Below are 115343 nucleotides of genomic sequence, written 5' to 3' on the forward strand. Positions count from 1 at the left end.
CGAGCTCTCTAAAGGGTTGTCGTAGACTACGACGTTGATAGGCAGGGTGTGTAAGCGCTGTGAGGCGTTGAGCTAACCTGTACTAATTGCCCGTGCGGCTTAACCATACAACACCCAAGAGGTTTTGGGTTGGACTCGAAATAAGCCAGTTGATTGTGGCGAGAACGAACAGCTTTCTAGATACGTGTTTTGACTGAAAAAGTGAAGACACACCAAATTTTGCTTGGCGACCATAGCGCTTTGGACCCACCTGATCCCATGCCGAACTCAGTAGTGAAACGAAGCAGCGCCGATGGTAGTGTGGGGTCTCCCCATGTGAGAGTAGGACATCGCCAGGCTCTCATTGCTTATCTTGTTGATAGCTCGATGCTTTTGATATCTGCGATGCTCATGTATTGGCATACACTGCGCGTCTCGATTCAAAATCCTCATCGCATCAAACAAGATAATCTAANTCCCCATGTGAGAGTAGGACATCGCCAGGCTCTCATTGCTTATCTTGTTGATAGCTCGATGCTTTTGATATCTGCGATGCTCATGTATTGGCATACACTGCGCGTCTCGATTCAAAATCCTCATCGCATCAAACAAGATAATCTAATTAGCGCTTAGTATTAGGCTTTAGTTAGCAAACATTTAAGCATCAAAGCAATGAAATGTAAGACTTTGATGGCAAAACACCGAGTAAAACGTTGATAACGATTTTGCTGATATAGCTCAGTTGGTAGAGCGCACCCTTGGTAAGGGTGAGGTCGGCAGTTCAAATCTGCCTATCAGCACCAGAATTTTCTTGGCGGCCATAGCGTAACGGCACCACCTGAACCCATGCCGAACTCAGAAGTGAAACGTTGCTGCGCCGATGGTAGTGTGGGGTCTCCCCATGTGAGAGTAGGTCACTGCCAAGAGCTTATTTTAAGCCCTCCGCATTCGCGGAGGGCTTTTTCGTTTATAGTGTTCTTTAAAATACTTCATTCCTTTCTTATTCTTATATCCCCGACTGCTCCATTTTACCTCACCTTTTTGTTTAGTGTTGTTACCCTTTCACTATTCTTACTTATTCGGGCATATCTGGGCGTTGATTATTGCTTGAGCTTCATGGGTCACTGGGTTATGTTATTAGATATCTGGACGTCTAAACATCTTAAATCTTCAGGAGGCAGTGATGCCGATAAAAATCCCGGATCAGCTCCCCGCCACCAATATTTTGCGTCGAGAAAACATTTTCGTTATGTCGCAGACGCGTGCGGTGAGCCAAAACATTCGCCCATTGAAGGTGTTGTTACTCAACTTAATGCCCAAAAAAATTGAGACCGAGACGCAATTTATGCGCTTGCTCTCTAATAGCCCTTTACAGGTTGATGTCGAGCTTTTACGTATTGATAACCGACCCAGTAAAAACACGCCAACGGAACACTTAGATACCTTCTATCGCCAGTTTGAAGCCGTGCGTGAACGCAACTTTGATGGTCTTATCGTCACCGGGGCACCATTGGGCTTGGTGCAGTTTGAAGATGTGATTTACTGGGAGCATTTGCAAGATGTGATGAATTGGGCGCATCAGCATGTTACGTCTACCCTTTACGTTTGCTGGGCGGCTCAAGCGGGTTTAAAGCTTCTTTACGATTTACCCAAAAAAACGCGCAAAGAGAAGTTATCTGGCGTTTATCAGCACCAGGTTAATGAAGCAATGGCTACGCATCCTTTATTGCGGGGGTTTGATGATAGCTTTCTCGCCCCTCACTCGCGGTATGCTGACTTTTCACCAAGCTTTCTGGACGAACACACGGATCTCGATATTCTCGCCACCTCAGCACAAGCGGGCACTTACTTGGCGGCGACCAAGGATAAACGTAATGTGTTTGTGACAGGTCATCCCGAATATGACTCACATACGCTGCATCATGAATACCATCGCGATCTTGAAGAAGGGATGGAGCCTGTCGTCCCGATTAACTATTATCCTGATGATGATCCGTCTCAACCCCCCTATGTGAGTTGGCGGAGTCATGGGCACTTACTCTTTGCCAATTGGTTGAACTATTGCGTGTATCAGCTGACGCCGTTTAATCTGGCTGAATTTTCACAATCTAACTTTACGCTCGACGAATAAAAAAAGGCGCCTAATTGGCGCCTTGTTGACAAAGAGTGTTTATACACGGAGATTATCGATTTTCTTTTGAGCGGTATTGGCTTTATCAACCATTCCCGTCATGGTCGATCCTTGTACGAGAATAGAGAAAACCACCACCGCATAAGTCATGATTAAAATCAGTTCACGGACGTCGATATTCTTCTCCGGGACGACCATGACACCAGCCGGCACTGCCATGGCCATGGCAAGGGCTAACCCACCTCTTAGGCCTCCCCAACTCAAAATACGAACGGCCCAAGGGTTGTATTGACGAAAGCGATTGAAGCCGAAATAGCAGGCTTTCACACTGAGATAACGAGCGAACAGTACAACGGGCACAACTGCAGCCATAATGATCCAGTCTTCCTTATGGAAGCTAATCTGTAACAGGCTGACCCCGATCAATAAGAACAGTAAGCTATTCAAAAACTCATCGACCAATTCCCAAAAATGGTCCAGATGATCCTCACTCTCTTTGGAGAAGCCAATAAAGCGAGTCCAGTTACCGATCATAATGCCAGATACTACCATCGCCAGTGGCCCGGAAACATGCAACATATCGGCGAGCACATACCCCGCGCTAGGAATAGCCAATGTCAGTAGCAGTTCCATGGAATGGTCATTGGTCGCGCAGATCAAACGGTGAAACAGGTAACCCAATATCAGACCGTATAAAATCCCACCGATAGCTTCTTGTAAGAACAATGCGATCGTACCACCGAGTGTCGGCTCGCTGTCGCCAAACGCCAAGGTAAAAAGCGTCACGAAAATAACAATCCCGACCCCGTCGTTAAACAGTGACTCTCCCTCGATTTGGGTGGTGATCCGCCTAGGTGCCTGTAGCCGCTTAACAATGGCCAACACCGCGATGGGATCGGTTGGAGAAATCAGCGCCCCAAACAATAAACAATAGATAAAATCAAAAGGAATGCCGATCAGTTGGAAGACGCCCCAAATACCGGCACCAACCAGCGAGACAGAGACCAACAGGCCGCCGAGGACGAGGGTGGTGATTTCCCATTTTTGATCAGAGAAATGGGGAAGCTTGACACCAATACCGCCCGCGAATAAAAGGAAACCGAGTACGCCTTTGAGTAAAAAGGCATCAAAGTGGATATCGGTCAATATTTGCTCCGCCATCGCCTTTAACGGAATGGCTTGGTATTGACCGGCGATCACGATCAAAAGAGAAAGGAGTAGAGAGCTTGCAGTGATCGCGATAGTCGTTTGTACTCGGCTGATTTTACTATTAATAAAGGCGATAAAGATGGCAGCAGCAGCCATGAAACTGAGGATTGCGTAGGTAGACATGCAGCTTCCTAGTACGACGAGGAATGAAAGAGTTACAAAATATTAATAGAAATTGCGCTCAAAACGAACAGCTGAATTGAAATAGATCAAAATTAATCGATATTTATAGACGTCTAGATTTCCAAAATGGCTGTGGTAGGATAAAACTATCGCAATCAGGATGGTGATATCACGGGGTAAGAATGGATCGATTAACACAGCGTCTCTCTAAGTGTATTTTGGTGATCGATGGCGGTATGGGCACCATGATCCAAGGCTTAGGACTCGGCGAAGCCGATTACCGCGGCGCACGCTTTAAAGACTGGCATTGTGATGTGAAAGGTAACAATGACCTTTTGGTACTGACGCAGCCTGAAAAAATAGCAGCGTTACACAGCGACTATCTGGCCGCGGACGCGGACATCATAGAAACCAATACGTTCAACGCGACCCAGATAGCCATGGCCGATTACGACATGCAGGCCATCAGTGCGGAGATAAATTTAGCTGCTGCGCGTCTTGCTCGCGACGTGGCTGACCACTGGACGGCGAAAACCCCAGAAAAACCACGCTTTGTTGCTGGGGTTCTCGGACCCACGAATCGCACTTGCTCTATCTCTCCAGATGTGAACGATCCTGGCTTTCGTAATGTCACCTTTGATCAATTGGTTGAGGGGTATGCGGAGTCCACTGAGGCGTTGATGGATGGTGGTGTTGATCTCATCATGTTGGAAACCATCTTTGATACCTTGAACGCGAAAGCCTGTGCCTTTGCTGTTGAAAAAGTCTTTGATGCCCGAGGTGTGCGCTTACCCATTATGATCTCTGGCACCATCACCGATGCGTCTGGTCGTACGCTCTCTGGGCAAACCACCGCGGCGTTTTATCACTCTTTACGCCACGTCGAACCGCTTTCTTTTGGTTTGAACTGTGCGCTGGGGCCAGCCGAATTGCGTCAGTACGTCAAAGAGCTCAGTGAGATCTGCGAAGGATTTGTTTCGGTTCATCCCAATGCCGGTTTACCCAATGCGTTTGGCGAATACGATCTCTCGCCTGAAGACATGGCAAAACATATCGACGAATGGGCCGCTTCTGGCTTTATTAACTTGGTGGGTGGGTGCTGTGGTACCACGCCCGAGCATATTCAAGCGATCAGCGAAGTGGTGGCGAAACATGCCCCCCGTGCGCGCCCCTCTCAGTCTGTGGCATGTCGACTATCAGGGCTAGAACCGCTGACTATTAATGCTGAAAGCCTGTTCGTGAACGTGGGGGAGCGCACCAATGTCACTGGGTCGGCGCGTTTTAAGCGTTTAATCGTCGAAGAACAATACGACGAAGCGCTTGAGGTGGCGTTACAGCAAGTGGAAAACGGGGCGCAAATCATCGATATCAATATGGATGAGGGCATGTTGGATGCACAGCAAGCCATGGTACGTTTTCTCAATCTGTGTGCGGCTGAGCCCGATATTGCTCGGGTACCGGTGATGATTGACTCCTCAAAGTGGGAGATCATTGAAGCCGGACTGAAGTGTATCCAAGGTAAAGGGATTGTGAACTCAATTTCTCTTAAAGAGGGGGAAGCCGCGTTTATTCAACAAGCCCACTTAGTCCGTCGATACGGTGCCGCTGTGATTGTGATGGCGTTTGATGAGCAAGGCCAGGCTGATACACGTGAACGTAAAGTCGAGATTTGCACGCGCGCGTATCACCTGCTGGTTGACCAAGTCGGCTTCCCGCCGGAAGACATTATCTTTGATCCTAATATCTTCGCGGTGGCCACCGGCATTGATGAGCATAATAACTACGCGGTCGACTTCATCAACGCGGTCGCAGATATCAAACAAACCCTGCCGCATGCCATGATTTCAGGTGGCGTGTCTAACGTGTCTTTTTCGTTTCGCGGAAACAACCCAGTGCGTGAGGCGATCCATGCGGTGTTTCTCTACCATTGCATTAAAAACGGTATGGACATGGGCATCGTCAATGCCGGCCAGTTAGCCATTTATGATGATTTGCCTGAATCGCTGCGTGTGGCGGTGGAAGATGTGGTGCTTAACAAAGACGATGGTGCCACGGAACGTTTACTGGCGTTGGCGGACAGCTACCGCGACCGCGGTGAAAACGAAGTGGCAGAAACCGCGGAGTGGCGCAGTTGGCCAGTGGATAAACGGCTTGAACATGCACTGGTTAAAGGCATTACCGAATTTATTGTTGAAGATACTGAGCTAGCTCGAGCGGCGGCGAGTAAACCGTTGGAAGTGATAGAAGGCCCACTAATGGCGGGCATGAATGTGGTGGGAGACTTATTTGGCGAAGGCAAGATGTTCCTGCCGCAAGTGGTGAAATCGGCGCGGGTGATGAAACAAGCCGTGGCCTATCTTGAACCTTATATCAACGCTGAAAAGCAGCAAGGGCAGACCAATGGCAAGATCTTACTTGCCACCGTAAAAGGCGACGTGCATGACATTGGCAAAAACATTGTCGGCGTGGTGCTGCAATGCAATAACTTCGAGATTATTGATCTCGGCGTGATGGTGCCGACCGATAAAATCCTGTCAGTGGCGCGCGAGGAGCAAGTCGACATTATTGGTTTGTCAGGCCTTATCACGCCGTCGTTGGATGAAATGGTGAATGTCGCCAAAGAAATGGAACGGCAAGGGTTTGATATTCCGCTGTTGATTGGTGGTGCGACGACGTCCAAAGCGCATACCGCGGTGAAAATAGAGCAGCACTACCAGGCTCCTGTGGTGTATGTGTCGAATGCGTCACGTGCCGTTGGCGTTTGTGCATCGCTATTATCGCCGGCTCAATGTTCAGACTTTGTGGCGCGCTTACAAAAAGAGTATGTGTCAGTACGAGAGCAGCACCAACGCAAGACACCCCGCACTCCGCCTGTCACCCTGGACGCGGCAAGGGCAAACAAATGGCAAACCGATTGGGCCCATTACACGCCGCCCCAGCCGGCGAGGCCGGGCGTCCATGTTTACGATGATGTCTCGATAGGGACATTACGTCAGTATATCGATTGGACCCCTTTCTTTATGACCTGGTCCCTGAGCGGCAAATTCCCAGCGATTTTAGACCACGAGCTGGTGGGTGAAGAAGCACGCCGTTTGTATGAAGACGCTAATGGTTGGCTCGACCGGTTTGAGCACGAAGGATTGATCGCCGCAAAAGGGGTGTGTGGTGTCTTTCCTGCCAACAGCCTAGAGGACGATATCGAGGTGTATACTGACGCATCACGGCAAACGGTGGGCACAGTACTAAACCATTTACGTCAGCAAACCAAAAAGCCACGTGGCGCCAATTATTGCTTGTCGGACTTTATCGCGCCGAAGAGCAGTGGTCAGCCTGATTGGATTGGTGCGTTTGCGGTGACAGGCGGCATTGGCGAGTATGCCTTGGCGGAAAGTTATAAAGTTGCAGGGGATGATTACAACGCGATCATGATCCAAGCGGTCGCCGATCGATTAGCAGAAGCCTTTGCAGAATACCTGCACCAGCAAATTCGGATCTCATTGTGGGGCTATGCGCCCAATGAGACGCTCGATAACGACGCCTTGATCCGGGAGCAATACCAAGGGATCCGGCCGGCTCCGGGTTATGCTGCCTGCCCTGAGCACAGCGAGAAAGGAAAAATTTGGCAGTTGCTCTCGGTAGAAGCGCATACGGGCATGACACTCACCGAAAGCTATGCCATGTGGCCAGGTGCATCTGTGTCAGGGTGGTATTTCTCACATCCTGAATCACGCTACTTTGCGGTGGCGAAGATTCAAAATGATCAACGTGACAGTTATGCGGCGCGCAAAGAGTGGAGCAGCAAAGACGCGGAAAAATGGCTCGGGCCAAACTTAAACGCCTAATGAAAAAAGACCAGCACATCACATGTGCTGGCCTTTTTTTACTCAAATAAGTCAGCGTGTAACCGCTGTACGACATGGGTCGCGTCGTGATCGTCGACCACCATACAGACATTGTGATTGCTGGCACCATAGCAAATCATGCGCAGTTTATATTGAGCAAGCGCACTAAATACCGGCGCTGTCGCGCCCGGTGTGTGATTCATCTCGTTACCGATCAGCGCAACAACCGCTAGATTCGCACAGATCTCTACCTGACATAACTGCGTGAGCTCGGCGATGGCAGCCTCCGGCAGCTGCGGTGCGTCACCCTGGGTATGGGGTTGATCCAGCGTCAGAGAAACACTGACCTCCGAGGTCGTGATTAAATCAACTGAGATTTTAAAGCGCGCCAAGATCTCAAACACCTTGGCCAAAAAACCACAAGCATGAAACATGTTTAAGCTGGTTAGTGTCACCATGGTCTGGTTGCGCCTGAGGGCTACGGCACGAAACAGCGGCGCTGAGTGTGCTTGCTCACGGATCCAGGTACCGCCTTGTTCGGGGGCTCTCGCCGCGCCGACAAATACCGGGATATGCTGGCGTACCGCGGGCACTAACGTCGATGGATGGAGGATCTTGGCACCAAAGGTAGCCATTTCCGAGGCTTCGCTAAAGCTAATTTCACTGATAGGACGAGCACGATCAGTCACCCGTGGATCGGTGGTATAAATCCCGGGGACATCGGTCCAGATGGCCAAGCTTTCTGCTCCGATCGCCTCGGCGAATAGCGCGGCACTGTAGTCACTACCGCCGCGGCCTAAGGTGGTGGTGTGTCCGTTCGCATCAGCACCGATAAACCCTTGCGTGACCACTAAATGCGTCGCTAAGCGGGGGAGTAATTGGTTCTGGCACTGTATCTTGGTTTGTTGTCGATCCGGTTGGGCACAGCCGAAGTGACTATCGGTGCGCAATAACGCTCGCGCATCGGCCCTCACCGTGGCCATGCCTCGGCTATTGAGCAAGTGAGTAAAAATATAGGTTGAGATGAGCTCACCACAAGCGACCAACGCATCCGTTAACGCTGTACTGGGAGCAGATGCTGCGGTATTTGCATAGTCGGCAATCGTTTGGTGCCAGTCATCGACTGCTGTTTGCGTGTCCTGGCAAGCGGGAAGCGCGTTTAATATCGCTTGATGGATAGCGGTGATGGCAACCAGTTTGTCTTGACGGACTTGTGGGTCGTTGATCCCTTGTGCCAGTGCAACCAAGTGATTGGTGACGCCTGCGCACGCACTGATCACCACAAAGCGGGTATGTGGGTTTTGCTCGATAACATCAGCGCTTTGTTGCATGGCATCGATAGTGCCAACGCTCGTCCCGCCAAACTTAGCGACCGAAATCGGTGGTAATGGGTTCACGTCCTTTTCCCCTCTCATCATACAAATGGGTCTTAATCAATTCATTATGGGGAACATCAGAAGTCACATCGTGACCGCGGTAGGGACCGCAAAAAAGAAGGAAGAGCAAACGGCAGGCATGGACTGCCAGAAGCGCTCCACCTGTCTTCCTGTAGGGATGACAAGTGACAGCCTGAAGGATTCAGCCTCCTAGGCCGGCAGCGTTTCGCCCCCAAGCTTACGCCACCTCGGCATTGTCTCCCCTGATTATCATACCTTGGAGTGGGGCTCCGCATGATAACTGCCTGAGAAATGCACCTCTTCTGCATGTTCAGTCCCGGGTTGGTTATCCCGTGAACAGCATTTACATTACGGGCGAGATGACAGGGTGTCAACAGCCTTTTGGTCACGATCAGTGCCTTGGCAAAATTGTCCAGCGATCACACAGTTCACATGCCAGGCAATAGGGATATGGCGAAAAAATATGCTATAACGGTCATCTGTGTGTACCAACAACAAGGAAAGGTTATGGCACGTTCAATTTCCGAGATTCAATCTTTTCAGCCCGTGGCTCGCACGTTAATGGGCCCGGGCCCCTCTGATATTTATCCTGCAGTGCTACAGGCACTCAGCCGTCCGACTGTCGGACACCTTGACCCTTTGTTTATCGCGATGATGGATGAAGTCAAACAACTGCTTCAATATGCGTTTCAAACCGACAACCCTTTTACCCTGGCGATTTCGGCGCCAGGCAGTGCCGGGATGGAAGCTTGCTTTGTCAACTTAGTTGAACCGGGTGAAAAAGTGATTGTCTGTCGCAATGGTGTGTTTGGCGATCGTATGCGGGAAAATGTCGAGCGTTGCGGCGCGACAGCAGTGATGGTCGACGATGCCTGGGGTGCCCCTGTTAGTCCAGAAAACGTTGAGGCTGCGTTGAAAGCCCATCCGGATGCCAGCACGCTTGCGTTTGTCCATGCTGAAACCTCAACCGGCGCTTGTTCGGATGCGCAAACACTGGCGAGATTGGCGCGGGAGCATGGTTGCTTAACCATTGTCGACGCCGTGACTTCACTCGGTGGCGTGCCATTGAAAGTCGATGAGTGGCAGCTCGATGCCGTGTATTCCGGTAGCCAAAAATGTTTGTCATGTGTCCCTGGCTTATCGCCTGTCACCTTCTCACCGCGTGCTGTGGCTAAAATGCAATCGCGAACCCACAAGGTACAAAGTTGGTTTCTCGATCAAAGCCTGGTGCTTGGTTATTGGAGCGGAGAAGGGAAACGCAGCTATCACCATACCGCGCCGGTCAATAGTTTGTATGCCTTGCATGAGTCGTTATTGCGGCTCTATCAAGAAGGGCTTGAGCATGCATGGCAACGTCATCAAGACATGCATCAACACCTCAAAGCAGGGCTGGATGAGCTCGGTATCACTTTTGTGGTTGATCAGCCTTACCGTTTGCCGCAGCTTAACGCGGTCACTATTCCGGATGGTGTGGACGATGCGGCAGTACGTCAGCACCTGCTCACGACCTATAACCTCGAAATTGGTGCCGGCTTAGGCGATCTCGCCGGTAAAGCGTGGCGCATTGGCTTAATGGGCTACGGGGCACGGCATGAGAATGTGGCGCTGTGTCTGAAAGCGTTAGAAAACGCGTTACGTTAAGGCGTTAAGGTATCGGGCAAGGTATGGCGAGTGGTCCATACTTTGCTTGCTTGCGGGTATAAATAGCGCGCTTCTTGTTGAATATCGCGTGCGCGTTGCTGATCACCAATTTGTAACGCAACCTGATACGCATGCTGATAGCCCGAAAAGCGTGGGCGTTGCGCGACTTGACGCAGTAAATCATCCAAGTGCTGGTGGCGTGCTACGTCAGATAAGTGCGCCAAATTCGCTTGAAAGTGACGGTCTTGTTGCGCGCGGTGCAGTTTTTGCTGCCACCATGGGTGTTGCTGATACAAGGTAAAACGCTGCGAACTTAATAAGGAATCACGCAGATAGCGATTGGCGAGGTAAACGGATGACAAGCTCAGTAAGGTCACGAGCACCAGCGCCATGATCACACTACGGCTCGCGACACGCTGACTATAACGGTGTGAAAACACGGGATAACGACGATATCGACTGGTTAAGTTGTCTAACCAATATAACCAAATCAATAACAATACCCCGTTAAACCACTGTGTGCCACTGGCTGGATAAATCATCAGGCCGGTCAGTGGTGGCAATACTAAGGCGATCAATATTCTACGTGTTCCTGACGGTGCACGTAGAATACGAAGTGTTAGCGCGGCCAACACCACAAGATAGCCGCAGGCGACAACGAGCCCCCCTTCAAGGAGCCACAGGATTAAAGCACTGGGTAAGGTCACCGGGCCGGAATGATTCGGTTGTGAGGCAGACAGTAATAGCAACGTTGACTGACCATTGCCCATGCCCACTCCAAAAAATGGCGTCATTTGCCATTGCTGCCACGCCAGCATAAGTGCGCGCTGATCGTCGGCGGTGAGCCAGTGCCAGTTGTCTTGACCACTGAGACCAAATACCGCCAAAAATGCCCCTGCCGAGATAGCGATCATCCACATACGATGCTGGCGTCGCGAGGCAAACCGGGCTAAATACACTTGTTGTAAGCCAATCGCACACAGGGCGAATAGCAACAGTAAGGGTTGCTCTTGCATCGCCAATATCGGAATCAACACGAGCGGTGTTAACGCGAGTAAGCCTTGGCTAACCGGGTGGCGATATCGACCACTGGGCTCTCTGGCCAAAATGTAGGCGGCGAGCGTGACTCCGGTTAACAATAAGGTGTGAGTCACGGCTGGAGGGAGGTGAGGGACCCATTGATCAAACATAAAGGGTGCCATGCCCGGCGGAGGCTGGTTCCCTAATACCGACAATACCGCTAACCAGGAGGCCAACAATAAGACGGCCAGTAGTTTTTGTCGTTGGGCGTGATTAAAAATAAACTGCTGTAGGGCTGAGAAAAAGCCAAAGCTTAGCGCTAAAACGATGAGCGCATAGCCACTATTGTGGCCCAGTGCCTGCGGATAAAAATAGGGCATCATCGCCAAGCAGGTCGCAAGTGCCAATGTGCCGGTCAGCCGAGTGGCTCGCCATGTGTGTTGACGGATAACCTCCAAACTGGCGAACCCAAGCGCAAATGCCAAGGTGAGTAATGATAGCGCCGCCGCCGGGTGACGTATGCCTACCAGCGGCAGAGCAACCGAGTAAAGAGGCAGACAAATCAGCCACAATACCGTTAAGGTCACCAAAAAGGGCACCGTCAACGGCTTGCGTATGACACGACTAGGCGGCAGCACTAACGTCATTATCGCTCCAACATTGGCTTGAGGAAGTGGGCCGTGTGGCTGCCGACCACATCGACAATCGATTCCGGTGTGCCTTGGGCGATGATTTCACCCCCGCCATTGCCGCCCTCAGGCCCCAGATCGATGATCCAGTCGGCCGTCTTGATCACATCTAAATTATGTTCAATAACTACAATAGTATTCCCTTGCTCACGTAGGCGGTGCAGAACATTGAGCAGTTGTTGAATATCATGAAAGTGTAACCCTGTGGTTGGCTCATCAAGAATATATAAGGTTTTACCGGTATCGCGTTTGGACAGCTCTCGGGCTAACTTCACCCGTTGCGCTTCACCGCCAGACAGGGTCGTCGCCGCTTGGCCTAGGCGCACATAGCTCAAGCCAACATCCATCAAGGTTTGCAGCTTACGCTTAATGGCTGGCACTGCATCAAAGAATTCACGCGCGTCTTCCACTGTCATTGCCAGGACTTCATCGATGGTTTTGCCTTTATAGCGTACTTCAAGTGTCTCGCGGTTGTAGCGTTTGCCCTTACACACATCACAAGGGACATACACATCCGGCAAAAAGTGCATTTCTACTTTGATGACCCCATCGCCTTGACAGGCCTCACAGCGGCCACCGCGTACGTTAAAACTAAAGCGACCCACCTTGTAGCCTCGTGCCCGTGCTTCTTGTGTGCCGGCAAACAGTTCACGAATCGGGGTAAAGATCCCAGTGTAAGTGGCGGGATTTGAGCGCGGCGTACGGCCAATAGGGCTTTGATCGATGTCGATAACCTTATCAAAGTGTCCTAGGCCATCAATCTCGGCATACGGCGCAGGATCCGCGGTCGTGGCACCGTTTAATTGCTGGTGGGCGACTTTAAAGAAGGTATCGTTGATGAGGGTTGATTTTCCAGATCCCGACACGCCCGTGACACAAGTGAGTAAGCCGACAGGTAAGTGCAGATCCACATTTTTGAGGTTATTTCCGGTTGCACCTTTGAGCGTCAACATCTTGTTGGGATCGCGCGGTATCCGTTGTGCTGGCACCGCAATCGCTTGTTTGCCAGAAAGATACTGCCCGGTAAGTGAATGCTCACTGGCAAGAATATCGTCAAGGCTGCCTTCTGCCACGATCTCGCCGCCGTGCGCGCCCGCGCCTGGGCCTATATCGATAATGTAATCCGCGGCACGAATAGCGTCTTCATCATGTTCAACCACCATCACGGTATTGCCCAGATCGCGCAAGTGCTCCAAGGTATCCAGTAAGCGCGCGTTATCTCGTTGATGCAAGCCAATCGATGGTTCATCCAATACGTACATCACACCGACAAGGCCAGCACCAATTTGACTGGCGAGTCGAATGCGTTGGGCTTCTCCCCCGGATAAGGTATCGGCGCTACGTGACAAGTTAAGGTAATTGAGCCCGACATTGACCAAAAAGCGTAACCTGTCATGGATTTCTTTCATCACCTTTTCGGCGATTTTTGCACGTTGGCCGCTAAGCGACAGTTGTTCAAAGAAATCGAGCGCCTGCTGAATGCTGAGCTCACAAATTTCTGGCAGGTTACGGTTATCGATAAAAACATGTCGAGCTTCTTGACGTAAACGCGAGCCACCGCAGCTGGCGCAGGGCTTAGTGGCAATATATTTGGCGAGTTCGTCGCGCACTGCATTAGACTCGGTATCGCGATAACGGCGCTCCATGTTATTGAGGATCCCCTCAAACGGATGCTTACGTACGCGAATATCGCCACGATCGTTGACGTATTTAAACTCGATCTCTTTCGGCCCCGACCCATATAAAAGTATATCTTGCATGGTGCCGGAGAGATCTTGCCAGGGCGTTTCTAGATCAAAACCGTAATGCTCAGACAGTGAACGCAGCATTTGGAAGTAATAAAAGTTACGACGATCCCAGCCTCGGATCGCACCACCTGCGAGACTGACCGCAGGGTTTTGAATCACGCGTTTGCGATCAAAGTACTGCTGAACGCCTAACCCGTCACAGGTGCCACACGCACCGGCGGGATTATTAAATGAGAACAAGCGAGGCTCTAGCTCTTGCATGCTGTAACCACAATGGGGGCAGGCAAAGTTAGCAGAAAAAATGATTTCTTCACCGTCGCCGTCCATCCAGCTGATGACCGCACTGCCACCCGTGAGTTCGAGCGCGGTTTCAAAGGATTCAGCTAAACGTTGTTGTTGATCGTCGCGTACTTTAAATCGGTCAACCACCACTTCGATGGTGTGTTTTTTTTGCAGCTCCAGCGTGGGTGGATCGGACAGATCACACACCTCGCCGTTGATCCGCGCACGAATAAACCCTTGAGCAGCGAGGTTTTCAAGTGTTTTTACATGCTCACCTTTTCGGTTTTTGATAATCGGTGCCAGCAGCATTAACTTACTGCCTTCAGGCAGGGCCAACACTTTATCCACCATTTGGCTAATGGTTTGTGCCGCTAGGGTGACATCATGGGTGGGGCAGCGTGGCTCTCCCACTCGGGCGTACAGCAAACGCAGATAGTCATAGACTTCAGTGATGGTGCCAACGGTGGAGCGGGGGTTATGTGATGTCGACTTTTGCTCAATCGAGATGGCGGGTGACAGCCCTTCGATATGGTCAACATCGGGTTTTTCCATCAAGGATAAAAATTGACGCGCATACGATGATAAAGACTCAACATAGCGACGTTGACCTTCGGCATACAAGGTATCGAAAGCGAGTGATGACTTCCCTGAGCCAGACAGGCCGGTGATGACAATTAGCTTATCACGGGGGATGGTCACGTTAATATTTTTGAGGTTGTGCGTACGCGCGCCTCTGACGTCGATATTGTCCATTATTATCCTACTACTCAATCAGCTCACTGGTTGGTCGTTGAGTATCGCACAGACACGACCATGACCAAACAAAAAGGCTGTATATTTACACAGCCTTTGCTCGTATCGAAAAAACCACTCGCGCCAGTGCACCTGAGGCGATTACGGATTTTTGACGGTTGCCTCATCTTTGTTACTGCTACCGAGGTAGTGATGCTGATAGCAGTGATTTGTGGCCTCAATAAAGCCCTCAACACTGCCACAATCAAAGCGCTCGCCTTTAAATTTATAGGCAAGCACACAGCCTGACTGCGCTTGTTTTAGCAAGGCATCGGTGATCTGCACCTCACCATTTTTACCTGGTGGGGTGTTTTCTAACAGATCAAAGATATCGGGCGTGAGAATATAACGGCCAATAATCGCAAGATTGCTCGGTGCATTACCGGGATCGGGTTTTTCTACCATATTGTCTACGCGGAAAAGGTCATCTTTGATCTCTTGGCCCGCAATCACCCCGTATTTATGGGTTTCATCTTCTGGCACTTCTTCGACGGCGACAATGGAGCAGCGGAACTGATTGTAGAGCGCGACCATCTGGTTAAGCACGCCGTTGCCTGGATGAATGCAAAGATCATCAGCAAGGACGACCGCAAAGGCCTCATCGCCAACTAAATCGCGTCCTGTCAGGATTGCGTGACCTAACCCGCGCATCTCATGTTGGCGAATGTAAGTGAAGGAGGCTTTTTCTATTGTATTACGAATATCGTCCAGCAGTGCTTCTTTATTGGTGCCACTGATTTGATGTTCGAGCTCATAGTTTTTATCAAAATGGTCCATAATGGCATGTTTGCCACGCCCCGTGACGATACACATACCATTGATGCCCGCTTCCAACGCTTCATCTACGCCATATTCAATCAGGGGTTTATTGACCACCGGCATCATTTCTTTCGGCATCGATTTGGTCGCCGGTAAAAAGCGGGTGCCATAGCCAGCCGCTGGGAACAGACATTTTTTAATCATCGTGGATCCTTTGTTTTATCGAGTCGCCATCAGCACGTTAGGCTGTATGTACGCCACTTACCGGCTTGCGAATAAGTGGCCACTCAGCATATATCTTATGAGGCAAAACGTTTTTATAGAGCAACAGTTTGTTATAGAGCAACAGTTTGTTATAAAGCAATAGTTTATTATCGAGCAATAGTTTGCTGGGTTACAGGCAGCGACGCAAGTCGTAAGCATACTCAGGGCGTGAGAGCGTGACGGCTTCGATATTGCTGATCCCGCTATAGCGAAAAATGTGCCATAAACGCGGCGGTAAATGCCGATAAGGCGGTGGCAGGCAAGGCATTGATGCCCGCCGCGGCAGCCCGACCGCCACCGGTAGCAAATTGCTCTGCTAACTGCACCGCGCCAGAGGGACGATTTAACGGCGCGCGGATACTGACCATCCAATCACCGCTCGGCATCGGCGTCAGTACAGCATGCGCACTGTCGGGCGCCTGGTTTGCCAGCTGATTGCCTAACATACCACTGATGCGACGCGCCCAAGCAGCATCCGGTAACAGATAAATTTTACCCCCATCTCCAGTGGTTTCAGGCGCTAGCGCTTTCGCTTTATCACGGTCACTTTGGTAGGCCTCTGCCAAGGTCGTTACAATGTCCGGATAAGCACGCATAAAAGCATCGGGGGTATCAAAGCCACACAGATGCCGATATAAGATGGCAGGAGGCATGATCAGATCATCCAGGCTGGCGCCATAGCTATTGTAATTAAGACAGTGGCCAAGCTGTTCAAGCCGATCACGTTGGCTGGCAGCTATTTGTGACTGGTGGGCGAGGGCGTTAGCGGTACGATGGAGATTATCGCCATAGGCACCAACCAGCGCCCATTCTCGATATTGACCGTGCAAAAGCTTATCAATAATTAAGGCGGTGCAGGTGTTCGCGCCGGTATGAATGTGGGCATGAAGCAAAGGCGATTGAGGCACGGCGCCGCTTTGGTGGTGATCGGCATAAAAAACCTGGGTGCCGGAGGCGAGCAAAGCGTCAAGAGCAGCTTGATTTTTGGCCATGGAGAGATCCATCACTGTGACCTGCTCAGTGGCCAGGGGAACCTGCTTTAACAGTGCAATATCACGTTTTACCCCGGTGATCAGCGTATTGGCTTCAGGGTAGGCAAGACGCCATTGCACCAATGCCGCTAGGCCGTCTGCATCGCCATTAAATACATCGAAAGCCATCCTACAACGTCCTTTTTGGCTAAGAATCACACCATGGTAACGCGGGGACAGCTGCGGTCCAAGTTACCCATTGACCTCGTCATTATCGACTGGACCTTCTTGTCCGGTAAAGCCAATTAATGAGGCGTTATTTTTCGCCCAGAACACCGCTTGGACACGGTTTTTGACGTTGATTTTCTTAAACACGTTATACAGATGCGATTTGACTGTGTGCTCACTCACCGCTAAGGCATTGGCGATATCTTGATTTGAGGCACCTGTGACCAAATGATGCAAAATCTGCTGTTCACGGTTAGTCAACACAACCGCCTGCTCGTCAATGGTTTGCTGGTGATGCTGCTGGTAATAATGGATTAAGGCAGCCATTTTATGGCGGGGCAACCAATACTCACCGGAAAACATCTTTTCAATGCCGTGACAAAGGTGATGCACTTCATCCTCTTTTTTAAATACCCCTTTGATAAAAGGCCAGCTCGCCAGCTCTTTGGCACTCAAATCATGGGCATTGAGTAAGGCGAATACGTGTTGCTCGGCAAAGGGTGCTAACGTTTGTTTGAGTTGGTCGGTAGCGGTGTCATCAAAGGCATTGAGATCAATGAGCACCAGTCCAGAGCGCGTAGTCAGTTTGGCTGCAATCTCGTGGGGAGGCACGAGTTCAACGGCACTATGTGTTTCTTTTTCTAAACACGTCATTAACGCCGAAACAGACATGCTAGGCTGGGAAATAAGAAGAAGGGTGTAATGGTCTGAAGTGGTTTCTGCTTGGTTCATAAGCATCCTACTAATGATCACTTAACCGGCGTCGCTGCGTGAGCGCTGGGCACTGTCCGTTCACAAACGCCAAGGCGAGGCAAGATTTGTATCAGTTTAAACTATTTTCATTGCTCAGGTATATCCACTTTGTGGTAACGCATTGTTACGCCATTGCAAGCGCAGAATCTGGAACCTGATCGCGTTGAAAAGTTTCGAACCTCGAGGGGGCTCGTGCTAGACTTCATGCTTATTTATCCAGTGAGCGAAATCATTTCGCGCGTAACAGCAACAATGGGAGTCACCTATGGCCAGCCGTGGCATAAATAAAGTCATCTTGATTGGTAATTTGGGCAATGATCCGGAAATCCGTTACCTTCCCAACGGCGGTGCGGTGGCGAACCTAAGCCTCGCGACCTCGGAGTCATGGCGTGATAAAAACACCGGTGAGATGCGAGAGAAAACAGAGTGGCATCGTGTTGTGTTATTTGGTAAAACCGCAGAAGTCGCCGGTGAGTATCTGCGTAAAGGCTCGCAAGTGTATATTGAAGGCCAACTACAAACGCGTAAATGGCAAGACCAAAGCGGTCAAGATCGCTACACCACGGAAGTGGCGGTACAGCCGTTTAGCGGTAGCATGCAAATGCTGGGTGGTCGCGGCGGCCAAAACCAAGGCCAGCCAATGCAGCAGCCATCGCAGCAGCAAGGTGGATGGGGTCAACCTCAGCAGCCTCAGCAAAACATGAATCAACAACCACCTCAGCAGCAAGCGGCCCCGCAACCACAATCTCAGCCTCAGTCGCAACCTCAGCAGCAGTATAATGATCTGCCTGACTTTGACGACGATATTCCGTTCTAGGCTACGTTCTTAACCAACGGCTATCTGAGCGCCATATCGTTATCGACAAAGCTTGATCGACAAAGCGCCCCGTGATTGGGGCGCTTTGTTTTTAGGATGTCGTATTGATTCACGGCATGAGATTAGGCAACGCCAGGCCCAGCTTTTAAAAAGTGAGGCAGTTGGGTTGGTGTGGGGCATTTTAATTGGCCCATCACCTGAGTCATTTGTTGAGTGAGCATTTCAATGGCATGCTCACCGCCGTGTTGACCCACGGCGCCACAAGCATAAACAAACGTTCGGCCCAGCAAGGTAAAGTCAGCACCCATTGCCATGGCCTGCGCTACGTTGCCACCGCTTTGTACGCCGCTGTCCATTAACAGTTTAATTTTATCGCCGTACTGATGCTTAATGGTTTGAATCGTATCTAACGGGGATTCGCCCACATCTAACTGGCGGCCGCCATGATTGGATAGCACCACACCATCTGCGCCCAGCGCAACCGCTTGTGCGACATCCTCAGGATTGACCAGCCCTTTAAGCACTAATGGCCCATCCCAGTTATCCCGGATCACTTTTAGGCTCTCAAAGTCGACCGCGCCCATCACGGTATTATTCATAAAGTTAGCCAGCTCGCTGGTGGGCATATTCTTGGGCATGTAAGGTTTCAAAGTCTGCATTTCAGGAATACCGGCAAGGAGTGTATGCCAGCTCCAGCTCGGACATTGCATCATTTGCGCGATATTACGAAGGTTCATTTTGGGCGGCATGGCCAAGCCATTTTTGATATCGCGAGGACGATAACCAAAGGTGGGGACATCCACCGTCACCACCAGCACTTTATACCCTGCTCGTTTGATGCGTCCCATCAGATCGTCACGGATCTCGGCATCCGTCGGGTTATACAGCTGGTACCACGCCGTGCCCTCAGAGATCTCGGCAATGGTTTCAAGACTCGCTGAGGATACGGTGCTGAGTACATAAGGAAGGTTCGCCTTATAAGCCGCTTTCGCGAGAATTTCTGGCGCTTTTGGCCACATCAGCCCTTGTAATCCGACGGGCGCGACACCGAATGGGGCGGCGTAGTGTTTGCCAAATAGTTCGACCGATAAGTCAATGTCGGGGGTCGGGGCGAGTAAATCAGATTGCAGCTTTACTTGAGTGAAGGAGCTTGCATTGTGCGCCACCCCAATTTCGTCGTGACAACCGCCACAAAGATAATCAAACGCGAAGGCAGGAATACGCTTTTTAGCTGCTTTTTTAAGCGCAGGCGTATCAGGGTATTGAGGATGATAGTAAGACATAAATATCGTATCGCTGTGAGGTGAGTGTTTAGCCCTACCCTAGCGCAGCAATTGTTAGTGATATATAGACAAAAAATAAAATACTTTTTCCAAAATCGCCTAACCCCTGATAGAACCTAGCCTCCCATAACAGGGTGGCGCGTGCTAAATGTACAACTGTTTAACTTTTTGTTTAATAAAATCGATAAATAGCTTGGTCTTCGTGTGGTTGTACTCCAACTTGGGGTAATACGCATAAGCCGATGAGCGTGGCTGCTTGAGTGCAGGCAATACGGGAACCAATAAGCCCTGATCAATTTCTTTTTGCACGGTCCCAGCCCCTCCTAAAATAATGCCCATGCCAATGACCGCAGCGCTCACTAAGGCTTCAGGATTAGGCGAGACAAAGTTTCCCGACAACTGCAAACGTGTGCCATCTTCGAAGACCCGCTCTTGAGGCTGATGGGAGTGACCATAGAGCAAAATATTATGTTGGCTTAGTTGGTCAGGGTGGGTTATCGGCGCGTGCCGAGCAAGATAGGTGGGCGAGGCAAAAAAGCCAGGCTGAAAATCAAACAGCTTTGCCGCAATATAGCTGGCAGAGTTGAAGTACTCGAGCTCGCGGCTGATCACCACATCAAGATTAAGATCAGGGAGCTGTCCTGGGGTCAAGGTGGTGAGCTCAACCTTGATTTTCGGATAAATCTCAAGAAACTCAGCAATAAAGTTGACCAGAAAACGGTTCCCTGTCACCAATGGCGCACCAATACGTAATATGCCGCTGACTTCCCCAAAGGTAGACGTGGTTTCACTGACTAATTGTTGCCAATCGTCGACCCAGGTTTTTGCTCGGTGATAAAAAAGATCACCGGCATCGGTCATCGACAAGCTTCGGGTGGTGCGTTTTAACAGTTGCACGCCAAGCTGGCGCTCAAGCCAACTCAGGCGTTTGGATAAGGCTGAGCTTGAGGTATGTAGTTGCGTGGCAGCTTGTGCTAACGAGCCCTGATCGACCACACAAATAAAGCTTTTGGTACAGGTAATCCAGTCCATGAGTCCTCTTGGGGAAGAAAAGGTAGCCACGGATGGTGGCTAGGCATTCACATTATGATCACTAAGCCTGATAATAGCGGCTACGAGCCCCAAAAGGCGACCTCAGTCAGCAGAGAATCATGGATAGAACAGCTAATGCGATTAAAGTCAGCGGAATGAAGCTGACCAACCGACTCGTTGCATTTGTCACCTTAATCGTGGTGTGCGCCATTTTCGTTTTATTTATTGGTGGCGCTATCAGTTTTCGCCAGCTGGGGATCGACTTTATCTCGCATTACGTCGATGGCATGGTCGAGGTGATTGATCAAGAGATGGCGAGCGAGCAACGAGACAATCAGTATTTTTCACGCTGGTTGCCCAAAATGCTCAAAGCCAGTGACGTGACCTCTTTGACCATCTATTCAGAAACCGGGATCTTGTATCAATACGAACAAATCCAATATCAAACGATCGCCACACAACAAGTTATCACGCGAGATATTCCGCTCGACAGTCATCCTGGTTATGCCGTGAAACTCACATTTGTCCCGCCTTATGCCGAGTTTGCGTATTCGATTGGCCCCCTCTTTTCGTTGTCGGCGGCGATTTTGGTGATTGTCCTTGGTTTAGCGTGGGGGATCGGATGGTTACGGCGGCAACTGTATGGCAGTGAAGTCTTGGAGCAGCGTGGCCGATTAGTTTTGGCGGGCCGCCTGGATGAGGCACAGCAAGGCGACCCTCGAGAATGGCCTATTCCCGCGAGTGCTGCGTTGAGTCAGCTCATTGAGGAGCTTAAAGAGGCTCGGCAGGAGCGGAGTCGTTTTGACACCTTTATCCGCACAAATACCTTTCTCGATCAGCTAACGGGAGCCGCGAACCGCGTGATGTTTGATAACCGGCTGCATACACTGGCGACCGATGATGCGAGTCAAGGCAGTGTTATTTTAGTCCGTGTCGCCGACTGGGATGAGTTGGTCGCGCAACATGGTCAAGAGGCCGCGGATCACTTGATTCAAGCTATCGGTAACGTGCTCTCTAATGCGACTCAGCGTTTTCCCGATGCCGTGCTTGCGCGTTACTTTGCGTCTGATTTTGCCATCCTATTGGTCAACCAGGCAGGGGATGAAGTGCACCCTTTCTTGGCGCAAATCACCAACGCTTTAGATAAACTGACGCCGTCAGAGGCGTTGGAGAAAGATAACTGGTTTCATTTGGGCATGACTTCTTTTGGCGCGGGGGAGCGGCGTGGCCGATTAATGGATGAAGCTGAGCGAGCGCTAAAAGCGGCGGAGCTAACAGGACAAAATGGCTGGTCACAGTTTGATAAACAACTCAGCCGTTTGGATAAACGCGGCAGTGTACGTTGGCGAACCTTACTCGAGTCGGTAATGGCGGGTGAAGGCCCCATGCTCTACCGCCAACCCGTGTTTGCACGAGATGGCAAAACCCGTCTCCATTATGAACTTTTGGGTCGAATTAAAGACGAAAAAGGTAAAGTGTTAAAAGCATCGCGCTTTTGGCCCGGGGTCGAGTGGGTCGGCATGGATGTTACTTTCGACAAGGCTACCGTGGGACGTGCGTTATGGTGGCTAAAAACGCGTGATCATATTGATAACTATGCGGTGAATGTTAGTGCATACTCACTATGTCAGCGCGAATTTGTGATTTGGCTGCGTGATGCCTTGCTACAAACTCCACGCAGTACATTAAATCGACTGCTGGTGGAAGTCTCGGAGGGCGCTTTAGTCTCGCACTTTGATGCCGCGCGACCTTGCTTACGAATGATTGCCGCGTTAGGGTGCCGACTTGTCGTTGACCAAGCAGGCAGAACGATAGTGAGCACTCACTACGTAAAAGATATTCAACCGGCTTATATCAAGCTGCATCGTAGCCTGGTCCGCAATATTCACCAACGCCCTGAAAACCAGCTGTATTTGCGCAGTGTGTTGGGCGCTTGTGAAGCAACCAGCACGGAGGTGCTTGCCGTCGGTGTGGAAACGAATGAGGAGTGGTCCGTGGTGAAAGATCTTGGTGTGGCAGGTGGGCAAGGGCGTTTGCTGGGTGCCGAAATGTCACCGCATCCTGCCCAGAAAAAGCGACGCCGCTGGGGAAAACGATGATGCTTAGGGAAAAAAAAGTATTTCAACAGGGACGTGGATGGTTAGAAGCCGTATTATTAGTCAGTATTTTGTCAGTTCTTGTCGTCATTGCGGTACCTAAGTTCTATGATTATGAAGCCGATGCGAATGTGTCAGCGTTGAAAGGGTTAAAAAGTGGTATTGATAGTGCCTCGACACGGACGTTTGCCTTGGCGAAAGCCGAGAAAATCACCGATCAGCCTGCTCAATCACTGACCGTCGACGGTATCGAAATAGGCGTAACATATGGCTATCCCCAAATCAGTGCGCTGCCTAAGTTAGTGAGCGCGCTGCAGGACACCACACGTTGGCAGATACGACGATACCCTGAACAAAACCGCGTTGACTTTATTTGGTTGTTCCATGAGCAGCCAGCGCCCGCGTGTTATTTGATGTATCAGGAGGCAACGGCTTCACAACAAGCGTCCACGACGTTGGTGATCGGTGAATCATGCCAGTCACCCGCGGCAGAAAAACAAAGGGAATGATGCGTTTTTGATGGAAAAATCATCAAAATGACAGCGCATTGAAAAAAAACACAGATCTCATTCAGGTTTAAAGCACCGTATCTTGCTGCTTACCGTGCGCGTTGATACATTTAGCTCAATTTGTCTGATTTCACAGCTTGCAGGATTAACTGACCATCATGTTTAAGAAACTTCGCGGGATGTTTTCCAACGATCTATCGATTGATTTGGGAACCGCCAATACACTGATTTATGTAAAAGAACAGGGCATTGTTCTGGATGAGCCGTCTGTTGTCGCTATTCGTCAAGACCGCGCGGGTTCTGCTAAGAGTGTGGCTGCTGTGGGTCATGATGCGAAGCAAATGCTGGGTAGAACGCCAGGTAATATTGCCGCGATCCGCCCGATGAAAGACGGCGTCATTGCTGACTTTTATGTCACCGAAAAAATGTTACAGCACTTTATTAAGTCTGTGCATGATCATAGCTACATGCGTCCGAGCCCACGAGTGCTAGTGGCGGTGCCTTGTGGTTCTACCCAAGTTGAACGCCGTGCCATTCGCGAATCAGCCGTGGGCGCGGGTGCGCGTGAAGTTTATCTGATTGACGAACCGATGGCCGCGGCGATTGGCGCTGGCCTGCCGGTTTCCGAGGCGACCGGTTCGATGGTGATTGATATCGGTGGTGGTACCACCGAAGTGGCGGTCATCTCGCTTAACGGTGTGGTTTATTCCTCATCAGTGCGTATTGGTGGTGACCGTTTTGACGAGTCCATTATCAATTATGTTCGCCGTAACTATGGCAGCTTGATTGGTGAAGCGACGGCAGAGCGCATTAAGCACGAGATTGGTTCAGCCTATCCGGGCGATGAAGTGCGCGAAATTGAAGTTCGCGGTCGTAACCTTGCTGAAGGTGTGCCACGTAGCTTTACGCTAAACTCCAACGAAATCTTGGAAGCGCTACAAGAGCCGCTGAGCGGTATCGTTTCGGCAGTGATGGTGGCGTTAGAGCAGTGCCCACCAGAGCTTGCGTCCGATATCTCCGAGCGCGGCATGGTGATTACCGGCGGCGGCGCTCTTCTGCGCGATCTCGATCGTTTACTGACCGAAGAAACGGGGATTCCGGTGGTTGTGGCGGAAGATCCACTGACCTGTGTTGCACGGGGTGGGGGTAAAGCGCTTGAGATGATCGATATGCATGGCGGCGATCTTTTTAGCGAAGATTAACGTGACTGTGCCAACAAACAGGTTGTTTTCATTATGAAACCTATGTTTGGCAGAGGACCGTCTCTGCAATTACGCCTGTTTTTCGCGCTTCTACTATCAGTCAGCCTTATGCTGGCTGATAGTCGTCTTGATGCTTTTGCCGGGGTCCGCTATTTCCTCAACACCTTGGTTGCACCGCTTCAGTATGCATCGAATGTGCCTCGTGACACCCTTGATGAATTAGTGATGCAGTTTCGCGCTCATCAACGTGTAGTGGCTGAAAATCGCGCCTTACGCAAACAAGTGTTGCAGCTCGAAAGTGATCAGCTTCTATTGGCACAGACAGAGCGCGAAAATCAACGCTTACGTGAGCTACTCGGATCGTCGTTTATTCGTGATGAACGAAAAATGGTCGCCGAAGTGATGGCGGTCGATTCTGATCCCTATAAACACCAAGTGATGCTCGATAAAGGACGCACCAATGGTGTGTATGAAGGGCAGCCAGTGATCAATGAACACGGGGTCGTCGGACAGGTTGCTTATGTCGGTGCGCATAATAGCCGTGTCTTGTTACTCACTGATCCTACTCATGCGGTGCCAGTTCAAGTGATGCGCAATGATATTCGCGTGATAGCGTCTGGCCGTGGGACCACCGCCTATATCGGTTTGGATAATATTCCGAGTAGCACGGATATTAAAGTGGGCGATAAATTAGTGACATCCGGGCTTGGCGGCGTCTTTCCTGAAGGCTATCCAGTGGGCACGGTGACAGAATTCTCGTTTGATAATAAACGTCCCTTTGCGCAAGTCACCGCGACAACCGCAGTAAAATTCGATCGGTTACGTTATCTTCTTTTAGTCTGGCCAACCCCAGAAAAAGCCGATAATGCGCCCTCCGATCGGCCTATGAGTCAATCGTCATCTGAGCAAGAAAACCCGTCATCTGACTCTGCGCCGTCGTCAGGTAGCGAGGGAGAATCACCATAATGGCAAATGTGACATTTCGTGGCCAATTGGTTATTTGGCTCTCCTTCATGGTTGCGTTGATTTTGCAGGCCGCTCCGTGGCCCGGTGAACTGGCGCCTTTTCGTCCTTCTTGGGTCTTGCTCGTCGCATTTTACTGGGTTCTGGCGTTGCCACATCGAGTGAATGTGGGGACAGCGTTAGTGGTCGGGTTGTTATGGGATCTGATGTTGGGCTCCACCTTGGGCGTTCGAGGGATGACCATGGCCATTTTGATATATATTGTCGCGCTTAATTTTCAATTACTGCGCAATATGTCCTATTGGCACCAAGCGCTTTTACTGTCTTTACTGACCTTGGCTGGAAAATTGATCGAGTTCTGGGCGGAGTATTTAGTCTCTAACGTACAGTTTAATCCTGAACAGCTTTGGGCGGGTGTGCTTAACTTCATACTGTGGCCCTGGGTGTTCTTACTATTGCGCCGGTTACGCCGTCGGTTTGCCATTCGTTAGCGAGGGACTATGCATTGTGATTTATACCTGGCCTCGGGATCGCCTCGACGCCATGAACTGCTCACCGAAATGGGCGTCAACTTTTCTCGTGTCGTCATCGATGTAGAGGAAAAACAAAACGCGAGCGAATCGCCCTATGCCTATGTCTCACGCTTGTCGCAAGATAAAGCGCGAGCCGGCGTGATACAAACGGGTGGGCACATCCCGGTACTTGGCGCGGATACCATTGTGGTTGATGGTGACCAAGTACTGGAAAAGCCGATAGATCAAGCCGATGCAACCCGGATGCTTAAACAGCTGTCTGGGCGAGAGCATCAAGTGATGACGGCCGTGACAGTGGCAAATGCCATCAAGCAAGTCACCACCGTTGTCACCACCAAAGTCTGGTTTTGTTCACTGACGGATAAGATGATTGATGCTTATTGGCAGTCGGGGGAGCCCGCGGATAAAGCCGGTGCATATGCGATTCAAGGATTGGGCGGTAAGTTTGTGACCCGTATCGATGGAAGCTATCACGCCGTCGTTGGTTTGCCACTGTATGAAACCGAGCAACTGCTCAAACAATTTTCGGTCTGAGCGCACCAACGAGTGGCGCTAGGCCCCACTTTTGAGACATCGGGGAAACCATGAGTGCGGAACTGTTAATAAACGTCACACCCAGTGAAACGAGGGTGGCGATGGTAGAGGGGGGCAACCTCCAAGAAATTCACATAGAACGTGAAGCGAAACGCGGAATTGTAGGCAATATCTACAAAGGTAAGGTCAGTCGTGTTTTGCCTGGGATGCAGGCAGCCTTTGTCGATATTGGCTTAGAGAAGGCCGCGTTTTTACACGCCTCTGATATTGTTCCTCATACCGAATGCGTATCAGAAAACGAGAAACAGCAATTTCAAGTTCGCGATATCTCCGAACTTGTCCGTCAAGGGCAAGATATTGTGGTGCAGGTGGTGAAAGATCCGCTAGGCACAAAAGGCGCGCGTTTAACCACTGACATTACCTTGCCCTCGCGCTATCTGGTTTTCATGCCTGGCGCTGCCCATGTGGGCGTATCGCAACGGATCGAGAGCGAATATGAGCGCAAACGCCTAAAAAGCATCGTCAGTGAGTATTGTGACGAGCTGGGTGGCTTTATTATTCGCACGGCCGCTGAGGGCGCAACAGATAATGAAATGGCGCAAGATGCCGCCTTTTTAAAGCGATTATGGAACAAGGTATTAGAGCGACGCGCCCGATATAAAACCAAGTCCATGCTGTATGGCGAGCTTGCGTTGGCGCAGCGCATTGTCCGTGACTTTGTCGGCACTGAGTTAGACTTGATTCGGGTCGATTCCAAACAGGCCTATGAAAAGCTACAAGAGTTTACCTCCGAATTTGTGCCTGAATTAGCCGATAAGTTGGCGTATTACGACGGACAAGCGCCCATCTTTGATATGTATGACACGGAAAACGAAATTCAACGATCGTTAGAGCGTAAAGTACAGCTAAAATCGGGCGGCTACCTGATCATCGACCAGACGGAAGCGATGACCACCATCGACATTAATACCGGCGCCTTTGTTGGACGCCGCAACCTCGATGAAACCATTTTTAATACCAACATTGAAGCCACTCGCGCTATTGCACGCCAGCTTCGGATGAGAAATCTGGGCGGGATCATCATTATCGACTTTATCGATATGAGCACGGATGAGCATCGCCGTCGCGTGCTGCACTCGCTTGAGCAGGCATTGAGCCAAGACAGAGTAAAAACCAACATTAATGGCTTTACCCAGTTAGGCTTGGTCGAAATGACCCGTAAGCGGACACGAGAAAGCATCGAACACGTGCTGTGTGGCGGGTGTCCGACGTGTGACGGGCGTGGCTCGGTCAAAACCGTGGAAACCGTCTGTTATGAGGTGCTGCGAGAAATCACTCGGGTCAATCGTACCTATGATGCGGATAAGTTTGTTGTCTATGCCGCGCCGGCAGTCATTGAAGCCCTTGCCGGTGAAGACTCTCACCTTGTGGCTGAATTGGAAATATTTATTAGTAAGCAAGTCAAAGTGAAGTCAGAGCCTTTGTATACACAAGAACAGTTTGACGTAGTAATGATGTAAGCCATGGCTTGGGTGAGAAAAAGTGTCAGCTGGTTAATGACCAGCGTGATCAGCATGATAGTCATCACCGCCTTATTGATAGGCGGTTTGCGCTTTCTATTGCCTAATGTTGAGCTTTTGCAAGCGCCGTTACGGCAATGGGTGTCTGAGCAGACGGGGTTCAGTGCGCAACTTGAGGGCATTGCCGGGCAGTGGCGTAATTTGACCCCTTCACTGACATTAAAAAATGTCTCTCTAGCGACGAGCGATAATGGATCGGCGCTTTTGACGGCTCAGCATATTGATTTACAGCTTGATGTCTCCGCAACACTGATGCGTTGGCAACCGGTTTTTTCTCATGTAACACTCGATGGCCTGGTGCTGGATACCGGTCAGTTGCCAGAAAAAGACACGGGTACCAATGTGCGTGCCCGGCTTGAAGATCTCTTCCTTGCCCGTTTGGGCCAATTCTCGATACCGAACGCCAAAGTCATCCTGGTGACCCCATCGCTTGAAACAGAAGTATTAACTATCAAGGATCTCTTTTGGCGTAATCAAGCAGGACAACATCAGGTACAAGCGCGAATTGGGGTAAAAGGCACCCAGTTAGAAGCCGTGCGTGTTAAAGCCGCTTTCACTGAAACCCAAGGCGTCGACACCCTGACTGGCGATTTTTATCTTGCCAGTGAAGCGATGGATCTCGCGCCGTGGCTCACGCAAACATTGACGCCCTCAGTGACCATTGATGCGGCGCGTTTAGATGCCCAAGCCTGGGTGCGCGTGGAACGCGGCCAACCCCGTGATGCGTTGTTATCGATTGATGATCTCGCGCTCAAATGGCATGACAGCGCGGAAGAGGCAAAAACCTGGGCGGTGAAAGATAGCCAAGTCCAACTGACCGCAGAAGGCAAACGTGCGTGGCGCGTGGATACGGACGGAATATGGGTGAAGCAAAATGCCACCACAGCCCCTGCGATTTCTCGGCTGTCATGGCAAGGAACGAACGAGCGTTGGCGTCTCAATGCGGCCGACCTGGATATTGCCTTATTACAGCCTTTACTCGGCTTGGTCAGTCAGTCGGAACAACAGCACCGTATAGCGGCCGCGCTGGCACCGGCGGGCCAGGTTGAATCCCTCGCATTAAGCAAACAACCGACAACGCCGCTACGCTATCAAGCGACACTGACCGAGGTGTCGGCCGAACGCTGGGGGTATTTTCCGGCGTTTCATGGCTTAAATGCTACCCTATCTGGCGAGGGAGGACGTGGTCAGGCACAGCTTGAACTTGGCGCGCAGTCGCTGCCATATGGCGACTTTTTTCAAGCGCCTTTGCCACTTGAACAAGGTCAGCTCACCCTCAATTGGCAACCGACGAGCCAAGGCGTCTCGATTTGGAGCGAAAAGGCAGCGGTCACCGGTGCAGATGTTCACGGAACCGGCGCCTTTCGTCTTGATATTCCCAAGCAGGGGGCGCCATTTCTTGCGCTTTACGCCCATGCCGATGTGACCGATGCCGGACAAACGTGGCGTTATTTGCCAACGCGCGCCCTGCCTGAATCATTGACCGGATATTTATCACGTGCCATTCAAGGAGGCCAAGCCGAGGGCAGTGAAATCCTTTGGTTTGGTGCCCTAGATAGTTTTCCATACCGTGAGCATGATGGCATTTTTCAAGCCAAAGTGCCGCTGCGCAATGGGGCATTTAGCTTTGATACCGCCTGGCCGACGCTGACAGAGCTTGATGCGACACTCTTGTTCGACAACGCAGGCCTGACGATTGAGGGTGATCATGTTCGCTTAAACGATGCCGTCAGTCGTCAGGTTCAGGCAAACATTGTCGACATGACCGAGGCAGACAGTCGCCTTGAACTCAAGGCCTCGCTCTCGGCGACAGGAGACGCGGTGCACCGCTATATGCTGGCCACCCCATTAGTGGATACGGTCGGTGCCGCCTTAACTCATATCAACGTCGACGGATTAGTCAATGCGCAGTTAGGTTTATCGATCCCGCTTGATGGTGAGCAACCTCATGCAACCGGCAAGGTGGACTTTGCGGGCAACCAAGTCAGGATTCAAACGCCTGCTATGGCCTTGGACAATGTCTCGGGGGCACTGTCGTTTGACGACGATGGCATCACGGCCCAATCGATGAGTGCTCAGTGGCTGGGGCAAGCTATCAACCTAGATCTTGCGGGCGAAGCTGCCTCTGCCGGCTATCAGTTGGATGTAGGTATCGAGGCGGATTGGGACATAGTGCCATTGCTGAACCAGTTATCGCTGCCGCTCAAGCCTTACCTTTCTGGTGGCGCACGTTGGCAGGCTGGGCTCGATCTTACCCTTCATGATACGGGGTTTGACTACCAGCTCGGCATTGATGTCGATACGACACCACTGCAATCAACGCTGCCTGCGCCGCTTCACAAACCGCGCTGGCAAAAAGGGCAGGCGCATATAGAAGCAAGCGGTAACCGTGAAGGGTTAACGGGGCGCGTACAGTTGCCAAATGTGAATTATCAAGCACGAATTAATACCCAAGGTGCGACCCCAGAATTTGTGTCCAGTCAGTGGCAAGTTGGCGATAAACAACCCACACTCCTCGCCACTCGCGGTCATCGCTTTGATCTGGCACTTGCACGCTTGGATGTAGACGCGTGGCACGCAGTGTGGAAACACGTGCGGCAAGCATGGCCGGATCGGCAACATCAATACCCTGGCTTACCGATACCGCAACGTGTGAATGTCAAAGTCGATCAACTCTCGGCCGGGAAGCTCGCTTTTCATGACTTATCAGTGGCCGCGCGTCAAAAAGCGAAGGGATGGCATGTGCTGGTCGGCAGTCAGGAGCTCAGCGGACAAGCAAACTGGCCAATAGAAGGTCGTTTAGCTGTCGATATTGATCACTGGCATATCCATCGACAGCCGTCCGACCAGACCCAACCTACCGACGCACCACTCTTTCAGCCTGTGGATCCCCAAGCCACGGCTGCAGACAAAGCCTTACTGGCGGCCATTCCGCCATCACGCCTCACGATTGATGATCTTTGGTTAGAAGGGTATCGACTGGGACGTGTCGAGGCCGTTGTCAATAAACACGATCAGCAGCTAACACTGTCGTCACTGACGGTAAAAAGCGGCAATAACCATGCAGCGGTCAATGGGCATTGGCGGATAGATAAACAAGGGCGCCATCAAACCGCATTGACGTTAGCACTGGGTGGCGAAAGTACCTCGGATCTCATGGGACGATTTGGCGTCAGTGGTGGGATCCAAGATGCAAGCTTTACCACCCAAGCCGCACTGAATTATGCCGGTTTACCTTGGCAAGCTGATATATCCAGCCTCAATGGCGAGGTAAGTGCGGATATCCAAGACGGTTATATCAGTGGTGTTGGTGGCGCGGGCAAATTGTTAGGGTTATTTAGCTTAGATTCTATTTTGCGTAAAATTCAGCTCGATTTCTCGGGCGTGTTTGACGATGGGCTGGCGTTTGATGACATCACGGGGCGGGCCGTGATCACAAATGGCGTCTTGGTCACCGATAATATCCGCATGGATGGCATTGCCGGTGATATGGTTATCAAAGGTATTGCCAATTTAGTGGAAAACCAAGTCAATGCGGATGTGCGTTTTACGCCGGATATTACCTCAGGGATCCCGGTATTAAGTGCCTTTGCGGTTACGCCGCAAACCGCGCTGTATGTACTCGCGGTGACGACAGCAATTTCTCCGGTGATGGATGTGTTTACCCAAGTACGCTACCAGGTGACAGGTTCGATTGGCACACCAGATATTCGGGAAGTGTCGCGTAACCAAGAAGCGTTAGCCCTTCCCCCCGAAGCGACTGAACGATTGCGCGAGCAGGCAGAAAAAGCCAAGGAGTGAGCATGATGAAAGCCGGTGTTATCCAAATGACATCCAGTGCCGATCCCGCCCATAACATGAAGACACTGCAAGCCAGTTTGCACCGACTCAGTGATCAAGGCGTGAAACTGGTGCTGACCCCAGAAAATGCGTTAGTGTTTGGCGGGAAACGTGATTATCAACGTCATGCTGAACGATTGGGCCATGGCCCGTTGCAGCAACAGCTTGCCAAGTTGGCGCACCAGTACGACCTTTGGTTAGTGGTGGGCGCTTTTCCCATCCAAAATGACAACGGGCTGCTGAGCAGTACCAGTTTAGTGTTCGATAATGCCGGGCATCTTCGGGGCAGCTACGATAAATTACATTTGTTTGATGTCGAGGTGGCTGATGCGCATGGCCGGTATCGAGAATCAGATTACTTTGCCGCGGGCGACCAACTGTCGACGGTGAATACGCCCTTCGGTTGCCTAGGGTTGAGCATTTGTTACGATCTACGGTTCGCGCCTTTGTACCAAGCGCTACGCGCGCAAGGGGCCGACGTCATCACCGTGCCGGCAGCTTTTACCCGCGTGACCGGTCAAGCGCATTGGGAGCCCCTGCTACGCGCTCGGGCAATTGAAACCCAGTGTTGGATTATTGCCGCAGGCCAGTGTGGCGAGCACAGTAAAGGGCGGCAAACCTGGGGGCACTCGATGATTATTGATCCCTGGGGGCAAGTGGTCACATCCCTGGGGCGTGAACCCGGGGTGACGTGGGCAGAGCTTGATTTTAGTGTCAGTGAATCCATTCGGGGCAAGATGCCCGTACTGTCTCATACCCGGTTGCAAAGCCAACTGAAATAGCGCACCCTCGGCGCGTTATCTTTTTCTTTCGGCTGCCAGCTCGGCGGCCACAACCAAGAGTAAGCGAATGAGTCTGGAACAGGTCGAAGAAACCTTACTGCGCCCGGCGGGCGTGAGTGAGTCGCAGCTTCATGCGACGCTGGCGCACTTAAGCGGTCGCCAGATTGACTATGGCGATATTTTCTTCCAATCCACTTGGCATGAATCGTTAGCGCTGGAAGACAGCATTATTAAAGACGGCTCCTTTAATATCGACCGTGGCGTTGGTGTCAGAGCAATTAGCGGAGAAAAAACCGGCTTCGCGTATTCTGATCAACTTACCATTGATGCGCTGATGCAAAGTGCGACTGCGGCGCGGGGCATTGCACCTGTGGGTGGACACGGTAAGGTCAGCGCCTTTCGTGCCGTCCAAGCGACCCCTTACTATGGGCCCATTGATCCGCTGGGAAGCCTGACGCGTGAGCAGAAAATTGATTTATTAAAAGAAATCGATAGCTATATTCGTGCTAAAGAGCCACGCGTCAAAGAAGTGAATGCCAGTTTAAACGGCTTGTATGAGCAAGTGCTGATTGCAGCGACGGACGGTACCTATGGCGCCGATATTCGTCCTTTGGTGCGCTTATCGGTCTCAGTGTTAGTTGAGCAAGATGGTCGTCGTGAGCGCGGCAGTGCTGGTGGCGGTGGCCGCTATGGTTACGAGGTCTTTTTGCACGAGCAGGCGGGTAAGTCGCGCGCGTTGCAATTTGCTGATGAAGCTATCCGTCTCGCGCTGGTCAACCTTCGTGCAGACGCGGCACCAGCAGGGACGATGCCCGTGGTGTTGGGCGCAGGTTGGCCGGGCGTGTTGCTGCATGAAGCGGTCGGTCACGGGTTAGAAGGGGACTTTAACCGCAAAGAGTCATCGGTATTTACCGGTAGCCTTGGTGAGCAAGTAACCTCTCCTCTGTGTACCATCGTTGATGACGGCACCATGAATGATCGTCGCGGCTCGTTGAGTATCGATGATGAAGGGGTGCCAGGCCAGTACAATGTATTGGTCGAAAATGGCGTACTCAAAGGCTATATGCAAGATAAGCACAATGCCAAACTCATGGGTGTGGCGCCCACCGGGAATGGTCGTCGCGAGTCTTATGCACACTTGCCGATGCCACGCATGACCAATACCTATATGTTAGGTGGAGACAGTACCCCTGAATCGATCATTGCCAGTGTTGAGCGAGGCTTATATGCGCCGAACTTTGGCGGCGGGCAGGTCGATATCACCTCGGGGAAATTTGTATTCTCTACGTCAGAAGCTTACCTGATTGAAAAGGGTGAAATCACTACTCCGGTGAAAGGCGCGACCTTAATTGGTAGTGGTGTTGAAGCCATGCAGCAGGTATCGATGGTGGGCAATGATCTGGCGATTGATCCTGGCGTTGGGGTTTGCGGGAAAGCCGGGCAAAGCGTGCCTGTTGGTGTTGGGCAACCGACATTGAAATTAGATGCGATGACCGTCGGTGGCACCGAATCTTAACCAATCTACGCCAGTGCGAGGCACTGGCGTATTGTTTTATAGGCTTTGGTCGTAAAAGCCTTTGAGATATTGGAAGATCTCGCGATAGGCCTTGGGCGGCTTATTTTGCTGTTGCTCTTTTTGAGCCTGACGTGCCAACTGGCGTAAACGCTGACGGTCAGCATCAGGATACTGTAAGAGCGCATCACTAATCGCACTATCGCCCTGATCGATAATACGATCGCGTAGCTGCTCAATTTTTTGTAGCGCCATGCTATGTTGAGCATGTTTGTTCTGCAACTTATCGAGCGCTGCTTGTATCGGTTCAGGATCGCGCGATCGCATCAATTTGCCCACGTACTGGAGCTGGCGTCGACGGGCTTCGTTTTTTAAACGTTGTGCGTCGAGAATCGCAGAGAGCAAGTTGTCATCAAGCGGGAATTTTTCTAATACCGCGGGTTTGAGTTTAACCAGCGCTTCGCCGAGCGATTGTAAAGCAAGCATATCGCGCTTCATCTCGGACTTGCTGACCCAGATGATTTCTTCCTCTTCCTCCCAGGGAGCGGGTTTATTTTTACGGCCCATGTTCAACCTCAGTGAGAATGTGCAATGACACGTATGTTAACAAGAAACGCGCCCAAACGCGGGCTTTTTTATCATAGCCTCGCTGAGCTCACGATGTCGAACTCGAATGCGAATCAAAAAGGTCAACTATGAGTGTGAAACAACAGGTCGCTGAACAAGAGCAGCAGCTTCGCCAAGCGGTAAGTCGTGCGCTAGATATGGCGTCGGCGCGAAGTGATCAAGCCGAAGTCGCTATCACCAAAAGTACCGGCATCAGTGTAAGCTCGCGAATGGGCGAAGTCGAAAACGTTGAATTTAATCAAGATGGTGCGCTCGGCATCACCGTGTATCGCGATCAGCGTAAAGGCAGCGCCTCCACCACCGATTTATCTGAAAAAGCGATAGCTAAAACGGTCGAAGCCGCGTTAGAAATCGCGAGCTATACCTCGCCCGATCCCTTTGGTGGTCCGGCGCCGAAAGACTTGATGGCGTTCGACTACCCGGATTTGGACTTGTTTTATCCGGATGAGCCCGAACCGGATACCGCCGCTGCATTGGCGATTGAAGCTGAGCAAGCAGCCCTGAATCATGACAGCCGGATCAAGTTCAGTGATGGTGCCAGCTATGACAGTCACTATGGGATCCGAGTATATGGCAATAGCCACGGTATGCTCGGGAGCTATCCGTCAAGTCAACAGGCGCTAAGCTGCTCGGTGATTGCGCAAAGCGAGGGCGGCATGGAGCGTGATATGAGCTACACAGTGGCGCGTGACAAAGCCGATTTATGGACCCCTGCATTTGTCGGGGTTGAAGCGGCCAAACATGCGGTTGCCCGTTTGAACCCGCGCAGTGTCTCGACATGCCAAGTGCCCGTGATGTTCGATCGTAGTGTCGCAACGGGGTTGTTTGGTCATTTGGTCATGGCGATTAGCGGATCGGCACTGTACCGCAAATCCTCGTTCTTATTAGACAAAAAGGACGAGCAGATATTTCCGCATTGGCTCACTATTAATGAATTGCCCCATGTGCGTAAAGGGGCCGCCAGTGCGCCGTTTGATAGCGAAGGGGTGATCACACAAGACAGACGCATTATTGAGCAAGGGATCTTGAAAACCTACCTAGCGACCAGTTATGCCGCCCGTAAGCTAGATATGGCACCCACAGGTCATGCCGGCGGGATTCATAACTGGTACGTGAGCCACACGGGCCAAGATACGGATACCATGCTTAAAACATTAGGAACCGGATTGCTGGTTACCGAACTGATGGGGCAAGGTGTTAACCCAGTCACCGGCGATTACTCACGCGGTGCCGCTGGTTTTTGGGTGGAAAAGGGCGAAATACAGTACCCAGTCAGTGGGATCACCATTGCTGGTAACTTGAATGACATGTTTGCCAATATCGTCGCCATCGGCACTGACATTGAAACCCGTAGTCAGATTCAAACCGGGTCGATCATTATTGATTCAATGAAGGTGGCTGGCGAGTAAGGTGTTTTAGCCACTCGACCACGACCCTCGGCAATCAGAACGTAGCGCTGCAATTAGGACGAGGTAAAAAAGCCGAGGCAAAAAAATAAACCAAGCACGAGCGCTCTCGTGCTTGGTTTTTTTTACTCAGCAGTGCCGCCTATTTTACTCAGCGGTGCCTGTTTTATCCGGCGATAAAAGCGATTAAGACCGCGCCGAGTACCAAACGATAGATAACAAAAGGGAGCATTCCCACGCGCGTGACCAATTTTAAAAACGCGTGGATACAGGCATATGCACTGACAAACGAAACCAACACGCCCACACCGATTGGCGCTAACGCAACCGGCTCAGGACTCGTTGCCAGTTGCAAACCAAGGTAGGAACCCGCCAGAGTGATGATCGGAATCGACATCAAAAACGAGAATCGTGCCGCGGCTTCGCGTGTGTAGCCCAGCATTAAGGCGGCGGTGATGGTCGCGCCAGAGCGAGATGTCCCTGGGATTAATGCCAGCGCTTGTGCGATACCAATCAACCATGCCCGCGACTGGGTGGTTTGGTATTCGTCATTGGCAAGCCGCGCGTGACGATCGGCCCACCACAATAGGGCGCCAAATACCAAGGTAGTGGCTGCGATCACCCATACCGAGCGTAAGTACAATTCTATCAAGTCTTTTAGGAACAGCCCGGCAAGACAAGCTGGGATAGTCGCTAAGACGATCATCCAAGCTAATTGACTATCGCGGCTGTGTTTTCCTGCTAAGGATGCGAAAAACGCGCCGAGCAAATTCCGGACTTCACGGCGAAAATAGCCGATGACTGCCGCCAACGTGCCCACATGCACGGCCACATCAAACGCTAACCCTTGATCGGCCCAACCAAATAACTGGGAAGGGAGGATCAGGTGCGCGGAGCTGGAAATGGGAAGAAACTCAGTCAGTCCCTGAATCAAGGCTAAAAAGAAGGCTTCGAATAGGCTCATGATGATGATTGATCCTTCAAATAGGCCGGCGTATCAATAGGCCATAGTGGTTGGTGCTGGTCAAATGCCTGCCAAAGTTGAGCGAAGGTACGACCATCTCCCGGCACCGCTTGTGTTGGACACAGTTCGGCGAGCGGCCAAAGGGTAAAAGCAAATTTATAGATATCGTTGCGGGGTAAGGTAGGGCCACTGGGTTGACAGTGATCACCAAAGATGAGTAAGTCGATATCCAAGGTACGATCGCGATACTTAATGTCATCACGCTGACGGCCATGCTGCCGTTCGATATCGCGGATGGCCTGCCAAAAGGTCTCTAATGGCTGGGCGGTATGAAGTTCGGCAATGAGATTATAAAAGTTAGGGCCTTCAAACCCGACCGGCTCGGCTTCAAAAATGCGAGAAAACCGACACTGTGGATCGAGTTGACGCAGAGCGTGAACGGCCGCTTCAATATGAAAATCGCGCTCAATGTTCGAGCCGATACTGACTAATGCTTGTGTCACCGTGTGCCTCGCTCTATAACAACGCCTACAGACTGTGCGGGCGCCACAGCGCCGGGTTTGGCGACGCGGATTTTCACCCAAGGCACGCCAAATTGAGATTGGATCAGGCTCGCAACCTCTTCGGCGACGCGCTCGATGAGTGCGCAGCGGCTGGCTTGAACGTGGGCAATAACGGCGTCACTGACGCTAGCATAATCAAGCGCAAGGGTGACGTCATCCTGTTGGGCCGCAGGGCGATTGTCGTGCGCCATTTCAATATCGAACACCAACTTTTGCTGGATGGTTTGTTCCCAATCGTAAACACCGATAGTGGTGTACACGTCGAGTTGTTCTATGAATACGGAATCCATGTTTTTTCACACTCCGTGACAGGTCGGATACCACTGTGGTAAGAAAGTTCGTATCATTGGATGTGTCCATTGACAGATGGATACGTGATACGTTCCGATCCATGATAGGTTTATCGATGAACGTGGGCGCACTATAGCAACGAATGCGGCACAAACTCTAGGGATTTCACATGACTGCACTGGCCATTGCCATCATCATCGCTGCCTACTTACTCGGCTCTGTTTCTAGTGCCGTTCTGGTTTGTCGTGCCTTTGGCTTACCCGATCCCAGAGATCAAGGGTCTAAAAATCCAGGCGCGACCAATGTTTATCGGCTCGGTGGACGGTTTGCGGCGGCACTGGTGCTGTTATGCGACATGCTCAAAGGCACGATCCCGGTGTGGCTTAGTTACTTAGTCGGGATCAATCCTTTTTTACTGGGGCTAATCGCGATTGCTGCATGCCTTGGTCATATTTATCCGGTGTTTTTTCATTTTCGAGGCGGGAAAGGGGTTGCTACCGCGCTCGGCGCAATGGCACCGATCGGGTTAAGTCTCACTGGATTGCTGGTCGCCACCTGGGGGCTAGTCTTGGTCTTAACCGGCTATTCGTCATTAAGCGCGATCGTCACCGCGATTGTCGCCCCGCTGTTTACCTGGTGGATTAAGCCGCAATTTACCATGCCCGTAGCCATGCTTTCTTGCCTGATTTTATTTCGCCATTACGACAATATCCGACGGTTATTGGATGGAGAAGAAAAGCCTGTTTTACTTCGTTGGTGGCGGCGAGAGCGATAGAGCGCGATACAAGCGCGATGCACCGAGCGAGATACCACCGTGCCTAAATCAAAAAAGACAGCCGATGGCTGCCTTTTGGGGATGATTGCACTATTTTCGCGATGGTGCGACTTATTAGGGTGCGACGTATTGATACGCCACGGGTTATCGCGTCATGTCATGAGTCTGTCTGTTCACTATCAACAGCCGCGAGTGTGTCTAGTGGCCAACGAGGCTGAGCTTTAACTCCGAGTCCCATATGCTCACCGTTTTTAAGTCGCTGCATGCCCGCGTAGGCGATCATCGCGCCATTATCGGTGCAAAATTCAGGGCGAGGATAGAATACATCGCCGCCACGTTTTTTGGTCAGCACATCGAGCTTTTCACGTAGATAACGATTAGCACTGACTCCACCGGCAACCACCAAACGATTCAGGCCACATTGGTCTAAGGCGCGTTTACACTTAATTGCCAGCGTATCGACGACTGCATCTTGGAATGCATAGGCAATGTCTGCTCGTGTTTGATCATCGGTGTCGTTGGCGGCAATGGTGTTGGCCGCAAAGGTCTTCAGGCCAGAAAAGCTGAAATCTAACCCTGGGCGGTCAGTCATCGGACGCGGAAAGGTAAAGCGGCCATGGGTGCCTTTTTCGGCGAGTTTCGACAGCAAGGGCCCTCCCGGATAGTCAAGGCCCATTAGCTTGGCGGTTTTATCAAACGCCTCACCGGCAGCATCATCAATCGATTCACCTAAAATACGGTATTGGCCAATGCCTTTCACCTCTACTAATAAGGTGTGGCCGCCTGACACCAGCAAGGCGACAAAAGGAAAAGCGGGCGGATTGTCTTCAAGCATGGGCGCGAGTAAATGACCTTCCATATGGTGAACACCCACGGCGGGCACTTGCCATGCATACGCAAGACTGCGGCCAATGGTGGATCCAACCAGTAACGCACCGACTAAACCTGGGCCGGCAGTATAGGCGATGCCATCGAGTTGGTCGGGTGTAAGGTTCGCTTGCGCCATGGCCGCTTTAATTAAGGGCAAGGTCTTTTTGACATGATCGCGTGAGGCCAGCTCGGGAACAACGCCGCCATAATCGGCATGCAGTTTTACCTGACTGTAAAGTTGGTGTGACAAAAGCCCTGCCTGATCGTCGTAGATCGCAACGCCGGTTTCGTCACAAGATGTCTCTATGCCTAAAATGCGCATCATAACCTCAGGTTAACAGCCGATAGATTGTGTATTTAAGATCATTGCCCACATGATATAATGTGATGATCGAAGCGGAGAAGAGAGGGTCAGAATAGACTGACCGTGCGCGCAATCTTACATGGCTTAGAAGTAATTCGCTAGATGCGCTTTACATTCACCCCTTCTTCGGATTAGAATTTCGCACCATTTTTAATCAAGGCTGGCCAATTGTTCGCCAGCAGTAACTGACAACCCCCGAGGTGAAAGGCACATGCCAGTAGTTAAAGTACGTGAAAACGAACCATTTGACGTAGCACTGCGTCGCTTTAAGCGCTCTTGTGAAAAAGCAGGTATTCTTTCTGAAGTTCGCCGTCGTGAGAACTATGAAAAGCCAACTACCGTTCGCAAACGCGCTAAAGCCGCTGCTCAAAAGCGTCACCTGAAAAAGTTGGCACGCGAAAACCAACGCCGCGTACGTATGTACTAATAACGATAGATTCAGGAAAATGCTATGGAATTGCTTGAACGTCTAAAAGACGCGCAAAAAACGGCGATGAAACAAAAAGACAAAGCGCGCCTCGGTACGCTTCGTCTGGTAATGGCAGCAATCAAGCAGCAAGAAGTGGATACGCGTCAGTCGCTAAGCGATGATGAAATCCTGGCTGTGTTGACCAAAAATGTAAAGCAGCGCCGTGATTCCGTAGCCCAGTACCAAGCAGCCGGTCGTGACGACCTTGCCGATGTAGAGCTTGCTGAGATCGCGGTGATAGAAGAATTTCTACCCCAGCCTCTGAGCGATGACGACGTCGACGCATTGGTGAAAGCAGCCGTTGAAACAACGGGTGCCTCGTCAATGCAAGACATGGGCAACGTCATGGGGGTATTAAAACCCCAAGTGCAGGGCCGTGCTGATATGGGGAAAGTAAGCCAGCGTGTTAAAGCGCACCTAGGCTAGATATTCCTCACTTTATAACAAGCCGTGCTTTCCATTATGGACGGCGCGGCTTGTTTGCTTCTCTCCTTATAAATTTCAGGTTATGGCAGGCAGAATCCCGCGCGCATTCATTGATGACTTGCTTTCACGTCTCGACATCGTTGAGATCATAGATGCACGGGTCAAGCTCAAGAAAAAAGGCAAAAACTATAGTGCCTGTTGCCCGTTCCATAACGAGAAAACCCCCTCATTCAGTGTGAGCCAGGATAAGCAGTTTTATCACTGCTTCGGATGTGGTGTGCACGGTAATGCGATTGACTTTATGATGGAATTCGAACGGCTCGAATTTCCGGAAGCGATCGAAGAGCTAGCCAGTGGTCTGGGTTTAGAGGTACCTCGCGAGCAATCGTCGGGTGGTTCCGCACGGCCCAGCATGCCAAGTGATGATAAGCGCCAAATCTACGAGATGATGGAAGCCATTGCGCGTACCTACAGCGGTGAATTACGCACCGATGCTGGGCAAGTGGCCATCGATTATCTCAAACAGCGCGGATTATCCGGAGAAGTGGTAAAACAGTTTGGTGTCGGGTTCGTTCCTGACCAATGGGATACGATTAAGCGACGTTTTGGGCGCAGCCAAGCCGATCAGCAGCAACTGTTAACGGCAGGGATGCTGATTGAAAATGACAATGGCCATACTTATGACCGTTTTCGTGGCCGCATTATGTTCCCGATTCGCGATCGACGTGGTCGTGTGATTGGTTTTGGTGGCCGGGTATTGGGAGATGGCACGCCTAAATACCTTAACTCACCTGAAACCCCGATCTTTCATAAAGGTCGTGAGTTGTATGGTTTGTATGAGGTGATGCAGTCTTACCGCCACCCCGAACGTATTTTGGTGGTTGAAGGCTACATGGATGTGGTGGCGTTGGCGCAATTTGGCGTTGACTATGCGGTTGCCTCATTGGGGACCTCTACCACAGGTGAACATATTCAAACCCTGTTCCGGCAAACCAGTACTATACTGTGTTGCTACGATGGTGATCGTGCCGGTCGTGATGCGGCATGGCGTGCGATGGAGCAAGCCCTGCCTTATATTCATGATGGTCGGCAGCTGAAGTTTATGTTTTTGCCCGATGGCGATGATCCTGACTCCATGATCCGCCAAGAAGGGAAAGAAGGTTTTGAGCAGCGCTTAAGCGAGGCGCAAAGCTTATCGACCTTTATGTTTAATACCTTGCTCAAGCAGGTGGATACCAGTAGCCGAGAGGGCAAAGCCAAGCTAGCTAACTTAGCCGTGCCACTGATTGAGAAAGTGCCGGGTGATACGTTGCGTCTTTATTTACGTAATACGTTAGGGCAAAAGCTCGGTATTATGGATGATCACCAGTTGGATACGCTAATCAGCCGGCAAGGACAACCTGTTAAGGTCCATGGTCAGCCTGACATTAAGCGTACACCCATGCGTGAGGTGATTGCCTTATTGGTGCAGTACCCCATGCTTGGTCAAGAAGTGCCGCCGTTACCCTCGGCAGACACCATTGATTTACCCGGGTTAGCGTTGTTAAACCCGATCCTTGAGATCTGTCGACAGCGCCCCCATATCACTACCGGCCAGTTGCTAGAGCACTGGCGGGGAACCAAACAAGAAGCCTTGTTAGCCCGTTTGGCTGGCTGGGACCTACATGTTGACGATGAAAATGCGTCAGAACTTTTTTGCGATTCACTGGATAGAATACTCGCCCAGTGTGTCGAACAACAAATAGCCAAGTTGCAAGCGAAGTCAAATACCGTCGGCTTATCAGTCGAAGAGAAGCGGGAACTGATGCTCCTTATACAGAGCCAGTCCGTTTAGAAAGTAGCCAGCAAAGGTGACATTTGTTAAAATTGGCGGTTTGCGTTTCCGCATACTAAATTCTTCACTCAGACCCGAAGTTGGATATCGTCTATGGATCAAAATCCGCAGTCACAGCTAAAGTTGCTTGTCGCAAAAGGCAAGGAGCAAGGCTATCTGACCTATGCCGAAGTTAATGACCACCTCCCGGAAGACATTGTCGATTCCGACCAAATAGAAGACATCATTCAGATGATTAATGACATGGGCATTCAAGTGGTGGAAGCCGCGCCAGATGCCGATGAGTTAATGATGTCAGAAACCGTGGCCGACGAAGATGCAGCAGAAGCCGCGGCGGCAGCTCTATCGAGTGTGGAGAGCGAGATTGGTCGCACCACGGATCCCGTTCGCATGTACATGCGTGAAATGGGGACGGTCGAGCTGTTGACCCGTGAGGGCGAGATCGATATTGCCAAGCGTATCGAAGATGGCATCAATCAGGTGCAGTGTTCGGTGGCGGAATATCCGGCCTCGATTGCTTCACTGCTTGATCAATTCGACAAAGTTGAAGCCGAAGAGCTTCGCTTAACCGACATCATTTCGGGGTTTATCGATCCCGAACAGGACAATATCGCCCCGACCGCGACCCATATCGGCTCCGAGCTCAGTGAAAAAGAGCTGGATGACGAAGATGAAGACGACGACAAAGACGATAGCGACGAAGACGATGAGAGTGAGGAAGATGTCGGTATCGATCCTGAGCTCGCACGTGAAAAGTTCAGCGAATTGCGTCGTACTTATTCGGCAATGGAAACCGCGATTCAGAAGTACGGGCGTTATGACGACCGCACTAAATCATCGATCGAAGAACTGTCTGAGACATTTAAACAGTTCCGTCTGATCCCCAAACAGTTTGATCGTTTGGTAAAAGACATGCGTCAGACCATGGACAAGGTTCGCACCCAAGAGCGTTTGGTGATGCGTCTTTGTGTCGATCAGGCGAAAATGCCGAAGAAAACCTTTGTGCAACTGTTTAGCGGTAACGAGTCGTCAGATGCATGGATTGACCAAGCACTTAATTCAGGCAAGCCTTACGCAGAGCGTGTCGCACGTTACGAAGAAGACCTACGCCGTTGTGTGCAGAAGCTAAAAATTATCGAAGACGAAACCGGCCTGTCGGTCGAGCGTATCAAAGATATTAGCCGTCGCATGTCCATTGGTGAAGCGAAAGCACGCCGTGCCAAGAAAGAAATGGTTGAGGCGAACTTGCGTTTGGTGATTTCGATTGCGAAAAAATACACCAACCGTGGCTTACAATTCTTGGATCTGATTCAAGAAGGTAACATTGGCTTGATGAAAGCGGTGGATAAGTTCGAATACCGCCGTGGTTATAAATTCTCAACCTATGCCACTTGGTGGATTCGTCAGGCGATCACACGCTCGATTGCAGACCAAGCACGGACCATTCGTATTCCGGTGCATATGATTGAGACCATCAACAAGCTCAACCGTATTTCGCGCCAAATGCTGCAGGAAATGGGCCGCGAGCCGTTACCGGAAGAATTGGCAGAGCGGATGCTGATGCCAGAAGATAAAATCCGCAAAGTGCTGAAAATTGCCAAAGAGCCGATCTCGATGGAAACACCGATTGGTGATGATGAAGATTCACACTTAGGTGATTTTATCGAAGATACCACGTTGGAACTGCCTATGGATTCGGCGACGTCGAACAACCTTAAGATGGCAACCAATGATGTCTTAGCCGGTCTTACGCCACGCGAAGCGAAAGTACTGCGTATGCGCTTTGGTATTGAAATGAATACTGACCATACGCTGGAAGAAGTGGGTAAACAGTTTGATGTGACTCGTGAGCGTATTCGTCAGATTGAGGCGAAAGCGCTACGTAAACTTCGTCATCCAAGCCGCTCAGAAACACTGCGCAGCTTCTTGGACGAATAAAGTGATACCTGTTTAGCGGACAGCGGTTAAGTGTAACAGCTGTTTGGCACAGCAGCGGTTTAGTGTAATAACAAAAAGGCGAGCCAGTGGCTCGCCTTTTTTTGGGTTTATTGTCGTGATTTTTCTCGTGGACTAACCCCACACATCGTGGCCGATTAACCTTATCTGCGTTAAGTAATAAACAGCGTCGCCAAGCCTAAAAAGGCAAGCAAGCCGACCACATCGGTGATGGTGGTGAGCGCCATGCCGCCCGCTAACGCCGGATCGATATTGTATTTTTTCAGCAATGTCGGTATTGCGACCCCAGCAATGCCCGCGATAAATAGGTTGACCAGCATTGCACCGGAAATAATTAACCCTAACTCAATACTGCCTTTCCAAACCACCACAATGCCACCAATAATAGCGGACCAAATCAGCCCGTTCATCAACCCCACGGTGGCTTCTTTGGCCAGTAACCAGCGGGTGTTGGAATCACCGATATGGCCGACGGCAAGCCCTCGGATCACCAGTGCGACCGTTTGGTTACCCGCTACACCACCCATAGAAGGGACGATGGTCATTAAAACGGCGATTGCCGCCATTTTATCCAGGGTGCCTTCAAACATATTAGAGACGGACGCCGCGGTTAGGGCGGCGAGCACATTGATCCCAAGCCAAATGCTACGACGACGTGCACTTTTAAAAGCCGGTGCAAAGGTGTCTTCCTCGTCATCCAAGCCTGCCATACTCATCATCGAATGCTCGGCATCTTCACGAATAATATCGACGACATCATCAATGGTAATCCGACCGACGAGGTGATTACGTTCGTCGACAACAGGGGCGGAAACCCAGTTACGACGCTCAAACAAATGGGCGACATCGCCATCATCCATGGTGACGCTGATCGCTTCATCAGGATCCTCCATGATGTCAGCAATGGCGACATCCGGCTGATTCACCAAGAGGGCACTGATAGGCAAATTACCGATTAATCGGCCATTGGGATCAATCACGTACAAGGTATCGGTGGTATCGGGTAACTCACCGCGCATGCGCAAATAGCGTAAGACCACGTCCACGGTGACATCATCACGAATAGTGACGACGTCGGTGTTCATGATCCCGCCTGCAGACTCCTCAGGATAGGAAAGGGCTTGTTGCACCCGCGTCCTATCTTGGGCATCCATTTGCGCTAGCACATCTTGAGAAACGTCCTGAGGCAAGCTACGCAGCAAGTAGGCGACATCATCGGTCTCCATGCCCTCGGTGGCTGCCGCAAGCTGATCGGGCGCCATCCGCACCATGATACCGTCTTTAACGTCCTCCGAGAGCTCATCAAGGATTTCCCCCTGATCCTCTGGATCGGTTAATTGCCACAGAACAAGACGCCCTTTTGGCGGCGATGCTTCTAGCAGGTGGGCGGTATCTTCCGGCTCCATGTCCTCAAGCATGCGACGTACGCGTACGAACATCCCTTGCTCAAGGAGTTGAGTGACTTCTTGGAGACGTTGGTGGGTTTGGTTACTTTGTTCTTGTTCTGTTGACTCTGCCATCGGTCACTCCCCCAAATGCAATGACTAAAATTCTAACCCAATCAGGGGTGTCTGTCTCATGACAAATCGGTTGAAGGCGGGAATTGTGGGCAATGAATGCACAGGCTTACGTCGTGGTGTGAGAGGTGACCGTGTCTTCGTCAAATCCCGCATCAAATAACGCTTTGACTGCATCTAGGGCTAACGCTGACTGAGGGCCATCGGCCGACACTGTGATCGTTTCGCCTTGTGCTGATTCGAGCATCAGCATCGCCATCACACTGTCTGCATTAGCGGACTTAGTGTCGGTTTGTAGGGTGACTTGCGCATCATAGTCTTGCACTAACTCAACCAGCTTTATCGCGGCGCGGGCATGGAGGCCAAGGCGATTACGGACACAGACCTGTGCTGACAAGGCGGTCATCCTTGTTGCTCCAACGTGCGATGACGGATTTGCACCTGTTCGCCTAACTCATGAAAATAATCAGATAAATACTGGGCAACATAGACAGAGCGATGTTTACCACCGGTACAGCCGATTGCTACGGTCACATAACTGCGGTTGTTATTTTTAAGCGCCGGGAGCCAAGACTCTAAAAAGCCCTTAATTTGCGCGATCACCATTGCGACATCTGGCTGAGCGGCAAGAAACATGCGGACGGGTTTTTCTAAGCCAGTATGGGGTCGTAACGTGGGCTCCCAATGCGGGTTGGGTAAAAAGCGAACATCAAACACATAATCGGCATCGGCGGGCAAGCCATGCTTGAAGCCGAACGATTCAAATACCATGACAAGATCGCTGCTGGTGCGGCCAAGCACCAAGGCACGCACAGATTCACTCAAATCGTGGATAGAGAGCCCGGATGTGTTGATAACGCGATCGGCATGAGCTTTTATCGGTGCCATCTGTTGCTTTTCGGCTTGGATCGCTTGCTCAAGTGACAAATTATGTCGCGATAACGGATGCAAACGCCGTGTTTCACTGAATCGTTTGATCAGATCCTTGTCATCCGCATCCAAATAATAAAGTGTCACATCGCAGACTTGTCGTAATGCCTCTAAGGTATCCGCGATCGGCTCTTTCGCATTCGGAAGGTTGCGGATATCTAAACTCACCGCGATTTTGGCGTCGGCGTCATCTTGTGACACGACAAAGTCACGCAGTAAGTTAACGGGTAAATTGTCGACGCAATAGTAGCCAAGATCCTCGAGTACCCTTAGCGCCACTGACTTGCCTGAGCCAGAGCGGCCACTGACAATTTTTAGCATCATAATGTTCCCCGTTAGCCTGATGGCTTATTGCGTAATAATGTTGTAGAGCTCTTGGTCTGAGTCAGCACTGCGAAGTTGACGACATAGCTGTTTATCGTTCAGCTTCTCCGCAATGCTCGAAAGGGTTTGTAAGTGCACCTTACATTGCTCATCGGGTACCAGTAACGCGAATAGCAAATCCACCGGACGTTTATCGACTGCATCAAACTCGATAGGTTCCGCACATTGCAACAACACCCCGATAGCCTGTTGGCTCTCAAGTGTTCGCCCATGTGGGATAGCAATCCCCGCGCCAATGCCTGTGGTGCCGAGTTTTTCACGGCTTAGCATGCATTCAAACAATTTTTGCGCGTTAGTGCCCATTTTATCCGCAGCAACCTGACTAATAATTTCCAGGGCGCGTTTTTTGCTGGAGCAGTGGACAGCACTACGCGTGCAGTCCACTGAAAGTACATCTTTAAGTTCCATAGCCTAATGCTGTTTGAGCTTTTCTTTGTGTTTACTCAGTTGTTTAACCAGTTTATCGGTCAACCCGTCAATGGCCGCATACATGTCTTGCGACTGTGCTTTCGCATGGAGCTCGCCGTTATTTACATGGAGCGTTGCCTCTGCGATTTGGTCAAGCTTTTGAACATTCAGTACAACATGGACATTGTTAATGTGCTCGAAAAAGCGCTCGAGTTTAGCAAATTTGGTTTCCACATACTCGCGCAATGGTGGCGTGATGTCGACAGACTGTCCAGTCAGGTTGATTTGCATACACATTTTCCTTCTGTTGAGGCGTCTACAATAGACGCTTGCGCTGGTTTGACGGCGCAATGCCAAGTGACTCTCGGTACTTGGCAATGGTCCGTCTTGCAACTTTAATGCCTTGCTCGGCCAGCAATGCGGCAATCTTGCTATCACTGAGTGGCTTGTTTGCCGGCTCGTCAGCGACCAATTTTTTTATGAAGGCGCGAATCGCCGTCGATGAGCATTCACCGCCATTGTCGGTGCTCACATGGCTGGAGAAAAAGTATTTCAGCTCGAAAATACCGCGAGGCGTATGCATATACTTTTGTGTGGTGACACGGGAAATGGTCGACTCGTGCATATCCACATCAAGGGCAATATCATTCAAGACCATGGGCTTCATGGCCTCCTCGCCGTATTCAAAAAAGTCATGTTGGTGCTCAACGATACAGCGCGTCACCTTAAGTAAGGTGTCATTGCGGCTTTCCAAGCTCTTAATCAGCCATTTTGCTTCTTGTAAGTGTGAACGAATAAATTGGCCATCAGATGCACTGCAGCCATTGCGTCCGTAAGCGGCATATTGCTCGTTCACTTTCAGTTTAGGCACACTATCTGGGTTAATTTGTACCACCCATTGGCCTTGGTGTTTAAACACGGATACATCAGGGACCACGTACTCAGCTTCGTTGGTGACAATTAAGTTACCCGGGCGAGGCTCTAAACTGTGGATGAGCTGCATCACCGCTTTAAGCTCCGGCTCTTTTAGACGGGTTTCTCGCATGAGTTGGCGATAATCGCGATTGGCAAGTAAGTCCATATGCTCGGTCAAGACCTTGCGCGCGTCTGCCAGCCAGGGTGTATTGTCATCATAGGTGGCCAGTTGCAGCATTAAACATTCTTGCAGTGAACGCGCCGCAATCCCCAGAGGATCAAAGTGCTGGACGCGTTTAAGCACCGCTTCAACTTCATCCAGTTCAATATCATCACTGCCGAGGCTATCTAAAATATCCTCGGTACTGACTGAGAGATAGCCTTGGTCATCCACCGCATCAATGATAGCCATGGCAATCACGTGATCGTTTTCGGAAAATGGCGTGAGCTCAAGCTGCCATTTTAAATAGTCATATAGCGTCTGCGTGGTTTCGCCTTGATAAACGGGCTGATCATCATATCCACCCACACCGGTACTGCCGGTGCCAGCAGAGTATAAGTGGTCCCACGTCGTATCAACTGGGAGATCATCCGGCATTTCGTTTTTTTCGAACGCATCGGATGTTTCCATGGTATCGGCACTGGCGGTTGCCGTTTCTTGTGAGGCCGCATGCTGATCGTGCTGACTATCACTTTGATCCGTGTCTTGCTCTTGGCCTTCGTCATGTTCCAATAGAGGGTTGGATTCCAACGCTTCTTGGATCTCTTGTTGCAAATCCAACGTCGACAGCTGCAACAGACGAATCGCCTGTTGCAGTTGTGGTGTCATTGCGAGTTGTTGTCCAAGCTTAAGCTGAAGCGTGGGTTTCATAGAGGCTTTACACCTTTCCTTTTTCAACGACCAAAGAGGTTAAAAACGCTTGCTCTGGTCAACAGAGCAAGCGCTTTATTTAACTATAGCCTTGATTGGCATTTTTTAGCGTGAGCCGATCCTACAATTTGAACTGATCGCCCAAGTAAACCCGTTTAACGTGATCATCATTGAGCACCTCATCAGGCGTGCCGTGTGCAATCAAGTGACCTTGGCTGACAATGTAAGCGTGCTCACAGACACTGAGCGTCTCGCGTACATTGTGATCAGTGATGAGCACACCGAGACCACGGTCACGTAAGTGTTCAATGATTTTTTTTATATCGATAACCGAAATCGGGTCAACCCCAGCGAAGGGCTCATCAAGCAAAATAAATTTAGGGTTCGCGGCGAGGGCGCGCGCAATTTCAACCCGTCGGCGTTCGCCCCCAGAAAGCGCCATGCCTAAGCTGTCACGAATATGTTGGATATTAAACTCGTCTAACAAGTCTTCGGCTTTGTCCTGACGCTCTTCTTTAGTCAAGGATTTACGCGTTTGTAGCACCGCCATGAGATTATCGTAGACGCTGAGTTTACGAAATATCGACGCTTCTTGCGGTAAGTAACCGATCCCCAAGCGAGAGCGATTGTGCATGGGTTGAATGCTGATGTCTTTATCATCGATATAAATCGCCCCCTCATCACGGGCCACTAAACCCACAATCATATAAAATGAGGTGGTTTTTCCCGCACCATTCGGGCCAAGCAGACCGACGATTTCACCGGATTTCACTTCCAAGCTTACATCGGCGACGACCTTTCGCCCTTTATAACTCTTTGCCAAGTTGGCCGCTGTCAGTGTTGCCATGTGGCCTCTTATTCCGCGTCTGACTCAGATGAATCGTTATTGGATGAATTTTTTTTACTTGTCGGCTGTAAAATCGTGGTGACCCGTTTGTTGCTATCACTCTCGGCAACCAATTGTTGTTTGTCGATTTCGTAGGTGATCACATTGCCCTCTACCTGGTTGCCACTTTGCTCGAGCATCGCATTGGTCGACATTTTGAGATATTCATTACCGACTTCATAACGCAGTTTGTTCGCTTCGCCATGAATCTGTTTGCCGTCATCCATGGTTTGCTCAAAGGTTGCCGGTTTACCATAGGCTTCGATGGTTTCACTGCCATCTTTCCCCTCCGGGCGGATAACGATCAGTTTATCGGCCAAGATTTTAATGCTGCCTTGGGTGAGCACGACATCTTGTGTGAAGGTCACCGTATTGGTGGCCATGTCCAAATGCTGACTTTCAGATTGAATGTGAATAGGTTGCTCGGTGTCGCTACTCAGCGCTAGTGAGTAGTGCGAAAATAGCAACATCGCACCTGCTAGTGCTTTAACGAGGGGTCGTTTCATATCGGCCTTTAACATCGTCTAACAATTCCATCTGGTGGCTACCGAAGTTGCCCTTCACGCGTTTTCCTGTGGTTTGAAAACGGGTGCCCGTGATGGTGGTAGGACTATCGGACCAAAAATCTCGTGTTGTGAGGTTTAAGGTCACAGAGTCGGTGGTTACCGAATCAATTTGTGCATTCGGCAGTAAATTAAAAATACGGACATTGCCCGTCATAGTGAGCAGGTGCTCGTCCGATAAAACGGCGTAGTTTGCGCTCACACGCCACTCTTCATCTTGGCCGTCTTGATAGGTCCAAAGTACAGGCTCATTAAAATGGGTCTCATCGATTTTGGCGTAGTGCTCAAGATGCTTGGCTTCAACGGTATAACTACGCACACCGTCAGCAGTATACTGCACCGTTTCAATGTCTTCGCCGGTAAACAAAGGCTTTTCTGCATCAGGGGTGACCTGTTGCACCTTTTGCCAACGGTGCTGGGCCAATAGGTAATAGCCGCTGAGTGCACAAAGCACGATCAGTAAAAGCAGGCCTAGCCGCCGAGTCATACACTCAAACCTTTGTGTTGATCGAGCTCGCCACGGGCTTCTAGCAGCAAATCACAGACCTCTCTCACCGCGCCAAACCCACCACCAATGTGGGTGACATGATCAGCACGCGATTTTAGCAGTGGGTGGCCATCTGCGACGCAACAAGACAGCCCCACTTTTTCCATCACTGGCCAGTCAATCAAATCGTCACCAATATAAGCTGTGTGTGCGGGAAGTACATCACAGTGCGAACACAAATCTTGGTACGCGGCTAACTTGTCGCTTTGGCCTTGATACACATGTTTGACACCCAGTGCGCGCATTCGGTTCTCAACGATCTGAGATTGGCGGCCTGTAATGACAGCAACTTCAATCCCGGCGTTCATCAATGATTTTATGCCGTAGCCGTCGCGGGTATGGAACGCTTTGAGTTCTTCGCCTTGATTGCCCATATAGACGCGACCATCAGAAAAAACCCCATCAATATCACAGATGAGTAATTGAATGGCAGCGGCACGCTGGAATACGTCGGTGGCGATAGGGCCGTACAGCGTTTCAATTACGGTAGAGGCCATTAGATCACTCCGGCTTTTAAAAGATCATGCATGTTAAGGGCGCCAAGCAGCTGGCCGTCTTTGGCAACCAACAACCCGTTAATTTTTCGCTCTTCCATGAGTTTAAGTCCTTCTGCCGCAAGCAACTCCGGTTCAATCGTCACCGGGCCTTTTGACATCACCGAGCCAATGGTGGTGGTATGCAAATCAATCCGCATATCTAACAAGCGGCGTAAGTCACCGTCGGTAAAAATGCCGGTCAGCTGTTGATCAGCATCGACGATAGCGGTCATCCCCAAGCCCTTTTCAGACACTTCTAATAAAGCATCGCGCACGGTGGCTGTTTCGGGCACCACGGGTAAACGCGCGCCTTGATGCATCAAATCACTGATGCGCAGTAACAGCTTGCGTCCTAATGCACCGCCCGGGTGCGAAAGCGCAAAGTCATTCGCGGTAAAGCCCCTTGCTTGCATCAAGGCCATGGCAAGGGCATCGCCCATTACTAAGGTGGCAGTGGTGCTCGAGGTAGGAGCTAATGCCAGTGGGCAGGCTTCTTGCGGGACATGAATGTTAAGATTCACTTTTGCTAACTGCCCCATGCTAGATTGCGCATTGCCCGTCATACAGACTAACGGAATGCCCAAGCGTTTAATCACGGGTAGCAAGGTTAATATCTCACCGGCCTCGCCGGAATTAGAGATCGCGAGCACCACATCGCCTTGGTTGATCATACCTAAATCACCATGGCTTGCTTCGCCAGGATGGACAAAAAACGCAGGCGTTCCAGTGCTGGCGAGGGTGGCAGCAATTTTTTTGCCAATATGGCCTGACTTACCCATTCCCATCACCACCACTTTGCCGGTGGCGTTTAGCATCAGCTGGCAAGCCGCCTCAAAACGATCATCAATGGCGGCTTTTAATTGTGCAATCGCGTCTTGCTCAATGTTAAGGACATCCAGCCCGGCGCGGCGAAAGTCAAAACTGTATTCACTCATTGTACTGTGTCCGTTTAGGCGGCAGCGTTAATAAATAGGTAACTTTGGTAACCGATATAACAAAGTAAGAAAATGGCGCCTTCGATGCGATTAATACTGCGTGATTTGCCCAACGCAAACACCAGCAACATAATAGACAGCACCAGCATAATATAATAATCACGACTCATGGCATATTCGCTGATCGCTGAGGGGTTGAGCAACCCAGGAATGGCCATGACCGCGAGAATATTAAACACATTCGAGCCGATGATATTACCCACCGCCAAATCATCTTCACCCTTCATGACGCCGGCAATCGAAGCGGCAAGCTCAGGAAGGCTGGTGCCAATGGCGATAATGGTCAAGCCAATCACCAGATCACTCATGCCAAAATACTGAGCGATGGTAACCGCGGAGTCGACCACTTGATCCGATGACAGCAACAGTAAAGGCAAGCCGATAATAATCCATATCGCCGCTTTCAGGTTGCTAACATCCTTAGGAATGTCAGACTGCTGATCGGCCAATATTGGGTCGGAATCACCTGAATCTTTACCAATTTTAATCATCATTAAAATAAAGATCACAAACAGTGTGATCAGTCCCACCCCTTCGAAAAACCCTAGATGATTATTCCAAAGCAAGGCCCCCGCGAGGACGGTGACCCCAAGCATCAGTGGCAGTTCACGGCGAATAATGGTCGACCCAATCGACAGCGGCTTGATCAGCGCGGTAAAACCAAGAATAAGCGCTATGTTGGCGATATTTGAGCCTAAAACGTTCCCCACTGCGGTATCGGTTTTATCGGCGAGGGCAGCGTTGGCAGATACCATCATTTCCGGTGCCGACGATCCCATGGCGAGAATCGTCATGCCGATGATTAAAGGCGAAACGCCGTAGTTTTTCGCGATTGCAGCCGCGCCAAAGACCAGTCGATCGGCACTCCATACCAGCACGATGAGTCCAACAATGAGTATGGCAACCGCTATAACCATGACACCTATCCTTTGCGTTGTGAATTTGGTTCAAATGAGGGGCAATTCTGACGGTTAAAGGGGGAAATGTGAAGCAAAAAGCCCCCATGTGAGTTATCAATTCCGGCATTTTCTACCCACTGACTTACGGATACGATAAAGATGGTTCACCATGAAGCGGGTTGCTGTGACAGGATCATCTTGATGTTGCCGCCGTGGAACGGCCACCGATAAACGGCCGCCTGCTCGCGATTAACGATTGCGCCACGGTTAAGGTTTGTATCGCAGCTAAGGCTGGTATCGTCGCCAAGGCTTATATCGCGGCTAAGTCGCGTCACAGGGCAAGGGGCGCACATTGACCTCGTCTTGACATATAAACCGTTTCTTGGCTGCTATTATCAGGGATGGGTCACGTCCTGCTTGGCCCGATACGCAGGCTGGCTTGTGTTAGGCGGGGTGACACCTTATTATCAGCCACTTCATTTTGTTCCTTTCCAACCATGAGATGCGGCCATGGCAGCAAAGAGCCTGATAGATATCAATGGGATGACATTCTCACGGGGTGACCGATGCATTTTTGATCATGTCGACTTGCAGGTACCACGTGGGCAAATCACCGCCATTATGGGGCCCTCAGGTATCGGTAAAACCACGTTATTACGCTTGATCGCCGGCCAGCTAAAGCCAGACGCCGGTGATATTGTTTTTGATGGCCATTCCATTCCCTCGCTAGGGCGTCGCCAATTATTCGATGTCCGCCAGCGCATGAGTATGCTCTTCCAATCAGGCGCCCTGTTTACCGATATGTCGGTATTCGATAATGTTGCCTTCCCGCTGCGCGAACACACAGACTTGGATGAATCCATGATTCATACCATTGTAATGCTAAAGCTTGAGGCGGTGGGATTAAGAGGGGCTGCCGCATTAATGCCCAGCGATCTCTCAGGCGGTATGGCCCGTCGAGCGGCTCTGGCCCGTTCAATTGCCCTTGATCCAGAGCTCATTTTGTTTGATGAACCCTTTGTAGGACAAGATCCCATTACCATGGGCGTGCTGGTGACCTTGATTCGTCAACTCAACCAAGCACTCGGGCTAACGTGTGTGGTCGTTTCACATGACGTGCCTGAAGTGATGAGCATTGCCGATAAAGTGTATCTTTTGGCCGATAGCCGTATTATCGCCAGTGGATCGCCGCAATCGTTGCGAGATAATCCAGACCCTTGGGTGCAGCAGTTTTTAGAAGGGCATGCCGATGGACCCGTGCCATTTCGTTATCCCGCGGGTGAGTTAAAGCAGGAGATTTTCGGTGATTAAAACACAAATCGCGGACATGGGTCGTCGAACCATGCGTGTGGCCGAGTCAATGGGCCGCGCCACCTTTGTGATGACCGGTGCGCTGGTGGGGCGTCCTCAACCGAGTAAAACCTTCCCACTGCTTATTCAACAACTCTATTCTGTCGGAGTACGCTCACTCGCGATCATTATTGTCTCCGGGTTATTTATCGGCATGGTATTAAGCCTGCAAGGGTATTTAGTCTTGTCGGACTTTGGTGCCGAGACCAGCCTTGGGCAAATGGTTGCTTTATCGCTACTGCGCGAGCTTGGCCCTGTGGTCACAGCACTGCTATTTGCTGGGCGGGCGGGATCCGCGCTGACCGCTGAAATTGGCTTGATGAAAGCCACCGAGCAGCTATCGAGTTTAGAAATGATGGCGGTTGATCCGCTGCGTCGTGTCATTGCGCCCCGGTTTTGGGCCGGCGTCATCGCCATGCCTTTACTGGCGGTGATCTTTATGCTGGTCGGGATTTGGGGCGGCGAGCTGGTCGGGGTAGACTGGAAAGGCATTGATCATGGCAGCTTTTGGTCGGTGATGCAGGCATCGGTCGACCTTGGCTACGATGTGGGTAACGCGCTGATCAAAAGCCTCGTTTTTGCTATCGCCGTGACCTGGATTGCACTTTTTAACGGTTATGATGCCACGCCAACCTCGGAAGGGATCAGCCGCGCGACCACACGTACTGTGGTACATTCATCGCTGGCCGTACTCGGCCTAGACTTTGTCCTTACTGCACTCATGTTTGGGAATTAATCATGCAACAGAGTCGTAAAACAGAATTTTGGGTAGGCTGCTTTGTGATCGCAGGGATTGCAGCGCTATTAGCCCTTGCGTTTCAAGTCGCCGATGTTCAGCGTTGGGGGCGGGCAGACACCTACACCCTCACCGCTGAGTTTGACAATATTGGTGGGTTAAAAGTGCGCTCCCCTGTCAAAGTGGGGGGCGTTACTGTTGGCCAGGTAACGGATATTTCGCTCAATCCAGACACCTATGTCCCACAAGTGACACTGCAAATCAGTGAAGAAGCGGGACGTTTCCCGGAATCGAGCTCGGCGTCGATCTACACTGCAGGGCTGCTGGGCGAGCAATATATCGGTATTACCCCAGGGTTTGTCGATGAAGCGCTCGGCATTGGCTATTTAGAGGCGGGAGAAAAAATCCAAGACACCAAGTCGGCCCTTGTCTTAGAAGATTTGATTGGTCAGTTCCTCTACAGTATGGGTGACAAGGAGTAAATGGCATGAGAAAGACACTTATCGCATTAGGCTCGGCGCTGAGCTTGATGTTAGTCAGCCTTGGACAGACGGTACAGGCCAGTGAGCCGGTCGACCAATCCAACCCATATCAGCTGATCGAACAAGTCGCAGAGAATACGTTTTCGCGCATACGCAAAGATCGTACCTTGCTCCGCGCTGATCCCGATTTATTACGTGATGTCGTCAAAGACGAACTCCTACCTTATATCCATACGCGCTATGCGGCGTCGCTGATATTAGGCGCCCAGTATTATCGCAAGGCAACGCCTGAACAGCGCGATGCATTTACCGAGGCCTTCACCGAGTACATGATTGCCTCCTATGCACAGATTTTACTCGAATATGACGACCAAACCATTGAGGTTCAAAAGGATAAACCGATTGATCCGAATGATAAAATTGTCAAAGTTCGCGTCGATATGACTGACGCATCACGTCCGCCTATTCGTCTGGATTTTAGCTTACGTAAAAATACGCGGACAGGAAATTGGCAAGCGTATGACGTGACGGCTGAAGGAGTCAGTATGATCCAATCGAAGCAGTCTGAGTGGAAGACACCACTGCGTCGTGATGGTATTGATGCCGTGGTCGAACAATTAAAAGAGATCGCCAAGCGGCCCATCCGTCGTGAAGATAAGCAAAAACAGGATGCATCATGAGCGTCAACTTGACGGCTGGCAGCGAGCAGCACTATCACTTGTCAGGACGGCTTGATCGTGACACAGTGCCTGCCTTTTGGCGTCAGCGTCACCAATGGATCCCAACCGATAACGCCTTAACGTTAGACTTAAGTGCGTTATCACGTGTGGATTCAGCAGGAATGGCGATGTTGCTCCACCTTGATCGTACGCTGCGTCATCAAGGACAGCAGGTACGGTATCAAGGGATGCCTGAACAGCTAAAACTATTGTTAACGCTGAGTAATTTAGACACATTTTTTGACGATGCGGAGCATCAACAAGGAGTTTAAACGTGGAAGCAAGCGACGTTAAAGCCATTTTAGAGGCCGCTTTTTCAGAACAGGCTCAGTCAGTGGACGAGCTGCATGTGAAAGGTGATGGCAGCCACTTTGAGGTCATCGCTGTTGCAGAGATGTTTGACGGTATGTCACGCGTAAAAAAGCAACAAACGATCTATGGTCCGCTAACGGATCACATTGCGCGTAATGATATTCATGCGGTCAGCATTAAAGCGATGACACCGGCTGAGTGGGCACGCGATAAAAAGCTGATGCAGTTGTAAGAGGATATGATGCAAAAGTTTCGAGTGACGGGCAATGGCCCGCTTAAAGGTGATGTGGCCATTTCTGGCGCAAAAAATGCCGCCCTCCCGATTTTATTTGCTTCATTACTGGCTGAAGAGCCAGTCGAAGTCGCGAATGTCCCTAAGTTACGCGATATTGACACAACGATGGCCCTGTTATCACGCTTAGGGGCCAAGGTGAGTCGCAACGGGTCAGTGCATGTTGATGCCAGTGAGATTACTGAGCTCTGTGCGCCTTATGATCTCGTGAAAACCATGCGTGCGTCTATTTGGGCACTTGGGCCGTTAGTCGCTCGCTTCGGTAAAGGCGAAGTGTCTTTGCCTGGCGGTTGTGCGATTGGCGCGCGGCCCGTGGATTTGCACATTAACGGCCTTGAACAGCTCGGTGCCACCATCACATTGGATGAGGGCTATGTGCGTGCAACCGTCGATGGTCGCTTGCAAGGCGCGCATATCGTGATGGACAAAGTCAGCGTCGGCGCGACAGTCACCATCATGAGTGCGGCGACGTTAGCGCAAGGTACCACGGTGATTGAAAACGCGGCGCGTGAGCCAGAAATTGTCGATACGGCCAAGTTCCTCAACATGTTGGGGGCAAACGTCACGGGGGCAGGCACCGATCGCATTGAGATTGAAGGCGTAGAGCGTCTTGGCGGCGGTAAGCACACCGTGGTGGCAGATCGCATTGAAACCGGCACCTTCTTAGTCGCGGCCGCGGTGTCTGGCGGGCATATTGTGTGTCGCCATACCTCGCCAGAGTTACTCGAAGCGGTCCTTCATAAGTTGGAAGAAGCCGGTGCCAAGGTAGTAACGGGTGATGACTTTATCGAATTAGACATGACAGACCGCGAGCTCAAAGCTGTGAACGTGCGTACCGCGCCACATCCGGGCTTTCCAACCGATATGCAAGCTCAGTTTAGCTTGCTGAACTTGGTGGCCAAAGGCACTGGAATAATCACCGAAACCATCTTTGAAAACCGCTTTATGCATGTGCCGGAATTACAACGTATGGGCGCTCATGCAGAGATTGAAGGCAATACCGTGATCTGTGGTGACACCGATAGCCTAAGCGGGGCACAAGTGATGGCGACGGATCTGCGCGCCTCTGCCAGCTTGGTGATTGCCGGCTGTATTGCAAAGGGCGAAACCTTGGTGGATCGTATTTATCATATCGATAGAGGCTATGAGCGTATCGAAGATAAACTGCAGGCCTTAGGAGCTAAAATAGAGCGCATTGACGCCGATGAAGTGAACGAGTCCAGTGATATCGCAGGCTAATTGGCCTTCATGCTTAACACAAAAAACGCCAGCCCTCACAGGCTGGCGTTTTTTATGGGCGCCTATTTTCGCTATGCGTTGATTAACGCTGCTGGCGTTCATCGCCCACTTTGACCGGCAAGGTCAGGGTTTCACCGTCTCTGATCAGCGTAATGTTAAGCGTTGAGCCAGGGCGTGTATCGGTCACCATATCCATCGCACCGCGTGCACCGCGCACGGGCTTGTCGTTAATTTGAATAATCAAATCTTGAGGCTGAATCCCCGCTTTTTCTGCAGGTCCGTCTTTATCAAGCCCAGCGACCATGACCCCACGTTGCTGCTCGGCATCTAATAATCGGGCCATCACCGGGTTTACATCACGACCATCAATGCCAATATAGCCGCGGATCACTCGGCCATCGGCAATCAGTTTATTCATGATTTTTGCGGTTAAACGGTAAGGGATCGCGAAGGAAATGCCATAGGTTTCAAGGTCGGTTGCTTGTTGAAAAGAGGCGGTATTGATGCCGACGAGCTCACCGCGACTGTTTACCAGCGCCCCGCCAGAGTTCCCTCTGTTAATGGCCGCGTCGGTTTGGAGAAAATCCTGGCGACCATAAAAGCTCATCCCGGTCCGGCCGGTAGCCGAAATGATGCCATAGGTGGTGGTTTGCCCTAAATTATACGGATTGCCGATGGCGAGCACGGTATCGCCCACCGTGGGTTGATAATTTTGATTGACTGGGATCACGGGGAGATTGTCTGCTTGAATTTTAAGCACGGCTAAATCCGTACGCTGATCTTTACCCACCATCTGTGCCGTGAAAATGCGCCCATCTTGCAAGGCGACGATCACTTGGTCGGCTTCGGCGACAACATGATAGTTGGTGACGATATAGCCTTTAGCGCTCATGAGCACCCCAGAGCCTAACCCTTGGGTATTAAGCTCTAATTTATCGTTACCGGTATAATTACGGGTGTAGATATTGACCACCGCTGGCGATGCGCGTTTAACCGCATAGCTAAATGACACCAGTTCTGCCGTGTCTTGGCCGTCGCTTTCAATAAAAGACAGTTCGGATAACACGCCCGAGCGCAAATCAGGCACCGCGACTAATAGCAAGGCAGCCGTGACTAGGCCAATAATCACGGAACGAACAAGTAAAGCCAGCATAAACAATGCCATCCTCAAGCAAAACAAAGCGAGGCTAGAGAATAGCATTGTGAGGTCGGGTTGTGGAAATCATCACCGTCTTGGGCGGATAAAAAAACCATGAGCCAATAAAAATGCCTGCCGACGTGGCAGGCATCAATATTAAGGTGTGAATAGACGCCGGTTTATCGAATCACGAGATAAAGCGAGCTGTTATCACGCACAATATTAAGGGCGAGCACACCCGGTTTATCCTCGAGCAGCTTGCGCAGATCGCCCAAGCTCTCTACTTTGTGTCGATTGACGCCAATAATGACATCGCCCGCGCGTAGTCCATATCGAGCGGCAAGCGAGCCTTCTTCAATCGTGGCAACTTCGACACCTGCTGGTTTCGCATCATGGTTTTTCAACTCTGCGCCAGCCAAAGCTTTGTGCAGGTTATCCGCTTTGGTTTGCGTTTGAGCTGCTTCTTTAAGGGTTGTTTCCATCTCGAGACTTTCACCGTCACGAATTACGCCGAGCGCAACGGTTTTACCTGCCCCTAACGTCGCAATTTTGGCGCGTAACTCACTAAAGCTGCGAATACTCTTACCGTTGACAGAGACAATAATGTCACCGGCTTTGAGCCCGGCATCGTCAGCGGCAGATTCAGGCATTACCTGACTAACAAAGGCGCCGTGCTGGGTGGCGAGCCCAAAGGCATCGGCTAACTCGGCGGTCAATTCCCGGCCAGTCACGCCAAGCATGCCGCGTCGTACCGAGCCATATTCGATGATTTGGTCGACCAAGCTTTTCGCCATATTCACCGGTATCGCAAAGCCAATCCCGACATTGCCGCCGTTCGGGCCCAAAATCGCGGTGTTGATCCCCATCAGTTCACCATTGAGATTGACCAGCGCGCCGCCGGAGTTGCCACTGTTGATCGCCGCATCGGTTTGAATAAAGTTCTCGAAGTTTTCTAGGTTCAAACCACTGCGCCCCAGTGCTGAGATGATCCCCGAGGTGACAGTTTGTCCGAGCCCGAATGGGTTACCAATCGCAACGGCAAAGTCACCAACACGTAAACGATCCGAATCAGCGAGTGGAATTTGCGTCAGATCTTTCGCATCTTCATCGAGCTGCAACAAGGCAATATCAGACATTTCGTCGCTGCCGATCAGGGTCGCATCGTATTCGCGGCCATCTTTGAGTTGGACACGGATCTCATCCGCATCATCAATCACATGATGGTTGGTCACGATATAACCTTTATCGGCATCAATAATCACCCCTGATCCCAAACCACGAAAAGGGCGCTCTTGGACTTGCTCAGAGGGGGCATTGGGACCAAAGAAAAACCGAAATGCATCAGGAATACGTTGCTTAGACACCTTGTTGCCTTCCACCGCAATACTGACCACGGCTGGTGAGACTTTTTCCAACATTGGCGCCAAACTGGGCATGGCTTCACCGCTAACCGCTTGAGGCAAGGCGGCATAGCTCGGTAGAGGAGAAAAGGCCGCGCCAAGAGTCAGCGCGGCGACGCTAATTGCGAGTAAAGACTTTTTCATCATGGGTTAACTCCAATTGTCGACGTACCAATTGAGAGTGGGGGCAATCTGAAAAAGTTCAATCCTCGATCAGCTGGCGCGCGAGCCTTCGTCGCTTTTTAACAAGCCCGAGGCGCTGCCAGAATAGTCACGAGGTGGATGACTGGCGGTGTCTACTTCCAGGTTGGTGATTTTCCCTAGACGCTTGGCAAAGGGATTATCTTGGTCGGGCAAGTCAGGCATCAGATCCGACGATGTCTTGGCCATATGTTGATAGAGCTTATTGTAGTCTTTCGATAAGGTATCAAGCAGTTCAGCACTTTGCGCAAAGTGATCCACCAACTCTTGGCGGTATTGCTCGAGCTCGTAACGTGACTTTTCTAGCTCCCTTTTCATATTTTTTTGTTGTTTGAGATCGCGCGTGGTCAGACGGGCAATAAAAAAGCCCACCGCGATACCGATGACGAGAAAGATCAGGCTATTAATCCAGGCCATAACTGCTCCTTGTGCTCTCACATTGACTGAACACCCTGGGTATCCGGGAGTCAGTCAGGGCAAGCGAAATCACTTGCCTACGTATAATAATATCGTACATCTGCTGGTGGCTTAGCAAGATGAAACGTGTGTTCACTATACATGCCAGATCGCGAACGTGGTACTCCTATACGCGCGTATTTCTCTTTCTCGCTCGCGTGTTACTATGAAAACGATGGCGATAACCAACGAGGCTTTCAAGGAATGACGCCCTTAGAACATTATAATAACGATCTGACCCACCACCATTTTATCGAAGACCCCGCGCAACGTATGGCGGTCGAGAAACTCGATGAGCTCTACCACCGTTTACTCGCTCATCCCATCACCTCCACTACGCCGGAAAAGCGCAGCTGGTTGCCTTGGCGAAAGCGCGAACCGGCCTCTGTAACCCCAGTAAAAGGCCTATACTTTTGGGGCGGTGTGGGACGCGGGAAAACCTATTTAATGGATACGTTTTTTCATGCACTCCCTTTTGATAACAAAATGCGCATGCACTTTCATCGCTTTATGCATCGGGTACATCAAGAGCTAAGAATACTGGATGGCGAAGCGGATCCATTGCCGCAAATCGCCGATAAGTTTGCACAAGAAACCCGCGTGCTGTGTTTTGACGAATTCTTTGTCTCGGACATTACCGATGCCATGATCTTAGGGACCCTGATGGAAGCGCTATTTGCCCGCGGGATCACCTTGGTCGCGACCTCAAATATCGTGCCTGATGAACTGTATTGGAACGGGTTACAGCGCGCACGCTTTATGCCCGCCATTGATTTAATCAACCAGCACTGTGAGGTAGTCAATGTTGACTCAGGCGTTGATTATCGCCTGCGTACTCTGACCCAAGCGGCTATTTTTTATCACCCGCTTGGCGATACTGCTACCGAGACGATGCAGGCGTATTTCAAAAAACTCAATGGGGAAGGGGGGCAGCGCGACCAAGTGATAGACGTAAATAACCGCCCGCTACATACCATTGAAAATGGCGATGGCGTGGCGCATTTTAGTTTTGCTGAGCTGTGTCAGTCCGCTCGCAGTCAAACCGACTACATGGAAATTGCGCGGCTTTATCACACGGTATTAGTCGCTGACATGCCGCAATTACACAGTACACAAGACGATGCTGCGCGTCGGTTTATTGCGCTGGTAGACGAGTTTTATGAGCGTAGCGTCAAACTCATTATTTCAGCGGCGGTGCCACTCGATAGCCTCTATGATGGCGACCGTTTAGCGTTTGAGTTTAAGCGTTGCCAGTCACGCCTGATTGAAATGCAAAGCCATGACTATCTCGCATTGCCTCATTTGCCCTAAGGCTGTCTGCTGGCGAACAGTCAAACAATAACCAACTGAGAAAAACGGCGGAATTTTTTTGCGAAAAGGAGGTGATTTTTTCTCCACTCTTCCCTATAATCTCGCGACCCACCGTTACTGTTGAAAGGCTTTGGCCGGGTGTACCACCACTCGAAGGGGTGATGTATGGACGCTTAACAGTGGGAGCTTAGGCTCCTGAAGTGAAACTTATTAATCGGGTAATTATTAGCATGAAAACTTTCGTTGCTAAACCAGAAACTGTAAAACGCGACTGGTTCGTTGTAGACGCTGAAGGCAAAACGCTAGGCCGTCTGGCCACTGAAATTGCAACGCGTCTGCGTGGCAAGCACAAGCCAGAGTACACGCCTCACGTTGACACTGGTGACTACATTGTTGTTATCAACGCTGAAAAAGTGGCTGTAACTGGCCGCAAAAAATCTGACAAGATGTACTACAGCCACACTGGCTACATTGGTGGCATCAAGTCAATCAGCTTTGAAAAACTGATCGCGCAAAAACCTGAGCTGGTGATTGAAAAAGCCGTTAAAGGTATGTTGCCACGCGGTCCTCTAGGTCGTGCTATGTACCGTAAACTGAAAGTTTACGCAGGTTCTGAGCACAAGCACGCGGCACAACAACCGCAAGTACTAGACATCTAAGAGGAATAAAGCAATGGCAGAACAATACTACGGCACCGGCCGTCGCAAAAGCTCCGCAGCTCGTGTCTTCATCAAGCCGGGTAGCGGCAACATCGAGATCAACAAGCGTTCTCTCGACACTTACTTCGGTCGTGAAACCGCTCGCATGGTTGTTCGTCAGCCACTTGAGCTGGTAGAAATGACTGAGAAGCTTGACCTGTACATCACCGTTTCTGGTGGTGGTATCTCTGGTCAAGCAGGCGCAATCCGTCACGGCATTACTCGTGCCTTGATGGAGTATGACGAGTCACTACGTCCTGCACTACGTGCAGCTGGCTTTGTGACGCGTGATGCGCGTAAAGTTGAGCGTAAGAAAGTGGGTCTTCGTAAAGCACGTCGTAGCCCGCAGTTCTCGAAGCGTTAATCGACGTTATCGTCAGATTTGCTACAAAAAGCCTGGTGTTCACGCCAGGCTTTTTTTATGCAATTTTTTCTGATGTAAAAAGGTAGGGCATTACCTCTTTATTCCCTTTTAAAACAGTGTATAAGCGCGCACTTTCCAACATTTTTATTACCCTTTACATAATTCTGTGCACACCGCTCACATTTGTTACAAAAAGGTAGCTTTATCTTGTCAAAAAGTAGGGTTTTCTCTATCATCTAGCCGACGTAATAGCAGCTAAGATTTAATCGAACTGATCCCAGTCAGCCGTTATTACATATTCGTTTTTAAGTAAGCCGTACGCTCCATGGACGCAAAGGACAAAATAAAAATCCAAGCGGGAGCACATGGGAGAATGTTGGATGAGCAATGCGCCAGTGAATACCGGCCGACGCCGCTTCCTGACTGCGACGACGTCAGTTGTTGGCGGTTTAGGGGCCGTAGCAGTTGCCGTGCCTTTTATTAAGTCATGGAACCCAAGCGCGAAAGCCAAAGCGGCGGGCGCGCCGGTCGAAGTCGATATCAGTAAGCTGCAAGACGGACAAATGATCCGTGTCGAGTGGCGAGGAAAACCTGTGTGGATTGTGCGCCGTAGCGACGCCGTGGTTGAGGAGCTTTCAAGCTTTGAAGACCAATTGCGCGATCCGCAATCAGCACAGCCGCAACAACCGGAATATGCAACCAACCAGCTCCGCTCTATTAAACCTGAAATTTTTGTCGCGGTTGGTATATGCACCCATCTTGGTTGTTCACCAACCTATCTACCAGACAGCTTCAGTGAGCAAGTGAGTGGAGTGAAAGCCGGGTTCTTTTGTCCGTGTCATGGGTCAAAATTTGACATGGCTGGACGTGTCTTTCAAGGCGTACCTGCACCACTTAACCTGGTCGTTCCACCTTATATGTACTTGGACGACAAGCGAGTGCTGGTGGGACAAGATGAGGGGGCTGCGTAATGGAAAGTTTTGCTAACTGGATTGAGAAACGCCTTCCCGCGATGAATGCGTATCGCAAGCACATGACCGAGTACCCAATGCCGAAGAACTTTAACTTCTGGTATATGTTTGGTGTGCTCGCGATGATTGTTCTGGTTAACCAAATTGTTACCGGGATTTGGCTAACCATGAACTACAACCCTTCAGCGGAAGGTGCGTTTGCCTCTGTTGAATACATCATGCGTGATGTCGAGTACGGTTGGCTGCTCCGATATATGCACTCCACTGGGGCCTCGGCGTTCTTCGTGGTGGTGTACCTGCACATGTTCCGCGGCCTCATTTATGGCTCGTACCAGAAGCCGCGTGAGCTACTGTGGCTGTTTGGGATGCTGATCTTCTTGGTGTTAATGGCAGAAGCCTTTATGGGCTACCTGCTGCCATGGGGACAGATGTCTTACTGGGGGGCACAGGTTATCATCTCCTTGTTTGGTGCGATTCCTGTGATTGGTGATGACTTAACGCTTTGGATCCGCGGTGATTACGTGGTATCAGGCGCAACCTTGAACCGCTTCTTTGCGCTTCACGTGGTAGCCTTGCCGATTGTCTTGCTGTTGTTAGTCGCGTTGCACGTGCTAGCGTTGCACGAAGTGGGCTCTAACAACCCAGATGGTATCGACACCAAACTGCCTAAAGGCGAAGCGGATGACGATGGCCAGCAGTCACAGTTTACGTTCCACCCTGATTACACCAAAAAATATAAGATCATCGACTCGATTCCTTTCCATCCATACGGCACGGTGAAAGATCTCATTGGCGTGGGTGTGTTTGGTATCTTGTTCGCGTATGTGATTTTCTTTAACCCTGAGATGGGCGGTTACTTCCTTGAGCCACCGAACTTTGAGGCCGCGAACCCGCTGAAGACCCCTGAGCATATTGCTCCGGTTTGGTACTTCACGCCCTTCTATGCAATTTTGCGTGCGATTCCTGACAAGCTGATTGGTGTTATCGCCATGGGTGCGTCGATTGTGGTGCTGTTCTTGTTGCCATGGTTAGATCGTTGTCGCGTGCGTTCGTATCGCTACCGTAGCAAACTGCACTTGGCAAACATTGTGCAATTTGTGATTGCGTTTGTAGCTCTCGGCATTCTGGGCGCGTTGCCAGCGACTCCAACGTACACCTTGCTGGCGCAGATCTTCAGCTTCTGTTACTTCATGTTCTTTGTGCTGTTGTTCTTCTACAGCAAAAATGAGGCAACAAAACCGCTACCAGAGAGGGTGACATTCAAATGAGAAAATGGATTGTAATCTTGTGCGCGCTGTTGCCCTCTTTGGCAATGGCCGCGGGCGGTAACGTTCACTTGGACGACGCCAACAACGATTTAACGGATAAAGCCTCATTGCAACGTGGCGCAAAAATGTTCATGAACTACTGCTTCGGCTGTCATGCCACGCAGTATCAGCGCTATCAGCGTGTCGCAGAAGATCTGAACATTCCACAAGACTTGATGGAAGAACACCTGATTGTCGACAAGAATGCGGACTATGGTGAGTTAATGACTAACGCCATGAGTCAAGAGTCGGGTGCACAGTACTTCGGTGCGCCAGCGCCTGACTTGACGCTGGTCGCGCGTGTACGTGGTACTGACTGGATCTATACCTATCTGCGTTCATTCTATGTTGACCCATCGCGTCCGTTTGGCGTGAACAATACGGTATTCCCTAACGTGGGCATGCCGCATGTGCTTGAAGAGCTTCAAGGCACGCCTCGTAAGGTTTACGAAACACGCATGGTGGATGGTGAGCCGGTTGAGGAATTTGTCGGTCTGAAGTCTGACGGTAACGGCGAGCTGAGTAAGGGCGAGTATGATAATGCCGTCCGAGACTTGGTCAATTTCCTCGAGTATTCCGGTGAGCCGGTGAAGCTTGAGCGCCAGCAACTCGGTTGGTGGGTGATCGGTTTCTTCGTGGTATTCTTGATTTTGGCTTACTTCCTCAAGAAAGAATATTGGCGCGATGTGCACTGATCGGTTAATCTAGTGTGTTGCTAATCCGCAATGGGGACTTGTAGTCCCCATTGCTTTCTATTGATATTGAACATCCTGGAGGGGTTGATGGCTGTTGCTGCCAATAAACGCTCGGTGATGACGTTATTCTCTGACGCATCTGATTTATATAGTCATCAGGTACGCATCGTCCTCGCAGAGAAAGGTGTCAGTGTAGAAATCGAGCTGGTGGATACGAATAATCTGCCAGAAGATCTGGTTGACTTAAATCCTTATAACTCTGTTCCAACCTTGATTGACCGTGAGTTAGCGCTGTATAACGCAGACATCATCATGGAATACTTGGATGAGCGTTTCCCTCACCCGCCATTGATGCCGGTTTATCCTGTCGCGCGTGCACAAAGCCGCTTGATGATGTATCGCATTAAGCGTAACTGGTATACCTTGGTGGATCAGATCATGCAGGGCAGTGCGGATGAGGCGGATAAAGCCCGTAAGCAATTACGTGAAGAGCTCCTGGCTCTGGCGCCTGTCTTTGCCGAAGATCCTTACTTCTTAAGTGAAGAATTTAGCCTTGTTGATTGCTACTTAGCGCCACTTTTATGGCGTTTACCTGCACTGGGTATCGAACTGACCGGTCAGGGCTCGAAGCAAGTCAAAGACTACATGACGCGTCTGTTTGAGCGTGATTCGTTTCTCGCCTCACTGACAGAAGCTGAACGTGAAATGCGACTAACAGGTCAATAATGTCTACATCTGAATTTGCCATGACACCGCGCCGTCCTTATTTGGTTCGGGCGTTTTACGACTGGTTACTGGACAACGATCTCACGCCACACATTGTGGTCGATGCGACCTTACCAGGAACGCAAGTACCGTTTGATTACGTTAAAGACGGGCAAATTGTACTGAACATCGCCCCGCGAGCAGTCGGTAATCTTGAACTCAGTAACGAGCATGTGTGTTTTAACGCGCGCTTTGGCGGTAAACCGCAGCAAGTGATGGTGCCAATGGCAGCCGTGCTTGCACTGTATGCGCGTGAAAATGGCGCCGGGACCATGTTTGAAATGGAGCCTGCCTACGCCAACGCTGATGACGAGATGTTCGAGGACGAGACGTTCGAGCCGGCACCGACCGAAGAGGACGAGCCATCGCTTGTCTCTGTTGACAGTGTTGACGATCCAGACGCACTGCCACAGGCCGATGACGAACCAGAAGCGCCAGCGGCGCCGAGTAAAAAAGGCAAGCCGACGCTTACCGTGGTGAAATAACCACTTGGCAGGTTAAACGATGACAAAAAACCAGCACCTCGATGCTGGTTTTTTTTATGTGTTACGCGCGCGGCAGGCGCAGTGCAAGCGCGCCCGCAACCGAGCACCCTCGCACTAGGGCTAGACAGCGAGGACTAGTGACGCTCGGTCATGATCTCGCGTGAGAATACCTTCTCACAGTACTTGCAGCAGAGCTTCACATCGTCGGCCTCCGTGAGCACTCGGAATGAGCTATCGACAGCCGGCTCGCCATGGGTAATGCAGTTAGAGTTTGGGCAGCTAAACACCCCTTGAATCACCTCAGGCAATGTCAGCGGCAGCTTGGCGACCACTTGATAATCTTCAATTTGATTCACCGTTGCCTGTGGCGCGTACAGGGCAAGCTGACTGGCTTGATCTTCGCTGATTACCACGTTCTCGATTTTGATCAAATCTTTACTGCCGAGCGCCGACGAAGGCAGATTCAAACCAATGGTGATCCGCTGATCGCTACCATGCATTTGAAACAGGTTTAAGATCTTAAAGCCAATGTGCGCGGGGATATGATCAATCACAGTGCCGTGGCAGATCGCTTCGACTTGTAGTTTATTATCCGTGCTCATTTTGCAACTCCTTCAACCTGTTCATTTAACACCAGCGCGAGTAGAGCCTCTCGGGCATACACCCCATTTTCTGCTTGCTCAAAGTAATACGCGTGCGGGGTTTTATCGACATCAACGGTAATTTCATCCACGCGTGGCAGCGGATGCATCACCTTCATATTCGGCTTGGCATCACGCAGCATGCCGGCACTTAAAATAAACGCTGATTTAATGTGGGCGTATTCTGACTCATCAAAGCGCTCTTTTTGCACCCGTGTCATGTAAAGTACATCTAACTCAGGCACCACATCGCTAATGCTACTGTGCAGGCTATACGGGTGGCCGCCCGCGGCAAGCTCATCAAGCAGGTGCTCTGGCATGGCGAGTGCATCAGGAGCGATGTAAAAGAAGCGGTTGCCCTCGAACTTTGATAACGCCTGGGTCAGCGAATGCACGGTACGGCCGTATTTGAGATCTCCCACCATGGCGATATTTAAGTTATCCAAGCGGCCCTGGGTTTCGTAAATCGAGAACAAATCGAGCAAGGTTTGGGTCGGGTGCTGATTCGCGCCGTCGCCACCATTCACCACCGGCACGCCTTCAGAAAACTCCGACGCTAATCGCGCAGCGCCTTCTTTTGGGTGACGCATGACAAAGCCATCAACGTAAGAAGAAATCACACGGACCGAATCAGCCAAGGTTTCGCCTTTTTTGCCTGACGAGGTATTGCCGCCGTCGGGAAAGCCAATTACCGAGCCGCCAAGGCGCTGAATCGCGGTTTCAAAGGACAACCGCGTGCGGGTTGACGCTTCAAAAAAGCAGCTAGCAATCACTTTATTTTTTAACAGCGTCGGGTTCGGGCGGGCTTTAAGTTCGCCCGCCGTGGCAACGATTAACTCTAGCTCGTCGCGGCTGAGCTCGGGAATGGAAATAATATGTTTGTGATAAAGCGTATTGGCCATAACGCGAGTCCCTTTCTTTGCAGTGTGCTACAGGCAAAAAAAAACCTCCGAAACGGAGGCTTTTACGATCACGACCAATGCGAATGCCGTCCCGCGATGGGGCGGATAAATCGCTGTTTGTGGGTGGAATAACCAACATAACTTCTGGCCGTGTAGTGAAATCTGGCCGAATTATACGCCCCTATTTGTGCTGTGCAAGCAAAAGTGCAATCGTTTACGCGCTTGCTTTGACGAGTGTGGCAATCATCACAGCCTTGATGGTATGGAGGCGGTTCTCGGCTTGATCAAAGACGATCGACTGCGCCGATTCAAATACCGCGTCGGTCACTTCCAGGCCATTGAGCCCGTATTGATCGGCAATTTGTTTACCCACGCCGGTCTCGTCATTATGAAACGCGGGCAAGCAGTGCATGAACTTGGCATCTGAGTTCTCGGTGGCGGCCATCAAACCGGGGTTGACTTGATAAGGGGTGAGATCCGCCACCCGCTGCGCCCAAACCGATTCTGGCTCGCCCATCGACACCCAGATGTCGGTATAAATAAAATCACAGCCTTTCACCGCCGCCGTATCTTCCGTGAGTGTGATCGTTGCTCCAGTACTGGCGGCAATATCTTGGCAGGTGGCAATCAAATCCGCCTCAGGCCAATAGGCTTTAGGACCAATCAAGCGTAAATCCATCCCCATTTTGGCCGCGCCCACCATCAACGAATTGCCCATGTTATTGCGCGCATCACCCAAATACGCAAAGGCGATTTGATTGAGCGGCTTGTCACTGTGCGCTTGCATGGTGAGTAAATCCGCCAGCACTTGAGTGGGGTGAAAGTCATCGGTAAGGCCATTCCACACCGGCACACCAGCATGGGCGGCTAAGGTTTCCACCACCTCTTGACCAAACCCACGATACTGAATGCCATCGTACATTCTCCCTAACACCCGCGCGGTGTCCTTCATGGTCTCTTTATGGCCAATTTGGCTGCCGCTGGGGCCGAGATACGTGACTTGTGCGCCTTGATCAAACGCCGCCACTTCAAACGCACAGCGGGTGCGGGTTGAGGTTTTCTCAAAAATCAGCGCAATGTTTTTGCCCGTCAGCTGTGGGGTTTCCTCACCACAGGCTTTGGCCGCTTTAAGGACGGCGGCATCATCAATCAGATCGTGGATTTGCTGAGGTGACAAGTCGAGTAAGGTGAGCAGTGATTGCTGGTAGAGGTCGCTTTTCATATTTATCCCTAAATAACGCGCTAAATTGAATATTAAATCGATATTTATGTTTAATTATTCTCTGATAGTAAAGTGCGTGTCAACAAGATGCAAGCGACAAAACCGAGCGTAAAGGCCATCAATTAACCATTAACACACCGTTTTGAAGGTTTTCTGACCGCAGGAGGGGGATTTAATCAAGGACTGACAATGCTGATAAATTGGCGACAAACGACACAATCCTTTTACCGCCTTATAGCGAGGGAATGACAGGCCAGTGCGACGAGTGCGAGATAGTGTTTCTGTCCTCAAGGGCAACGACACTATTAGGAAGGAGAACACCATGAAAACACACAACCAAGCACTGACTCTGAGCGCACTGATGATGATAGTTGGCCTAGCGGGCCCGGCAATGGCGAATGACGAGCCTATGCAGCCTGCAGACGGCCAGCCAGCGGTAACCTGCCCTGAAGGTGGCACGGATTGCGACACCCAGCCAATACCAGAAGACGACAACAGCGCCTGGCCACCGGAAGAAGAAACCTGGCCCGCCGATGACAACAGCGAAGACCCCGCCATGCAGTAAGTGGTGTCACAGAACTCAGTAAGCAAAGCATGAGTGCCGTCACACTGGCGGCGCTTGTTTTGCCACCACTGCGCTAAGTGCTCAAAAACCATACTGAATTGACCCCCTTACAACTAGACACCCTGTTTGCCTTCCCCTATAATCCCAATCCATTCGGCCCCTTAGCTCAGTGGTTAGAGCAGTCGACTCATAATCGATTGGTCCCCAGTTCAAGTCTGGGAGGGGCCACCAGATTCTAGAAGGTTAGTAAGCGTAGTGTTTACTAACCTTTTTTTGTACCTGACGATTTTGGGTCAGGTAATGGGTCAGGTAAGCCCCGATCACGCACTCTTCTCTGTCCTCTCCCAATACTAATCCGAATACTGCGCTGTTGCCAAATGTGTCCTTCTGGCGGATAAATCTCTCCCATAGAGCACAAAGATAGATTGAACTGGCAAACCAATCATAAGTAACTTAAATTGCACTTATAGGTAGCTTTTTATACATTTATCGCAAAAGTGAGTTATAGTGAACTTATGTGTTGAGGCGAACTCGATAATGACAAAAGTACATTAAAAGGCACTTATGAAAAAAGGTAAGAGTGTAAAGGCACAACCTATGCCTGATTTGAATACCGAGTTTAGTATGGAAACGCTGGGGAGCGCCATTCGCTCAAAGCGCACCGATAGAGGCTGGCGTATTGATGATCTCGCGTCAAAAGCCAACTTATCTCGTAGAACAGTCATGAAGATAGAAAAAGGCGATACCAGTGTCACCTTTGCCAATGTACTTGTCCTCATGGACATCTTAGGGTTGTCTTTGCGCCTTATCGACCTAAACCTATTTGCTCGTCCACATAGCCAAATAATCTCCCAAGCGGAAAACAGCGTGATAAGCAGTGAGGACGGTTGGTATGAGTAAGTTACAACAGCTAGACGTGTTTATCGGTACGAATACCAAAATTGGTCGTTTGATTCTCCCCGTCGGAACAGAAACAGAGTTCTCATTCATCTATGAAGATGAATGGAAACACACGGGGTTCCCGATTTCACAACACATCCCTTTCGTTGATCAGGCTTCGCCACGCAGTATCGAGAACTATCTCAGAAACCTCCTTCCTGAAGGAGAAGCCTTTGAGGAAATGATACAAAACACCACCATCTCCAAAAGCAACACGTTCGGACTAATTCGTAAGCTTGGTGCGGAAACATCTGGTGCATTATCTTTTCGAGTGCCAGGTTCGGAGCCTCAAGAAACCAGCTTTAGACCTGTACCTAATGAGGAGTTGGTAGACCGATTAGAGCGTAACTTAGCGCCATTGGTTTATTGGGATGGCAAGGTTCGCCTTTCGGTTGCAGGTGTGCAAAATAAGTTAAACGTACTTAAGCGCGGCGATGAATGGGGGTTTGGGGAAGGCAAATTAAGTTCAAACTACATTCTGAAGTTTGAAAGCGGTAAAGCACCGTGTATTGCTGTTAATGAGTTCTTCTGCATGACATTAGCCAAGCTAGCTGGTTTGGACGTCGCTAATGTTGAGTTAACTCGCATTGGGAAGACGAGGACACTGAGCATAGAGCGGTTCGATCGAGCCTATATCGCGATTCGTGATGTCGTTCAACGAAAACATGTGATTGATGGCTGTCAGGCAACTGACTTACCTCCAGGTTATAAATACGAGCGTCAGAATGGGGATGACGGCGATGGCGTGTATATGCGCGATGGCGTTTCTTTCCCGCGTCTACTGAGCGTCAAAACCATAGACACGGTAACCACCAACCTAAAACTTACCCAATGGATGCTCTTTAATCTCGCAACGCTAAACTATGATGCTCATGGTAAAAATATTAGCTTCTTCGTCACCCCTAAAGGCCTAGAGCTGACCCCTTTTTATGATTTAGTGAACATAGAAGCTATTGCTCAAGAGGGAGCAAAGCGCAATTCGCGAAGTGGTAAATTGTCTGCTGATGAGGGGCGAGCCGCCAGTATCCCGCAATATTTTGCAATGTCGATTGGCGATTGGGAAAGTGAAGACTTTCAAAATCCGCCGAAAGGCAACTTCCAACGTCCAATCACCAGCTATGATTTAGCCGAGTTCGGTGCTCTGCTCGGTTATTCAGGCACCAAAATGGCTTCCATAATGGTAGAAACCGTTGGTGCTATAAAAAATGCCCTGAAGGAAGCGGTTGACCTTACCGATGCTCAAGGAATCGACGATGGGGAACGTGAACACATAGAGCTATGTGTGTCACTCATCCAAACAGAGTGTGCATACTTGCTAACGCAAGCCGACGGTGTGCCAGAAATGAGCAAGCTTCTTTAATGGCAAATGCAGAGTAACCAAACTCGACAAGTGCGGCTTGATGGTTTTGTCACGACCTCTGTTCAGGGGGCGAGCTCAGTATGCATTCCCACGCGGGAGCGTGGGAACGAGTAATCGTCGCCAATGACATCACCGACGTTAAAGTACGCGTAGGTCGGCATAAGCGCCTTCTCGATCGCGCAAGCTAGGTGTGATTTCCGCCGCGCGCCCGTTGCACGGCGCCATCGGACATCAAAGCCAAAGATTAACCTCGATGTTAAATTTGGCGCCAAACGTGACTGGCGCCCAGGTGGCATAGCGCATCATTGTTGACATCTTACCGGGGCTTGTGTCACCTACGCCAATGGCACCATCGATGTATAAATTTTGTCATTGTAGTGGCCAACTAACATTGGCCACGGTGTTAGATCGTGTAAGAACAGAGATCCGTTCAGCAGAATCAGAGTAACCAAACTCGACAAGTGCGGCTTGATGATTTTGTCACGATCTCTGGTGATGGCTTAAGTTCCATATGCATTCCCACGCGGGAGCGTGGGAACGAGTAAAAGTAACTTAAATTGCACTTATAGATCGTCTCTTACATAACCACTTCAAAAGTGATTTATAGTGAACTTTATTGAGCAACAATTACAGTGGCCGATTGGTCTGATAAGGTCGGCACAGTAGAACGGAGGGGGTCGGGACCATGAGCAAGCTTACACTGTGCAGCCTGTTTTCCTCGTCTTGCCGTAAGCACGAATAACTGTCACGGATAACACTTTAACGCGCATAAAAGTGTTAATTTATACACTTTTATGCGCGTAAAAATGTTGAAAGCTGCATTTTTTTGCGCATTTTTGTGTAATAAAAAGTCAGTTAGATAGGCACCTAAACGAGGGTAGCTAGATGAAACGATCACTTCTTTTATAGGGCTTTCCAAGTATGACGGGGTCCGAGCGTGTAAGAACAGAGATCCGTTCAGCAGAATCAGAGTAACCAAACTCGACAAGTTCGGCTTGATGATTTTGTAACGATTTCAGTTCATGGTTCAAATCTCGTATGCATTCCCACGCAGGAGCGTGGGAACGAGTAATAGAGATCCAGGGCAGTAAAGTCACAGTGAAAAAACGCAGCCCCACGGCTGCGTTTTGTTTATCTCACTCAATGAAACCAAGCCTGTGTTATTGAGTCGGCTCAATGGTCAGTGGCTCCCAGGTTGCCATGGCATTGCCGCCGGCGCCGTATTGGTCTGGGTATGCACGGCCTTTAAGCAGGGTGTAGTACACATCAACAAAGTCATCATCGTTGGTCAGCCAGCCGTCGGGGATGGCTTCGATGATTTTGCCGGTGATTTGCGTGACCACGCCATAGGCTTGCGCTTCCAAGTCGGGGATCGCGGCTAGGATATCACTCGCCACCTCGTTAAGTTTCAGCGCCAGCTCTTTGTAGTTGGTGCCGTCGTCTTGCTCCATTAAGATCACGTCTGCCGCGCCCCAGCGATAACGATCCCAATGGATCATCACCTGATTAGGGTAATAGGTGGTTTTGTCGTAATCCAAATACGGCATATCGACAATGTCGAGCGTTGGTTCGTCACGGCTTGGATTCACACCGGTGACAATGGCATACACTTCTGCTGCGCCGGAGATCCACGGTTCTTTATCGTCGGCCAGGCGGATGGTTTTTAGCACTGTGGTGTCAATGGGTTGGGCTGGGGCTTGTGCCATCATGCGTGCACTACGACGCATCCGTGGTGCTGGGTTCTGCTCCGCCAAGGTGCGACGCATCACTTCCAATCCGGCTTTTAATGCCGCTTTGCCGTCCGTATCAATCACTAACACGGGGCGGTCAGGCATTTGATAGACGTCTAGCCAGTGGGTGTTGCCCTCAGTGTCAAAGGCCTCAATCTGGGTCCAGCTTTTTTCATCACCGGCCGGCTCAAAGGCAAACAAAGGCGCTTGGCCGGCTTGCCAACGCGCGAGCATGCTTGGGTCGGCTAAGCGTACTTCGAGCAGTTGGTCGGCGACGTCTTCGACGCCTTGCGCCTCACGCAATGCACGGTCAGCGCTGTGCAGCTGAGTATCCAGGCTGCGTTTGCTGCGTGAGCTACGCGCTTGAGGCTGTGTCAGTGCCGACAAGGGAGCATTTAAGCCATAACTATTAATATTGCGCTGTAGCGTTGGGGCAATTTGCGCATAGTCTTGGCTGAGCTGTTTGGCGGTGTCGCGTTTTATCTCTACCACGTTGTTATCTGCGCTACCGGCAAAAGCGGGGATGAAAACCTGAGAAAGGCCGGCGAATAGCAGCGAGATCAGTATTTTTTTATTCATCGCATTTCCTTTTCGTTATGTCCAACTGACGTTAGTTAGAGCTAACGCTTTGTATCTTGCGATGCTTGTCTTTAAACACGCTATCTCAAATAAAAAGAGCTGTGAGTACAGTTCACAAAAAAACTGAAACTCTAATGCGAAATTAGTCATTTTTGGAATTGGAGTAAATACTCACTAATGAAAAAGAATGAGATTTCCAGCAATCAATCGGTATGAATGTTGGCAGTTTTAACCGTAACTGATTGATTGGTGAAATGAAGCGATGAGAGGGAGTGGGAAAAGAACCATCAATGTTGTAGGCCGTGCGGGTAAGCCATAAACACGATAGCAGACGGTAAAAGGTGGGAGAGAAGCGCGTGGGGAGAGAACCGCCAGCATTGCACTGGCGGTGTTGAGTGCTTAAATGCCGTCGCGTTCTAGCGGACAGCTCATGCAGCGTGCACCGCCTCGGCCTCGACCGAGTTGGTCGCCGGGAATAGAGAGCACTTTAATGCCGGCTTTATCATATTTTTCATTAGTGTAGGTATTGCCTTCGTAGCCAATCACGACGCCTGGACGCACGGTCAGCACGTTGTTGGCATCGTTCCATTGCTCACGCTCGGCGGCATAGCTGTCGCCGCCGGTAGTAATGATGTTTAACGGGCCGACATCCAGCGCTTTTTCAATCGCGGTGAGGTAGCAAGACTGTGCTTCCACGTTAAGGCTGTCTTCCCCTTTACGGGTTAAGCGCCAGCAAGGCAAATCAGGGCGCATCACCGTGGGGTAGACTGAGAAAGTATGGATATCCATGTGGGTCATCACGGTATCCAGGTGCATGCATGAGCGGTTTTTCGGTAATTGCACCGCAATCACTTCTTTGGCTTGACCGCTAAACAGTAGGCTACGCGCTAGCTGTTCAACCCCTTGAGGCGTGGTGCGCTCGGACATGCCAATCAAAACCGCGCCGCGGCCAATGACCAGCACGTCGCCACCTTCAATCGCGGCGTTGTCGTAATCGCGGACCTCATCACCGAGGTAATTGACAAATTGGCTTTGCGCGAACTCAGGATGCCAGCGGTAAATGGCGCGCAAGTGATTGGTCTCTCGCTGGCGGGCGGATTTCGCCATTGGGTTGAGTGAGACGCCGCCATACACCCAGCAGGAGGTATCGCGGGTAAACAGATGGTTGGGCAGCGGCTCAATCACGAAGTCGGTTTTGTCGTGCATCGCTTGCATCATCGAGGATGATTGCACGGGTAAATCGATATAGCTTAAGCCACCGAGCAGAATGTCCGCGAGCGTGTTGTGGTCGATATCGGCCATGTAGGCGCGCACATCGTTGGCAAATTGATAGCCAAGACGGTATTGGTTAAGCTGGGTGTCGAGCAGCCATTGCTTGGCATCAGGTTCGGCTAATGTCTCAACCAGTAAGTCGTGCAGTAGGTGCACCTGCACGCCTTGATCCGTGAGTGTGCGGGCGAACATATCATGCTCTTCGCCGGCACGCTCTACCGCCAGAACATCATCAAACAACAAATCGTGGCAGTTAGATGGCGTTAGGTGGTTTAACGCTCGTTCAGGGCGATGAAGCAGAACGCGCTTCAGTTGCCCAACTTCGGATCCAACGTAAAACTCACTCATGGTAGGTCCTCTTTTTCCTTAATACGGGCCAGGCAATGAGACAAACAGCGCCTTGCACATCCGGGATGTGTGCTCACCGATAAGGTGGGAATGCGGGCCGTTTGCACAGGGTGGGCGTGTCTCATGTCCTCCTTGGATGGTCGAATAATGACAACCTTCCGAGGGGAGGTCAATGTTACAAATCACTAACAATCTCGCCAAACTAGCAAGGTCACAGAAAATTCATCAACTTGGCGGTTTTATCGTCAGCTTCGCGGTGAGCGAACGTGGCATTTTTGCCGAAACCGTGCCATATTGCGCCCGTATTCATTTTCTGGAGTCGCGCTTATGTCACAGGCTGAACTGATTGAACAACAACACCAAGAAACGCGCATGATTATCGAGGAGCTTCTCGCTGACGGCAGTGATCCGGATGCGTTATATACCATTGAGCACCATTTATGTGCCGATACCTTTGCGGCGCTGGAAGATGCGGCGGTCGAGGCCTTTAAAATGGGCTTTGAGGTAGCAGAGGCTGAAGAGCTCGAGCTGGAAGAGGGCGGCACGATTGTTTGCTTTGATGCGGTCATGGAAACCGCCTTGAATGCCGAACGCATTGATGAGCAGGTAGAAAAGTTGGTGGCGTTGGCCGACAAGCACAACATTGATTACGACGGCTGGGGTACCTATTTCGAGTCGGATGAAGACGAAGAAAGCCCAGAAAGCGAGTAAATTTACTCGCACCAGTAAGCCTCAAAAAGCCACGTTCGCGTGGCTTTTTATTTGCCTGAACTTGTTTACAGCACCTTTATCATGGTGACTTCACAGCTGTCGTGACCGGTGTTTCCCATCCTAGGACACGGCACAAAACCGAGTGACTGATACAAGGCAATGGCGGCGGTGAGGTTGGCGGTGGTCTCGAGGTAGCAGCGCTGATAGCCCCATTCTCGCGCCGTATCCATCGCCTTGACGGCTAACCGCTTTGCGATGCCTTTGCCGCGTAATGCTGGCAGAAAGTACATCTTCTGTAGTTCACACACACCATCGTGCCCAGGCAAAGGGGCGACACCGCCACCGCCGAGGATCACTCTATCTGCTTCAATCACCCAATAGGCGGCATGCGGGTGCGTATATTGTTCGCTGAGATAATCGAGGGTGGGATCGGCCACGCTAAATCCGGCATCGGCACTAAGACCATGTTCGGCAGAGACGCGACGAATGACATCGGCAATGGCAGGGTTATCGCTCGGCGCAATTAAGCGCACGTCGAGGGACGCAGGGGCGTGTGAGTCAGCCTTGCGTAAATTTTGGGGGCAATCCTTAGCCATTAATACACTCCGGATAATAGATTTATCGACAATCTATCTCACTGAGATGGCTTTCACAACTCAATCGCGATATAGGCAAGGCGGCGATCATTGCGCGTTGTTCGGCGTCACTATCCCCGGTGTGGTTTTAGTGGTGGTGGCCAAGGTGCACCGGCGCGGGTTTTACCCCATGACGGCGCTGCCAGATTTTTTCATGGAAAAAGTAAGCCAATGTATTGATGCTTGGCTCAACCAGCGCTAATGCACCACCGACTAACCAATCACCGCTGATCAAATAGCCGACCAAGAAAGCGACGTTAAAGTGGATCACCGCAAAGCTGGCGGTTTTAATCACCGGACGCGCTTGACGGCTTAGTTTCCACACTTTTTCATGAAGGTAAAAGGCACCCGTGTTGACCGTTGGCTCGGTCATGGCAATTAAGCTACCTAAAATGATATCGCCGGTGAGCACATACGCGACCGTAAAGGCGATCGAAAAGTGGATAGCGGCAAAACTGAGTGTCTTTTTCATGGTGTAGCTCCTTCGCGGCAACACGCGTTTAATCAACAATGACAGTATGTACGGTTCATGTCGATAAATAAAAACGGTTCTCACTATCTTTTAGATAGAGAAGGGCTATCAAAGGCGATCAGTGCTGGTACAACAACCGTTGAGAAAGTGACCAAGCCAATTGTGTGCTGGTGTTGGGCATAAAAAAAGCCACGCCGATTGGCGTGGCTTATCACAGGGTATCGGTAAGACCGATGAACTATAACGCAGCGATGGTGACCTTTTGCTCACCGAGCTTGGTTAAGGTGTCACGATAGCCATCGAGCTTTTCACGCTCTTTCGCTACCACGGCTTCGGGCGCTTTAGCGACAAAGCCTTCATTGCCAAGCTTACCTTCAACACGCTTGATCTCACCTTCGATTTTGGCGATCTCTTTGTCCAGACGCGCCAGTTCGGCATCTTTATCAATCAAGCCCGCCATTGGGATCAAGATCTCAGCGCTGCCAACCAAGGCAGACGCACAGGCCGGTAGCGTTTCGCTGCCGTCCAGAACCTTGAAACTGCCCAGTTTAGCCAATGCGTTTAAGGTGGTGCTGTTGCTGCTTGCGCGATCAGCATCACGTGAATCGGCGGCTTTTAGCATTACGTCAAGTGGTTGGCTTGGCGCAATATCGTACTCAGCACGTAGGTTACGGATGCTGACGATAAACTGCTTCACCCACTCAATGTCTTCTGACGCTTGGGTGTTCACGTGGCTTTGATCAAATTGCGGCAGAGGCTGCTGCATAATGGTGTCGCCTTCCACGCCGTTTACCAGCGGTTTAACGCTCTGCCAGATCGCTTCGGTGATGTAAGGGATCACAGGGTGCGCCAGACGCAAGGTTTTCTCCAGCACGGTGATCAAGGTATAACGGGTGGCACGCTGTTGTGCGTCGTCACCTTTCCACAGCACCGGCTTGGTCAGCTCCAAGTACCAATCGCAGAATTGATGCCAGATAAACTCATACAAGACGCCCGCCGCCATATCGAGACGGTAGTTGTCGAGGTGGGTGTTAAAGTCTTTGGCCGCTTGTTGGAACTGAGACTCGATCCACTGATCGGCGTTTGAGAAGGTCATCTCGCCGCCGTTCATGCCGCAATCTTGCGCTTCGGTGTTCATCAGCACGTAACGGCTGGCGTTCCAAAGTTTGTTACAGAAGTTGCGGTAACCTTCCAGGCGCTTCATGTCCCAGTTGATGTCACGGCCGGTAGAGGCCAGTGCCGCCAAGGTAAAGCGCAAGGCATCGGTGCCGTGGGCGTCGATGCCGTTTTCGAAGGTTTTGCGGGTCGCCTTCTCGATTTTTTCAGCCAGCTTAGGCTGCATCATGTTACCGGTGCGCTTGGCAACCAGATCATCAATACCAATGCCGTCAATCATGTCGAGTGGGTCAAGCACGTTGCCTTTCGACTTCGACATCTTGGCGCCACTTTCATCGCGAATCAGGCCGGTCATGTAGATGGTTTTGAACGGGACTTGTGGCTTGCCGTTTTCATCTTTGATGAAGTGCATGGTCATCATGATCATACGCGCCACCCAGAAGAAGATAATATCGAAGCCTGACACCAATACATCGGTAGGATGGAAGGTTTTCAGTGCATCGGTATTTTCTGGCCAGCCGAGGGTGCCGAATGTCCAAAGCGCCGATGAGAACCAGGTATCGAGCACGTCTTCGTCTTGGCGCAGCGCGACGTCGTCGCCAATCTGGTTGTCACGACGGACTTCGTCTTCATCGCGGCCCACATAGACATTGCCGTGATCGTCATACCAGGCAGGAATGCGGTGACCCCACCAAAGCTGACGCGAAATACACCAGTCTTGTACATCGCGCATCCAGGCAAAGTACATGTTTTCGTATTGCTTGGGCACAAACTGAATGTCGCCATCTTCTACCGCTTTGACTGCCGGCTCGGCGAGCGGCGCGGTGCGCACATACCATTGGTCGGTCAGCATCGGCTCAATGACCACGCCACCGCGGTCGCCATAAGGGACGGTCAGATCGTGATCTTTGATTTCACCCAGCAAGCCGAGCGCGTCAAACTCGGCGACGATCGCTTTACGCGCAGCAAAACGTTCCAAACCCTGGTAGGCGGCTGGAATGTCGCTCGCGTAGGCGGTGCTTGGCTGGCCTTTGTGATCAAACACTTCTGCGTGCTCGCGGATATCCGCGTTCAGGGTCAAAATGTTGATCATTGGCAGCTGGTGGCGCTGGCCGACTTCGTAGTCATTAAAGTCGTGCGCGGGAGTGATTTTTACACACCCGGTGCCTTTTTCCATGTCGGCGTGTTCGTCGCCCACGATCGGGATACGACGATTCACCACTGGCAGCAACACGTGCTGACCAATCAGATCTTTGTAGCGCGGATCGTCTGGGTTTACCGCAACACCGGTATCGCCCAGCATGGTTTCTGGACGGGTGGTGGCAACGACAATGTAGTCTTTACCGTCTGCGGTTTTGGCACCATCAGCCAGTGGATAACGGAAATGCCACATGTGGCCTTTCTTATCTTTGTTTTCCACTTCCAAGTCCGAAATCGCCGTGTGCAGTTTCGGATCCCAGTTCACCAAGCGTTTGCCGCGATAAATCAAGTCTTCTTTGTGCAGGCGCACAAACACTTCTTTTACCGCATTGGAGAATCCTTCGTCCATGGTGAAACGTTCGCGATCCCAGTCGACAGAGGCACCCAAGCGGCGCAGCTGTTGGGTAATGGTACCACCGGATTCGCCTTTCCATTGCCAAATTTTGTCAATAAACGCGTCACGGCCGTAGTCGTGCTTGGTTTTGTTTTCTTCGGCTGCGATCTTACGTTCCACCACCATCTGCGTGGCAATACCGGCGTGGTCGGTCCCCACTTGCCAAAGGGTATTTTTACCTTTCATGCGCGCGGCACGGGTCAGGGTATCCATGATGGTATCCTGAAACGCGTGGCCCATATGCAGGCTACCGGTTACATTCGGAGGTGGGATCATGATGCTAAAGGCATCTTTGCTGGTATCACCATGAGGTCGGAAATAGCCCGCCTCTTCCCAGCGCTGATACAGCGCTTTTTCAATTGATTGTGGATTATATGTCTTTTCCATAGCGCTCTTGAAAGATCGTCAAGGGTTGGGCGATTGGTCGATGGCCAAGGTATGAAGTTGCAGGCCTGCCAGTCGGTATGCTTTATATCGGTGACGCGCGTGCTGTTTAAGCGTCTCATCGCAAGGGACGAAGTCTACCACTTGTGCAAACGAAGGCGCAAAATTTGATGCCTCTGTCGCCAAATTGATTAACACACTGCGATGACCGGTATGGCGCACACCTGGCCAGCCTATTTCCACCGGTGCGCCGCCTCGCGGCCCTTCACCGACCAGATTATGGGGCACGAAGGTATCTGGGTCACGTTGCCATAAAGCGTCATCCAATTGATGCGCTTGGGCTTGGTCCTGTGCAGCCAGATAAATGCGTTGCCCTTGTTGATAGTAGTAAAAAGCCAAATCAATGGCCGTGTCTATCAGTATTTGTTGTTCACGCGCTTGCTGCTCAGGTGTCAGCCCCAGGCTGTTGCTGTCGTCTGCCGGCTCGGGCGGCGACAAAAGATAAAAGGTGGCGGTGGGCATATACGCTCCTAAATGTGAGAAACGGCCTCCGTCCCAAAAGCGGGGTGTCCGGGTAGCGCGGAGCCATCAACATAGCCGATTGTGCGTGCAGACACCAGTGCCGGATAAAGTTTCAACAAAAAAGGAGGCCGGTGGGCCTCCTGTTCGTGGTTACTCTTCCAATTCAAGCCCGGAGCGGTTGAGTAAAAATTGCACCAGCAGAGGAACGGGACGGCCGGTGGAACCTTTTTCTTTGCCGCCGCTTTTCCAAGCAGTCCCGGCGATGTCTAAGTGTGCCCAGTTGTACTTTTTGGCAAACCGAGACAAGAAGCAGCCCGCGGTGATGGTGCCACCGCCTTTACCACCAATATTGGCCATATCGGCAAAGGGGCTATCGAGTTGCTCTTGGAACTCGTCAGTCATTGGCAGGCGCCACGCACGGTCACCGGCTTGCTCTGAGGCACTGATAATATCGTGCGCCAAGGGGTTCTGGTTAGCAATTAGGGCGCTGATGTGATGGCTAAGGGCCATGATGCACGCGCCGGTGAGGGTTGCCACATCAATCACACACTCTGGCTCATAACGCTCTACATAGGTGAGGGCATCACAAAGTACTAAGCGACCTTCGGCGTCGGTATTAAGCACCTCGACCGTTTGCCCTGACATGGTCGTCAGGATGTCACCTGGACGGTACGCTTGGCCGTCTGGCATGTTTTCACAACCGGCGAGCACACCCACGACATTGATAGGTAGGTTGAGCTCGGCCAAGGCACGCATCACCCCAAATACCGATGCGGCACCGCCCATGTCGTACTTCATCTCATCCATACCGGCACCGGGCTTAATGGAAATACCGCCCGAGTCAAAGGTGAGGCCTTTGCCGACGAGCACAATCGGTTTTGCTTCTGGATCAGGGCTGCCCTTGTACTCCATGATCGACATCATCGATTCATTTTTTGAGCCACGGCCAACCGCAAGATAGGAATGCATGCCCAGCTTGTCCATTTCTTCTTCACCGATAATACGGGTGGTGACCGCATCATAGTCATCGGCTAAACGGCGCGCTTGCGAGGCAAGATAGGCAGGGTTAGCCACGTTCGGTGGCATATTACCCAGATCTTTACAGGCATTCACACCAGAAGCGATCGCTAAGCCATGCGCGATGGCACGCTCACCCAGATTCAATTCACGACGCGTTGGGACGTTGAACACCATTTTGCGTAATGGGCGACGAATTTCTGGCTTAACACTTTTAAACTGGTTAAAGGTGTACAAGCTGTCTTTGGTGCTTTCAACCGCTTGACGTACCTTCCAGTATGTATCGCGGCCTTTAACGTGTAGCTCGGTTAAAAAACAGACCGCTTCCATCGAGCCGGTTTCATTGAGGGTGTTGATGGTTTTTTTGATGATTTCTTTGTATTGGCGCTCGCCGAGCTCGCGCTCTTTACCACAACCCACCAGTAATACGCGCTCAGATAACACGTTCGGAACATGGTGCAGCAGGAGCACTTGGCCGGGTTTACCTTCAAGATCACCGCGGCGCAGCAGGGCGCTGATGTAGCCGTCGCTGATTTTGTCGAGTTGCTCGGCCACGGGGGACAGGCGGCGAGGCTCAAACACGCCAACGACAATACAGGCACTGCGTTGCTTTTCGGGGCTACCGCTCTTTACACTGAACTCCATTTGTACTCCTAGATCCTAAAGACAATTGAGACCAAATGTTGGATAATGCCGCCACTATATGTTGTTGAACGCGCTTTGATGCGTCCAGATCAGCCGGCGGTCAACAAATGGCCGAAAGATTAGAAAACAACTAATTAACCCAGAAACTATAGTTATTCGAGTAAAAAAACAAGTTTTCCATAGGTGCCTTCGCTTTGATAATTGTTCGATATTTGATCCGGGAGACAGTTAAAACACAAGTTGCCGTTTTATTTGTGTTGTTTCTGGTCTTTTTTAGCCAAAAATTTATCCGTGTGCTTGCCAGTGCCACGGAAGGATCGATCCCGGGGAATCAGATCATTACCTTAGTCGGCCTATATATGCCGTCGATGGCAATGCTGATGTTACCTTTGAGCTTGTATATCGGCATTTTGATTACATTCGGGCGGCTCTATGCTGAGAGTGAGATCACGGTCATGAACGCCACTGGGATTGGCAATGAGTTTCTGATCCGCGCTGCGCTGTATCTCGCGATTATCACCGGATCCGTGGCGGCGTTTAACTCGCTTTGGCTAACGCCATGGGCCAATAACCAAGAGCTCGAGGTGATGGAGCAATTAGAGGCCAAATCCGGTTTAGAATTGTTGGTGCAAGGGCAGTTTCAAAGTGCGCCATCGGGTGAGGCGGTGATTTTCGTCGATAATATCGAAGATGATGGTAAAACGCTCAAACAGGTATTTGTCGCTCAGCCCGTCCCCCAAGGCTCTTTACTGCCGAATGTGGTGGTGGCCGATAAAGGCTATGTGTCTGAGCTGCCTGACGGTCGACAAGTCTTGGATTTGTTAGAGGGAACCCGTACCGAGGGCGTACCGACTCAGCTTAACTATGGTGTAACGACCTATAAAAACTATCAGGTATTGATTGGTCAGCGCGAAGTGCGTGAAAAAAGTCGTGACTGGGATGCGATGCCAACCTTGCAATTGGTCGGTGAATCAAGTTTGAAAGCGCGCGCCGAACTGCAGTGGCGTATTTCCTTGGTGTTGTGTATCCCCTTGATGACCATGATTGTGGTGCCGTTATCGGCGGTGAACCCGCGTCAGGGACGCTTTGCCAAACTCTTCCCCGCGATAATGATTTATCTGGCCTATTTTTTATCGATCAGCGCGGCGAAATCCGCGGTAGAAGATGGCGATCTGCCCGCACAAATTGGTCTGTGGAGTATCAATGTGGCCGCTTTATTACTGGCCGTGATCCTCGCCAGCTGGGATTCGCTACCGGTGAGAAAACTCAAAGCTAGCTTAAAAGGATCTGCCTGATGTTTCGCATTCTTGATTGGTATATTGGCCGGACTCTGATAGGCACCTCGTCACTGTGTTTGGCGACCTTGGTGGGATTGTCTGCGATCATCAAGTTTGTCGAGCAGTTACGCTCGGTCGGTGATGGTACCTACACCATGGGCAAAGCGATTTTGTATGTGTTGCTCAGCATGCCGCGCGATATTGAAATGTTCTTCCCCATGGCGGTTTTGCTGGGGGCATTGATTGGTTTGGGAATGCTGGCCTCAAGCTCAGAGCTGGTGGTGATGCAGGCCGCTGGGGTGTCGAAACTCCAAATTGGCTTATCAGTGCTTAAAACGGCCATTCCGTTAATGTTGATTGTGATGGTGCTGGGCCAGTGGGGCGCACCGGATGCGCAAAAAGCCGCTCGTGAGCTGCGTGCCATTGCCAAATCAGGTGGAAACGTGATGTCGGTGCGGCGTGGGGTTTGGGCGAAAGATGGCGACGATTTTATTTATATCGCCCGCGCGGATGAGCAAGATACGCTGACCGGTGTGAGCATTTGGAAGTTTGATGACCAGCAAACCATGACCAATGTGGTGTTTGCTGAGCGTGCTGATTATCTCAATAAAGACAGTTGGATGCTTAAAGATGTGACCATTACGCGCATGCAAAATCAAACCGCGCTGAGCAATGTAGAGCAGGATGAATTGGTTTGGAATACCACACTGACGCCTGACAAATTAGCGGTGGTGACGGTGAAACCCGAAGAGCTACCGCTATCGGGTTTGTATAGTTATGTGTCCTACCTTAAAGCGTCACAGCAAGATGCGTCGCGTTATGAGCTGGCTCTGTGGCGCAAAGCGGTACAGCCGCTGTCGATCGCGGTGATGATGCTGTTGGCGCTGAGTTTTGTCTTTGGCCCTTTGCGAAGTGTCACCATGGGCGCGCGGGTGCTATCAGGGGTGATTTTTGGCTTTGGCTTTTATATCGCCAACGAAGTCTTTGGGCCGATGAGTTTGGTGTATCATCTCCCTCCGGCCATTGGTGCTATCACCCCAAGTGTCATTTTTCTGGTGATCACCTTGCTGTTACTGAGACGCAAGCTGTAGTGCTTTGAATTAAAAAAAGCCAACGATTATGCGTTGGCTTTTTTGGTGACGCCATGATGAGCGTCATTCTTTATCTGTATCTGTATCTTTATCTTTATCTTTATATTCAAACGCCTTAACCACGCCTTCTACACCGCGAATATTGCGCGCTATCTCAACCGCTTGGTCCGCTTGTGATTGGGTGACGGCGCCCATTAAAAACACTTCGCGGGCTTCAGTGACCACCTTGATATTTACCGCGCGTAACTGGTCATCGGCGACAAAGGCTGCTTTGACTCGGGTCGTTAGCCAGCTATCCGTACTGATATCGGCCAAGCCAACCATTGGCGTTTCACGGACTTCGTTATAGACAACATCGACGTTATCCAGGGCTCGGACGCGTTCAACCAGTTGCTGGGTGAGGGCCTGGTCGGTGCTTTGCCCGACTAACAGAACTTGCCCTTGAAACGATGCCGCTTTAACGCGAAGCTTATTTTTGAACGGGGCTTTGTTCACGATCCCGGCGGTATTGAGACCAATTTGGGTATCGTGCCACTCTTCTCCGGTCGTACGAGGATCGGAGGAATAAATGGCGGAACACGCTTGCAGCGTCAGTGCCAATATCAAGGTCATGATAACGCGCATGAATTATTCTCCGTGAGAAGGAAAGAGGACTTGGTCAATCAGGTCACACAAGCAATGGACAGTGAGCAGGTGTCCTTCTTGAATGCGCGCGGTACGTTGCGAGGGAATACGGACTTCGACATCACGCTGGCCAAGCAACCCGGCCATTTCGCCGCCGTCTTTCCCGGTTAACGCAATAATGGTCATATCACGGGTCACGGCAGCTTCCATCGCTTTGATGATGTCTTTACTGTTGCCGCTGGTGGATATGGCCAGAAGCACATCGCCCGCTTGCCCTAGCGCTCGTACTTGCTTGGAGAAGACTTCATCGTGGCTGTAGTCGTTGGCCACTGCGGTTAAGGTGGTAGTGTCTGTGGTGAGCGCCAAAGCCGGTAAGCTGGGACGCTCAGTCTCAAAGCGATTTAACAGGCAAGACGCAAAATGCTGGGCATTCGCGGCGGAACCGCCATTACCACAACACAAGATTTTGTTGCCGTTAAGTAGGCTTTGCACCATTACTTGTGCCGATTGTGATAGATACTCGGGAATCGCTTCTGCGGCCGCGATTTGGGTTTGAATACTTTCGGTAAAGCTCTCTTTAATGCTCTCTAGCATGACTTACCCTTGAACAATGTTTTGAATCCAGTTGACCGCCTCAACGCTGCCATCAAAGGTGACAGCGTCAAAGCGAAATTCGGTTTGCATACTTTTGATGCCGCGGCATTGCATCCAACGCTCAGCGGCGAGAATTAAACGACGTTGTTTGGTGGCGGTAATGCTCGCCGCCGCGCCACCAAAGCCGTGCCCGCGCCGGAAACGCACCTCGACAAACACCAAGCAACTGCCATCGCGCATCACAAGATCAATCTCGCCGCGACGACTATGGGCGTTTTTATCGAGCAGACTCAGCCCGTGGCGCATTAGGTATTGGCAAGCGTGTGCTTCGTAAGCCTGTCCTGTTGCTCTGGACTGAGGCTGTTTCACTGCGCCTCTCCGCGAGATTCCGTCTCAACAGGCTCAATGGCGGTTTGACCAAATCGCGCCCAGTCTAGCTGACGGTGGATAATACACTGATCGGCGAGTGAGAGTTGCCCCGTTTGACCATTTAGCTGATAACCCGGCTGGGCTTGCATTTGTGGTAGCCCCTTCAGCAGCTGGTAAGCATCCATCCCCAAGGCATGTAAGCGCGTGGTGTTGTTACTTGGCGATGGATGACGCTGTTGATAGCTTTTATACGCATCGCTTTGGGCGTGCACTAATAGAGGAATATCACTGAATTCGATGCCTTCAAGCTCGGCTAATTGGCCCATGCCATCGGCGCGGTTATTGCTACGCGAGCTTGCATAGAGTTTCGGCGGCAAGACATCGGGATTAATCGCGACCTCAATAAAGGGTTTTAATAAGGTCAGCTCAGCGGCACCGGCCACCATATAAACGGCGTCGATATCGCGACGGCTACGGGCTTGCGATTGTAAGGGTAAGTCGGTGAGTTTTTTCAGTTGTGAAATGCGGCGCTGACTGGCGTCTAAACCAAAGATATCACGAATGCGTGCTTGCATTTTATCACGATCACCGAGAGGCGCTTGCTCAACGTCTGTATCGGTGAGTGACTGCCAGCGGGCGGAAAATGCATCACGGATCCGTTGACCAAAGGCGGAGTCAGGGTAGAGCACTAAGGGGAACTGATACCCCTGCTGGTGAAGACGGTCGGCGGCTTGCGCGGCTTCTTGTTCGGGTGACAAGGTGAAGTAGCACACACCTTGCGTATAATTTTCATCCGTGGGCTGGTTAAGCGCCAATAAAGGCACTTGGCCGGCGAGCGCGTCACTGACTGCGGCGACTTTATGTTTCTGCAGTGGCCCCACCACGAAGTCGATGCCGTCATCACGGATACGTTGCGTGAGCGCATCGACATCCATGGCGTTGGTATCGTAAAAGCGCACACGAGGGCGTTGATCTATTTTCGCATCAAGCATGGCTTCAATAAAGCCATCACGAATGGCATCCCCTTGATCAGCAAATTTATCCGTCAGTGGTAGCATTACCCCTACATTAGTGGGTTGTGTGATGGTCAGTGCTTGGATATCGGCCAAATTATCCGGTAAATACTGGTTCGCGGGGTGCGTAGGGTGCGACGCCAAGTAGGCATCTAATTGGCTTTGCATCTCGGCCAGATCGCGGGTGTAGCGGCGCGCGATGTCCAACAAGGTGACCCAACCGGCAAGGATGTCATCATCACCGGATTGAAGCTGTTTGATCTCGCGCTGGTTGAGCGATTGTAAATCTTGCCACAGCGTGTTCCATGCTTGCTGAGCTTGGTCGGATTCAATATAGCTGGCTAACCGATGCTGATTGTTGACCGCGTCCAGGGCATTGCCTTGCTGACGCGCAATTTTGGCTTTTTGCTGATAGAAGCGGACATATTGCCCATCGGTGAGCTGCCAATCAGGGGATAAGGCCAACGCTTGATCGGCTTGGGTTAGCTTGCCGGTTTGTGCCAAAAAGCGCCCACGCGCGAGTGTCCATTCAATACGCTGGTCCGTATTAAGATTGCGCTCAGCCAAGCGCTGCAGCAGCACATCCGCTTGGTTCAATTGTTGCTCGTTAATCAGCGCTTTTATCGCCAGTAAAAACCAGTCATTTTGCTTATCACCTTGGCTGGTTTCGGCCTGCAACAAATAAAATGTCGAATTTTCCGTTGCCGGTTGACTGATGACATCACGCGCAGTTGGCGTGGTGGACGGCGCACTACAAGCCGCTAAAGCCAATGCTAAGGCTACAGGGGTAATAAGTCGTGTTACACTTTGACGCTTCTGGGTAAGTTTAACCATGAACATATTTCAACCGTGACAACGTTGCCCCTATCTTAATCGCCGAAGGGTTGTTAAACAAATGACTGATGCAAATCTATCCGACCATGCTCACCCCACGCTGTATATTGTGCCAACACCGATTGGCAATTTGGCTGATATTACCCAGCGTGCTCTTGATGTTTTAGCCAGTGTCGACGTGGTCGCGGCCGAAGATACGCGTCATACGGCTCGGTTGCTATCGCATTTTTCGATTAGTGCGAAAACTTTTGCGTTGCATGAGCACAATGAACAGCAGAAAGCCGCTGCATTGTTAACGCGCCTGCAACAAGGCCAGTCGATTGCATTAGTCTCTGATGCTGGCACCCCCTTGATTAGCGATCCGGGATATCACCTGGTCACTCAATGCCGTGAGGCGGGTGTCAGAGTGGTCCCATTGCCTGGCGCCTGCGCGGTAGTCACCGCATTAAGTGCATCGGGTTTGCCTTCAGACCGTTTTAGTTTTGAAGGGTTCCTGCCTCCTAAGACAAAAGCGCGACAAGATACGTTCCGTGAATTGGCCGATGATCCGCGTACCTTAATTTTCTATGAGTCACCGCACCGTATTCGTGACAGCTTGGCGGATATGCGCGAGGTACTGGGCGACGCACGTCGCGTGGTGTTGGCGCGCGAACTAACGAAAACCTTTGAAACCATCCATGGGGCACCGTTGGGGGAACTCATTGAGTGGTTGAGTGAAGATCCTAACCGCTTACGCGGAGAAATAGTGTTATTGGTCGCCGGCCATCGCGCGGATAAAACGGCTTTGCCAACCGCGGCGTGTCATGCGCTGGGTCTATTGGCGGCCGAGTTACCGTTAAAAAAAGCAGCCGCGTTAGTCGCGGAATTATATGCGGTGAAAAAAAACGCACTCTATAAATGGGGCCTAGAGAATTTATAGCTGAGCGCGATTTACGCTGGCTTGCGTGAATATTCTTCTATATACTCCCCCGCTCGAGTTGGCCGGGTAATCGCTGCTTTATTGATGTCCTTTGGGAGACTGATAAAGGGGAGGAAAGTCCGGGCTCCTCAGGGCAGGGTGCCAGGTAACGCCTGGGAGGCGCGAGCCTACGACCAGTGCAGCAGAGAGTATACCGCCGATGGCTCTTCGGAGCACAGGTAAGGGTGAAAGGGTGCGGTAAGAGCGCACCGCGCGACTGGCAACAGTTCGTGGCACGGTAAACTCCACCCGGAGCAAGACCAAATAGGTCCCTATTGGCGCGGCCCGCGTTTGGGGACGGGTAGGTTGCTGGAGCCTGTGAGCGATTGCAGGCCTAGACGAATGGTTACCACCGTTTTTACGGTACAGAACCCGGCTTACAGGCCAACTCACCTCCTTTTAGGGCGAGCCTTTTTGGCTCGCCCTCTCTTTTTCAGCGTTTGAGTCAGACGATTTGGTTATAACCGAATGTCATCGGCTTTTTTTGTATTGATTAAGCCGCTGAAAACCTTCTTTAATATCCCCAGGTGTGATCTTGCTCACTGTCATGGCTTGCTTGACTTTCTTTTTACCTGCTACGTACACTTCTGGGTGGGAAAATGTGGTGTAAAGTGGATAATCTTGGTGAAAAAGGGAAAATAACGTCATGTTACGTGGCGTCAGCGCCATTTCGGTCGATAAAAAAGGGCGACTTGCTCTGCCAACGCGCTATCGCGATGGGTTAATTCACCATTGTGATGGCCAGTTTGTGTGCACGATCGATCACCAACTTCCTTGCTTGGCGCTGTACCCGGTCCCGGAATGGGAAGTGATTGAGGCGAAGTTATCGCAGTTATCCAGCTTTCAACCTGCAGAGCGACGCCTGCAGCGTTTATTACTTGGCCATGCGTTTGACTGTGAAATGGACGGACAAGGTCGCTTATTACTGCCTGCGACCTTGCGCCAATATGCCGGGTTAGACGGCAAAGCGATGCTGGTTGGCCAACTCAACAAATTTGAGATTTGGGACGAGCAGACGTGGCAGGCACAAATTCGCCAGGATATGGACACACAGGCGGAATCAACCCCGATGCTCAGTGAGCGGTTAGCAGACCTCTCATTGTAAATAATGAAGTGAATGTATGTCAGAACAATATACCCATGTTTCCGTCCTATTAAATGAATCAGTGGACGGCCTTGCGATTAAACCCGATGGCATCTATGTCGATGGTACTTTTGGTCGCGGCGGTCACTCGCGCCATATCTTGTCGCAATTGGGTGATAACGGTCGCCTGTATGCTATCGATCGCGATCCACGCGCGATCGAAGAGGCAAATTCCATCGATGATCCGCGTTTCCAGATTATTCATGGCCCGTTTTCTGAGATAGCGTCGTACCTCAGTGAGCGTGGGCTAGCGGAAAAGGTCGATGGGATCCTCCTTGATTTGGGCGTGTCTTCGCCCCAGCTTGACGACCCTAGCCGTGGCTTCAGTTTTATGCATGATGGCCCGCTTGATATGCGTATGGATCCGAGCACCGGCCAGTCGGCCGCACAGTGGTTAGAAACCGCCAGTGTCGATGATATTGTTTGGGTATTAAAAGTGTTCGGCGAAGAGCGTTTTGCGCGCCGGATTGCTAATGCCATTGTTCGTCACCGTGAAGATGAAGAAGCACCTGCGCTGACCACGACCAATCAGCTTGCCAAGCTGATTGATCACGCGGTGCCGTTTAGAGAGAAGAAAAAGCATCCTGCGACACGTAGCTTTCAAGCGATTCGGATTTACATCAACAGTGAGCTGGATGAAATCGAGCAAGCACTGCAAGGCGCGCTCGCCAGTTTAGCCCCGAGTGGACGCTTATCAGTGATTAGCTTTCACTCGTTAGAAGATCGCATGGTCAAGCGCTTTATCCGTAAGCAAAGTAAAGGACCGGATGTGCCCAAAGGGGTGCCTTTGACCGAAGCACAGATTGCCGAGCTCGGTTCGGCGGCAATGAAGCCGATTGGCAAGGCGATTAAACCGTCCGCGGAAGAAGTGGCGCATAACGCCCGGGCGCGAAGCTCGGTATTACGCGTGGCGGAAAAGTTAGGATAACGCATGAAACCGCGCCCAAGCCTCGCTAAGCAGATAGGCCAGGATGTATTGGCAATCGGGAAGTTGCCATTAGGGTTACTGCTGGCGGTATTGGTTTCGGCGATTGCCGTGGTATCGATGACCCAATCAACGCGTAATTTGATTGCCAAACAGGACGCGCTATTAGAGCAACGTGAAACCCTTGAAGTGGAGTGGCGCAATCAATTGTTAGAGGAAAATGCGTTGTCTGAACATAGCCATGTGGAATCCGTGGCGCGTCAGTCTTTTGACATGATTCGTCCCACCAGTGAGAACGAAGTGATTGTAACGCGACCTTTGAGTAACGACCGGTGAAAAAACGTTCTACTAAGTCAACTAATCGCCGTACACCCAAAGCGCCACCGGTATTGATTCAGTGGCGCTTTGGTCTTGTCTGCGTATTTATTGGCTTAGCCTTGGCTGCCTTGGTGGCGCGCGCCGCTTATATCCAAGTGATTGAGCCCGATCGATTACGCCACGAAGGGGATCTGCGTTCGATACGAACAGAGCAGGTTCCTTCCGCGCGAGGCATGATCACCGACCGTCAAGGTGAGGCACTCGCGATCAGTGTGCCCGTTCAAGCCGTGTGGGCGGATCCGGTGACGGTATTCAAACACCAAGGATTAAAAAACGTCGATCGCTGGCATGCGCTTGCGGATGTTTTGGGGTTAGATCGGCAAGCCTTGATTGATAAAATTCAGGCTAATCGGCAGCGGCGTTTTATTTATCTGCAACGTCAAGTACGCCCAGCCATGGCAGCGTACGTTGATAAGCTTGAGTTACCTGGCATAGGGTTAAAAGCTGAGTCACGCCGCTTTTATCCCAGTGCGGAAGTCAGTGCACACCTTGTTGGGATGACTGGGATTGACGGCCATGGTTTAGAAGGGATCGAACGCCGATTTGATGATTGGTTGGCCGGTGAGCATGGTAAACGCACGGTGCGTAAAGACCGATTTGGCCGTGTCGTGGAGCATATTGCCACCGAAGATAAAAAAGAAGGCCAGTCGCTGACGCTAAGCATCGATCAGCGTCTTCAAGCCATTGCATATCGTGCTATCAAACAAGCCGTCGCCGATTACCGCGCCACCTCGGGCTCTTTGGTGATGGTGGACGTGAAGACCGGTGAAGTGATGGCCATGGTCAACGCCCCCTCCTATAACCCCAATAATCGTAGCTCACTCAAAAGCTTTAACATGCGTAATCGCGCGATTACTGATGTGTTTGAACCGGGCTCAACCATGAAGCCTTTTGTGGTACTCACTGCGTTAGAAAACGGTGTTGCCGATATGGACACCGTAATAGATACCGGCAACGGCATTATGCAAATCGGTGGCAGTCGAGTGCGTGATGTTTCTAAAGTCGGCAAAGCTAACCTTGCGCGTATTCTCAAAAAATCCAGTAATATCGGTGTGAGTAAACTCTCATTAGCCATGCCTGTAGAGACCTTATTAGGTCAATATGGCAGCTTTGGGCTCGGCACCGGTACGGGCGTTGAGCTGGTTGGTGAATCAGTGGGCCATTTCCCCTCTCGGCGTCGTTGGTCAGATTTTGAACGTGCCACGCTAGCCTTTGGCTATGGATTATCGGTGACACCGACTCAGCTTGTGCGTGCTTATGCCACGCTAGGGTCGCTGGGCATTAATCGACCACTGAGCATTTTAAAGCGTGAAGGCGTCACAGAAGGTAAGCAAGTTGCCTCGCGCGAAAATGCCTATAAAGTCCTGCAAATGTTGGAAGGGGTGACCCAAGAAGGCGGCAGTGCGCGTCGTGCCGCGGTTGATGGCTATCGCGTTGGCGCCAAAACCGGGACCGCGAAAGTCGCTGTCGCCGGTGGCTATGGCGACGAATATATTGGTTACACCGCGGGGCTGGCCCCCATTAGCAATCCTAAGCTGGCCATGGTGGTGGTGATCAACGAGCCGCAAGGCGACAAATATTATGGCGGGCAGGTCGCGGCACCTGTGTTTTCGAGCGTGATGAAAAGCGCACTCCAGATTTTAAACATTGCACCGGATGCCGGTACGGGTCCGGCGTTGCAAGTGGCAAAGCATGCAAATGAAGTGAATGGCGATGAATGATTTAAACCAATGGCTGAGCCCTTGGCTGGCGGATGTGCCCTCGATGCCGGTACGGCACCTATCCTTGGATAGCCGCAAAATCCGTCAAGGTGATGTATTCGTGGCGATAAAAGGGCACCAAGTTGATGGTCGCCAGTTTATCGATACCGCGATTCAGGCCGGTGCTGTGGCTGTGGTGCAGCAAGCGGAGCAAAATGCTGTGCAGTGGTATCAGAATGTGCCGCTCATCAGTTTATGCGTTTTACCTGCTTCCTTATCGGCATTAGCCGCGCGTTTTTATCAGCACCCGCAACAGCACATAGGCATGATTGGCGTGACCGGCACCAATGGTAAAACCACAGTCTCCCAATTGATTGCACAGTGGTTAGATGCCTTAGGTGAGCGGACCGCGGTGATGGGCACCACCGGCAATGGCTTTATTGGCCAATTAGAAGCGGCGGAAAACACCACGGGCGATGCCATTGGTATTCAAGCCCAGCTTGAGGCGTTTGCGCAGCAAGGTGCACGCCATGTCGCGATGGAAGTGTCTTCACATGGCTTGGTGCAAGGGCGCGTTGCTAGCCTGGCATTGGATGCGGCTGTGTTTACCAATTTAAGCCATGATCATCTCGATTATCACGGCACCTTAGATGCCTATGCGGCGGCGAAAAAGCAACTGTTTGATTTGGGCTCTCCGCTCAAAGTGATAAACGCTGACGATGCCGTGGGGCGCACTTGGCTCCAGCAATGGCCTGACGCGATTGCCGTCGCTATGCAGCCCGACGCATTAAGTGCTCACGCCGGCCGGTATGTACTGGCACAGTCGGTGACCTATACCACCGAGGGGGTCTGTGTTCGTATTGACTCTTCGTGGGGCCAGGGTGACATGTATGCAGAGTTAGTGGGTGATTTTAATGTCAGCAACCTCCTCGTGAGCCTGGCGACCTTGCTGGGGCTGGGTTATTCGTTATCAACCTTGTTGGCGAGTAGTCAGCAGTTACAAGCGGTTGTGGGGCGCATGGAGGTTTTTCTTGCGCCTGACAAACCGACCGTGGTGGTTGACTATGCTCACACGCCCGATGCGCTTGAGAAAGCACTACTGGCCTTACGACGTCATTGCATCGGCGCACTTTGGTGTGTATTTGGCTGTGGCGGCGATCGTGATACGCGTAAACGCCCGGTGATGGCTCGAGTGGCTGAACAGCATGCCGACAAGGTGGTGTTGACCAATGATAACCCTCGCGGTGAGGCCCCTGAGTTGATCACGCAAGATATGCTCGCGGGGCTGCACAACCCCGAACGTGTATGGGTAGAGCATGACCGCGCTCAAGCGGTGACGCAGGTCATCGAGCAAGCGCAAGCCAACGACATTGTCTTGGTGGCGGGCAAGGGCCATGAAGACTATCAAGTGCTCGCGCATGGAAAGGTGCATTACTCTGACCGCGAGACGGTCGCGGCGCGACTCAAGGAGTTATCATGATTCGGACAACCCTCAGCACATTGGCGAATGCGATAGGGGCCACTGTGTATTATGCCGATCACGCGTCGGGTACGCCGCCGATCGATGCCATTACCACCGATACGCGTGAGCTGCGCGCGGGGGCACTATTTGTCGCGCTGAAAGGTGACCGTTTTGATGGCCACGATTTTGCTGAGCAGGCAAAAGCTTCAGGCGCCGCCGCGATGGTGGTTTCGCGCCAGTTGGACATTGATATTCCCCAATTGCTGGTGGACGATACACGCCTTGCCCTGGGTCAGTTAGGCGCTTGGGTCAAACAGCAATGCCAGGTGCCGACCATTGCGATTACGGGGAGCTGCGGTAAGACCACAGTCAAACAAATGCTGGCGGCGATCTTGGCACAGAAAGGACCCACGTTATCGACTGCCGGCAACTTCAATAATGATATTGGTGTTCCGCTGACGTTGTTTCGACTCACTCCTGCACACCACTATGCGGTGATTGAACTCGGCGCTAACCATATTGGTGAAATTGCTTATACCACATCATTGGTCAAGCCTGATATTGCCGTGGTCACTAACTTAGCCGCGGCCCATCTCGAAGGGTTCGGCTCATTAGAGGGAGTGGCTGTTGCCAAAGGCGAAATTTATCAAGGGCTGCCCGAAGGCGGGATAGCGTTGGTGAATCAGGGTAGCCACGGTGGTGATACATGGGGTGACGTCCTGGCAGATAAGCAGGTGATTGCGGTAACAGACACGCAAGCCGCCCCCCTGACCTTGATTGATAGTGCCCTGACAACCGCGGGCTGTTATCAGCTCACGCTGAGTGACGGACAGAGCCAACAGTCGGTGATGCTGCCGCTACCGGGCAAGCACAATATTATCAATGCGTTAATGGCCGGTTGTGCAGCGATGCAGTTACCCGGCGTGAGTCTGGTGGATGTCGTGGCCGGGCTTGAGTCGGTAGAAAACGTCGCAGGACGCACACAAGTGAGTGAGCCTCGCCCAGGGTTACGGCTGATTGATGATACCTATAACGCCAGTGTCCCAGCGATGAAGTCTGCCATTGATGTTTTAGCCAGCTATCCAGGTGAGCGTTGGTTGATCGTCGGTGATATGGCAGAGCTGGGCGAGTACAGTGAGCAAATGCACCGTGAAGTTGGAGAGCATGCGGCGCAAGCTGCCGTTAACCGTGTCTTCACGACCGGACGCGATAGCCGTGTGATCAGCGAACGCTGTGGCGGCGATCATTTTGACAGTAAAGAGGCGCTGATTGCGCACGTAGTAGCCATGATAAAAACACAAACACCTGACACGATACTGATTAAAGGCGCCCGAGGGATGGCGATGGAAGCGGTTGTCACCGCAATCAAGGAGGCTTGCTAATGCTTTTATGGCTAGCGGAAGTACTACAAAACCTTTTACCCTCAATGCGCTTGTTTGAATACCTGACATTTCGCGCCATTGTTAGTGCACTGACGGCATTGGTTTTCTCGCTTTGGGCCGGCCCACGTCTGATTCGACGTTTACAGTCGATGCAGATTGGTCAAGTTGTTCGCGAGGAGGGCCCCGAATCTCACTTTAGCAAACGCGGTACGCCGACGATGGGCGGGGTCTTAATTGTTGCTGCCATTAGTTTAACCGTTTTGTTGTGGGCCGATTTATCCAACCCCTATGTGTGGGCTGTGATGGTCGTGCTACTGGGATACGGTGCGATTGGTTTTGTTGATGACTACCGCAAGGTAGTGCGTAAAAATACCGATGGATTAGTCGCCCGCTGGAAGTACTTTTGGCAATCTGCGATCGCACTCGGGGTGGCGTTCGCGCTCTACGCCCATGGCAATGACACCGCGGCGACACAACTGGTGGTGCCTTTCTTTAAAGACGTGATGCCCCAGCTTGGTCTGTTTTATATTGTCTTCACTTACTTTGTCATCGTGGGAACCAGCAATGCGGTGAACCTTACTGATGGCTTAGATGGCTTGGCCATTTTGCCAACCGTGATGGTTGCCGGCGGCTTCGCCTTTATTGCTTGGGCGACCGGTAACGTCAATTTCGCCAGCTACCTGCATATTCCGTATATCGAATACAGCAGTGAACTGGTTGTGGTTTGCGCCGCCATTGTTGGCGCGGGGCTGGGCTTTTTGTGGTTCAACACCTATCCGGCGCAAGTTTTTATGGGCGATGTGGGCTCACTGGCGTTGGGCGGTGCATTGGGCACGATCGCCGTGCTGGTCCGTCAAGAATTGCTATTGATCATCATGGGCGGGGTGTTCGTGATGGAAACCATCTCAGTGATCTTGCAGGTAGGCTCGTACAAACTGCGGGGACAACGGATTTTCCGTATGGCGCCGATTCATCACCATTATGAATTGAAAGGCTGGCCAGAGCCTCGGGTGATCGTACGGTTTTGGATTATTTCTTTGATGCTGGTGTTGATTGCCCTCGCCACCTTGAAGGTCCGTTAACCATGACGCAACCAGGCCACCGCACATTAACCGAGTTTAAGCATATCGTGGTGATGGGGCTGGGGATCACCGGCCTCTCAGTGGTGAACTTTATTGCTCGCCATCATCCTGACGCCATGATCCGCGTGATGGATTCGCGCCAATCCCCTCCTGGAGAGGCGCAGCTGCCAGAGACGGTCGCACGACATACGGGAAGTTGGCATTCGGCATGGCTGGCGTCAGCTGACTTGGTGGTGATTAATCCTGGTATCTCGCTTGCCACCCCCGTCTTGGCGCCTGTTCATGCCGCGGGCACGCCCATTGTTGGTGATATTGAACTCTTCGCTTGGTACTGCGATAAGCCCGCAGTGGCGATTACCGGTTCAAATGGCAAAAGTACGGTCACGGCGCTGGTGGGAGAAATGGCGAAAGCTGACGGCATTAATGTGGGCGTGGGCGGTAATATCGGCGTGGCGGCACTGGATTTGCTCGACAAAGGCCACGACCTCTATGTGTTAGAGCTGTCCAGCTTTCAATTGGAAACCACTAAGTCATTGACTCTTCAAGGCGCCGCCTTCTTGAACTTCTCAGAAGATCACATGGACAGGTATCAAAGCTTGGCGGATTATCGAGCGGCGAAATGTCGTATTTTTACCCATGCAACTACCTTGATCGGCAATGCAGATGATGCACAGACACAGATTGATGCCGACATGTGTTTGTTTGGCTTTAGCCAGGGCGATTACTGTTTGGGCACTGACGATGGGCAAGCGTGGTTATCGGCGCAAGGAAAGCCTGTGCTACCGGTGTCCTCACTGAGCCTTGTTGGTCGCCATAATGTAGCAAACAGCCTCGCGGCCATGGCATTGGCTGATAGTGTCGGGATGAGCCAGCCCGCTCAAATCACCGCGCTGCGCACATACACTGGGCTGGCACATCGTTGTCAAAAAGTCGCTGAGCACCAAGGTGTGATCTGGGTGAATGACTCCAAAGCCACCAATGTTGCCAGTACGTTAGCGGCGCTTGATGGTCTTGAAGTGAGCGGTTACTTACACTTGTTAGTAGGCGGAGAGGGTAAAGGCGCCGACTTTAGTGTGTTGCAGCCTGCACTCGCCAAGTTACCTGTCAGGCTTTACTGTTTTGGTAAAGATCAAGCCCAATTAGCCGCACTGGACGCGTCGGCACAGTGCTTTGATACCCTGCAACAAGCCATCGATGCCGCGGCAACGGCTGCAACGAAAGGCGACATGGTATTGCTGTCGCCAGCGTGTGCAAGTTTGGATCAATTTACTAACTTTGCCGCTCGTGGTCAGGCGTTTGTTGCCGGCGTAGAATCTGTTATCGCGAGGCCGTTATGACAGCAGTGCGTGCATTCCCCAAATATTGTTGGCAGTGGCTCCGAACGCCATCGCCGGGGGTACTGTACGATCGCCAATTGGTGTGGACGTCTCTGCTCCTAATGGTTATTGGCCTTGTCATGGTCACCTCAGCCTCGCTCCCGGTTGGATTACGACTGGCGGATGCCCCCTTTTTGTTTGCCAAACGCCATGCCTTTTATTTGCTGGTTGCCATGTTGGCGGCGGTGGCGGTGATGTATATCCCTGTCAAACTTTGGCAGCGCTACAGTGGCTACATGTTATTGATCTCATCGATTCTCTTGCTGGCGGTGTTGGTGGTGGGTCGCTCGGTCAATGGCGCGGTACGATGGATTTCTATCGCGGGGATCAATATCCAACCGGCCGAGATTGCCAAGTTATCTTTATTTGTCTTTTTAGCCGGGTATCTGGTGCGCCGCCATGGTGAAGTCCGTGAACATTTCCGTGGTTTTGCCAAGCCGCTGGCTGTGTTGCTGCTGTTTGCAGGGTTGTTGCTGATTCAACCAGATTTAGGCTCAGTGGTGGTGATGTTTGTGACCACCGTGGGCATGTTGTTTATGGCTGGGGCAAAATTGTGGCAGTTTATCGCCTTGTTGATGACGGGTCTGACCTTGGTCGCGGGCTTAATCATTGCTGAACCCTATCGAGTGCGGCGAGTCACTGCGTTTTTAGATCCTTGGCAAGACCCGTTTGGCAGCGGCTACCAGCTGACGCAATCTCTGATGGCATTTGGACGTGGCGACTGGTTTGGCCAAGGGCTAGGGAATTCGATTCAAAAGTTAGAGTATTTACCGGAGGCGCACACTGACTTTGTCTTTGCGGTCATTGCCGAGGAACTCGGACTCGTGGGTGTAAGTGTGATTCTGTGTCTTATTTTTTTCCTCGTATTCAAAGCGCTTTTTATTGGAAAGCACTGTCTGGCGCAAAACCAGTTATTCGGTGGTTTTTTAGCCTTTGGCATTGGCATTTGGTTTGCCTTTCAAACCCTGGTGAATGTCGGTGCGGCGGCGGGCATGTTGCCGACCAAAGGGTTAACCTTGCCACTGATCAGCTACGGGGGATCGAGCTTGGTGATTATGGCAGTCGCGGTGGCCTTGTTACTGCGCATTGATCACGAATACCGCTTAGCGACGTCTCAAGCGCACCAAAAAACCCCTTATCAAGGTAAAGATCATAAACATGACTAAAAAACGATTATTAGTGATGGCAGGCGGGACCGGTGGTCATGTATTTCCCGGCCTTGCGGTCGCCAAGTTTTTAGAAAAGCAGGGATGGGATATCTGTTGGCTCGGTACCGCTGATCGCATGGAAGCCGAACTCGTTCCCAAATATGGTATCGAGATCGCATTTATTCGTGTCAAAGGCTTGATTGGATCCGGACTGATGCGCAAGCTACGAGCCCCTTGGATGATTGTCAGTGCCATTTGGCAGGCACGCCAAGTGATTAAACGTGTCAAACCCGATGCGGTGTTGGGCATGGGCGGTTATGTCAGTGGCCCAGGCGGAATCGCCGCTTGGTTAAGTGGTGTGCCAGTGATCCTCCATGAGCAAAATGCCGTGGCGGGGCTGACCAATCAGTGGTTAGCCAAAGTTGCCAAGCAAGTGTTGCAAGCCTTCCCGGGCGCGTTTGATGGGCAGCCGGTGGTTGGGAATCCCGTACGTCGAGACGTGTGTGACCTCCCGGATCCCGCGCAACGATTCGCAGACCGTCAAGGTGCACTACGTATTTTGGTGATGGGGGGCAGTCAAGGCGCACGTATCCTCAATCAAACGGTGCCTGAGGCCATGCCACGGCTAGAACAGTCGGTGACGGTGCGTCATCAAGCCGGAAAAAATAATGCGGAAAAGACGCTTTCCGCTTATCAACACGCCGGAATGGTCGATGTTGATGTGAGCGAATTTATTGATGACGTGGCCGAGGCTTACGCTTGGGCCGATGTGGTAATTTGTCGAAGCGGCGCGCTTACCGTGTCTGAATTAGCGGCGGCTGGCGTTGGGGCGATTTTTGTCCCCTTTATGCATGCAGATAGGCAACAAGCACTCAACGGTGATTACTTAGTCTCCCGTGGTGCGGCTTTAATGATTGAGCAGCCATCACTGACCGCCCAGTCACTGGCGGAAACAATCAATCGGTTAGACCGCCACCGCCTGTTAGCGATGGCGACGGCGGCGCGTGACGCTGCCATTATTGATGCAGATGCCCGCGTTGCGGATGCTATTACCGCACACGCAAACACATAGAGAATAGATAATGGGTAAATTGGATAATCAGCAGCTGGAAAAACTTCGCGCCATGATCCCGGAAATGCGCCGGGTCAAGCGGATCCATTTTGTCGGGATTGGCGGTGCAGGCATGTGCGGTATTGCTGAGGTGCTGATTAATGAAGGTTACCAAATAACCGGCTCGGATCTTGCACAGAATATCGTCACGGAGCGATTGGCATCCATGGGGGCGCAGATCTTTATCGGTCATCAAGCGAGCCATATAGAACAAGCCAGTGTGGTGGTGGTATCAACAGCGATTAAAGCTGACAACCCGGAAGTTGAAGCGGCAAAAGCTTTACGGATCCCGGTGGTCAGACGGGCAGAAATGCTTGCCGAATTAATGCGCTACCGGCATGGTATTGCCGTTGCCGGCACCCACGGCAAAACCACCACGACCGCGATGGTAACGCAGATCTTTTCTGAGGCAGGCCTGGATCCCACTTTCGTGAATGGCGGGTTAGTAAAAAGTGCGGGCACCAATGCACGTTTGGGAAGCAGTCGTTATTTGATTGCAGAGGCGGATGAGAGCGACGCGTCGTTTTTACACTTGCAGCCTATGGTCGCCATTGTGACCAATATTGAAGCGGATCATATGGATACCTATGGCGGTAGTTTCGCAAAACTGCAACAGACGTTTATCGACTTTCTCCATAATCTGCCGTTCTATGGTTTAGCGGTGGTGTGCATTGATGATCCCGTGGTTCGCGAGTTAATTCCGTCGATTGGTCGTCAAGTGATCACCTATGGGTTCTCGCAGGATGCGGATGTATGTTTACATGATTACCAGCAACATGGGCAATGTGGCATTTTTAAAGTGACACGCCCTGGCCGCGAAACCTTGACCATTCGCTTGAATACGCCAGGCCAGCACAACGCCCTGAATGCGGCAGCAGCGATTGCGGTAGCAACCGAAGACGGGGTGGACGACGACGCTATTTTACGTGCCCTCGCTAATTTTGCTGGGACGGGACGCCGTTTCGATCAACTTGGCGAGTTCCCGGTCGATGACGGCACTGCCTTGCTGGTGGACGATTACGGCCATCACCCTAGCGAAGTGGATGTCACGATTAAAGCCGCACGCGGTGGCTGGCAAAACCATCGCTTGGTTATGATTTTTCAGCCACATCGCTATAGTCGTACGCGCGATCTTTATGATGATTTTGCCAACGTGTTGGAAAAAGTCGACGTGTTGCTGATGCTAGATGTGTATGCGGCTGGTGAAACCCCGATTGCGGGAGCCGATGGGAGAAGTCTTTGTCGTAGCATTCGCGCTCGCGGTAAGCTGGACCCGATTTTTGTGCCGAACGCCGACGCCTTACCCTCCGCGCTCGCTAATGTTATTCAAGCGAATGACTTGGTTTTAACACAAGGGGCGGGAGATATTGGTAAAGTAGCGAAAAACTTAGCGGCAAAACAGCTAGACAAGGCCGAAATGGCACAATAAAACACAAGTTGGCAACGTAAAAACGGCGCGCAATTGCGCTCTTGGTGACCAAAAAATAGATTTTTATCGCGTTCAGGAGCCAAAATGCGCGCAATAGATCCCAGCTTATGTATGAAAATGCATATCTGTGTTGGAGTGCTTGGCGTGGGATCGCTATAATCAGTCGGTTTTTTCGCGATGAGTGTCAAGTAGCATCGACACAAGGCGATAAGATAGGTATGAGCATGGTTAATGCCCTTACACGAGTGCAAGGAATGGTGCAGCTGGATCGCCAAAAAAGCGCATCACTCGCGTTTTTAATTGGGGTTATTATCCTGATGCTCTTTGGTCTAGCTCGTGTGATTGATTGGATGAGTGATGAGCAGCAGCTCCCCTTATCGCAACTGATGCTCGAAGGCGACCAGACTTACGTGACAGCGACGCAAGTCCGAGAGGCGGTGTTGTCAGTGGGCGAGTTAAAGAGCTTTATGCTGCAGGATGTGGATAGCATCCAGAGCAGCATTGAGGCTCTGCCTTGGGTGAAGCATGTGGCCGTGAGAAAGCAATGGCCGGATACCTTGAAGGTGCACATCACTGAATATCGCGCGAGTGCGATTTGGAACGGGCAAAAGTTGCTCACACCAAGCGGTGAGGTTTTTGATGGTTCACCCAGTGATGTGGCTGACAAATCGTTAATTTCGCTACACGGCACACCCGGCTCAGCTGAAGAAGTGCTGGCGACGAGTCGTGAACTGGAAAAGAAACTGCGGAAAATTGGTTTATCGATACAAGCGCTGTCACTGAATAAACGTCGGTCTTGGCGTATCGTGACACGAGATGGCGTACGGATTGAGTTAGGGCGGACAGCCGGGCAAGAACGGCTTGCTCGCTTGGTCGCGTTATACCCGCGGATCAGTGCGCAAGATAAAACAATTGCCTATGTAGATTTGCGTTATGACACGGGCGCGGCCGTTGGCTGGAAAAGCGAAACAGGCCCCGCGAATAGCCAAGATTAAGAGATGGTGTGAATGAATAAAACGACAGATAAGTCACTGATAGTTGGGCTCGATATTGGGACGTCCAAAGTGTCTACTCTGGTCAGTGAAGTACTGCCAGACGGCACCATCAACGTACTGGGTGTGGGCAGCAGCCCATCACGCGGCATGGATAAGGGTGGCGTTAACGACTTAGAATCTGTGGTTAAATCTGTTCAGCGTGCGGTGAATGAAGCAGAGATGATGGCCGATTGCCAAATCAGTTCTGTCTATCTTTCTTTGTCAGGAAAGCACATTCACTGCCAAACTGAGAGAGGCATGGGGACAATTTCGGATGAAGAGGTTACCCAAGACGATATAGACAACGTGATTCATACCGCAAAGTCGGTCAAAATCAGTGATGAGCAGCGCGTGCTGCATGTGATCCCGCAAGAATACAAAATCGATTACCAAGAAGGGATCAAAAATCCGCTCGGCCTATCTGGCGTAAGGATGGAAGCCAGTGTGCACCTCATCACATGTCACAATGATACCGCGAAAAATATTGAGAAAGCCGTGGAGCGTTGTGGTCTTAGAGTGGATCAACTGATTTTCTCCGGGCTATCAGCGAGCCATGCGGTGATCACGCCGGATGAACGAGAGCTCGGCGTGTGCGTGGTCGATATTGGCGGCGGCACCATGGATCTTGCAGTTTGGACCGGCGGCGCACTTCGGCATGCCGAGGTCATTCCTTACGCGGGCAATGTGATCACCAGCGATATAGCCTATGCCTTTGGCACCCCACTGGCGGATGCAGAAGACATTAAAGTGAAATATGGCTGTGCATTGAGTGAGTTGGTGAATAAGGATGCAAAAGTCAATGTGCCGAGCGTGGGTGGACGCCCGTCGCGGACGTTACAGCGACAAACCTTGTCTGAAGTGATTGAGCCGCGTTGTTCAGAATTGTTGGGACTGGTGAATCAAAAATTAGTCGCCATTCAAGAAAAACTGCGTAGCGATGGTGTGAAACATCAAATGGCAGCTGGAATAGTGCTTACTGGCGGGGCATCACAAATGCACGGGCTGGTTGAATGCGCGGAACGCGTGTTCCAAAACCAAGTGCGTGTTGGACAGCCAGCCAATGTCACGGGACTGACTGATTATGTACAAGCGCCTTGCTATGCAACCGCGGTTGGGCTTTTACACTACGGTAAAGAAAGCTTGCTGACAGAAACGAGTGAACCAGAACAAAAGCGGGCTGTGGCTAGCTGGATTAAGACGCTGAGTAGCTGGTTTAAGAAAGAATTTTAACCCTGATGCGAACAGGAAGGACGGAGAGAACTCATGTTTGAACCGATGATGGAAATGTCTGACGATGCGGTGATTAAGGTCGTCGGCATTGGCGGTGGCGGTGGTAACGCCGTTGAACATATGGTGCGTGAGTCAATCGAAGGGGTTGACTTTATTAGCATTAATACGGATGCCCAAGCACTACGGAAAAGCAGTGTCGGCACGGTCATTCAAATTGGCGGTGATATCACCAAAGGACTTGGCGCGGGGGCAAATCCGCAAGTTGGGCGTGATTCCGCACTCGAAGATCGCGATGCGATTAAAGCTGAGCTCGAAGGTGCCGATATGGTATTTATCGCAGCCGGAATGGGCGGTGGTACCGGCACCGGGGGAGCGCCTGTTATCGCGGAAATCGCGAAAGAAATGGGGATTCTGACCGTTGCTGTGGTCACCAAACCTTTCAGCTTCGAAGGTAAAAAGCGACTGGCGTTTGCCGAGCAAGGAATCGAAGAGCTGTCAAAGCAAGTTGACTCGCTGATTACGATTCCCAACGAAAAATTGCTTAAGGTGCTAGGTCGCGGCATTACCTTGCTGGATGCCTTTGCGAAGGCGAACGATGTGTTACGCAATGCCGTACAAGGGATTGCAGAACTGATCACACGCCCTGGCCATATTAACGTCGACTTTGCTGACGTACGCACTGTGATGTCAGAAATGGGACACGCAATGATGGGCAGTGGTGTTGCAACGGGCGAAGATCGTGCTGAAGAAGCGGCAGAGATGGCAATTTCTAGCCCACTTCTTGAAGACATCGACTTGGCGGGTGCGCGTGGTGTGCTAGTCAACATTACAGCAGGCTTTGATATGCGTCTTGATGAGTTCGAGACCGTGGGTAACACCGTCAAAGCATTTGCATCAGACAATGCCACTGTGGTGATCGGAACGTCGATGGATCCAGAAATGAGCGATGAGCTGCGAGTGACTGTGGTGGCGACCGGGATTGGCAACGAACGTAAGCCAGACATTACCTTGGTCACCAATGCACAGTCTGGGCAAGCAAAAGCCGAGCCTAAAAAGGCACAGCCTTTGCAGGATAAACCTCAGGCGGCAAGTTCAAACCCAGCGGCGAAAGAGCAGCCAGCTGCTTCATCGAATGCAGCACCAAAATCGCAGACTGAGCATGATTATCTCGATATTCCTGCGTTTTTGCGTAAACAAGCTGACTGATCGCAATTGCTTGGTTTGTAGCCAGTGATGTGCTACCATCTCGCTCCCCTTGTCTAAGGTGACAGGGTAATGAGTGACGCAGAGCACACTTTTTTGAGAAAAAGTTGAGATAAGCCGATGATTAGACAGCGAACATTGAAAAGTATGGTCCAAACGACTGGTGTGGGTCTCCACTCTGGGCGTAAGGTTACGCTTACTCTGCGTCCGGCTCCTGCCAACACCGGTGTGATTTATCGTCGCACTGACATGGAGCCGCCGGTTGATTTTCCGGCCAACCCTGAGGATGTGCGCGATACCATGCTGTGCACCGCCTTAGTGAATGACGCGGGTGTTCGCATCTCAACCGTTGAGCATCTCAGTGCTGCAATAGCAGGAATGGGTATCGATAACATCATTATCGAAGTGAATGCGCCAGAAATCCCGATTATGGATGGCAGTTCAAGCCCGTTTATTTTCTTGCTGCAGTCTGCGGGTATCGATGTCCAAAATGCGCCAAAACGATTCATTCGTATCAAAAAGCCTGTTCGCATTGAAGACGATGATAAGTGGGCGGAACTGTTGCCTTATAATGGCTTCCGTCTCGACTTTGCCATCGAATTCGACCATCCGGCGATTGAATCGGAGCAACAAAACTTGGTGCTCGACTTCTCAAGTCAATCTTTTATTAAAGACTTGAGCCGCGCGCGAACCTTCGGTTTTATGCGTGATATCGAATACTTGCAGTCACAAAACTTATGTCTGGGTGGCAGCTTTGACTGCGCGATTGTTCTGGATGATTATCGCATCTTGAACGAAGACGGCCTACGTTTTGACAATGAACTGGTTAAGCACAAAGTCTTGGATGCCATTGGTGACTTGTACATGTGTGGACACAGTATTCTTGGTGAAATGCGCGCCTACAAATCAGGCCATGCCTTAAACAACAAGCTGTTACGCGCGGTGTTGGCCGATCAAGAAGCGTGGGAGTGGGTCACATTTGAAGAGACTGAAACCTCTCCTGTGGCATTTGCTGAACCGGGAATGGTATTGGCCTAAGCGATATCCTTGCGCATAAGCTACTACTTGCGTATACGCTACTACTTGCGTATACGCCACCAGATGGTGTGACCGCTGACAGAAAGCGGTATGAAGCCTAACCGCTAGGCATCGTAACCAAATACGAGATTAAGATAAAAAAGCCGGAGTTTACTCTGGCTTTTTTTGATCATGGGCCAGGTTAGCTAATGCTTCAAATCGTGCTTTTAATGTTGGGGAAGCGCCTTCCCCTAACGCGCGAAGCAACTCGCCAGAGGCTTGGCTAAGATGACGAGAAGGGGCCTTCTCGTGGTCTGTTCTGTCCGCGGCGGCTAATGCTGGATTAATATTCACCTCAATGGTCGTCAAGCTCGCGAGGCCTTTGGTGCGTAACACCGAGAGCAGGTGCTGACGCTCATAGTTAAGCCGCATGGCCCAAGCGGCGCTACCTACTTCAATCACTAAGACCCCATCACGATAATTGGCAACGCGACATGCCTTTGAGGTTTCACCGGGCAACAATGCTAAGATCAGCTTGTTTAGCTTGGCAAGCTCGACCGCCCGTTGGGCAATGTTGTTGGAGTCGCTCTCTAGCAGGTGTAGCGTTGAGCGAGGACGATGGTCTCTCATAGCACAATAACTGCCTTTTTTGTCATCAATTCGGTGTGGGAACGGGCGCACAGCGTCTAATTTTCGCTAATTGATCCCTTGAGTCCTAGATTTGTCATAGGATGTGAGACTATTTTACCTTATCATACATGCGTGACCCCAGCATGTAAGCTAACCCATTTGATCAATTAGGGATTGCTGGGGGAGTACAATATACAGTGCGCGAATCATTCACAGGTAAGTGTCGCATGGGTACGGCGATAAGGGAGAACCTTTTCCCCTTCCGTCTATCACATTATCAGTTACGTGGAAATTGTTGTGAAGCGGCGTGATCGCCCTTGAATTCTGTCCGATTTGGCTCCACTTAAAAGAGATAAGCCTTGTTATCTCATGTTGAATCGATGAGCTTAAGCCAACCCGCGTTGAACTGAAACACGCCAACAGAGTGGCAGTGTAGCGGCCGCCCATGTGGGAAGACCATTAAAAAGAGTACCGGCAACGCCATGTTATCGAAAGTCCTGACTAAAGTTATCGGAAGCCGAAATGACCGCACCTTGCGTCGGCTGCGAAAAGTTGTTGATGAAATCAACAAACTCGAACCCCAATTTGAAGCGTTGAACGACGATGCGCTAAAAGCTAAAACCGTTGAGTTCCGCGAGCGCCTAGATCAAGGCGCTGAACTGGATGAGCTTATTCCAGAAGCCTTTGCAACAGTACGAGAAGCCTCGAAGCGTGTCTTCGGTCTGCGCCATTTTGATGTGCAGATGATTGGTGGCATTGTGCTGCATAACGGCAAAATTGCCGAGATGCGTACCGGTGAGGGTAAAACGCTCACGGCGACCCTGCCTTCCTACCTGAACGCGTTAACCGGCAAGTCGGTTCACATTATCACCGTCAATGATTACTTGGCCGAGCGTGATGCTGAAACCAACCGTCCTTTGTTTGAGTTTCTAGGGATGACGGTTGGCATCAATGTACCGAATATGCCGCCGGAAGCGAAAAAAGCCGCCTATGCGTGCGATGTGCTGTACGGCACCAATAACGAATTCGGTTTTGATTATTTGCGTGACAATATGGCGTTTCGCGCCGAAGACCGCGTTCAGCGTGATCGCTACTTCTCTATCGTCGATGAGGTCGATTCCATCTTAATTGATGAAGCGCGAACGCCATTAATTATCTCGGGGCCGGCAGAAGATAGCTCCGAAATGTATCAGCGCATTAATGCCTTGATTCCGAGCTTAAAGCAGCAAGCAGAAGAAGACACCGAAGATTATCAAGGTGATGGCCATTTCACGGTCGATGAAAAGGCGAAGCAGGTTTACATGACCGAAAACGGTCAAGAGTTTGTTGAAGACTTGCTGAAGAAAAACGGCTTGATGGGAGAGGATGATACCCTTTATTCGCCCGCCAACATCAGCCTTATCCATCACATTAATGCCGCCCTGCGCGCGCATGTTTTGTTTGAGCGTGATGTTGACTACATCATTAAAGACGACGAGATCATTATTGTTGATGAGCACACTGGCCGTACTATGCCAGGTCGTCGCTGGTCTGAAGGCTTACACCAAGCCGTAGAAGCCAAGGAAGGGGTGAAAATCCAAAACGAGAACCAAACGCTGGCCTCGATTACCTTCCAAAACTTCTTCCGTTTGTATGACAAACTCTCAGGCATGACCGGGACCGCTGATACCGAAGCGTTCGAGTTCCAGTCGATTTATGGACTCGATACCGTTGTGATCCCCACCAACCGTCCGATGGTGCGAAAAGACCATGCGGATCAGGTTTATATGACCGAGAAAGAAAAGTTTGTCGCGATTGCTGAAGACATCAAAGCACGTGCAAAAGCCGGTCAGCCTGTATTGGTGGGCACGGTATCGATTGAAAAGTCTGAGCTGTTGTCTGATGCGCTTAACAAAGATGGCATTAAGCACCAGGTACTGAATGCGAAGTTCCACGCGCACGAAGCGGATATTGTGGAGCAAGCCGGTTATCCAGGCGCAGTCACCATTGCGACCAACATGGCGGGCCGTGGTACGGATATTGTTCTGGGCGGAAGCTGGAAACAGGTTCTCGGTGATGTCGAAAACCCCACCGATGCCCAAGTGGAAGCGGCGAAAGAAAAATGGCAACAGCTGCACGACCAAGTGGTCGAAGCCGGCGGCTTACACATCATTGGTACCGAACGTCACGAATCGCGTCGTATTGATAACCAATTACGTGGTCGTGCTGGACGTCAAGGTGATCCGGGCTCAACCCGTTTTTATCTATCCATGGACGACTCACTGATGCGCATTTTTGCATCAGAGAAGGTGTCCAATATGATGAAGCGCCTCGGGATGGCTGAAGGGGAAGCGATTGAACACCCCTGGGTTAACAAAGCCATTGAGAATGCGCAGCGCAAAGTTGAAGGCCGTAACTTTGATATTCGTAAGCAGCTGCTTGAGTTCGATGACGTCGCCAACGATCAGCGTAAAGTGGTTTATGAATTGCGTGATGCATTGCTCGTCTCAAATGACATCAGTGAGATGATTGAGCACAACCGCGAAGACGTGGTTAATACCATTGTTAACCAATATATCCCGCCACAGTCGTTAGAAGAAATGTGGGATATTGCTGGGCTTGAGAAGCGCTTGAAAGCCGATTTTGATATCGAGCTGCCGATTCAACAATGGTTGGATGAAGATGACAAGCTCTACGAAGAGTTGCTGCGTGAACGTATTCTGACTGCCTTAATTGAGGTGTACAAAGGTAAAGAAGAAGCCGTTGGCGCGGAAACGCTGCGTAACTTTGAAAAGGCGGTCATGCTACAAACGCTCGACACCCTTTGGAAAGAGCACTTGGCGGCGATGGATCATCTGCGTCAAGGCATTCATTTGCGTGGCTATGCCCAGAAAAACCCGAAACAAGAGTATAAGCGCGAGTCGTTTGAGCTGTTTGAAGGCATGTTAGATGCATTAAAAACCGATGTCGTGACTGCTTTGAGTCGTGTTCGGGTTCAACAGCCTGACGACGTTGAGCGCATGGAAGCTGAACGTCAAGCACGTGCTGAGAAAGCGGCGCGTCAGCAACAGGTTAATCATGCACAGGCTGAAAACCAGTTTGATGATGGTGAAAGCGCTGAACGTGACGACAGCGGCAACGAAACCGTGGTACGTGATGGGCGAAAAGTTGGCCGAAACGAGCCTTGTCCTTGCGGATCAGGGAAGAAATTTAAACAGTGTCACGGTAGAATCTAGCCCCTGACCCTGTGTTAGCAAAAAGGCCGTTTTCGCGGCCTTTTTTTTATTATTAGGAGAGTGCATGAAACGGGTAAGTATTGCCGCGGGCATTATTGTCAATTCGGCACAAGATCAGGTGTTTATTACACGTCGTCACGATCAGGCCCACCAAGGAGGAAAGTGGGAGTTTCCGGGCGGGAAAATTGAAGGCAGTGAAACGCCTAAACGCGCTCTGCTCCGTGAACTCAAAGAAGAAGTGGGTATTGATGCCACCGAGGTCAGTCCGTTTATTTCGTTAGACTTTGATTTTCCAGACAAAGCCTTGAGCTTAGATTTTTTCTTAGTGTGTCGTTTTGATGGTGAGCCGGCTGGTTGTGAAGGCCAAGAGGGGGGTTGGGCGCCTATCGCTGAGCTGGATAACTATACGTTTCCAGACGCGAATGACGCCGTACTTGAGAAAATTCACGCCCGATTTTGACTCGGTTGCACTAGCACTAGCACTAGCACTAGCACTAGCACTAACACCAAGACTAACACGCGAGCGGGGCGAAGGACGCTCGATATTGTGTTAATACAGTTTGCTACGCGAAGTGAGCGCAGCCTGCTCAGTGAAGTGAATGCAGCCTGCTCAGTCGGGCTGCTCTTCTGACCACAAGTCATCATCCGAGATATCAGGTGCACCGGGGATGGCTTTTTCTTCACTGGCCCACTCGCCTAAATCGATCAGTTGACAGCGTTTACTACAAAATGGACGGTGTGGACTCACCTCTCCCCAAACCACAGGCTGTTGACAGGTCGGGCATTTCACCACAGTGGGGGTATTACTCACGTACTTCTCCTTAACAGACACTGATATGAACAGGCATATTGTCGGCGACCTCATGATCATCGTCAAATGGCATAAACCGGATGGCGAAGCGGTTTTTATGGCCTGATACCAAAGGATACACGCCCAGATCCGGTGCCAGTTTTAGCCGAATTAAACAAGCGCCATCGGCTTCTTGTTGATAAAACCCTTGTTTTACTGTTGCGGTGCCACCGTGTGCGCTTTC

The 115343-nt window shown here is 51.1% G+C and carries 106 protein-coding genes, 2 tRNA genes, 3 rRNA genes, 1 other RNA gene and 1 riboswitch (1 of these 113 running past the window's edge); of the genes, 65 read left to right on the forward strand and 47 right to left on the reverse strand.

The window, feature by feature from the left end; genetic code table 11:
• From BZG81_RS01175 to metA, 5 genes are all read left to right on the forward strand, one after another.
• Positions 1-107, forward strand: a 23S ribosomal RNA gene (locus tag BZG81_RS01175); the annotation flags it as partial.
• Positions 108-222: 115 nt separating this feature from the next.
• Positions 223-338, forward strand: a 5S ribosomal RNA gene (rrf, locus tag BZG81_RS01180).
• A gap of 368 nt (positions 339-706) precedes the next feature.
• Positions 707-782 (forward strand) — tRNA-Thr (locus BZG81_RS01190).
• A gap of 7 nt (positions 783-789) precedes the next feature.
• Positions 790-905: ribosomal RNA gene (rrf, locus tag BZG81_RS01195) — 5S ribosomal RNA — on the forward strand.
• 257 nt (positions 906-1162) lie between these two features.
• Positions 1163-2110, forward strand: a complete 948-nt coding sequence (gene metA, locus BZG81_RS01200; protein ID WP_077676580.1) for a homoserine O-acetyltransferase MetA — start codon at positions 1163-1165, stop codon at positions 2108-2110.
• Positions 2111-2149: 39 nt separating this feature from the next.
• On the opposite strand, the gene BZG81_RS01205 is transcribed toward metA, so the two are convergent.
• Positions 2150-3442: a cation:proton antiporter gene (locus tag BZG81_RS01205; protein WP_077676581.1), complete on the reverse strand. Its 1293-nt coding sequence runs from the start codon at positions 3440-3442 to the stop codon at positions 2150-2152.
• A 182-nt stretch (positions 3443-3624) separates the two neighbouring features.
• Here BZG81_RS01205 and metH point away from each other — a divergent pair, with 182 nt between their 5' ends.
• The gene (gene metH / locus BZG81_RS01210; protein ID WP_077676582.1) at positions 3625-7284 is read left to right on the forward strand and encodes a methionine synthase; all 3660 of its coding nucleotides are present in this window, start codon (positions 3625-3627) and stop codon (positions 7282-7284) included.
• A 38-nt stretch (positions 7285-7322) separates the two neighbouring features.
• Here metH and lysC read toward each other — a convergent pair whose 3' ends face one another.
• Positions 7323-8699, reverse strand: a complete 1377-nt coding sequence (gene lysC, locus BZG81_RS01215) for a lysine-sensitive aspartokinase 3 (protein ID WP_443216214.1) — start codon at positions 8697-8699, stop codon at positions 7323-7325.
• A 104-nt stretch (positions 8700-8803) separates the two neighbouring features.
• A riboswitch (Lysine riboswitch) is annotated at positions 8804-8991 on the reverse strand.
• A gap of 197 nt (positions 8992-9188) precedes the next feature.
• Here lysC and BZG81_RS01220 point away from each other — a divergent pair.
• Positions 9189-10322: a pyridoxal-phosphate-dependent aminotransferase family protein gene (locus BZG81_RS01220; protein WP_021022711.1), complete on the forward strand. Its 1134-nt coding sequence runs from the start codon at positions 9189-9191 to the stop codon at positions 10320-10322.
• Here the strand turns inward: BZG81_RS01220 and BZG81_RS01225 are convergent.
• From BZG81_RS01225 to BZG81_RS01245, 5 genes are all read right to left on the reverse strand, one after another.
• Entirely contained in the window at positions 10319-11989 is a 1671-nt protein-coding gene (locus BZG81_RS01225) for a Wzy polymerase domain-containing protein (RefSeq protein WP_077660159.1), read from the reverse strand. The two genes, BZG81_RS01220 and BZG81_RS01225, sit on opposite strands and share 4 nt — an antisense overlap.
• On the reverse strand, positions 11989-14814 hold the full coding sequence (gene uvrA / locus BZG81_RS01230) for an excinuclease ABC subunit UvrA (RefSeq protein ID WP_077660158.1): 2826 nt from the start codon (positions 14812-14814) through the stop codon (positions 11989-11991). The genes BZG81_RS01225 and uvrA overlap by 1 nt, the downstream gene beginning before the upstream one ends.
• A gap of 141 nt (positions 14815-14955) precedes the next feature.
• The gene (gene galU, locus BZG81_RS01235) at positions 14956-15816 is read right to left on the reverse strand and encodes a UTP--glucose-1-phosphate uridylyltransferase GalU (RefSeq protein WP_077577325.1); all 861 of its coding nucleotides are present in this window, start codon (positions 15814-15816) and stop codon (positions 14956-14958) included.
• Between the two features lie 263 nt (positions 15817-16079).
• Positions 16080-17036, reverse strand: coding sequence for an acetyltransferase (locus tag BZG81_RS01240; RefSeq protein ID WP_077676584.1), 957 nt, complete (start codon positions 17034-17036; stop codon positions 16080-16082).
• Positions 17037-17099: 63 nt separating this feature from the next.
• A complete protein-coding gene (locus BZG81_RS01245) occupies positions 17100-17807 on the reverse strand; it encodes a LuxR C-terminal-related transcriptional regulator (protein WP_077660156.1) in 708 nt (235 codons plus the stop codon).
• Between the two features lie 286 nt (positions 17808-18093).
• On the opposite strand from BZG81_RS01245, the gene BZG81_RS01250 reads away from it, so the two are divergent.
• Positions 18094-18645: a single-stranded DNA-binding protein gene (locus BZG81_RS01250; protein ID WP_021022705.1), complete on the forward strand. Its 552-nt coding sequence runs from the start codon at positions 18094-18096 to the stop codon at positions 18643-18645.
• Between the two features lie 122 nt (positions 18646-18767).
• Here BZG81_RS01250 and BZG81_RS01255 read toward each other — a convergent pair whose 3' ends face one another.
• Both BZG81_RS01255 and BZG81_RS01260 read right to left on the reverse strand, forming a co-directional pair.
• Positions 18768-19928, reverse strand: coding sequence for an alpha-hydroxy acid oxidase (locus BZG81_RS01255; RefSeq protein WP_077676585.1), 1161 nt, complete (start codon positions 19926-19928; stop codon positions 18768-18770).
• Positions 19929-20072: 144 nt separating this feature from the next.
• Complete coding sequence (locus tag BZG81_RS01260) at positions 20073-20960, reverse strand: LysR family transcriptional regulator (RefSeq protein WP_077459909.1); 888 nt, start codon at positions 20958-20960, stop codon at positions 20073-20075.
• 119 nt (positions 20961-21079) lie between these two features.
• Between BZG81_RS01260 and csrD the strand changes: the two genes are divergently transcribed.
• From csrD to tldD, 10 genes are all read left to right on the forward strand, one after another.
• Entirely contained in the window at positions 21080-23059 is a 1980-nt protein-coding gene (csrD, locus tag BZG81_RS01265) for an RNase E specificity factor CsrD (RefSeq protein ID WP_077660154.1), read from the forward strand.
• Entirely contained in the window at positions 23059-23565 is a 507-nt protein-coding gene (locus tag BZG81_RS01270; protein ID WP_077676586.1) for a hypothetical protein, read from the forward strand. Before csrD ends, BZG81_RS01270 begins: the two co-directional genes overlap by 1 nt.
• A 158-nt stretch (positions 23566-23723) precedes the next feature.
• Positions 23724-24767 (forward strand): rod shape-determining protein, encoded by a 1044-nt coding sequence (locus BZG81_RS01275; RefSeq protein WP_077459908.1) that lies wholly within the window; start codon positions 23724-23726, stop codon positions 24765-24767.
• Positions 24768-24800: 33 nt separating this feature from the next.
• Complete coding sequence (gene mreC, locus BZG81_RS01280; protein WP_077576252.1) at positions 24801-25733, forward strand: rod shape-determining protein MreC; 933 nt, start codon at positions 24801-24803, stop codon at positions 25731-25733.
• Positions 25733-26221 (forward strand): rod shape-determining protein MreD, encoded by a 489-nt coding sequence (mreD, locus tag BZG81_RS01285; protein ID WP_021022698.1) that lies wholly within the window; start codon positions 25733-25735, stop codon positions 26219-26221. Before mreC ends, mreD begins: the two co-directional genes overlap by 1 nt.
• A 9-nt stretch (positions 26222-26230) precedes the next feature.
• Complete coding sequence (locus tag BZG81_RS01290) at positions 26231-26797, forward strand: Maf family protein (protein WP_021022697.1); 567 nt, start codon at positions 26231-26233, stop codon at positions 26795-26797.
• A gap of 50 nt (positions 26798-26847) precedes the next feature.
• Positions 26848-28317 (forward strand): ribonuclease G, encoded by a 1470-nt coding sequence (gene rng, locus BZG81_RS01295; protein ID WP_021022696.1) that lies wholly within the window; start codon positions 26848-26850, stop codon positions 28315-28317.
• A gap of 3 nt (positions 28318-28320) precedes the next feature.
• Positions 28321-32178 carry a YhdP family protein gene (locus BZG81_RS01300; protein WP_077676587.1) on the forward strand — a complete coding sequence of 1286 codons (3858 nt, stop codon included), beginning with the start codon at positions 28321-28323 and terminating at the stop codon, positions 32176-32178.
• 2 nt (positions 32179-32180) lie between these two features.
• Positions 32181-32999, forward strand: coding sequence for a carbon-nitrogen hydrolase family protein (locus BZG81_RS01305; protein ID WP_021022694.1), 819 nt, complete (start codon positions 32181-32183; stop codon positions 32997-32999).
• Between the two features lie 67 nt (positions 33000-33066).
• Positions 33067-34515 (forward strand): metalloprotease TldD, encoded by a 1449-nt coding sequence (tldD, locus tag BZG81_RS01310; RefSeq protein ID WP_021022693.1) that lies wholly within the window; start codon positions 33067-33069, stop codon positions 34513-34515.
• A gap of 36 nt (positions 34516-34551) precedes the next feature.
• Here tldD and yjgA read toward each other — a convergent pair whose 3' ends face one another.
• Complete coding sequence (gene yjgA / locus BZG81_RS01315; RefSeq protein ID WP_021022692.1) at positions 34552-35079, reverse strand: ribosome biogenesis factor YjgA; 528 nt, start codon at positions 35077-35079, stop codon at positions 34552-34554.
• Between the two features lie 128 nt (positions 35080-35207).
• On the opposite strand from yjgA, the gene pmbA reads away from it, so the two are divergent.
• Positions 35208-36548, forward strand: coding sequence for a metalloprotease PmbA (pmbA, locus tag BZG81_RS01320; protein WP_077576246.1), 1341 nt, complete (start codon positions 35208-35210; stop codon positions 36546-36548).
• A gap of 163 nt (positions 36549-36711) precedes the next feature.
• Here the strand turns inward: pmbA and BZG81_RS01325 are convergent, their stop codons facing one another.
• From BZG81_RS01325 to folB, 3 genes are read right to left on the reverse strand one after another with little or no spacing between them, the layout of a single operon-like run.
• Positions 36712-37509, reverse strand: coding sequence for an undecaprenyl-diphosphate phosphatase (locus BZG81_RS01325; RefSeq protein ID WP_021022690.1), 798 nt, complete (start codon positions 37507-37509; stop codon positions 36712-36714).
• Positions 37506-38012 carry a 2-amino-4-hydroxy-6-hydroxymethyldihydropteridine diphosphokinase gene (gene folK / locus BZG81_RS01330; protein WP_021022689.1) on the reverse strand — a complete coding sequence of 169 codons (507 nt, stop codon included), beginning with the start codon at positions 38010-38012 and terminating at the stop codon, positions 37506-37508. Before folK ends, BZG81_RS01325 begins: the two co-directional genes overlap by 4 nt.
• Positions 38009-38362: a dihydroneopterin aldolase gene (gene folB, locus BZG81_RS01335; RefSeq protein ID WP_021022688.1), complete on the reverse strand. Its 354-nt coding sequence runs from the start codon at positions 38360-38362 to the stop codon at positions 38009-38011. The genes folK and folB overlap by 4 nt, the downstream gene beginning before the upstream one ends.
• Before the next feature lie 170 nt (positions 38363-38532).
• Here folB and plsY point away from each other — a divergent pair, with 170 nt between their 5' ends.
• On the forward strand, positions 38533-39138 hold the full coding sequence (gene plsY, locus BZG81_RS01340) for a glycerol-3-phosphate 1-O-acyltransferase PlsY (protein WP_077676588.1): 606 nt from the start codon (positions 38533-38535) through the stop codon (positions 39136-39138).
• Positions 39139-39295: 157 nt separating this feature from the next.
• Here the strand turns inward: plsY and tsaD are convergent, their stop codons facing one another.
• Positions 39296-40330, reverse strand: a complete 1035-nt coding sequence (tsaD, locus tag BZG81_RS01345; RefSeq protein WP_077576242.1) for a tRNA (adenosine(37)-N6)-threonylcarbamoyltransferase complex transferase subunit TsaD — start codon at positions 40328-40330, stop codon at positions 39296-39298.
• Between the two features lie 253 nt (positions 40331-40583).
• Between tsaD and rpsU the strand changes: the two genes are divergently transcribed.
• The 4 genes from rpsU to rpoD all read left to right on the forward strand — a co-directional run bounded on the left by rpsU (position 40584) and on the right by rpoD (position 45039).
• Positions 40584-40799 (forward strand): 30S ribosomal protein S21, encoded by a 216-nt coding sequence (gene rpsU, locus BZG81_RS01350; protein WP_021022685.1) that lies wholly within the window; start codon positions 40584-40586, stop codon positions 40797-40799.
• 24 nt (positions 40800-40823) lie between these two features.
• Positions 40824-41267 (forward strand): GatB/YqeY domain-containing protein, encoded by a 444-nt coding sequence (locus tag BZG81_RS01355; protein WP_021022684.1) that lies wholly within the window; start codon positions 40824-40826, stop codon positions 41265-41267.
• Positions 41268-41349: 82 nt separating this feature from the next.
• Positions 41350-43101 carry a DNA primase gene (dnaG, locus tag BZG81_RS01360; RefSeq protein ID WP_021022683.1) on the forward strand — a complete coding sequence of 584 codons (1752 nt, stop codon included), beginning with the start codon at positions 41350-41352 and terminating at the stop codon, positions 43099-43101.
• 93 nt (positions 43102-43194) lie between these two features.
• Positions 43195-45039: an RNA polymerase sigma factor RpoD gene (rpoD, locus tag BZG81_RS01365; protein ID WP_077676589.1), complete on the forward strand. Its 1845-nt coding sequence runs from the start codon at positions 43195-43197 to the stop codon at positions 45037-45039.
• 170 nt (positions 45040-45209) lie between these two features.
• Here rpoD and mgtE read toward each other — a convergent pair whose 3' ends face one another.
• From mgtE to BZG81_RS01425, 12 genes are all read right to left on the reverse strand, one after another.
• Positions 45210-46577 (reverse strand): magnesium transporter, encoded by a 1368-nt coding sequence (gene mgtE, locus BZG81_RS01370; protein ID WP_021022681.1) that lies wholly within the window; start codon positions 46575-46577, stop codon positions 45210-45212.
• A 106-nt stretch (positions 46578-46683) separates the two neighbouring features.
• Complete coding sequence (locus tag BZG81_RS01375) at positions 46684-46980, reverse strand: HPr family phosphocarrier protein (RefSeq protein WP_077676590.1); 297 nt, start codon at positions 46978-46980, stop codon at positions 46684-46686.
• Positions 46977-47828: an RNase adapter RapZ gene (gene rapZ, locus BZG81_RS01380; protein ID WP_077459901.1), complete on the reverse strand. Its 852-nt coding sequence runs from the start codon at positions 47826-47828 to the stop codon at positions 46977-46979. Before rapZ ends, BZG81_RS01375 begins: the two co-directional genes overlap by 4 nt.
• 24 nt (positions 47829-47852) lie before the next feature.
• Entirely contained in the window at positions 47853-48296 is a 444-nt protein-coding gene (ptsN, locus tag BZG81_RS01385) for a PTS IIA-like nitrogen regulatory protein PtsN (RefSeq protein WP_021022678.1), read from the reverse strand.
• A gap of 3 nt (positions 48297-48299) precedes the next feature.
• Positions 48300-48587 (reverse strand): ribosome hibernation promoting factor, encoded by a 288-nt coding sequence (hpf, locus tag BZG81_RS01390; protein ID WP_021022677.1) that lies wholly within the window; start codon positions 48585-48587, stop codon positions 48300-48302.
• A gap of 25 nt (positions 48588-48612) precedes the next feature.
• Positions 48613-50082: an RNA polymerase factor sigma-54 gene (locus BZG81_RS01395; protein ID WP_077660147.1), complete on the reverse strand. Its 1470-nt coding sequence runs from the start codon at positions 50080-50082 to the stop codon at positions 48613-48615.
• 121 nt (positions 50083-50203) lie between these two features.
• Entirely contained in the window at positions 50204-50929 is a 726-nt protein-coding gene (lptB, locus tag BZG81_RS01400; RefSeq protein ID WP_021022675.1) for an LPS export ABC transporter ATP-binding protein, read from the reverse strand.
• An 8-nt stretch (positions 50930-50937) separates the two neighbouring features.
• Positions 50938-51474: a lipopolysaccharide transport periplasmic protein LptA gene (gene lptA / locus BZG81_RS01405; protein WP_077460037.1), complete on the reverse strand. Its 537-nt coding sequence runs from the start codon at positions 51472-51474 to the stop codon at positions 50938-50940.
• On the reverse strand, positions 51455-52018 hold the full coding sequence (gene lptC / locus BZG81_RS01410; protein ID WP_077459898.1) for an LPS export ABC transporter periplasmic protein LptC: 564 nt from the start codon (positions 52016-52018) through the stop codon (positions 51455-51457). The genes lptA and lptC overlap by 20 nt, the downstream gene beginning before the upstream one ends.
• Entirely contained in the window at positions 52015-52575 is a 561-nt protein-coding gene (gene kdsC / locus BZG81_RS01415) for a 3-deoxy-manno-octulosonate-8-phosphatase KdsC (RefSeq protein ID WP_077660146.1), read from the reverse strand. The genes lptC and kdsC overlap by 4 nt, the downstream gene beginning before the upstream one ends.
• Positions 52575-53549, reverse strand: a complete 975-nt coding sequence (kdsD, locus tag BZG81_RS01420; RefSeq protein ID WP_077660145.1) for an arabinose-5-phosphate isomerase KdsD — start codon at positions 53547-53549, stop codon at positions 52575-52577. Before kdsD ends, kdsC begins: the two co-directional genes overlap by 1 nt.
• 14 nt (positions 53550-53563) lie before the next feature.
• A complete protein-coding gene (locus BZG81_RS01425; protein WP_077660144.1) occupies positions 53564-54526 on the reverse strand; it encodes a calcium/sodium antiporter in 963 nt (320 codons plus the stop codon).
• Between the two features lie 492 nt (positions 54527-55018).
• Between BZG81_RS01425 and mlaF the strand changes: the two genes are divergently transcribed.
• From mlaF to murA, 7 genes are read left to right on the forward strand one after another with little or no spacing between them, the layout of a single operon-like run.
• Positions 55019-55819, forward strand: coding sequence for a phospholipid ABC transporter ATP-binding protein MlaF (mlaF, locus tag BZG81_RS01430; protein ID WP_077660143.1), 801 nt, complete (start codon positions 55019-55021; stop codon positions 55817-55819).
• Positions 55815-56594 (forward strand): lipid asymmetry maintenance ABC transporter permease subunit MlaE, encoded by a 780-nt coding sequence (gene mlaE / locus BZG81_RS01435; protein ID WP_269087438.1) that lies wholly within the window; start codon positions 55815-55817, stop codon positions 56592-56594. Before mlaF ends, mlaE begins: the two co-directional genes overlap by 5 nt.
• Before the next feature lie 2 nt (positions 56595-56596).
• On the forward strand, positions 56597-57076 hold the full coding sequence (gene mlaD / locus BZG81_RS01440; protein ID WP_021022667.1) for an outer membrane lipid asymmetry maintenance protein MlaD: 480 nt from the start codon (positions 56597-56599) through the stop codon (positions 57074-57076).
• 5 nt (positions 57077-57081) lie between these two features.
• Entirely contained in the window at positions 57082-57756 is a 675-nt protein-coding gene (mlaC, locus tag BZG81_RS01445; RefSeq protein WP_077645744.1) for a phospholipid-binding protein MlaC, read from the forward strand.
• Positions 57753-58067 (forward strand): STAS domain-containing protein, encoded by a 315-nt coding sequence (locus BZG81_RS01450; protein ID WP_021022665.1) that lies wholly within the window; start codon positions 57753-57755, stop codon positions 58065-58067. Before mlaC ends, BZG81_RS01450 begins: the two co-directional genes overlap by 4 nt.
• A gap of 26 nt (positions 58068-58093) precedes the next feature.
• A complete protein-coding gene (locus tag BZG81_RS01455; protein WP_425271618.1) occupies positions 58094-58339 on the forward strand; it encodes a BolA family protein in 246 nt (81 codons plus the stop codon).
• A gap of 9 nt (positions 58340-58348) precedes the next feature.
• Positions 58349-59638, forward strand: coding sequence for a UDP-N-acetylglucosamine 1-carboxyvinyltransferase (gene murA, locus BZG81_RS01460; protein ID WP_077660142.1), 1290 nt, complete (start codon positions 58349-58351; stop codon positions 59636-59638).
• Positions 59639-59720: 82 nt separating this feature from the next.
• On the opposite strand, the gene degS is transcribed toward murA, so the two are convergent.
• The 3 genes from degS to zapG all read right to left on the reverse strand — a co-directional run bounded on the left by degS (position 59721) and on the right by zapG (position 62794).
• A complete protein-coding gene (gene degS, locus BZG81_RS01465; protein ID WP_077660141.1) occupies positions 59721-60791 on the reverse strand; it encodes an outer membrane-stress sensor serine endopeptidase DegS in 1071 nt (356 codons plus the stop codon).
• 164 nt (positions 60792-60955) lie between these two features.
• Positions 60956-62320: a Do family serine endopeptidase gene (locus tag BZG81_RS01470; RefSeq protein WP_108743207.1), complete on the reverse strand. Its 1365-nt coding sequence runs from the start codon at positions 62318-62320 to the stop codon at positions 60956-60958.
• Between the two features lie 69 nt (positions 62321-62389).
• A complete protein-coding gene (zapG, locus tag BZG81_RS01475; RefSeq protein WP_077660139.1) occupies positions 62390-62794 on the reverse strand; it encodes a Z-ring associated protein ZapG in 405 nt (134 codons plus the stop codon).
• A gap of 243 nt (positions 62795-63037) precedes the next feature.
• Here zapG and zapE point away from each other — a divergent pair, with 243 nt between their 5' ends.
• From zapE to sspB, 8 genes are all read left to right on the forward strand, one after another.
• Positions 63038-64144 (forward strand): cell division protein ZapE, encoded by a 1107-nt coding sequence (gene zapE / locus BZG81_RS01480; RefSeq protein WP_077660169.1) that lies wholly within the window; start codon positions 63038-63040, stop codon positions 64142-64144.
• 230 nt (positions 64145-64374) lie between these two features.
• Positions 64375-64803, forward strand: coding sequence for a 50S ribosomal protein L13 (gene rplM / locus BZG81_RS01485; RefSeq protein WP_025674468.1), 429 nt, complete (start codon positions 64375-64377; stop codon positions 64801-64803).
• 13 nt (positions 64804-64816) lie between these two features.
• Positions 64817-65206, forward strand: coding sequence for a 30S ribosomal protein S9 (gene rpsI, locus BZG81_RS01490; protein WP_021022657.1), 390 nt, complete (start codon positions 64817-64819; stop codon positions 65204-65206).
• A 380-nt stretch (positions 65207-65586) separates the two neighbouring features.
• Complete coding sequence (gene petA / locus BZG81_RS01495) at positions 65587-66177, forward strand: ubiquinol-cytochrome c reductase iron-sulfur subunit (RefSeq protein ID WP_021022656.1); 591 nt, start codon at positions 65587-65589, stop codon at positions 66175-66177.
• Complete coding sequence (locus tag BZG81_RS01500; RefSeq protein WP_021022655.1) at positions 66177-67445, forward strand: cytochrome b; 1269 nt, start codon at positions 66177-66179, stop codon at positions 67443-67445. The genes petA and BZG81_RS01500 overlap by 1 nt, the downstream gene beginning before the upstream one ends.
• On the forward strand, positions 67442-68179 hold the full coding sequence (locus tag BZG81_RS01505; protein ID WP_077660138.1) for a cytochrome c1: 738 nt from the start codon (positions 67442-67444) through the stop codon (positions 68177-68179). The genes BZG81_RS01500 and BZG81_RS01505 overlap by 4 nt, the downstream gene beginning before the upstream one ends.
• Before the next feature lie 87 nt (positions 68180-68266).
• Complete coding sequence (sspA, locus tag BZG81_RS01510) at positions 68267-68905, forward strand: stringent starvation protein SspA (protein ID WP_077676591.1); 639 nt, start codon at positions 68267-68269, stop codon at positions 68903-68905.
• Positions 68905-69429, forward strand: coding sequence for a ClpXP protease specificity-enhancing factor (gene sspB, locus BZG81_RS01515; protein WP_077459889.1), 525 nt, complete (start codon positions 68905-68907; stop codon positions 69427-69429). Before sspA ends, sspB begins: the two co-directional genes overlap by 1 nt.
• Positions 69430-69563: 134 nt before the next feature.
• Here the strand turns inward: sspB and pyrI are convergent, their stop codons facing one another.
• From pyrI to argF, 3 genes are all read right to left on the reverse strand, one after another.
• On the reverse strand, positions 69564-70031 hold the full coding sequence (gene pyrI / locus BZG81_RS01520; protein ID WP_021022651.1) for an aspartate carbamoyltransferase regulatory subunit: 468 nt from the start codon (positions 70029-70031) through the stop codon (positions 69564-69566).
• On the reverse strand, positions 70028-70972 hold the full coding sequence (gene pyrB, locus BZG81_RS01525) for an aspartate carbamoyltransferase (protein WP_021022650.1): 945 nt from the start codon (positions 70970-70972) through the stop codon (positions 70028-70030). Before pyrB ends, pyrI begins: the two co-directional genes overlap by 4 nt.
• A gap of 214 nt (positions 70973-71186) precedes the next feature.
• Entirely contained in the window at positions 71187-72194 is a 1008-nt protein-coding gene (gene argF, locus BZG81_RS01530) for an ornithine carbamoyltransferase (RefSeq protein WP_077676592.1), read from the reverse strand.
• A 322-nt stretch (positions 72195-72516) separates the two neighbouring features.
• Here argF and BZG81_RS01535 point away from each other — a divergent pair, with 322 nt between their 5' ends.
• The 4 genes from BZG81_RS01535 to BZG81_RS01550 all read left to right on the forward strand — a co-directional run bounded on the left by BZG81_RS01535 (position 72517) and on the right by BZG81_RS01550 (position 75058).
• A complete protein-coding gene (locus BZG81_RS01535; protein ID WP_021022648.1) occupies positions 72517-72759 on the forward strand; it encodes a hypothetical protein in 243 nt (80 codons plus the stop codon).
• A gap of 155 nt (positions 72760-72914) precedes the next feature.
• Positions 72915-72990, forward strand: a tRNA-Ile gene (locus BZG81_RS01540).
• A gap of 333 nt (positions 72991-73323) precedes the next feature.
• Complete coding sequence (locus BZG81_RS01545) at positions 73324-73659, forward strand: helix-turn-helix domain-containing protein (RefSeq protein ID WP_077676593.1); 336 nt, start codon at positions 73324-73326, stop codon at positions 73657-73659.
• Positions 73652-75058: a HipA domain-containing protein gene (locus tag BZG81_RS01550; RefSeq protein ID WP_077676594.1), complete on the forward strand. Its 1407-nt coding sequence runs from the start codon at positions 73652-73654 to the stop codon at positions 75056-75058. Before BZG81_RS01545 ends, BZG81_RS01550 begins: the two co-directional genes overlap by 8 nt.
• A 1160-nt stretch (positions 75059-76218) precedes the next feature.
• On the opposite strand, the gene BZG81_RS01560 is transcribed toward BZG81_RS01550, so the two are convergent.
• Together BZG81_RS01560 and arcA are read right to left on the reverse strand one after the other, a co-directional pair.
• Positions 76219-77367: a DUF3103 family protein gene (locus BZG81_RS01560; protein WP_077676596.1), complete on the reverse strand. Its 1149-nt coding sequence runs from the start codon at positions 77365-77367 to the stop codon at positions 76219-76221.
• Between the two features lie 399 nt (positions 77368-77766).
• On the reverse strand, positions 77767-78987 hold the full coding sequence (gene arcA / locus BZG81_RS01565) for an arginine deiminase (protein ID WP_021022643.1): 1221 nt from the start codon (positions 78985-78987) through the stop codon (positions 77767-77769).
• A gap of 327 nt (positions 78988-79314) precedes the next feature.
• Here arcA and rraB point away from each other — a divergent pair, with 327 nt between their 5' ends.
• Complete coding sequence (rraB, locus tag BZG81_RS01570; protein ID WP_021022642.1) at positions 79315-79698, forward strand: ribonuclease E inhibitor RraB; 384 nt, start codon at positions 79315-79317, stop codon at positions 79696-79698.
• 65 nt (positions 79699-79763) lie between these two features.
• Here the strand turns inward: rraB and BZG81_RS01575 are convergent, their stop codons facing one another.
• The 5 genes from BZG81_RS01575 to pepA all read right to left on the reverse strand — a co-directional run bounded on the left by BZG81_RS01575 (position 79764) and on the right by pepA (position 86083).
• Entirely contained in the window at positions 79764-80294 is a 531-nt protein-coding gene (locus tag BZG81_RS01575) for a GNAT family N-acetyltransferase (RefSeq protein WP_077576221.1), read from the reverse strand.
• A 127-nt stretch (positions 80295-80421) separates the two neighbouring features.
• On the reverse strand, positions 80422-80805 hold the full coding sequence (locus BZG81_RS01580) for a DUF2061 domain-containing protein (RefSeq protein ID WP_077459876.1): 384 nt from the start codon (positions 80803-80805) through the stop codon (positions 80422-80424).
• A 238-nt stretch (positions 80806-81043) separates the two neighbouring features.
• Positions 81044-83902, reverse strand: coding sequence for a valine--tRNA ligase (locus BZG81_RS01585; RefSeq protein ID WP_021022639.1), 2859 nt, complete (start codon positions 83900-83902; stop codon positions 81044-81046).
• 18 nt (positions 83903-83920) lie between these two features.
• Complete coding sequence (locus tag BZG81_RS01590; protein WP_021022638.1) at positions 83921-84421, reverse strand: DNA polymerase III subunit chi; 501 nt, start codon at positions 84419-84421, stop codon at positions 83921-83923.
• Positions 84422-84571: 150 nt separating this feature from the next.
• Positions 84572-86083, reverse strand: a complete 1512-nt coding sequence (pepA, locus tag BZG81_RS01595) for a leucyl aminopeptidase (RefSeq protein WP_021022637.1) — start codon at positions 86081-86083, stop codon at positions 84572-84574.
• 194 nt (positions 86084-86277) lie between these two features.
• On the opposite strand from pepA, the gene lptF reads away from it, so the two are divergent.
• Positions 86278-87378 carry an LPS export ABC transporter permease LptF gene (gene lptF / locus BZG81_RS01600; RefSeq protein ID WP_021022636.1) on the forward strand — a complete coding sequence of 367 codons (1101 nt, stop codon included), beginning with the start codon at positions 86278-86280 and terminating at the stop codon, positions 87376-87378.
• Entirely contained in the window at positions 87378-88451 is a 1074-nt protein-coding gene (gene lptG / locus BZG81_RS01605; RefSeq protein ID WP_021022635.1) for an LPS export ABC transporter permease LptG, read from the forward strand. The genes lptF and lptG overlap by 1 nt, the downstream gene beginning before the upstream one ends.
• Before the next feature lie 63 nt (positions 88452-88514).
• On the opposite strand, the gene BZG81_RS01610 is transcribed toward lptG, so the two are convergent.
• The 4 genes from BZG81_RS01610 to BZG81_RS01625 are packed head-to-tail and all read right to left on the reverse strand — an operon-like array spanning position 88515 to position 91885.
• On the reverse strand, positions 88515-89075 hold the full coding sequence (locus tag BZG81_RS01610; RefSeq protein ID WP_077676597.1) for a BON domain-containing protein: 561 nt from the start codon (positions 89073-89075) through the stop codon (positions 88515-88517).
• Between the two features lie 3 nt (positions 89076-89078).
• Positions 89079-89669 (reverse strand): phosphoheptose isomerase, encoded by a 591-nt coding sequence (locus BZG81_RS01615; RefSeq protein WP_021022633.1) that lies wholly within the window; start codon positions 89667-89669, stop codon positions 89079-89081.
• Between the two features lie 3 nt (positions 89670-89672).
• On the reverse strand, positions 89673-90038 hold the full coding sequence (locus BZG81_RS01620; protein WP_077576216.1) for a YraN family protein: 366 nt from the start codon (positions 90036-90038) through the stop codon (positions 89673-89675).
• The gene (locus BZG81_RS01625; RefSeq protein ID WP_158011819.1) at positions 90035-91885 is read right to left on the reverse strand and encodes a penicillin-binding protein activator; all 1851 of its coding nucleotides are present in this window, start codon (positions 91883-91885) and stop codon (positions 90035-90037) included. Before BZG81_RS01625 ends, BZG81_RS01620 begins: the two co-directional genes overlap by 4 nt.
• Positions 91886-91946: 61 nt before the next feature.
• Here BZG81_RS01625 and rsmI point away from each other — a divergent pair, with 61 nt between their 5' ends.
• Together rsmI and rnpB are read left to right on the forward strand one after the other, a co-directional pair.
• Entirely contained in the window at positions 91947-92804 is an 858-nt protein-coding gene (gene rsmI / locus BZG81_RS01630; RefSeq protein ID WP_077676599.1) for a 16S rRNA (cytidine(1402)-2'-O)-methyltransferase, read from the forward strand.
• Positions 92805-92858: 54 nt separating this feature from the next.
• Positions 92859-93239, forward strand: an RNA gene (gene rnpB / locus BZG81_RS01635) — RNase P RNA component class A.
• 75 nt (positions 93240-93314) lie between these two features.
• On the opposite strand, the gene BZG81_RS15555 is transcribed toward rnpB, so the two are convergent.
• Positions 93315-93491, reverse strand: coding sequence for a hypothetical protein (locus BZG81_RS15555; RefSeq protein ID WP_158011820.1), 177 nt, complete (start codon positions 93489-93491; stop codon positions 93315-93317).
• Here BZG81_RS15555 and mraZ point away from each other — a divergent pair.
• The 15 genes from mraZ to lpxC all read left to right on the forward strand — a co-directional run bounded on the left by mraZ (position 93490) and on the right by lpxC (position 110485).
• Entirely contained in the window at positions 93490-93948 is a 459-nt protein-coding gene (gene mraZ / locus BZG81_RS01640) for a division/cell wall cluster transcriptional repressor MraZ (RefSeq protein WP_021022628.1), read from the forward strand. The two genes, BZG81_RS15555 and mraZ, sit on opposite strands and share 2 nt — an antisense overlap.
• Before the next feature lie 16 nt (positions 93949-93964).
• Positions 93965-94915, forward strand: a complete 951-nt coding sequence (rsmH, locus tag BZG81_RS01645; protein ID WP_021022627.1) for a 16S rRNA (cytosine(1402)-N(4))-methyltransferase RsmH — start codon at positions 93965-93967, stop codon at positions 94913-94915.
• A gap of 3 nt (positions 94916-94918) precedes the next feature.
• Positions 94919-95248: a cell division protein FtsL gene (gene ftsL, locus BZG81_RS01650; protein ID WP_077459866.1), complete on the forward strand. Its 330-nt coding sequence runs from the start codon at positions 94919-94921 to the stop codon at positions 95246-95248.
• Positions 95245-97011 (forward strand): penicillin-binding transpeptidase domain-containing protein, encoded by a 1767-nt coding sequence (locus tag BZG81_RS01655; RefSeq protein ID WP_077676600.1) that lies wholly within the window; start codon positions 95245-95247, stop codon positions 97009-97011. Before ftsL ends, BZG81_RS01655 begins: the two co-directional genes overlap by 4 nt.
• Positions 96998-98470 (forward strand): UDP-N-acetylmuramoyl-L-alanyl-D-glutamate--2,6-diaminopimelate ligase, encoded by a 1473-nt coding sequence (murE, locus tag BZG81_RS01660; protein ID WP_077676601.1) that lies wholly within the window; start codon positions 96998-97000, stop codon positions 98468-98470. The genes BZG81_RS01655 and murE overlap by 14 nt, the downstream gene beginning before the upstream one ends.
• A complete protein-coding gene (locus BZG81_RS01665; RefSeq protein ID WP_077676602.1) occupies positions 98467-99834 on the forward strand; it encodes a UDP-N-acetylmuramoyl-tripeptide--D-alanyl-D-alanine ligase in 1368 nt (455 codons plus the stop codon). Before murE ends, BZG81_RS01665 begins: the two co-directional genes overlap by 4 nt.
• On the forward strand, positions 99834-100916 hold the full coding sequence (mraY, locus tag BZG81_RS01670; protein ID WP_077459863.1) for a phospho-N-acetylmuramoyl-pentapeptide-transferase: 1083 nt from the start codon (positions 99834-99836) through the stop codon (positions 100914-100916). The genes BZG81_RS01665 and mraY overlap by 1 nt, the downstream gene beginning before the upstream one ends.
• 2 nt (positions 100917-100918) lie before the next feature.
• Entirely contained in the window at positions 100919-102253 is a 1335-nt protein-coding gene (murD, locus tag BZG81_RS01675; protein ID WP_077676603.1) for a UDP-N-acetylmuramoyl-L-alanine--D-glutamate ligase, read from the forward strand.
• Entirely contained in the window at positions 102250-103458 is a 1209-nt protein-coding gene (ftsW, locus tag BZG81_RS01680; RefSeq protein WP_021022620.1) for a cell division protein FtsW, read from the forward strand. Before murD ends, ftsW begins: the two co-directional genes overlap by 4 nt.
• A complete protein-coding gene (gene murG / locus BZG81_RS01685) occupies positions 103451-104512 on the forward strand; it encodes an undecaprenyldiphospho-muramoylpentapeptide beta-N-acetylglucosaminyltransferase (RefSeq protein ID WP_077576206.1) in 1062 nt (353 codons plus the stop codon). The genes ftsW and murG overlap by 8 nt, the downstream gene beginning before the upstream one ends.
• A gap of 10 nt (positions 104513-104522) precedes the next feature.
• The gene (gene murC / locus BZG81_RS01690) at positions 104523-105980 is read left to right on the forward strand and encodes a UDP-N-acetylmuramate--L-alanine ligase (protein ID WP_077459859.1); all 1458 of its coding nucleotides are present in this window, start codon (positions 104523-104525) and stop codon (positions 105978-105980) included.
• Positions 105981-106204: 224 nt separating this feature from the next.
• Entirely contained in the window at positions 106205-106975 is a 771-nt protein-coding gene (locus BZG81_RS01695) for a cell division protein FtsQ/DivIB (RefSeq protein WP_198533615.1), read from the forward strand.
• 12 nt (positions 106976-106987) lie between these two features.
• Entirely contained in the window at positions 106988-108244 is a 1257-nt protein-coding gene (gene ftsA, locus BZG81_RS01700) for a cell division protein FtsA (RefSeq protein WP_077459858.1), read from the forward strand.
• Between the two features lie 33 nt (positions 108245-108277).
• A complete protein-coding gene (gene ftsZ / locus BZG81_RS01705; protein WP_021022615.1) occupies positions 108278-109450 on the forward strand; it encodes a cell division protein FtsZ in 1173 nt (390 codons plus the stop codon).
• 117 nt (positions 109451-109567) lie between these two features.
• A complete protein-coding gene (gene lpxC / locus BZG81_RS01710) occupies positions 109568-110485 on the forward strand; it encodes a UDP-3-O-acyl-N-acetylglucosamine deacetylase (protein WP_025744297.1) in 918 nt (305 codons plus the stop codon).
• A 150-nt stretch (positions 110486-110635) separates the two neighbouring features.
• Here lpxC and BZG81_RS01715 read toward each other — a convergent pair whose 3' ends face one another.
• Positions 110636-111094, reverse strand: a complete 459-nt coding sequence (locus BZG81_RS01715) for a DUF721 domain-containing protein (protein ID WP_021022613.1) — start codon at positions 111092-111094, stop codon at positions 110636-110638.
• A gap of 482 nt (positions 111095-111576) precedes the next feature.
• On the opposite strand from BZG81_RS01715, the gene secA reads away from it, so the two are divergent.
• A complete protein-coding gene (gene secA / locus BZG81_RS01720; protein WP_077676604.1) occupies positions 111577-114309 on the forward strand; it encodes a preprotein translocase subunit SecA in 2733 nt (910 codons plus the stop codon).
• A 64-nt stretch (positions 114310-114373) separates the two neighbouring features.
• The gene (gene mutT / locus BZG81_RS01725; protein WP_077676605.1) at positions 114374-114769 is read left to right on the forward strand and encodes an 8-oxo-dGTP diphosphatase MutT; all 396 of its coding nucleotides are present in this window, start codon (positions 114374-114376) and stop codon (positions 114767-114769) included.
• Positions 114770-114919: 150 nt separating this feature from the next.
• Here the strand turns inward: mutT and yacG are convergent, their stop codons facing one another.
• Both yacG and zapD read right to left on the reverse strand, forming a co-directional pair.
• The gene (gene yacG / locus BZG81_RS01730) at positions 114920-115120 is read right to left on the reverse strand and encodes a DNA gyrase inhibitor YacG (protein WP_021022610.1); all 201 of its coding nucleotides are present in this window, start codon (positions 115118-115120) and stop codon (positions 114920-114922) included.
• 10 nt (positions 115121-115130) lie between these two features.
• Positions 115131-115343 carry the final stretch of a cell division protein ZapD gene (zapD, locus tag BZG81_RS01735; RefSeq protein WP_021022609.1) on the reverse strand. Its footprint extends 528 nt past the window's final position, so the window shows 213 of its 741 coding nt (coding positions 529-741); its start codon lies beyond the right edge, outside the window; the stop codon is at positions 115131-115133.

The sequence above is a fragment of the Salinivibrio sp. MA607 genome (assembly GCF_001996245.1).
Lineage (GTDB): Bacteria > Pseudomonadota > Gammaproteobacteria > Enterobacterales > Vibrionaceae > Salinivibrio > Salinivibrio costicola.

Bases quoted from the DNA above. Each gene is read 5' to 3' on its own strand.
- metA (WP_077676580.1), top strand. From the start codon at position 1,163: ATGCCGATAAAAATCCCGGATCAGCTCCCCGCCACCAATATTTTGCGT.
- BZG81_RS01205 (WP_077676581.1), bottom strand. From the start codon at position 3,442: ATGTCTACCTACGCAATCCTCAGTTTCATGGCTGCTGCTGCCATCTTT.
- metH (WP_077676582.1), top strand. From the start codon at position 3,625: ATGGATCGATTAACACAGCGTCTCTCTAAGTGTATTTTGGTGATCGAT.
- lysC (WP_443216214.1), bottom strand. From the start codon at position 8,699: ATGAGAGGGGAAAAGGACGTGAACCCATTACCACCGATTTCGGTCGCT.
- BZG81_RS01220 (WP_021022711.1), top strand. From the start codon at position 9,189: ATGGCACGTTCAATTTCCGAGATTCAATCTTTTCAGCCCGTGGCTCGC.
- BZG81_RS01225 (WP_077660159.1), bottom strand. From the start codon at position 11,989: ATGACGTTAGTGCTGCCGCCTAGTCGTGTCATACGCAAGCCGTTGACG.
- uvrA (WP_077660158.1), bottom strand. From the start codon at position 14,814: ATGGACAATATCGACGTCAGAGGCGCGCGTACGCACAACCTCAAAAAT.
- galU (WP_077577325.1), bottom strand. From the start codon at position 15,816: ATGATTAAAAAATGTCTGTTCCCAGCGGCTGGCTATGGCACCCGCTTT.
- BZG81_RS01240 (WP_077676584.1), bottom strand. From the start codon at position 17,036: ATGGCTTTCGATGTATTTAATGGCGATGCAGACGGCCTAGCGGCATTG.
- BZG81_RS01245 (WP_077660156.1), bottom strand. From the start codon at position 17,807: ATGAACCAAGCAGAAACCACTTCAGACCATTACACCCTTCTTCTTATT.
- BZG81_RS01250 (WP_021022705.1), top strand. From the start codon at position 18,094: ATGGCCAGCCGTGGCATAAATAAAGTCATCTTGATTGGTAATTTGGGC.
- BZG81_RS01255 (WP_077676585.1), bottom strand. From the start codon at position 19,928: ATGTCTTACTATCATCCTCAATACCCTGATACGCCTGCGCTTAAAAAA.
- BZG81_RS01260 (WP_077459909.1), bottom strand. From the start codon at position 20,960: ATGGACTGGATTACCTGTACCAAAAGCTTTATTTGTGTGGTCGATCAG.
- csrD (WP_077660154.1), top strand. From the start codon at position 21,080: ATGGATAGAACAGCTAATGCGATTAAAGTCAGCGGAATGAAGCTGACC.
- BZG81_RS01270 (WP_077676586.1), top strand. From the start codon at position 23,059: ATGCTTAGGGAAAAAAAAGTATTTCAACAGGGACGTGGATGGTTAGAA.
- BZG81_RS01275 (WP_077459908.1), top strand. From the start codon at position 23,724: ATGTTTAAGAAACTTCGCGGGATGTTTTCCAACGATCTATCGATTGAT.
- mreC (WP_077576252.1), top strand. From the start codon at position 24,801: ATGAAACCTATGTTTGGCAGAGGACCGTCTCTGCAATTACGCCTGTTT.
- mreD (WP_021022698.1), top strand. From the start codon at position 25,733: ATGGCAAATGTGACATTTCGTGGCCAATTGGTTATTTGGCTCTCCTTC.
- BZG81_RS01290 (WP_021022697.1), top strand. From the start codon at position 26,231: ATGCATTGTGATTTATACCTGGCCTCGGGATCGCCTCGACGCCATGAA.
- rng (WP_021022696.1), top strand. From the start codon at position 26,848: ATGAGTGCGGAACTGTTAATAAACGTCACACCCAGTGAAACGAGGGTG.
- BZG81_RS01300 (WP_077676587.1), top strand. From the start codon at position 28,321: ATGGCTTGGGTGAGAAAAAGTGTCAGCTGGTTAATGACCAGCGTGATC.
- BZG81_RS01305 (WP_021022694.1), top strand. From the start codon at position 32,181: ATGATGAAAGCCGGTGTTATCCAAATGACATCCAGTGCCGATCCCGCC.
- tldD (WP_021022693.1), top strand. From the start codon at position 33,067: ATGAGTCTGGAACAGGTCGAAGAAACCTTACTGCGCCCGGCGGGCGTG.
- yjgA (WP_021022692.1), bottom strand. From the start codon at position 35,079: ATGGGCCGTAAAAATAAACCCGCTCCCTGGGAGGAAGAGGAAGAAATC.
- pmbA (WP_077576246.1), top strand. From the start codon at position 35,208: ATGAGTGTGAAACAACAGGTCGCTGAACAAGAGCAGCAGCTTCGCCAA.
- BZG81_RS01325 (WP_021022690.1), bottom strand. From the start codon at position 37,509: ATGAGCCTATTCGAAGCCTTCTTTTTAGCCTTGATTCAGGGACTGACT.
- folB (WP_021022688.1), bottom strand. From the start codon at position 38,362: ATGGATTCCGTATTCATAGAACAACTCGACGTGTACACCACTATCGGT.
- plsY (WP_077676588.1), top strand. From the start codon at position 38,533: ATGACTGCACTGGCCATTGCCATCATCATCGCTGCCTACTTACTCGGC.
- tsaD (WP_077576242.1), bottom strand. From the start codon at position 40,330: ATGCGCATTTTAGGCATAGAGACATCTTGTGACGAAACCGGCGTTGCG.
- rpsU (WP_021022685.1), top strand. From the start codon at position 40,584: ATGCCAGTAGTTAAAGTACGTGAAAACGAACCATTTGACGTAGCACTG.
- BZG81_RS01355 (WP_021022684.1), top strand. From the start codon at position 40,824: ATGGAATTGCTTGAACGTCTAAAAGACGCGCAAAAAACGGCGATGAAA.
- dnaG (WP_021022683.1), top strand. From the start codon at position 41,350: ATGGCAGGCAGAATCCCGCGCGCATTCATTGATGACTTGCTTTCACGT.
- rpoD (WP_077676589.1), top strand. From the start codon at position 43,195: ATGGATCAAAATCCGCAGTCACAGCTAAAGTTGCTTGTCGCAAAAGGC.
- mgtE (WP_021022681.1), bottom strand. From the start codon at position 46,577: ATGGCAGAGTCAACAGAACAAGAACAAAGTAACCAAACCCACCAACGT.
- BZG81_RS01375 (WP_077676590.1), bottom strand. From the start codon at position 46,980: ATGACCGCCTTGTCAGCACAGGTCTGTGTCCGTAATCGCCTTGGCCTC.
- rapZ (WP_077459901.1), bottom strand. From the start codon at position 47,828: ATGATGCTAAAAATTGTCAGTGGCCGCTCTGGCTCAGGCAAGTCAGTG.
- ptsN (WP_021022678.1), bottom strand. From the start codon at position 48,296: ATGGAACTTAAAGATGTACTTTCAGTGGACTGCACGCGTAGTGCTGTC.
- hpf (WP_021022677.1), bottom strand. From the start codon at position 48,587: ATGCAAATCAACCTGACTGGACAGTCTGTCGACATCACGCCACCATTG.
- BZG81_RS01395 (WP_077660147.1), bottom strand. From the start codon at position 50,082: ATGAAACCCACGCTTCAGCTTAAGCTTGGACAACAACTCGCAATGACA.
- lptB (WP_021022675.1), bottom strand. From the start codon at position 50,929: ATGGCAACACTGACAGCGGCCAACTTGGCAAAGAGTTATAAAGGGCGA.
- lptA (WP_077460037.1), bottom strand. From the start codon at position 51,474: ATGAAACGACCCCTCGTTAAAGCACTAGCAGGTGCGATGTTGCTATTT.
- lptC (WP_077459898.1), bottom strand. From the start codon at position 52,018: ATGACTCGGCGGCTAGGCCTGCTTTTACTGATCGTGCTTTGTGCACTC.
- kdsC (WP_077660146.1), bottom strand. From the start codon at position 52,575: ATGGCCTCTACCGTAATTGAAACGCTGTACGGCCCTATCGCCACCGAC.
- kdsD (WP_077660145.1), bottom strand. From the start codon at position 53,549: ATGAGTGAATACAGTTTTGACTTTCGCCGCGCCGGGCTGGATGTCCTT.
- BZG81_RS01425 (WP_077660144.1), bottom strand. From the start codon at position 54,526: ATGGTTATAGCGGTTGCCATACTCATTGTTGGACTCATCGTGCTGGTA.
- mlaF (WP_077660143.1), top strand. From the start codon at position 55,019: ATGGCAGCAAAGAGCCTGATAGATATCAATGGGATGACATTCTCACGG.
- mlaD (WP_021022667.1), top strand. From the start codon at position 56,597: ATGCAACAGAGTCGTAAAACAGAATTTTGGGTAGGCTGCTTTGTGATC.
- mlaC (WP_077645744.1), top strand. From the start codon at position 57,082: ATGAGAAAGACACTTATCGCATTAGGCTCGGCGCTGAGCTTGATGTTA.
- BZG81_RS01450 (WP_021022665.1), top strand. From the start codon at position 57,753: ATGAGCGTCAACTTGACGGCTGGCAGCGAGCAGCACTATCACTTGTCA.
- murA (WP_077660142.1), top strand. From the start codon at position 58,349: ATGCAAAAGTTTCGAGTGACGGGCAATGGCCCGCTTAAAGGTGATGTG.
- degS (WP_077660141.1), bottom strand. From the start codon at position 60,791: ATGCTGGCTTTACTTGTTCGTTCCGTGATTATTGGCCTAGTCACGGCT.
- BZG81_RS01470 (WP_108743207.1), bottom strand. From the start codon at position 62,320: ATGAAAAAGTCTTTACTCGCAATTAGCGTCGCCGCGCTGACTCTTGGC.
- zapG (WP_077660139.1), bottom strand. From the start codon at position 62,794: ATGGCCTGGATTAATAGCCTGATCTTTCTCGTCATCGGTATCGCGGTG.
- zapE (WP_077660169.1), top strand. From the start codon at position 63,038: ATGACGCCCTTAGAACATTATAATAACGATCTGACCCACCACCATTTT.
- rplM (WP_025674468.1), top strand. From the start codon at position 64,375: ATGAAAACTTTCGTTGCTAAACCAGAAACTGTAAAACGCGACTGGTTC.
- rpsI (WP_021022657.1), top strand. From the start codon at position 64,817: ATGGCAGAACAATACTACGGCACCGGCCGTCGCAAAAGCTCCGCAGCT.
- petA (WP_021022656.1), top strand. From the start codon at position 65,587: ATGAGCAATGCGCCAGTGAATACCGGCCGACGCCGCTTCCTGACTGCG.
- BZG81_RS01500 (WP_021022655.1), top strand. From the start codon at position 66,177: ATGGAAAGTTTTGCTAACTGGATTGAGAAACGCCTTCCCGCGATGAAT.
- BZG81_RS01505 (WP_077660138.1), top strand. From the start codon at position 67,442: ATGAGAAAATGGATTGTAATCTTGTGCGCGCTGTTGCCCTCTTTGGCA.
- sspA (WP_077676591.1), top strand. From the start codon at position 68,267: ATGGCTGTTGCTGCCAATAAACGCTCGGTGATGACGTTATTCTCTGAC.
- sspB (WP_077459889.1), top strand. From the start codon at position 68,905: ATGTCTACATCTGAATTTGCCATGACACCGCGCCGTCCTTATTTGGTT.
- pyrI (WP_021022651.1), bottom strand. From the start codon at position 70,031: ATGAGCACGGATAATAAACTACAAGTCGAAGCGATCTGCCACGGCACT.
- pyrB (WP_021022650.1), bottom strand. From the start codon at position 70,972: ATGGCCAATACGCTTTATCACAAACATATTATTTCCATTCCCGAGCTC.
- argF (WP_077676592.1), bottom strand. From the start codon at position 72,194: ATGAAAAGCGACCTCTACCAGCAATCACTGCTCACCTTACTCGACTTG.
- BZG81_RS01535 (WP_021022648.1), top strand. From the start codon at position 72,517: ATGAAAACACACAACCAAGCACTGACTCTGAGCGCACTGATGATGATA.
- BZG81_RS01545 (WP_077676593.1), top strand. From the start codon at position 73,324: ATGAAAAAAGGTAAGAGTGTAAAGGCACAACCTATGCCTGATTTGAAT.
- BZG81_RS01550 (WP_077676594.1), top strand. From the start codon at position 73,652: ATGAGTAAGTTACAACAGCTAGACGTGTTTATCGGTACGAATACCAAA.
- BZG81_RS01560 (WP_077676596.1), bottom strand. From the start codon at position 77,367: ATGAATAAAAAAATACTGATCTCGCTGCTATTCGCCGGCCTTTCTCAG.
- arcA (WP_021022643.1), bottom strand. From the start codon at position 78,987: ATGAGTGAGTTTTACGTTGGATCCGAAGTTGGGCAACTGAAGCGCGTT.
- rraB (WP_021022642.1), top strand. From the start codon at position 79,315: ATGTCACAGGCTGAACTGATTGAACAACAACACCAAGAAACGCGCATG.
- BZG81_RS01575 (WP_077576221.1), bottom strand. From the start codon at position 80,294: ATGGCTAAGGATTGCCCCCAAAATTTACGCAAGGCTGACTCACACGCC.
- BZG81_RS01580 (WP_077459876.1), bottom strand. From the start codon at position 80,805: ATGAAAAAGACACTCAGTTTTGCCGCTATCCACTTTTCGATCGCCTTT.
- BZG81_RS01585 (WP_021022639.1), bottom strand. From the start codon at position 83,902: ATGGAAAAGACATATAATCCACAATCAATTGAAAAAGCGCTGTATCAG.
- BZG81_RS01590 (WP_021022638.1), bottom strand. From the start codon at position 84,421: ATGCCCACCGCCACCTTTTATCTTTTGTCGCCGCCCGAGCCGGCAGAC.
- pepA (WP_021022637.1), bottom strand. From the start codon at position 86,083: ATGGAGTTCAGTGTAAAGAGCGGTAGCCCCGAAAAGCAACGCAGTGCC.
- lptG (WP_021022635.1), top strand. From the start codon at position 87,378: ATGTTTCGCATTCTTGATTGGTATATTGGCCGGACTCTGATAGGCACC.
- BZG81_RS01610 (WP_077676597.1), bottom strand. From the start codon at position 89,075: ATGCGCGTTATCATGACCTTGATATTGGCACTGACGCTGCAAGCGTGT.
- BZG81_RS01615 (WP_021022633.1), bottom strand. From the start codon at position 89,669: ATGCTAGAGAGCATTAAAGAGAGCTTTACCGAAAGTATTCAAACCCAA.
- BZG81_RS01625 (WP_158011819.1), bottom strand. From the start codon at position 91,885: ATGGTTAAACTTACCCAGAAGCGTCAAAGTGTAACACGACTTATTACC.
- rsmI (WP_077676599.1), top strand. From the start codon at position 91,947: ATGACTGATGCAAATCTATCCGACCATGCTCACCCCACGCTGTATATT.
- mraZ (WP_021022628.1), top strand. From the start codon at position 93,490: ATGTTACGTGGCGTCAGCGCCATTTCGGTCGATAAAAAAGGGCGACTT.
- BZG81_RS15555 (WP_158011820.1), bottom strand. From the start codon at position 93,491: ATGACGTTATTTTCCCTTTTTCACCAAGATTATCCACTTTACACCACA.
- rsmH (WP_021022627.1), top strand. From the start codon at position 93,965: ATGTCAGAACAATATACCCATGTTTCCGTCCTATTAAATGAATCAGTG.
- ftsL (WP_077459866.1), top strand. From the start codon at position 94,919: ATGAAACCGCGCCCAAGCCTCGCTAAGCAGATAGGCCAGGATGTATTG.
- murE (WP_077676601.1), top strand. From the start codon at position 96,998: ATGGCGATGAATGATTTAAACCAATGGCTGAGCCCTTGGCTGGCGGAT.
- BZG81_RS01665 (WP_077676602.1), top strand. From the start codon at position 98,467: ATGATTCGGACAACCCTCAGCACATTGGCGAATGCGATAGGGGCCACT.
- mraY (WP_077459863.1), top strand. From the start codon at position 99,834: ATGCTTTTATGGCTAGCGGAAGTACTACAAAACCTTTTACCCTCAATG.
- murD (WP_077676603.1), top strand. From the start codon at position 100,919: ATGACGCAACCAGGCCACCGCACATTAACCGAGTTTAAGCATATCGTG.
- ftsW (WP_021022620.1), top strand. From the start codon at position 102,250: ATGACAGCAGTGCGTGCATTCCCCAAATATTGTTGGCAGTGGCTCCGA.
- murG (WP_077576206.1), top strand. From the start codon at position 103,451: ATGACTAAAAAACGATTATTAGTGATGGCAGGCGGGACCGGTGGTCAT.
- murC (WP_077459859.1), top strand. From the start codon at position 104,523: ATGGGTAAATTGGATAATCAGCAGCTGGAAAAACTTCGCGCCATGATC.
- BZG81_RS01695 (WP_198533615.1), top strand. From the start codon at position 106,205: ATGGTTAATGCCCTTACACGAGTGCAAGGAATGGTGCAGCTGGATCGC.
- ftsA (WP_077459858.1), top strand. From the start codon at position 106,988: ATGAATAAAACGACAGATAAGTCACTGATAGTTGGGCTCGATATTGGG.
- ftsZ (WP_021022615.1), top strand. From the start codon at position 108,278: ATGTTTGAACCGATGATGGAAATGTCTGACGATGCGGTGATTAAGGTC.
- lpxC (WP_025744297.1), top strand. From the start codon at position 109,568: ATGATTAGACAGCGAACATTGAAAAGTATGGTCCAAACGACTGGTGTG.
- BZG81_RS01715 (WP_021022613.1), bottom strand. From the start codon at position 111,094: ATGAGAGACCATCGTCCTCGCTCAACGCTACACCTGCTAGAGAGCGAC.
- secA (WP_077676604.1), top strand. From the start codon at position 111,577: ATGTTATCGAAAGTCCTGACTAAAGTTATCGGAAGCCGAAATGACCGC.
- mutT (WP_077676605.1), top strand. From the start codon at position 114,374: ATGAAACGGGTAAGTATTGCCGCGGGCATTATTGTCAATTCGGCACAA.